We start from the raw sequence: 115343 nt of genomic DNA, 5'->3' as shown, positions 1-115343 counted from the left end.
TCGGGGTTGGAGCTTCAAACAAGATTGACCATAATCCTGACAATGTCCGCAGTCCAATACGCGATTTCTTACCTAAAGCCGGATTGGCAAGGCTATCAAGGATGGTTGCTTTTCGGGTTTTTACTGGGAAGAATAATGGGTCTCAGACATCCCGAAGTAAGTGGTTTTCGAGAATTGGATACCCGGCGAAAAGTGATTGGTTGGTTAGCAATTCTAATTTTTGCCCTGTGCTTTTCTCCAAGACCTTTTATTTTTGACTAAAAAAGCGAGCCATATGACTCGCTTAATCTAAATGACGGGTTGTGCCTGGATCAAAGATCCCGATAGGCCATAATTCCGCCAAGCACATTTCTCACCTTGGAAAATCCTTTCGATTCTAGAAATTTCTTCGCATTTCCGCTTCTGGCACCGCTGCGGCAATGGATGATGATTTCCTCATTTTTATATTGTTCGAGTTCGTCCAATTGATGGGGAAGATCACCGAGCGGGATATTCTTGGCCCCTAGGTTATCGTCTTCGTATTCCCATTCTTCCCTGACGTCGAGAAAAAGGAATTGATCTTTTTTTTCAAGCCTTTCTTTTAGCTCATTTACGTTAATATCTTCCATAATTAGTTAACCAATATTCTTTTTGTTTTCAAACCTAACGGGGTCATAACATGCAAAACATAAATCCCCGATTTCTGTCCGGTAAAATTAATAATTTCTCCTGATGACGTTTCCTCACGAGGAGCTAAAATTTCCCGACCAAAGGAATCATAGATTTTGGTGTAAAGGATTTCTGCCTCCACTCTTAGAATAGAGTTGACCGGATTGGGATAGATGGTCAAGTCAGATTCAGGATTTTCAGCATTGTCAAAAGGGGGATCAGGACTGAGATGTGGTCGAACCATCAAAGCGCCAGATACCTCTTCGTTTTGTGCCCATGCACCACTTACATTGTAAAAGATCTCCTGTCTCTGGTCATTAGTTTTATCCAGCCCGACGTGAATAAAATCATTGGTAAATTGAGCAAAACCCACATAAAATTCTCCATTCAATCTAATATTTGTGTCCAACGGAAAATAAGACAAGGAATCTGATCCAGAAAGCGCAGGAATCAAACCTTCGCTTCGATAAACAGGGGCTTCATCCAAATCCTCATACACCAAAATATCAATCGGTAGATTAGCTTGAATGGTATTGGTGAATTTTATCGAAATTCCTGTGATAAATGCCTCCCCCGGAATTTCATAACGAACCACCAATTCACCTGATCGTTGATTGATTCCTGCCGCATAATCTGGATTTCCGGTGTCATAGGCCAGGTAATCGTGTATTGGAAAAAAGCTTCTAACCGTATCGTTTACCCTAAAATCGATGTGAGAATAAAAGGTGCTGTCCGTTTCATCTATGGTGAAAAACTCCCGATCTCCGGTAGTCAAATAAGACAGAATTTCTATGTTACCTTCATTTTCAAGTGAGGGGATTTCGGTCAATTCTTGACTGGAAAAAGCTCTTCGTTCCAGCGCATTGGGGACAGGATTAAAAGGAGTGTTTTGATTGATTGGGATTAGACTTTGGTCTTGGCCAAAAAATATGGAATATTCCATCGCCCGAAATCGATTTTCTAAATTATTGAATTCATTCCTGACTTGGGATAAATTTTCCGGTGAAAAGGATTCCAGCATAAATAGGGGTAAAGCTCCATATGGACCGATCAATAAATCATTGGGTTGGGTCAGGGCTCGATCCGAAACGGAAAAATTGGAGGATCCAGATTCTGGTGCCAATAAAATATAGTCAATTAACCAGGTGTCAAATGGACCAGAAAGCCGTGCTTCATTGAAAAACCGAAATTGAAAATTTTCATGTAGAAAATCAGATCCAATGGCGATTTTTTCACTACTGAACTGACTTGGGTCTTGCTCTCTGCCACCATTGACAGTCCATACGGTAGTCCATAAGCTATCAGCGTCCAAAAACTGCAAAATCAATCGATCATTTTCATCAGGAAGTTCGGCTTTGCCTCCCGCTTGCCAAAAGAAGCTCAACTCAGCCCCATCCTCCTCAAAAGCGGATAAATCAAACTCGCCAGATGTAATCATATCTGCGACACCCTGATCCCGGATTTCCCTAGAATAGGGGGTGCCGTTTTCATCACTTCCATCTAGAGCAATGACCCCTAAAGAAGGAGCATTGTTGCCCATGGTTTCGGAATATTGCGTTCCGTCAAAATTCCAAGCCAAGGTGTCGAGCCCTTGACTGAAGTCATCCCAAAAAGGAAATAGGTTTTCATTTTGGACTCTTCCGTTTTCTAAGCTAGCGGGTTGGACCTTGTACTTATTTTGGGGTAGGGCTTTAAATTCGACAAATTGGGCAAAAGCTTCTTGAGAACCAATCAGGAACAGAAGAATACTGCCAATATTGAAGAAAGTTTTATTCAAGTTTTTATTGATCTGAATTTTTTGAAATCCATAAATCCACTAATTCACCGGTTTTCACTTGAGCCTTATCCTTGGGATTTTGTCTAAAAACAAAACCCTCGGGAATAGTGTCGTTTTGTTCATAATACTTCTGGCCAATTCTCAATCCTGAACCCAGTATTAAAAACTCTGCATCTTCTTCATCCATTCCCACAAAATCAGGAACATTCAAAATCTGGTTGCCAAGTCCATCACCAACGACTAGATCAATTTTGGCCCCTTTTGGCACTTCAAAACCTTCCTCTACTTCTACACCACGGTATTTTTGCTCCAAGACTGCATTAATTGCGATATCTGGCACATAAACGAGTTCGCCTCTTACTAAACCAATATTTGCCAGAATTTCTTGGGCATTTTTAAGCTGTAGATTTACCAAATTTGGCATCTTGATTAATGGCGCATTTCGAGCATTTAGGGTAAGATAGATTTTTCGACCGTTTTTCACTTGCTCTTCAGGAGGCGGGATTTGTTTGATGACTGCTAAGGGTGCCTCATCTGTACTAAAGGCCGAATCGGGCGAAACCTCATAATTCAAGCCGTTGGTTTCAAGGATTTCGATACTTTCATCAAAAGTATATCCCTCGAGATTTGGGACAGAGACAGTTTCGCCGTGATTAGTATACATCGGCAGGTAAATTTTCAAAAACATAAATCCCAAAAGGATTGAGATTAAAATAATAATCGAAAGATTCAGCAGAATTTTTTTCAAGGAGTAACTAGGTGAGCTCATGAATACAAATACAATAAGTAAAGATAGTCGGAAATCGGAAGTCCCCAAACGGGAAAATTAAATCAATTCTTGGCAAAAAATAAGCCGAAGTTTTCTGCTTCGGCTTAAATTTCCTTATCTCAGAATGACTCGTTGTGTTTCAGTTAGTGTAAGACTGGTGATTTTCACGATATAAAGCCCCGGTTTAAAGATATCTCGGCTAAAGGTATACGTCTGATTCAAAGTAGCTGGGTAGTTTACCTCATGTACGATAGCACCTGTGCTCGAAATTATCTGGATATTTACTTCCTGATAGCTGGGAAGATTAAAGGCAACATTGAAATAATCAGTAGCCGGATTGGGATAGATTAGGGCCATGCCATCTCCAGGAATCACCGGGTCTGGATCTGCGCTCAGGAAGAGTTCTAAATTGTCCACATATATTGGATCATTGTCCACATCCCCTTGGTCAATTACAAAAGCCACCCTTACTTCAGAAAATTGATCTCCAGTAAAATCAGTCAGATTAATGTAATTCCTGTTAAAATCTTCCGGATTATTGGGGTTGGCCGCTCCGGCATTCACAGTGCTGATTTTCGCACCGTTGAGTCGATAGATTTCTTCGTAATTGTCTCCGGCATCTTGGCTGGCAAGCAAGCGGAGCCTCGTCTCTGGACTTACTTGTCCTGCAGCAATGTCAAAAAACAAGCTGGCCTGAATCTCATTGCTCAAATCAAAAATAGGTGAACCCAGCCAATACGATTCGTCTGATTCCATTTGTCTCAGTTCCAGAGCATTGTTTGGCGAGGAAGATCCGCTGAGGGAGATCACTTCCCATGCCCGACTATCTGACTCTGGATTTAAGCTGGTCCAAGGTCCCAAGCTAGCGGAAGGATTAAAGTTTTGCCTCCAAGGAACTGCTACTTCCTCTTCATTTTCAATAATATATCGAGTCAGTGAACTCTCACTTCCTGGGTTTTGATCGAAGTTTGGTAAAATTATCCTGTAATCGATTCTATTTTTCCCTTCTCTAGTCGTATTGGTGCCATTTAGGGTGAAAGTCTCACCCGGATTTACAGATCCGCCGGTTGCTAAGAAACTCGCCTCGCTACCATTGTTGGTGATTTTTGACAAGACTAAGCTTGTGATAGGCAAATTTCCTGTGTTTGTGACACGGAGAGATTCGCTGGTGTATCGTCCGTCAGAAATAGGACTCGGTACGATAAGCTCATCGAGTGTGAGTTCATAGTTGAATTCTTCCCGATCCAAGATTCTGATATTTTTGAGGAAAATGTTATTTCCGTAAGAATTTTGGGTAATGATTGAAATCCTTACTTTTCCCAAAGAAGCAAAATCAGAAAGGTTTACTAATTCAGTTCTGAACTGGGAATTATTAGTAGGAAAAAACTCTTCCAAGCTCGGAGACACGGTGGACAAGGATTGACCACTTTTTTGATATCGAGCTGTAGGCAAGTCAAAAGTATTACCACAATCATCCGAGATCGACACAAACAAGGCATCTTGAAAGCCAGCTTGGTCGTAGGTCGAATGTGCCATTTCAAAAACCAGCTGTGCATTGGGGTATTTGGTTAAATCAATGACTGGACTAATCAAAAAGTCAAGCTCACCTTGTGCTTCGTATTCAAAATGCCGGATATAAAACAGGTCTTGGGATTCTCCGGAAACAGTTTGTGTAATGGGTTCCCATCCAAAACCTCCATCAGGATTTTCATTGATCCAACTGTCCGGAAGATCATTTCCAGTAATACTTACAGGAAGATTGACTTCTTCCTGTAGTTGGGGATTCGAGTTTAGCCTGTTGTTGTCTGGATTTTGATCTTCTCGATTATTAATAGATATCAACCGAAACTCTACCTCATTTTGACTTTCTAGGAGTTCAAAGTTTTGGAATTCGAGAATCTGACTTTGCCCGGTTTCAAGCTCGAAAGAAAAACTTTTAGATTCTAAAACAGCATTGTTTCTTCTCAACTCAATCTCGGCAGAGGTCAAGGTCTCATTTCCGGCATTTGTTACCTCTATCGCCGGCATGACTGTAGCATTACAAGCAAAGTCACCCGGTGAAATTAATCGGGTCAGTGAAAGATCAAAATCTGCTAAATCTGGTTCTTCTGTGGCAAAATTATTAACCAGGTTTACCCTTCTTGGGCTATTTTCCAGTATGACATTAAAACGCTCCACTTGCCCGAGGGTAAATAAATTCATGCAGGCGTCGGGAGTATAATCCATGTAGTTTTGGATCATATCATCCGATCCACAACTGAATCGAGACACTCCTTCAGTACAGGAGTTGTTAGAATTATCCTGCCGTGGAGTGTCTTCCACAAAATCATCCACGTCACAGCCTCCGTCTCCCCAAATATGTCTCAATCCTAAAAAGTGTCCAACTTCATGCGTGGCAGTTCTACCTCTTGAAGCACTGATTGCACTTCCTCCGCTGCCAAAAAAACGATAATCGATAGTAACTCCATCTGCTGTGGCCGAGGTAGGAGAAAAGTTAAGCCCAGGTAAATCAGAAATAGGAAATGAAGCATATCCAATAAAAGGCTGGTCCAAGGGTACCACCCATACATTCATGTAAATCTCTGGGTCCCATTGAGAAGTTTGCCCGATCAAAATAGCATCATCAGGGCTATATGAGTTTTTAGGACCTTGAGTTCGTACTATTCCATTGGTTGGGATGCCATTGGCGTCTCTCTTGGCCAAAACAAATTCAATATGGCTATCAGCAGCAACTGGCTGAAACATTTCTGGAGTTAGGAGAGTATCCGAATTTTGCCTACGGAAATCTTCATTTAAAATTCGGATTTGGGCTTCGATCTGCGAGAGGGGGATATTGGTTCCTTGACCGATTTCTTCGCCGCGATGGATGACATGAACGACCACTGGGATTTTTCTGACCTCATTTTGGGTTCTTGAGAGAATTTGAGGCTGAGATCGTCTTTTTTCGATTTCAGCTTCCATCCAATTTTCCAAAAAGTCCCGAGTGCCAAAATAGCCCAGGTCTTTTTCCATCATTTTTTCAATAATTCCATGCCCGCATTTTTCATCATGATCATGTCCCAGTTGTTTACCTCCAATCCCTGAATAATCTTCTAGCGGTTTCAGTTCAAAAGTCTGCGAAAAGCTAAGGGTAGATGCAAAAAAAGCTCCAAAGAGGAGCAAAATAGCTTTTTGGGAAAAGCGGGAAAATCTGGTCATGAAAAGAAAAGGTTAAACAATAGTCAGGTTCACGGCCTCAACCCGAGTGATTTCCGGGATGGCTCTTTTGATGGCTTCCTCTACTCCAGCCTTGAGGGTCATCGAGGACATCGGGCAGGAGCCACAATTTCCAAGCATTTCTATCTTCAAAACATTATCTTCGGTTAATTCCACTATGCGCACATTTCCACCGTCAGCCTCTAAATAGGGTCTGATGGTATCCAAAGCAAATTCTATTTGTTCTCTTAATTCAGTTTGCATTTCTATATAGGGTATTATGCTTTAATTTCTACGATTTCTGTCTTTTTTGCCGACGCGTTTCTAATGGCAATTTGGCGGGCTACGGATTCTGCTAATTCCATATACGCAGTCTTGGTTAATCCGTTCTTCAATACTGCCGGAAATCCCGTATCTCCACTTTCCCGGATACTCTGAACGATCGGAACTTCCCCAAGGAAAGGCACTTGGTACTTTTCAGCTAATTTTCTGCCCCCTTCTTTTCCAAATAAATAATATTTGTTATCAGGTAGTTCTTCAGGTGTAAAGTAAGCCATATTTTCTATAACACCTAAAACGGGAACATTAATTTGCGGCTGCTTAAACATCGAAAGTCCCTTGCTGGCATCGGCCAAGGCTACTTTTTGAGGTGTAGTGACAATCACAGCACCAGTCACCGGGACGGTCTGCACCATCGTCAAATGAATATCTGAAGTACCCGGAGGTAAGTCAATAAATAGATAATCCAACTCTCCCCACTCGACATCCGAAATAAACTGCCGAAGAGCAGAACTGGCCATGGGGCCTCGCCAAACGACAGCCGAATCACTTGGAGTTAGAAAACCAATAGACATCAATTTCACCCCATACTGCATGATGGGGATGATGACATTCTTATCCCCCACCTTTTTGACTGAGGGCTGCTCACCCTCCACATTAAACATGGTAGGGATAGAAGGTCCCGAAATATCTGCATCAATCAAACCTACCTTTGCACCGGTCTCAGCCAGTGAAACAGCCAAATTTACCGCCGTGGTGGATTTTCCCACTCCGCCTTTTCCGGAGGCAATGGCTATAATATTTTTTACCTGAGGCAAAATCGGCGTAGCATCTCTTACTGTGGTGACTTGCGATGTCATGGTGATTTCTACCTCGATTTCCTTCCCAAAATCTTCCTCCAAAGCTTCCAAACAATTGTTTTTGATCACTTCCTTGAGCGGGCAAGCGGGAGTGGTCAGGACTACTTTAAATTGAACTTTATTTCCAGAAATGGCAATTCCTTGGATCATTCCCAGACTCACCAAATCTCTTTTCAGATCGGGGTCTTCCACTCGGGAGAGGGATTTCAACAAGGATTCTTTGGTGATTTGCATGTGAAGGGTTCTAATTTTTTTCGCAAGTTAGTGCTTAGACTTTGCTTTGTAAAACTTCGGCTGATTTCTGCCTTTGTTTTTAAACTTCCCAATTGGCCAAATAGTTCTTGATTTTGATAGGCTAATTGGGAGTGTACATTAACTTTGTCGTAATTGTGCAGCCATGAGTATAAGTAAATTCACCTCGGACAAAGTAAAGGAAAGAATGGATATCGAGGAGGTAGTAGGAGACTATGTGCCCCTCAAAAAAAAGGGCCAGAATCTCTGGGCCTGTTGTCCCTTTCATGGGGAAAAAACACCCTCTTTTTCCATTTCTCCGGCTAAGCAGATCTACAAATGCTTTGGCTGTGGAAAAGCCGGTGATCCCATCCAGTTTATCATGGATATTGAGGGGATTGGATTTCAGGAAGCCATTCGCCATTTGGCGGGAAAATACGGAATCGAGGTCGAAGAAGACGAAGCCCGAACTCCAGAACAGGAACAAGCTCAAAGTGAGCGAGAAAGCTTATTGATTGCTTTGGGTTTTGCCCGTGATTTTTTTGTCAAGAATCTCAATACTCCAGAAGGGAAATCCATCGGGCTGAGTTACTTTAAAGAGCGCGGATTTTCGCCCGCAATCATTGAAAAATTTGACTTGGGTTTTGCCTTGGACGGCTGGGATAATTTGCTTAATGCTGCCAAAAAAGCAGGTTTTTCAGAGGAGATTTTGCTCAAGGCCGGACTTGTTTTGCAGAAGGAAGGTGATCCCAGCCGAATCTATGACCGCTTTAGAAACAGGGCGATATTTACGATTCATAATATTAGTGGAAAGCCCATTGCCTTCGGAGCTCGAATACTCACCAAGGATAAAAATCAACCTAAGTACATCAATTCTCCCGAAACCCCAGTTTACCACAAAAGCGATGTGCTGTATGGGATGTTTCAGGCCAAAAAAGCCATTCGAGATCTGGACAACTGTTATTTGGTAGAAGGTTACACCGATGTCGTTTCCATGCACTTGTCAGGGATCGAAAATGTGGTAGCATCCTCCGGAACTTCCTTGACAGAGGGTCAAATCAAATTGATCAAACGATTTACGGATCAAGTTACCGTGCTTTACGATGGAGATGCTGCTGGGATCAAGGCATCTCTTCGGGGAATTGACCTTTTGCTCGAGGGTGGGCTCAATGTCAAAGCTGTGGTTTTTCCCGAAGGAGAGGATCCGGATAGTTATTCCAGAAAGGTTGGGACAGAAGCTTTTCAGACCTATCTGAAAGAACAAAGCAAGGATTTCATCGGGTTTAAAATCGGGCTTTTTAAAGGTGAATTTTCTCGCGATCCGATTCGAAAAGCCGAAGTGATCCGAGAGGTGATTTTAAGTATTGGAAAAATTCCCGATCCAATTGTCCGATCCGTTTATGCCAAAGAGGCTGGAGTTCTGCTCGATGTCGATGAGGAAATCATCCATGCCGAGCTGAATAAATCCCTGCTGAAATCCCAAAAAGATCAGTATTTCAAACAAAAAGAGGAACCGGAAGCTGATCGTCCTTTCGAGGAGTTTATTCCTTCCAAGGAGGAGATTTCAATTCATGAGATTTTAAGGCTGCAGGAGCGGGAAATGATCCGGCTTTTGGTCAATTATGGATGGGAAAAACTCGATGGGCAAGAAATGCATCTTTGCCAGTATTTACTGCAAGAAACAGAAGAATTAGAGTTTGAAACTCCCATTTATTCCAAGATTTTGAAAATGTATCGCTACAAACTGGCTCAAAAAGAGATTCCAGGAAAGGATTTTTTTAAAACTGTGGAGGATCTAGAAATCAAAAATGAAATCATCAATCTGATTACGCCAAGGCACGAGATATCGACCCACTGGGAAACTACTCATCAGATTTTGGTCAACAAAGAGGAGGATGACCTGACGCTGACAGGGTTTAGGACGATTCTCCGACTGAAGCGGAAATTTGTCCGAAAGATGATGGAAGAGGCCAAAGCGAAAATCAAAAATGCAGAAAATGAGCATCTTGGTGATGATCAGGTAATCGAATTTCAGGAACTTTATTTTGCCTTAAAAAAAGTTCAGATTGAGATTGATAAAGAATTGGGCATTGTCGTAGGCTGATAGCCAAACTTTCTTTGGCACCTAACTGTTTTAGAACCTAAAGCACTTAAATTTGTGCTTCAAATTTACATGAATTCTAACCCAAATCGAGTGGAAAATTACCAATTGGATTCAATAGAATCTGCTATTGAAGCAATCAAAAATGGAGAAGTAATCATTGTAGTCGATGATGAGGATCGTGAAAACGAGGGGGATTTTGTCTGTGCCGCCGAAAAAGTAACTCCAGAAATCATCAATTTCATGGCCACTCATGGGCGCGGACTGATTTGTGCGCCATTGATTGAGGATCGATGCGAAAAATTGGGACTCGAACTCATGGTCGGACAAAATACCGCGGCTTTTGAAACTCCCTTTACGGTTTCTGTGGATTTGATTGGGCATGGATGCACCACGGGGATTTCGGCTTCCGATCGTGCCAAAACCATCAAAGCTCTAGTGGATGACACCATAGATCCATCCGAGCTCGGGAAACCGGGGCACATTTTTCCTTTGAAAGCCAAAAGAGGAGGAGTCTTGAGGAGAGCTGGCCATACCGAAGCTGCGATAGATTTTTCACGTTTGGCTGGCCTTTCGCCTGCGGGAGTTTTGGTGGAGATCATGAATGAAGATGGGACGATGGCAAGACTTCCCGACTTGGTCGAAGTAGCCAAAAAATTTAATTTAAAACTCGTCTCCATTAAGGATCTTATAGCCTACCGGCTAAAAAATGAATCTTTGATCAAACGAGAAATCGGAGTCGAACTGCCCACCACTTGGGGAGATTTTGATTTGATTGCTTTCCGTCAAACCAATACGGACGAACTTCATTTAGCATTGATCAAAGGGACTTGGGAAAAAGATGAGCCAGTTTTGGTCCGTGTGCATTCTTCTTGTATGACTGGTGATATTTTTGGCAGTTGCCGATGCGATTGTGGTCCGCAGCTTCATGCAGCGATGGAGATGGTCGAGAAAGAAGGCAAAGGACTTGTATTATACATGAATCAAGAGGGGAGAGGAATTGGATTGATCAATAAACTCAAAGCCTACAAATTACAGGAAGAGGGAATGGATACCGTACAGGCCAATTTGGCTTTGGGGCTTCCCATGGACAGCAGAGATTATGGGGTAGGGGCACAGATCTTGAGAGATTTGGGTGTGGGTAAAATCCGCTTGATTTCTAATAATCCTCAAAAACGGGTTGGATTGATCGGTTATGGTTTGGAAATCGTAGATCAAGTGCCGATCGAAATTGCGCCAAATCCTCACAATGAAAAATATTTAAAGACAAAACGGGATAAAATGGGGCATACCATTCTCAAGTAATTCTACTTCAGATTGCCAATAGTTGAGTGGGCTAGCTTGTTAACCCGGATAGAAAAAATGCGTAAAATGTGTTATGAATAAGATTTTAAATCATACCCTTTTATCACTCGGCATGCTGTTGTTGGTGACAGCAGTTGCTTTTGGGCAAAATCAGTTTCCTTCACAGATTTGGCACAAAGGAAATATATACGGATCAGAAGGTCAGAATTACACCGGATTGGTTAAATATGATTTGGATAATAACCTAGTCCAACTTCAAACTGATCGAATCGAAACCTTTACTGCTTCCAATGTAGCCTACTTCGAAATATTTGATGAGGTCTATGGAGGCGTGAGAAAGTTTTACAGTTTACCTTATTCTCTCAATGGAGATTACGAAACGCCGATATTTTTTGAGGTCTTGACCGAAGGAGAAAATGTCGCGTTGCTCTGTAGAGAATATATCGCTACAGATTCCCGAAACATGGGTGCATGGGGTCCGATGAGTATGAATCCACTATGGGGTCCTCAGACTATGACTGGCTATCGACTCGCATTCAATTATTACTTTTTCAAGGATAATCAAATCCAGCGGTACAGTTTGAAAAAGAAAGATCTATTTTCCCTTCTTTCGGGATATGAAGATGAGATCAATCTTTTCATGCGAAAAAACCGGCTGGAACATGACAAGCGTGGCGACTTACTTCGCATCACTGCCTATTACAACGAACTGAACAACAACTAATGTCAAAACCGCTTATTCTCGTCTCCAATGACGATGGGATTACCTCCAAGGGAATCCGTGTGCTCGTGTCTATTATGAAAAAACTAGGCGAGGTAGTAGTCGTGGCACCTGACAGTCCGCAATCTGGAATGGGACATGCCATCACGATTGGAGAGACATTGAGGTTATACGAGGAGGAGATTTTTGACGGAGTGGTAGCTTACAAATCCAGTGGCACACCCGCAGACTGTGTCAAACTGGCCAAGCATTATGTGCTGAAGGACCGTACTCCGGATCTGGTAGTCAGTGGTATCAATCATGGATCAAATACCTCGATATCGGTTCTTTATTCAGGAACCATGTCGGCAGCTATTGAAGGTGCCTTAGAAGGTTTGCCGTCAATCGGTTTTAGTCTTTGCGACTTTTCATCCAAAGCAGATTTTTCTCATGTGGAAGTATGGGTCGAAAAAATCGCCAAGCAGGTTTTGGAAAATGGAATTCCGAAAGGAATAGCTTTGAATGTAAACTTTCCTCCAAAGCAAATCGAAGATATAAAGGGAATCAAAGTTTGTCGTCAAGCCGATGCAAAGTGGCAGGAGGAATTTGCAGAGCGATTTGATCCCAACGGGAGGAAATATTTCTGGATGGCAGGGAATTTTGTGAATTTTGACAAAGGAGAAGATAATGATGAGTGGGCGATAGCGAATAATTATGTTTCTATTGTTCCCTGTCAGTATGATTTGACAGCTCATCATGCGATCAAGCAAATGAACAAGGATTGGGATTGGGAAAGCCTTAAAAATTAAAAAGATGGATAAAAAAGCTTTTGATTGGATTTTTTTATAATTCATTTCATTGATTCTGTTTATTTTGCATTACCAAACAGCTTCCACTAGGTGAGAATCCTTATACAGAACTTATTCCTACTATTTTTCTTTTTTTTGCTATCTATTTCGGCCCAATCCCAGCAGCCAGATTTAGATAGTTTAAAAGAGGTATTGCCTAATGCGAGTGGTCAGGAGCGCGTGGACGTCCTAAATGAAATAGCTACCCAACTGCGGGAGATTTCTTCTCAGGAAGCAATGGATTTTTCTCTCGAGGCGGAAAAGCTTTCTCAGGAGCTCAATTACACTTACGGACTGTCCAAGTCCAAAGAAAATATCGGATGGATTTATTACCGTGGAGGTCAGTGGCAGCTCGCCTTTGATTTTTCGGAAGATGCCTACGAGTTGGCTTCCGAAATCCCAGATTCTAATCTTGCGGCCAGGATTTTGAACAATATGGGAGCCCTCTATTATGCCCAGCAAAATTACCAAATGGCGATCAATCAATTTAAGATGGCTTTTGAATTGGTTGAGGGTTCTGACGACCTATACACCCAAATCAGAAGCTTAAACAATGTCGCCTTTAATTTCATCCAAGTGGAGGAATATGATTCCGCCGTTTTCTATGCCAAGAAGGCCATCAATATCAACGAATCTTCGGGTTCTCCTTATTTGACTTCTTTTTCCAATCGGGTTCTCGGGGATGTTCATGTAGGTCGAGGACAATTTGACAGCGCAGTAGTTATTTTCGAAAAGTCTCTTCAGATGGCACGAGTTCAGGGAATCACCTCTTTTCAGGCAAGTGTGATGCACCGTCTGGGAAATGCCTATTTGCAATTAGGTGAGTTGGAAAAAGCCGAAAAAATACTGGAAGAAGGGATTGAGGTCTCCGAGGCAAACAATTACCGGGATGAACTATCCAAGTCCCATAAATATTTGTCTCAAGTCCATCAGCGTAGGGGTGATATTGATTTGGCTTACCAGCATTTAAATCAATACACCATCATAAATGATTCTTTAGTCGATCAAGCCAATCGGGATAGAATAGCCTTGATGCAGGGAATGTTTCAGGAAAATCTGGAAAAATCTGAATTGGAGTTGCTTAAGGCTCAAAATAAGAACCAAGCGGATAATTTATTATTTATCAACCGTATCGTCTGGCTTGTAAGTATAGCGGCGATCATTGTTTTGATCCTTGGATTGAGGCTTTATAAGTTGAATAGGAATGTCAAAAAGTACAATCAAGATCTGATCTTACAAAAGCAGAAAATCGCCGATCAAAATTCCGATTTGGAACAAAAATCCCTTCAACTTGAGAAAATCAATGAGACGAAAAATAAGTTGTTTTCCATCTTGGGACATGATCTACGGGGTCCAATCGGTTCGGTCAAAAGTTTAATTGATCTCACACTCGGAGGAGCAATTTCCCAGCAAGAATTCATGAGCATTCTCAAAACCCTAAAAAAGGATGTGGATTCTGTTCATTTTACCTTGACCAATACACTTAAATGGTCTCTGGCTCAAATGGAGGGATTTAGAGTAAACCCTACTTCAGTGAGCATGAACGAGGTAGTCCAAGGAATCATTCAGCTTTTAGCTCCTCAGATTCAGACTAAATCACTGCATATTTCCAATGAAATGCCAGCAGATGTAATTCTTTATCTTGATAGAGATTTGATCGAAGTGGTGGTAAGAAATATTTTAAGTAACGCTGTAAAGTTTTCCCCTGAGAGCGGCGAAATCCGTATTGTTTTTGAAACTGGCGAGAATGACCTGCTTTGGTGTGTTTCTGATCAGGGTAAAGGAATGTATCCGGAGGAGATTGAGCAAATTTTGGAGTCTGATTATTCCATTACACGTTCAAAACCAGGAACTCAACAAGAGAAGGGCTCTGGGCTGGGACTTCAAGTCTGCAAAGAATTTGTCCGAATGAGTAAGGGTAATCTCGGTATAGAATCAGAGCCTGGAAAAGGAACAAAAGTCTGCGTCAGTCTTCCTGCACACATTTTAAGGAATCATTCGGAGACGGTCAGTAGTTAAGCAATTTTCTAATGGAATGGGGGCTTTTAGGATTCCCAATCTCACCATTATTTCCATCGCTGATTCAAATTCGGAAATTGAAATTTCAGGAATTTGAGCCCAATTAGTTTGTGATAGCCAAGCTTTTACATCTTCTTCGGCTAGATGATAAGATGAAGAAATGGCCTTTACCGTTTCGGTAGAATTTTTCAGCGTTTTGCTTTTCTCATAGACTAAATCCCTCAGTTGAAATATAGTTTCCCCAAACTCATCCATGGCCTTCTCAGAGGCAATTATAGCAAAACAAGGCCAAGGGCTGGGGATTTCTCCTAGCCGATTTAGGAGTCCTTGATCTACATAGGGTTTGGTAGTGAATTTTTCCCAAAGAAAGAGGCCATCGGGATTTTTCTCAAAGGCAGAGAGAGCACCGTCCAAATTATCGACGATTTTATATTCGAGGGATTGGCTGGACCATTTTTCCCGCTCAGCCAATACCGAAGCCATCAAATGAGATCCCGAACCTTCCCGACTGATGAAAAAACTGGGACTCTTTACTTCGTCCAAGGAATTTATCTTGCTGTTTTTTCCAACATGAATTCCCCAGCATAATGGTGAATTAACATGGTATCCGATCATTTTCAAAGGTTTTTCTTCTTGAAAAGCCTTAAGAAAGCTCTCGGTAAGAATTATTCCTAGGTCAACTTCACCACTTGTGAGAGCATTAATCATTTGACCTGATCCCCGGCTTTCGTCCTGCCAGGATAGTGAGACTCCTTGATCCAATAGTGGTTGCTTATCCACGATAGATCTCCAGGGAAAATTAAAATGCTCAGGAACTCCTATGATTTTTAAGACTTTCATTTTGATCGATTAATGGGAATTTGAACTCGAATTTATCAATTTGATCCCATCCAAAAATCCTTTTTTGACCAAGGAATATCAATCAATCATGAGTGGCTCTTCTGTCCGTAATCAGCAAGGTAGAGAAACCCGCTAAAATCAGGAAAGTACCTGACAAAAGCATAGTGTTGATGACTTGGTCTCCAAAGATCAGTTTGTAGAGAAAATTTACCCCTCCAAGCGCTGCTACGATCTGGGGAATGACGATAAACATGTTGAAAATCCCCATGTAAACGCCCATTTTTCTTGGCTCTACCGAACTCGAAAGCATGGCATAAGGCATGGATAAAATACTTGCCCAGGCAATTCCTACCAAAGAAAAGCAAATGTGGAGCATCCACGGCTCAGGTATAAAATAGATCAGAATAAAGCCAATCCCACCCAAGATCAAACTGGATAAATGAAGTAGTCGCCGGTTGATTTTTATTCTACTTGCGATAAACGCCAAAATCAAGGCATAAAACATAGAGACCAAACCATACGTGCCCAGATAGTTTCCTACGCTATCAGCAGCATCATTGTAAGCAGCTGAAGTCGTATCGGTGGCTCCGAACACATGCTCCGTGATGGCCGGAGTCGCAAAACTCCACATGGTAAAGAATGCAAACCAAGAAAAAAACTGAACTATCCCCAGTTTTTTCATGACCGGGGGCATATTTGCGATATTTCCGATAATCTCTCTGAATCCTGCAAAAAAACCACGGCTGGCTTCCTTTTCCCGTTGAAAGTCTTCCAGATCTTCTGGAGGATATTCATCTGTAGTAAGAATGGTGTAAAGTATCGACCCAAACAAGACCACCGCCCCAATCCCAAAAGCATATTTTACCGAATCAGGAATGACTCCGGCAGCAGCGGTATTAGGAACTCCGAGCTGGGTCATCATCCAAGGCAAATTGGAGGCGATCCATGTCCCGATCCCAATGATTAAAGTCTGAACGACAAAACCATAAGATCGCTGAGCATCTGGCAACTTGTCCGCAACGAGCGCACGAAAAGGCTCCATACTGATATTGATCGAAGCATCTAAAATCCACAAAGAACCCGCAGCCATCCAAAGCGCAGATGAATATGGCGCAAAAAACAGGGCGATAGTACTCAAGACAGCTCCAATGAAAAAGAAAGGCTTCCGTCTTCCAAATTTAGGATGCCAAGTTCGATCACTGAGATATCCTACTATCGGCTGAACCAATAAACCAGTAAGAGGCGCCGCTATCCAAAGAAAAGGAATGGTGTCCTTATCCGCTCCCAAAGTCTGGAAGATACGAGACATAAAGCCTCCTTGTAAAGCAAAACCAAATTGGATTCCTAGAAAACCAAAACTCATATTCCAGATTTGCCAGAAGCTAAGTCTTTCTTTTTGTGGGGTCATGGGTTACGGTTGGGTTTGAGATAGGGATAAGGTCAGAAAAGGCCTGAGATGGTGATTTCAGTTGTCAAGTGTTCGAAAGTTATAGAATGGAGTGACTCGATTTCATAATAGGGCTGATCATGCTCAGGCAATGGATCAAATTCAGATAATTTACCTAAAAATGCAAAGTTGTTCACTTGGCTAGGTTCACTTTTTCCATTGATAGTGAGGACATCGGTTTTAAAACCATGAAGGTATAATTTCACGCTGTGGAATTTTGACTTGAAATTGCCGCTGGATTCCTCTAGGATCAATGTCATTTCTTTAGGTGAATAGTTGATCTTTCGTTTAAAAAAGCCCTTGTTCAGGTAATCGTAGCTTTCCCCATCATCTTCATAGTGGACAAATTGGTTTTCCTTTTCCCCTTTATAAAGGTGAATAGATAAAATCCCATCAGTTTCCTCTCCACAATGTGAAATAGGGGATTGGGTAGTGAAGATTGCACTTTCTTCTACCAATACTGGAAGGTAATTCAATGGTGTTTCTAAATAAATTTCTTGATTTCCGAGGTAAAATTCATCGGAATAAAGGTAATACCAAGATCCCTCAGGAAGATAGATTTTTGCAATATCCCGCGTACTTTCAATAGGGGCTACCAAAAAGTGATCGCAGAAAAGATACTGATTTTGATAGGCTGTCTGAAAAACCTTTTGGTCCAGTGGAAATGAAACCGCCAGGGATTTTGCAATCGGCAAGCCGTCTAGGGTAGATTGATAAAATTTAGAATAAATGGTCGGTAGAAGAGCATAGCGCAGTTTCATGTAATTACGGGAAATTTCCTCCACTTCTTCACCAAAGGCCCAAGGCTCTGCATCGTTGCTGTTGATCATGGAATGTGCCCTGAAAAGTGGGGCAAACGCACCCAAACTCATCCATCTGGCAAAGAGCGATTTACTGGCTTCACCTGCAAATCCCCCCACATCGTATCCGGAAAATGAAACTCCACTGATACCTAAGCTATTGACCAGCCTCACTCCAGCCATCATATGTTCTTCAGAGGCCACATTGTCTCCCGTCCAAGCAGCAGCATAGCGTTGTATTCCCGCATAGCCGGATCTGGTGAGGACAAAAGGACGTTGATTTTTACGGTTGATTTTTGAGCCTTCCTGAGCACTTCGAGCCATTTGCATTCCATAGATGTTTCTAGCTTTTCTATGAGAAACAGTTTCCCCCTCGTAGGAAAACTCAATCAAATTTGGCGTAAACTGCCCCCAAGATGCCGGCTCATTCATGTCTGTCCAAAAACCATCCACACCGGCTTCGGTATAAAAAGCCATTTTCTCAGCCCACCACGCTCGGGTTTGCTTATGGGTAAAATCCGGAAAGGCACACCAACCCGGCCAGACTTGCGCTTGGTATTCCTCTCCATCCGGATAATTGACAAATAGCCCCTGTTTTTTTCCCTCTTCGTAGGGCAAATACCCCTTTTCAGTTTTGATACCCGGATCCATAATGACCACCACTTTAAAGCCTTTCTTTTTGAGTTCAGCAATCAGGCTTTTCGGATCTGGAAAATTTTTTCCGTCAAAAGTGAAAACTTTATAAGATTCCATGTGGTGAATGTCCAAGTAGATCACGTCTGCCGGCATATCTTTGTCCCTGAAGGTATTAGCGAGGGTTTTTACCTCTGAGTCAGGATAATAGCTGTATCGGCATTGCTGAAAACCCAAAGACCAAATAGGCGGGAGTTCCATTCTTCCGGTAAGCGCGGTATAGCTCGATATGATTTCAGAAACGCTTGGACGATAAATGAAAAAATAATTCATATCACCGTCTTCAGCACCGAAGTAAACAAAGCGATTGGTGCTCGCGCCGAAATTGAAAACTGACTTATGGGTGTTGTCAAAGAATATACCGTAGTTGGCTTTTTCGTGAATCCCGATGTAAAAAGGAATACTCATATAAAGCGGATCATCCCCAACTCCGTAAGCAAAATAGTCCGTGTTCCAATTGGTATAGGCCTTTCCTGCACGATTGAGGTTTCCGGTTTTTTCGCCGAGTCCGATAAATTTTTCCTCTGGTCTTACACGTTTATAGCAGCTGACTTCTGTTCCAATCCAAGAAATACCTAAAGAATCGTCTTCGTTGATCAATTCCCCATCCAGAGTAAAAAAGCGAATTAAAAATCCCGAAAGTTTGACCTCTACCCTGAGCAGATCAGTGGTGATGGTGATTTTATTTGAATCATTTTCTATCGAAAATTTGACCGTTTTGGGGGACTGTAAGACCGCGTAGGGGTTGGATTCAAATTCAGCATATTTGCCAGCTTGGATTCTTATCGTGCCGGAATCATAAACAGACAGCTGAAAATATGCTTCACTGGTTTTTCCTTTGATCCCGAATTCAAATTCGTTCCATTCTGTCACGTTTCCCATCCCTAAATGGCGCGATGATGAATTATTTTGAGGCATAATGCTAATTGATTTTAGCTGATTAAAAGTGATCTATCATCGCTAATTTAGAAACGATTATCAAACCTAAAAATCCGCGATACAGGTAGTATAAGCAGGTTTTATCGATACCCAAAACCTTAAAACTGCTTACCGAAAGAAATTTGCCCTATTCAATCGATTGCATCATTTTTTTTAATTGGATGGAAAAAAATCAGGATTTTAAGCGCACAGATGATTTTCTGACCAAAAGTTCCGTGTCTAGGGTAACAGGAAGCTCTATTTCTGAAGCTTCAATTTTTTTCTCAATAATGTCCAAAAGGATCTCGGTAGCTTTGGCACCCATATTAAATCCAGGTTGCGCCACAGAGGAAAGGCTAGGGTCGATCATTGAGCAAAATTGCCAATTGCTAAAGCCTACAATTCCCACATCTTCGGGAATTCTTAATCCCATAGCTTTGCAAGCTAGCATCGCGCCGACCGCAGCCATATCATTATTGGCAAAGAAAGCATCTGGCTTCTGCTCTAGATTTTGAAAAAGATCTTTGGTGATGCGCTGACTTTCATCATCTGTGCCGACGGGACATTCGATGATATATTCCGGGTTGATTTCCATACCATGATTAGCCAATGCATCCCGATAGCCGCGTTCCCGCTCCTTACTGATCATCAAGCTTTTTGGTCCAGCAAGATGAGCTATTCGCTCGTAACCTTGATGGATGAGATGCGTCACGGCATCGAAAGCACCTTTATAATCATCGACCATGACATTGATGGCGTTTGGAATGGCAGGAACACGATCGAAAAATACTATAGGAAAGCCTTGATCCAGTAATTTGGAAAAGTGCTCAAAATCCTCCGTCTCTTTTGAATAACTGACCAAAAAACCATCGATTTGGTTGGAAAGCATGGTTTCAATACTTGATTTTTCGCGAGCTAGTTTCTCATTGGTCTGAGTCAAGATCACATTATATCCTCTGGAATATGCGACTTCTTCTATTCCACTGATGACTGTGGAGAAAAAGAAATGAACCACCTCAGGGATAATTACTCCGATGGTATATGACCTACTTTTTCGAAGCGAAAGGGCAATGGCGTTGGGTCGGTAATTGAGTTTTTCGGCCAACTCTTTCACTTTTCGCTTGGTTTCGTCGGAAATACCCGGATAATCTTTTAATGCTCTGGAAACCGTGGAGGAGGAGACATTCAGTTCTCTTGCAATATCTTTAATAGTGGCTTGACCGATTTTCATAAAATTATATTTTTCCGAGAAATGAATATACACTTTAATCGCTTTCTCAGAAATCAATTCTCAATATAGCCGTAAAATTAAATTTCCAAAACATTGAATGTAAAGAACTTGTAGGTAAAAAAATCTTTTGGAATGCAAACGTTAACGCAATCGTTTGCAATAAAAATTTAGTAGTTTTTTCCACATGAGCTATTGAAACTTTGATTTTTCATGAATATACTTTCAACTGGGAAGCGAAAAACCATTTTAGTTTTTTCTCTTCCTATCCGAATAGCAAGTTGACCATCTAGAAAAAAATTGTACAAAATCAAGAATTCAACCCTAATTAATTAACAATAAACTCTATGAAAGTACTTCGACAAATTGGATGGGGATTGGCTTTAATGCCGGTCCTTTTGGCATGTGAATCGTACGAAATGCCACCTATTATTCCTCAAACAGGAGCTGCATTGAGCAGTCCTTCTGCTGGTTCCACTTTGGTATTGACCAATGAATCGGCCGAAGAAGTAATTGAATTTCAGGTGACTTCCGCAGATTTTGGAATGCAAGGTACCGTATCTTACACCCTTGAAATGGACCTTGCCGGTGCTGGATTTTCGGATCCGGTCGAATTGGGAACTTCTACCTCAAATATCATTGAGGTAGTTGCTCAGGATATCAACGATGAATTGATCGCTAAAGGAGCCGTTGCAGAAACTGCTACAGAAACTGAGTTTCGAGTGAAATCTTCGATTAATCAGCCACTTTCTCCTATTTATGGGGACGTAGTGACGCTTTCAGTCACTCCGTTTGCTGCGTTTGTGGATTATCCGGTGTTGTATGTACCAGGTGATTATCAGGGTTGGAATATCGCCAATGAAGCGACCACCTTGAAATCCGTCAACTTTGACGATGTTTATCAAGGGTACGTTCATATTCTTCCCGGTGGATCAGGAGAATTCAAAGTGTCTGAAACTAACGAATGGGTGGATGGAAGAAACTACGGCGATAATGATGCCGATGGAGACCTCGATCCCGACGGTGCAAATATCAAGGTGGAAGAATTTGGAACGTTTTACATGGAGGTAGATCTGGATGCCAAGACTTACACGCTGAGCGATCCGCTTTATTGGGGAGTTATCGGTGATGCCACAGAAGGTGGCTGGGATGCGGAAACCAAAATGCAATTTGATAACGAAAATAACGTGTTGACGCTCACGACTGATTTGACAACAGGTAATATTAAATTTCGAGCCAACGAAAACTGGGACTACAACTACGGGGGTGCTGATGGTGAGTTGACCACCGGGGGAGCTGATATTCCAGTGGCAGAGGCGGGTAATTATACCATTACGCTCAATTTTAATGATCCAGAGATCGTAACTTACACGCTTACTAAAAATTAAACTGATTTTCAGTTAAATTGGCTTAATCCGGCTTTGGAAGATGTTTTTTCCAGAGCCGGATTCTCCCCTTTCAAATGCTATGATGAAAAAGACCTTGTCCCGAATATTCTTTGCTCTAGGGCTTTTATGGAGCTCTTCACTTTTTGCACAAGTCAGCACTGAACCTTCCGTTCCCAATGCTTCAGCGCCTGTCAAAATCATTTACGATGCATCTGAGGGAACTACGGGTCTGGAGGATTGCAACTGTGACGTTTACATTCACATCGGTGCGGTGACAGAGGGTCCAGAATCCACCACTTGGTCTATTGTGCCTTTTGAATGGGGACAGGATATTCCTGAAGCCAAAATGACCAAGGTCGAGGGAGAGGATAATATTTATACTTTTGAATTGACTCCGGATGACTTTTTTGAAAACCCCAATGGACAAACTATTTATCGGTTAGGGATGGTTTTTAGAAATGTTGATGGTACTAGAGAAGGAAAAACGTCCTCCAATTCAGACTTCTTTGTTGACCTCAGTCAAGGATTTGGGGTTCAAATTACGGATCCTTCCGGGCCTTCACTTTCGCTGGAAGTAGGAGAAGGGTATTCAGTAAAAGCAGAAACTTCCGAGGAAGCGGAAATCAGTTTCGAATTGGATGGTGAACAAGTCGCAACTGTGGCCTCATCCACTTCTCTGACTTATGATTTTGTAGCCACAGAACCGGGAAGTTTTAGGCTTGAGGCGATTGCCACCGCTGGAGGGGAGACCGATACTCAATCTCTGGATATTGTTGTTTTTGGAGCTTCGCAAATTGAGGAATTGCCTGCGGGTGCACGATTGGGGATCAATTATATTTCAGATACAGAAGTCATTTTGGCACTTCAGGCACCGGGAAAGAAACTTGCCCATGTCATTGGAGATTTTAATGATTGGGAAGTCTTGCCCGAATACCAAATGAATAGAACTCCTGATGGGGAGATCTTCTGGCTGAGAATTGAAAATCTCGTTCCTCAACAAGAGTATATTTTCCAATATTTAGTAGACGCCAGTATTCGAATAGGGGATCCCTATGCGGACAAAACCTCTGATCCATTTAATGATCAGGAAATAATTACTCAAGGTAGATACCCGGGTTTGAAACCTTTTCCTGCGGGGAAAACTAATTTTCAAGCTACCTACCTTCAGACAGCCCAAGAGCCTTTTGAGTGGCAAAATACAAACTATGAAAAGCCAGCTCCCGAAAATTTGGTAGTTTATGAGCTATTGGTAAGGGATTTTGATGAAGAGAGAACCTATCAGGCGGTTATCGATCGGTTGGATTATTTGGAAGAGCTCGGGGTTAATGCTATCGAATTGATGCCAGTGGGTGAATTTGAAGGAAACCTTTCCTGGGGATACAATCCTTCGTTTTTCTTTGCTCCGGATAAATATTATGGAACCAAAAATGATCTGAAAAGGCTCATTGACGCGGCTCATGGAAAAGGAATGGTCGTGATTTTGGATATGGTGCTCAATCATGCTTTTGGTCAAAATCCCATGGTCAGACTTTACAATGATGGAGACTATGGAGCACCTACCGAAGATAATCCATGGTTTAATCGCGTCGCCAAGCACCCATTTAATGTGGGCTATGATTTCAACCACGAAAGTGAATACACCCGGGAATTTGTCGATAGTGTGAATAATTACTGGTTGACTGAATATAAAGTAGATGGATTTCGCTTTGACTTGTCCAAGGGATTTACCCAAGTCAACTCCGGGGATAATGTGAACTTTTGGTCCCAATATGATCCCAGTCGGATCGCAATCTGGAAACATATCTATGATCAAATCAAAGCCAACCATCCCGATGCTTATGTGATTTTGGAGCATTTGGCAGCCAATGATGAGGAAAAAGAGCTGGCCGATTATGGCTTGATGTTTTGGGGAAATATGAATGGAGATTTCCGAGAATTGGCCAAAGGAGAAAATCGCTCATTTAACTGGGCATATCACGGAGAGCGGGATTGGAATGAACCGAATCTGATTGCCTATCAAGAATCCCACGATGAAGAACGCGTCATGTGGGAATCATTGAATTTTGGTAATACATCTCTACTGAATATTCGGGAGCTCGAAAATGCTATCAATCGAAATCAGCTGTTGACCGCCTTCTTTTTTGCTGTTCCCGGACCCAAAATGCTATGGCAGTTTGGGGAGTTTGGATATGATGAGGAGCTGAACAATGACCGGCTGGGAATCAAACCTACGCGATGGGAATACCTGGACGATCCGCAGCGAAATAGGCTTTTTCAGCTGTATAAAGAAATGATTCATTTACGGACAGCGCATCAAGTTTTTAGCAATCCTGAGGAGGTGGTTTTGACCTTGAGTGGCAATGTGAAATCCATTATTCTGGAGCATGCAGATATGGATGTGGTTATTCATGGGAATTTTGGCTTGAGTAATGCTGGGAATGTGCCTTTGGCTTTTCCATCGACGGGTACCTGGTATAATTATTTTACTGGAGAGGAATTTAATGTCACCGGATCGACGGTGAACTTTAATTTGAGGCCATCAGAATTTTATCTGTTTACCAATGAGCGGCTTCCTACACCTGAGCGTGGAATTTTGCAGGAGGATTTTGTTACTTCTATTCCGAGGGAGCCGGTCAATTCTTCAGAATTTGCTGTGTATCCCAACCCGAGCAGCGGACAGCTTTTTGTGCAGCTGCCAAAAGGAATGAATGAGGCCAATTATCGAATTATTGATATGACCGGCAAGGAAGTGAAAGAAGGGCAAACTACCACTGATAATCAGATTTTAGAATTCGATTTAGGGAATATTAAAGCGGGTCTTTATATCTTTGAGGCGTTTGATACCAGACGAGTGCTCCACCAGCGCTTTATTAAAAATTAACCAAACCTAATTCGTAATGAAATTTAAACCTGGAGTAAAGTACGGACAAGAGCTCAGAGATCTTTATGCTTACGCAAAAGAAAGTGAGTTTGCATTACCGGCCGTCAATGTCATCGGGACCAATTCTGTCAATGCAGTATTGGAAACCGCCAAAAAAGTAAATTCTCCCGTAATCATACAATTCTCCAATGGAGGTGCTCAGTTTTTTGCCGGAAAAGGCCTAGCCAATGATAAGCAGCAAGCAAGTATCGCCGGAGCGGTATCGGGTGCGCACCATGTGCACCAAATGGCCGAAGCCTATGGAGTTCCTGTGATTTTGCATACCGATCATGCAGCGAAAAAATTGCTGCCTTGGATCGATGGAATGCTAGAAGCAGGTAAAGCTTATTATGAAATTCACAAGCGGCCATTGTATAGTTCACACATGCTGGATCTATCTGAGGAGCCTTTGGAGGAAAATGTAGAGATTTCATGTAATTACTTCCGTGAATTCGAGAAGCTTCAAATGGCTATCGAAATCGAACTCGGTGTGACAGGAGGAGAGGAAGACGGAGTGGACAATACCGACATCGATTCTTCGAAACTTTATACCCAGCCAGAAGAAGTGGCATATGCTTACGAGCACCTGAAGCAAATCGGTGATTTATTTACTATCGCTGCAGCTTTCGGAAACGTACACGGAGTCTACAAGCCTGGAAACGTGAGTCTGAAACCAATCATTTTGAAGAATTCTCAGGATTTCATCAATACCAAATATGGTACAATTGGCAAGCCATTGAATTTCGTGTTCCATGGAGGTTCAGGATCTTCCCTTGAGGAAATCAGAGAAGCCAATTCTTATGGCTCTATCAAAATGAATATCGATACGGATATGCAATGGGCAACTTGGGAAGGTATTCTTAACTATTACAAGAAAAATGAAGGTTACCTTCAGACCCAACTGGGAAATCCAGAAGGTCCGGATAGTCCAAATAAAAAGTTTTATGATCCTCGCGTTTGGTTGCGCAAAGGTGAAGAAGCATTTGTCAAGCGTCTTGAGGTCGCTTTTGATATGCTCAACGCAGTCAACCGAAACTAATCAGACTTGAAAAAGAAAAAGAAAAGTCACTTGGATCAGGTGACTTTTTCTTTTCCCAAAAAGAAAAATTAACCATGAAAAGATCCTTGATTCCCACAGTTTTGACTGTTTTTAGCTTGGTTTCTTGCCAAGAGAAAAGAGACGTTCAGCCCGTAAACTATTGGCCAAAAGCCGGTGTGACTTACGAGATATTTGTTCAGTCATTTTACGATTCGAATGGAGATGGGATAGGGGATTTTAATGGAGTTACCCAAAAACTCGATTATGTAGAGGAATTAGGTGCCGATGCCATTTGGTTTATGCCGATTATGCCCTCACCAACTTATCACAAGTATGATGTGACGGATTACAAGGCTGTTCACCCGGATTATGGCACGATGGATGATTTCAAAAATCTCCTAGCAGAAGCTCATAAGCGGGATATCAAAATTGTGATCGATATGATTATCAATCATACTTCCAATCAGCATCCTTGGTTTTTAGAGTCCAAATCCGGAAGAGACAATCCGTATCGGGATTATTATGTTTGGGCACAAAAAGACACGATTGCCGATTACTTAAATAAAAAGGTGATTACCCTCGACTCCGATAACATCCAGCAATGGCATGATCCGGGAGAGGGAGAGGATTTCTACTATGGTTTTTTCTGGGGAGGAATGCCTGATTTGAATTTTGACAATCCTAAAGTACGGGAGGAAATCTATGAAATCGGGCGTTTTTGGCTGGAAGAAATCGGAGTGGATGGATTTAGATTGGATGCAGCCAAGCATATTTTTCCGGATGACAGACCGAGCGATAATCATGAGTTTTGGAAGGAGTTTCGTGCCGAAATGGAAAAAATCAAACCCGATGTTTATTTGGTCGGCGAAGTGTATGACAAAAAAGAAGTGGTAGCACCTTACTTACCAGGCTTGCCAGCGCTTTTTAATTTTGACTTTCACTATACTTTGCTGGAAGCTTTTAACACAGAAAATGGGATGATCCTGCCCGAAAAGCAAAAAGAGATCATCGATTTTTACCAGAATATCACCTCCGAATTTATCGATGCTACCATCTCTTCCAATCACGACCAACCTAGACTTCTCAATGAGCTAGGTTCGGATCCTGACAAGCAAAAACAAGCCATCGCAGTGATGATGTCCATGCCTGGCGCTCCTTACATTTACTATGGGGAAGAGATCGGTATGAAAGGAATTAAACCCGATGAACATATACGAGAACCTTTTCTTTGGGATGAAAAAGATAAAGACAGTGGGAGAGCGACATGGATTGAGTCAAAATATTCAATCGATGGGGAAGTCACTCCCTTGGCGCAGCAGCGGGAAGATCCCAATAGCTTTTTTAATCACTACAAACAATTGATTGCCTTACGAAATACCAATCCGGCTTTGGCTATTGGTTCCTTGGAATTGCCAGAAGCAACCTTTCCAGCTACCATAATGGCTTACTTCCGAAATTATGAAAACCAATCTGTTTTTGCGATCCATAATATCGGACAAGAAGAGGTGAAGATCGAAATCCCAGAGAACTACACGGAATCCTTGTTTGAATTTGGGAAAGTTGGAATCAATGGATCTGAAGTGGTTTTAGGACCGCAGTCTTCAATGATTTTAGAGAAAAAATAGATTAAAAATTATCCCGAACGAGCAAAAGAACTTTCTCCATTTCTCGTCGGATTTCGGAGGTTTTTTGGGGGTAGTTAGAATTCATAAAGGCAAAGCAATACGTTTTGCCTTTAGTAGTTTGTATCAGACCTACCAAGCTGTGATTGTTGCTCATTGTACCGGTTTTGGCAAAAATGTAAGGTTCTCGAGCCTGATAGTTAGTTTTGATTGTGCCGGACACTCCACCCGTAGGAAGGAGTTCTTTAAGCTGATCATCAGGGAGCACTCGATATATTTTTTCAAAAAGTGCAACCATACTTCTCGGGGTGAATAAATTGTAGCGGCTAAGGCCACTGCCATCAATCCAGATCGGTTCATCCGGCAAATCATACAAATAGGTTTTCAAGACAAATTCGATGGCCCGCTCAATGTCAATTTCACCAAAAATCCGATCCGAAACCATGTACATCAATTGCTCCGCTAAAAAATTGTCACTCTCAAGCATCATTTCTTTGAGAATAGGGTAAAGTGGAGCGGCTCTCCAAATCTGATGGTTTTTGGGTAGAGAATCAGACTTGTATATCCAAGGTTTGCCGGTTTCTAAGGAGGCCAACTGAACAAACAGCTTCGGAGAAGTAATAAAAGGAATATAATCTTCTCTGCCACGATAGCTTTTGGGGTTGTAGTAAAAGCGATTGGAATGAAAATCACGTTCCAAATCCTTGATATCGGATGAGGTAGAAAATACTGCATCTTGAAAAAAAGGGGGACTTACTCTGGGCGGTCTGCTGGATCGCTCGACTTTGATCAGGTTTCCATAAATCGGCAAAGAAGACCGCTCAGCGGAAAAATAATAATAATAGTCATCCCATTGCCAACCACTCCCGAAAGGTGTTGATTTTAGGTTTGCATCAGAGAATTGGATGATTTTAGCGGACTTGAAGAAGTTTTGGTAGTCGGGTTGATAGAGATCGAGGTAGTTCCAGCTGGGATCTCCTGAGCCCCAGATCTTCAAGGTGTCTCCGGACTGGACATATCTTAGGGTTTGGGTACTGTCATTCAGAATGACCAAACTGGAAAAAAGAGTGAATAGCTTGGTTGTGGAAGCGGGAGTAAATCGGATATGAGAATTTTTCTCAAACAAAACCCGCTGTGAATCCAAATCGTAAAGCATGAAGCCTGTCAGATGACCTCCGAAAAACCCTTCATCACCAAGTATAGATTCCAGTTTGGCGTATTGCTCTTGACTGACTTGAGCATGAACCAATGGAAGGTAGAAAATCAAAAAAACCAAGAAGGTAAGCCTTTTTTGCATTTAACTTATCTTTTTGTAACCGTCCAAAAAATCCCTACCCAGCCCAAAATAAAGGCGATTCCACCGATGGGAGTGATTGCACCAAGCCAGGTAATGTTGGTGATCGATAGGATATAAAGAGAACCGGAGAAGATGATGATTCCAATGATTAAATTGATTGCCGAAAAAGACATTCCTCGCAGGTATCCGACTCTGCTGTTGGATAATATGCCTACTAATAGCAAGGTAATGGCATGGTAAAAATGATATTTGACAGCCGTCTCAAAAGTTTCGGTTCGTCCATTTTTTGCCAAAATATCTTCCAATCCATGGGCGCCAAATGCGCCGATTCCGACAGCAAGGGCACCGAGAATTGCGGCTACTTGAATAATTTGTTTAGGGTTCATGGGGTGTTGGAATATTAAGAAGTTTAATTCAGTTGTAATTTCTGGCTCCGAATATAGAGGAACCAATTCTCACCATTGTACTTCCTTCCTCTTGGGCAACCCGATAATCGCTGCTCATTCCCATGGAAAGTTCCTCCAGTTGCATAAAATCAGGTAAGTCTCTCTTTTTGATTTCTTCAAAGAGCGTTTTAAGACCCTTAAATTCCTTTCTGATTTGATCCTGATTAGTTGTTAAGGTAGCCATTCCCATCAGACCTTTGATGTTTACGTGACTTAATTTTTTGAATTCATCAGAATTCAGCATTTCCTCTAGTTCTGCAATGTCAAAACCAAATTTACTTTCTTCCTCGGCAATGTGGATTTGAAGGAGAACAGAAATCTTCCGATCTATTTTTTCGCCTTGCTTATTGATTTCGCTCAACAGCTTAAATGAATCCACACTGTGAATCAAATGGATAAAAGGCGCGATGTACTTGACTTTGTTTCGTTGTAAATGTCCGATCATATGCCATCGGGTATCATCCGGCATTTCGGGCTCCTTGGCCTGAATTTCCTGTACTTTGTTTTCTCCAAAATCCCTTACACCAGCTTCATAGGCTTCTAAAAGGTCTGCTATCGGTTTGGTTTTGCTTACGGCTATCAGCAGACAGTCAGGGTTGAAAAAAGAGGATTTTATATCATGCAAATTTTCTGCAATGTTCATTGTCTTGTTTTTAGGGTTGGCTTAGTAAAGATAAATTCTCTTAGGAGAATCACCTAGGCGTTTTACAAATCTCTTTTATTCGAAGTGATAAATACATTAAAGGGTTTCGATTCTTTTGAAAAAAATTTTCGGATTGCCTTTTCCATATCATTTTGTGACTTTTCACACGGGAGGTACGCTCAGATTTTTGTAAGTTTATTATTCACCAAAGTCAATGATATGTCATATTATAAGGAAAAAATACTCGAAAGAAATTCTCTGCAAGAAATCAGAGATGAAGTAGAAGCCGCCTTGAAAATTGAGGGTTTTGGGATTTTGACTGAAATCGACATTCAGGCGACGATGAAAAAGAAATTGGGAAAAGATTATGCCCCTTATTTGATTTTAGGTGCCTGCAATCCTGTTTTTGCAGACAAAGTATTGGAAGCAGAACCCCATATCGGGACCTTACTTCCGTGCAATGTCACGATTCGTGAAATTAAAAATAAATCATACGAAGTGGCGGTAATGGATCCTGCTGCGGCAATGGCAGCTGTCAAGAATCCCGAAATTGAAACTCTCGCCAAAGAGGTAAGGGAAAAACTGATGAGGGTACTGGAAAATCTAAATTAACCCCTCCTTTGTATTCATAGAAAAAGCTGAATTCAATCAAGAATTCAGCTTTTTAATTTTATGGATAGTTTAATGATAATTAGTCCATTAGATATTTTTCGACAGGAACATAAGAAAGATCAAAAGCTTCTGCCACCGCCTTGTAAACGATTTCTCCGTTGATCACATTAAGCCCAGGGACTAATTCCGGGTTTTCTTGTGCAGCTTTTTTCCAGCCTTTGTCGGCGAGTTGCATCGCGTAAGGAAGGGTAGCGTTTGTCAATGCCAAGGTAGAAGTATAAGGTACCGCTCCAGGCATGTTTGCCACGCAATAGTGAACCACATCATCGATAATGAAGGTTGGGTTTTCGTGAGTCGTAGGCTTGCAGGTTTCGATGCATCCGCCTTGGTCGACTGCGACATCCACGAGGACAGTTCCAGGTTTCATTTCCTTCAGCATATCTCTGGTGATCAAATGTGGCGCCTTCGCCCCAGGGATCAATACCGCTCCGATAATCAAATCAGAGGATTTGATCATGTTTCTGATATTGTATTCATTTGACATCATGGTATTCACATTGGCTGGCATCACATCGTCCAAGTATCGCATTCGCTGAAGTGAAACATCCATAATAGTCACATCTGCGCCTAATCCGGCAGCCATCCATGCGGCTTGTGTTCCCACAATTCCACCACCTAAGATCAAAACCTTGGCGGGAAGTACACCTGGGACACCTCCTAAAAGGATCCCTCTCCCTTTAAGTGGTTTTTCCAGATAGTTTGCCCCCTTTTGTACTGCCATTCGGCCGGCGACTTCGGACATTGGAATCAAAAGCGGCAGACTTCTGTCGACTTTTTCCACAGTCTCATAAGCAAGACAAACAGATTTGCTTTCTATCATCGCTTTAGTCAGCGGCTCATAGGAAGCAAAATGAAAATAGGTAAACAATAATTGACCTTCTTTGATCAATTTATACTCAGGTTCGATCGGCTCTTTGACTTTCATAATCATCTCGGCGATTTCATAAGTTGCCTCGATGGTGGGAAGGATTTGAGCTCCGGCAGCTTCATATGTCTCGTCACTGAATCCGCTACCTTCACCTGCCGTATGCTGAACATAGACGGTATGTCCTCTCTTAACCAATTCCTTGGCGCCGGCCGGAGTCAGAGCTACCCGGTTTTCGTTATTTTTAATTTCTTTGGGAACACCTATTATCATGACTTGTCAATTTGGATTTATAATTTGACGGCAAAGATAAATGCCAAAGCATTCGAAAAAGAACAAAAGCGAATAGAATTTTGTCTGATTTCGAAAATTTATTTTTTTCAAAACTTTATTCTTAAAATTCATCTGTATATAAAGAATATTTCAAAATTTAAATTTTAAGCATTGATAATTTTGAGAATTTATTTTTGCAAAAGAAGTGTTCGACAATAGATTTTAATGGAATAAAAATTGAAATAATTCAACAGTCAAATATCTATTGACAGAATAATATTTTACGAAGATGATATTTTATCGCTTTATTCAAAATTTTTGTTTGAGAAAATTTAAAATACAAATTTGTATAGAAAAAGGATTTGTTTATTTTTGGAATACGCTAGCTAGCACATAAACCCAAATTAACTTCTGAGTAAAAAAGATCCATGGCAGAATTAAAATCTCTCTCAAAAAACCGAAAAGGTGTCATCCCCTCAAATGAGGAAATTCTTCAAGACTACAAGATCGCTATGATCAGTCGTCAGGCTTCCTTGATGGGGCGAAAAGAGGTTTTTATGGGAAAAGCCAAATTTGGAATTTTTGGTGACGGAAAAGAACTTGCCCAATTAGCGATGGCCAGAGCTTTCCAATTGGGGGATTTTCGGTCGGGATATTATCGAGATCAGACATTTATGATGGCCTTGGGTGAATTGAATGTTCAGCAATATTTCGCCCAATTGTATGCTCATACCGACGTGGAAGCTGATCCGGCTAGTGCGGGTAGATTGATGAACGGGCACTTTGCGACTCGATCCTTAAATGAAGACGGAAGTTGGAAATCCTTAACTAATCGCTACAATTCTGCTGCAGATATTTCGCCCACTGCTGCTCAAATGCCCAAATTGCTCGGCTTGGCTTATGCTTCTAAAGTTTTTCGTCACAATAAAGGCCTAAAATCTTTCAAGGATTTCTCTGTCAATGGCAATGAAGTCGCTTGGGGAACAATCGGAAACGCCTCTACTTCAGAAGGGCTCTTTTTCGAATCAATCAATGCCGCTGGAGTTTTGCAAGTCCCCATGGTAGTTGCTATTTGGGATGATGGATATGGAATATCGGTGCCCAATAAATATCATACGACCAAAGGCAATATTTCTGATGCTTTAGCAGGGTTTGAGCGGACAGAAGGAAAAGAAGGCTATGAAATCATCAAAGTCAAGGGTTGGGATTACGAAGCCTTGCTTGAGGCTTTTTCACGAGCAGGACAAATTGCCCGTGAGGGCCATGTCCCAGTTTTGATTCACGTAGTGGAAATGACTCAGCCGCAAGGACACTCTACTTCTGGCTCACATGAAAGATACAAGTCCACCGAAAGACTGGAGTGGGAAAAAGCTTGGGATTGTAATTTGAAATTCAGGGAATATATTCTCAAAAATAATATTGCCACAGCCGATCAGCTTGATCAGATTGAGAACGAATCAAAGCTTCAGGTAAAAAAAGATAAGGAAGCCGCTTGGGCTGCCTTCAGTGGTTCGATCAAAAAAGAACTTGCAGAGGCGGTTTCTTTAATCAAAGTTGCTGCTCAGGGAAGTAGCCGGAAAGTGGTTTTGGAGCAAATGGCCGAAGAGCTGGCCAAAACCATCAATCCTATCCGTAAAGATGTGATCTCTGCCGCTCGAAAAGCCCTTTTAAACCTTCGTTTTGATCAAAGCAAAGCAAAAGATGAATTGAGATTATGGCTTGAGCGTCAGCAGGAAATCAATCATGATCGATACAGCAGTCATCTGTACTCCGAATCCGAATGGTCGGCTTTGAAAGTAAAAGAAGTGAAGCCAGAGTTTAATGAAAATGCTCCCACAGTCGATGGGAGAGAGGTGCTTCAGGCTTTCTTTGATTACCAGTTGGAAAACGACCCTCGATTTTTTGCCTTCGGGGAAGATGTGGGGAAAATCGGAGATGTAAATCAGGCTTTTGCAGGACTTCAATCCAAACATGGTGAAATCCGGGTCACTGATACGGGAATCCGGGAAGCGACTATTATCGGTCAAGGAATCGGGGCAGCGCTTCGCGGTTTGAGACCGGTTGCCGAAATTCAGTATTTGGATTATTTGCTTTATGGTTTGCAGATGTTGTCCGATGATCTGGCATCGCTCCAATATCGAACTAAAGGCGGCCAAAAAGCCCCAATGATCGTGCGAACCAGAGGTCACCGTCTCGAAGGCGTTTGGCATGCAGGTTCTCCGATGGGAATGATAATTTCGGCCCTTAGAGGAATAGTTATTTGCGTTCCGCGTGATATGACTCAGGCTGCAGGGATGTACAATACCCTACTGAAGTCAGATGAGCCAGCCATGATTATCGAATGCCTAAATGGATATCGATTAAAGGAAAAACTTCCATCTAACATTGGAGAATATACCGTGCCGGTTGGCAAGCCTGAAATTTTGAGAGAAGGAAAAGATTTGACTTTGGTCACTTACGGTTCGATGTGTAGAATAGTGATGGAAGCTGCAGAAGAGCTCAGTGATATCGGAATTGACGTTGAGGTTATAGACGTACAGACTTTATTGCCATTTGATACCTCTGGAATGATAGGCGAATCCATAAAGAAGACCAATCGGGTGATTTTCGCAGATGAAGATGTTCCAGGTGGAGCTTCTGCATTTATGCTTCAGCAAGTAATAGAGGGGCAGGATGTTTTTAAGTATTTGGATTCCGAACCTCAGACATTGCCAGCTAAGCCTCATCGACCTGCTTATTCATCAGACGGGGACTATTTTTCCAAACCGAGCGTAGAGGATGTGATCGAAAAGGTCTATCATTTAATGCACGAGGTTAATCCTAAAAAATTCCCCAAAATCTAAAACTAAAAAAGAGGCTGTCTCAAAAGTTAAGGTTGTTACATTGAGCGCCTGCCTCGCCGGCAAAGGCAGGAAGTCGAAATGTGGGCTAGAATGATAGAAATAGCCTTCGTACTGCCCAACTCTAGTTGGTCAGGTGCTACCAATGACAAAGATGCTTAATATCACAAAATTAAGGTCAGTCCGAGCACCCGAAAGACGGGAGTCTGAAGGTACGAGGACGCTTCGATTTCGAGACTCTCGTCTCTCAAGTGCTCAGCGTGACTAAAAATTTGATTCAAATCATAATTTTCGTCATCTCCTTTTTGTATGTTCGAAGAATATTTAAGACTCAGGCTGACATTAAAGCTATTTATAAGACAGCCTCATTTTATTTTTCCCCAAGCAGGAAAGTTGATTTTTCAATCCAAAAGTTAGTTTCTTGTAATCTGTCTCAAGGTAACCTCCGGTGAAGATATTTCATTGCTTCTGTTGAGCTGTCGGTCTTGAATCTGCACATCGATTCTGATGGTGTCATTTCTGAATATGGATTCCCAGCCTGAAGAAAGCATGGCGTATTTTACATTTCCCTCTACTGCTTGACCTTCTTCAGTGTTTAGGATACGAGGAAAACGTCCATTGAAAGTGGTATAAAACGGTGGATCCTGCCATCTAAACTCCGTGAATTGACCATTTCTTTTAATGAAGAATTTCACAAAAATATTGTACTGATTTGGATTTTGGACAACCCAAATGGTGTCTTTAACTTCCTGATTATTGATGATGGGATCTATTACCCAATCAATAGGATTATATTCAGGGGCATTGGAAGGCCGATTGGCATAGGTGATTAAATTTCCTGCGGGATCCCGTTGATATTCGACAGGATTAAAAGGAGGAAAAATATCGGTCGAAGAAAGTCCCAGGTCTCCTTCTGCATCCCTAAAATCAAAGCCGAAAACTAAGGAGTCTGAACTTGCAGTTGGAATAAATTCCAAAGACTCATATTCAATTTCGGGAATGGACGGGAAGTTTTCTGGCGGATTGACACAGGAAGTCCCCAACAAAATGACAAAGAATATTCCCAAATAGCTTTTCAAACGCATAAGGCGAGTTAAATTTACGACCGAGTAGATAGGCACCAGATCTATTGGATGCAAAATATAAAACGATGAATGATTTTAAAAGTTTTTCTAGGGCAGTAGATGAATTAAAGCCTGAGGACTTCGAAAAACTTGCACTGGAAATCTTTCAGTTTCAAGCCTTGGAGAATGGAATTTATCGTTCTTATCTCAATGCCAGAAGAATTGACTTTAAATCTGTCAAAGCACTGGATCAGATTCCTTTTCTACCGATTCGATTTTTCAAGGAGCATAAAGTGATCAGTGGTGATACTGCTCTTTTTCCTTCCTTTTTTTCCTCCTCAGGCACAACGGGAATGATCACCAGCCGGCATTATACCTGGTCGATTGATTGGTATTTGGATCACGCTAAACGTATTTTTGAAAGCGAATATGGTCCCATAGAAGATTATCACATCCTAGCCTTACTTCCAGCATATTTAGAGCGAAAAGGAAGTAGTTTGGTAAGCATGGCGGATTATTTTATCAAGGTCTCCCAATCGGAGCATTCCGGTTTTTATCTGTACGATCAGGAAGAATTGGTTTCTAAAATTGATGGGTTAAAGGGTGATTCCCGAAAAATCCTATTGCTTGGGGTGACCTTTGCCTTATTGGACTTGGTAGAATCCGGCCTTGCTTTTTCCAAAACAAAAAATCTGATCGTCATGGAAACCGGTGGGATGAAAGGGCGAAGGAAAGAGATGATTCGGGAGGAAGTCCATGAAATATTAACCGGATATTTTTGTGTGGATTCCATTCACTCCGAATATGGAATGACGGAGATGATGTCTCAGGCATATTCTAAAGGCCAGGGAAATTATACGCTACCTCAATCGATGCGCGTTATGCTTAGAGATGTCAATGATCCTCTGTCTTGGACCAGACGAAAACAAGGTGGAATAAACGTGATTGATTTGGGTAATTTTCATTCCTGTGCCTTTTTGGAGACGCAGGATTTGGGCCGGATGGACAGTGATGGTAGGATAGAAGTACTGGGTCGATTTGACAATTCCGAGATTAGGGGTTGCAACTTATTGGTTCAGTAATTGCTAGATTAAATTTTATTAAACATATTTGGCTTAAACTTGATTTGAATTTTATGAAAAGACTTGCCACACTAGCATTGCTGATCGGAATTTTAGCTTTGGGTGCTTGCGCATCTAGCAAACCATGTCCGGCCTATGCCAAGGCTCCTACTGCCCAAAACAGCAACGGTTAAAAAATATGCTGACCAATTAATAGTCAGCATATTTTTTTATATCCTCCAGACTGATCGTTGATTCTCCCAAAATCACCAATCTCTCCACTACATTCCTAAGTTCTCGAATATTACCAGTCCATGGGTATTCCTGAAGTTTTGCGAGTGCGTCTTTGCTGATTTTCTTTTTGACCTCTCCGCTTTCCTGGGCGATATCTTCCAAAAACTTATCTACGAGTAAAGGAATGTCGCTTTTTCGCTCCTTTAAGGCAGGAACTTGAATCAAAATCACACTCAATCTGTGGTAAAGGTCTTCTCTAAAGCGGTGTTCTTCGATTTCCTTTTTCAGGTCCTTATTAGTCGCTGCCAATACCCGTACATCTACTTTGATATCCTTATCGCTTCCTACCCGGTTGATTAGATTCTCCTGCAATGCTCTGAGTACCTTGGACTGCGCTGAGAGAGACATATCTCCGATTTCATCTAAGAAGAGGGTACCTCCTTGGGCCTGTTCGAATTTACCAGCCCGCTGCTTGTGAGCAGAGGTAAATGCTCCCTTTTCATGTCCGAAGAGCTCAGATTCGATCAATTCGGAAGGGATTGCTGCGCAATTGACAGCCACAAATGGTTGATCACTGCGGTTGCTTTTTTGATGGATCCAGTGGGCTACCAATTCCTTTCCGGTTCCATTTGGACCGGTTATCAGTACTCGGGCCTCTGTCGGAGCTACTTTTTCGATGGTGTCTTTGACTTGCTTGATCGCATCAGATTCACCGACCATATCCAGTTTTTTGGAAAGCTTCTTTTTGAGGACCTTGGTTTCAGTTACCAGATTTTTCTTGTCAAGTGCATTCCGTACAGTCAATAGCAATCGATTCAAATCCGGTGGTTTCGGGATAAAATCAAAGGCTCCTTTTTTCGTAGCCTCTACGGCAGTTTCAATGCTGCCATGAGCCGAAATCATGATAAACTGGGGTGATTTGTCAAGGGATTTTGCTTTTTCTAAGACTTCGATGCCATCTAATTTTGGCATTTTGACATCACATAGAACCAAGTCGAAATCTTCTTCTTGAAGTTTTGCTAGGCCTTCTTCGCCATCTTTGGCTTCAGTGACTTGATATTTCTCGTACTCGAGGATTTCACGAAGGGTGGATCTGATGACTTTTTCATCATCAATGATAAGGATTTTTGACATAGGGCTAATTTAAAATAAAAAAGTGCAAGTCTGTAAGCCGGGTTCTGTTTCCTTTACGGAATCCTGTCATTTATCTAGTCCCGACCTCACGATCGGGATCTATCGGTCTACCCACCCCGGAATCTGACCCAATGCCGACGAATCGGAAAAGGGACAAAATCGAACGAGCAGCTCTTTGCCCGGGGCCTATTTGACCTTTCAACCCATAAGGTTTGCCATGCGTCGGATGTCACCATCTGACCGGTGGGCTCTTACTCCACCTTTTCACCCTTATCCCGATAGCTATCGGGACGGTATATTTTCTGTGGCACTTTCTGTAAACTGACCGTCACCAGTCAGCCTCCTTCCCGTTAGGAAGTATGGCGCTCTGTGTTGCCCGGACTTTCCTCCCCAACCCCGATATCGGTGTCGCGGCGACAAGACGACTTGCACGATTCAAAAATACGGTAAATTCTTTGAACTGGATGTGTCACGACTTTCTCATTCTTAAAAGATGTGCCAGTAATTTTTTTTCAACCTGATTTAGGAAAAATATTTTTCTGATATCCCTATTGGTTTTTCTGAAGAATTGATAGAAAAATTTTTAAATTATTAGGTTTTACTAAAGAATAATTCTCTGAATTTCAGATGGATAAAATAAAAATAATTTGGAATATTTTTAATAAGGAAAATAGAATTGATTTTTTGGAGAATATTAAAAAAAATTAATCAATCCCTTCAAACCTTTTTCACAAACCCATGTTAGGTATATCAAAGGCTAAATAATAGCTTTTCTTCATAGTGCTGGGTTGAGCCGCTCCTTTACGGAGCGGTTCTTTTTTTATGTTATTTGAATGAAATCGAACAGCCAAATTTCTGAAAATCATACTCATCCAAAAGTCAAAATCCGAATCTTTGGTGTGAGTTGAGGTGAAAAGGAATACTTTGGACGATGTTCGGTTTTTCTGCTTTTTGGAATGATTATCTTTGACCAAAATTAGAGCTTATGATACTGGTAGGAAATGCGGTGCTTTCGGATGATATCAAGGAAAATTTCTTTGTCTGTGATTTAGAAGCCTGCAAAGGGGCATGCTGCGTAGAAGGGGATGCTGGAGCTCCATTGGAGGATGAGGAAACGGAGATTATCGAAAAGATTTACCCAATCGTAAAGGATTACATCACCGAAGAAGGAAGAAAAGTCATCGAGGCACAAGGTACTTGGGTATTTGACAAAGATGGGGATAAGGGAACGCCCACAATCGGTGACAATAGGGAATGTGCCTATGCACTCTATGATGAAAAAGGAATCTTGAAATGCGGGATTGAGCAGGCATATCTGGATGGGAAAATCAATTTTAAAAAGCCCATTTCCTGTCACATGTACCCGATTCGCATTACTAAATATGATGAGTTTGACGCCTTAAATTACGATCGCTGGGAGATTTGTGATCCTGCTTGTCAGCTTGGCAAGAGTCTACAGGTTCCACTTTATCGCTTTTTAAAGGATGCTTTGGTTAGAAAGTATGGGGAAGCCTGGTATGCCGAACTTATTCAGGAAATAGAAGGCTGAAAAAAAGAGGCTGTCTCATAAATTGCTTTGAAGTCAACCTGACCCTTCGATTTCGAGACTCTCGTCTCTCAAATACTCAATGGGACAAACTTCATTTTTTTGACAGCCTCTTTTGGAAAATCAAAGTAAACAAACTAGACTTTGATATAAATTTTTCGCTTATCCATCCAATAGCCGATGATCCAGATGAGAAGCATGTAGGAGATAGCAAAAAGAAATGATGCGTTTTTCGGTCCCAGCCAACTCGTAAAGATTGCGGAATAAATGTATTCTTTCAGGGAAGTTTCACCCACCGGAATCATAAACAAAACCGAAATTACCAACCCGGAAAGTACGTAGAGAATCAAGGGATTTCTTCCAAAAGCCTGGAAAAAATAGGTCCACTTCGTTTTCTTTCCTATTTCTATTATTCCTACCAGCGCAGAGAGTAAGATTAAATCCCAACCAACTGTGAGCAAGACATAGGAACTAGTCCAGATTTTTTTATTGATTGGAAAGATTAAGTTCCATAGGTAGCTTCCTGCAATCAGAATGACACCGCTGATGAGCAAGAGTCGGACAGTTTCCATGGTATTTCCTTTTCGCTGAATCAGTTTTCCTACGATAAACCCAGCCAATACATTCACGATGGAAGTGAGTGTGCTTAGAATCCCCTCGGGGTCAAAAGGAATCCCTTCGCCCGTATACATGCGTTCCTCGCCGATGACCATTAAATCTAACTTGATTGCAGCATTGCCAGTTAGGCTGTAAGGGTCTCCACTTTCTCCAAAAAAGTACAGGAGTGCCCAATACCCAAACAAAGCTATTCCCGAGAAAATCCATCCCCAGCGCTCTCCACCCCAGTATAAGATCAAAGCTGCAAACAAATAAGCCAAAGCAATTCGCTGGAGTACTCCAAATAATCGGACCTGAGTTAGATCAATAAATTGCATTCCTCCTGCCTCATTGAAATCAAAAAACGGGAAGGCATTCAAAAGCCAACCGATTAGAAAGATTAAAGCGGCCCGCTTAAAAACTTTTTTGTAAAACTGTGCCGATGGGATTTCTTGAAGTCGTTTCATGGCAAAGCTCATGGCATTGCCCACGACAAATAAAAATGTCGGAAACACCAAGTCTGTAGGTGTAAAGCCATGCCAATCCGCATGTGCCAGTGGGCCATAGAGATTTCCCCAGCTTCCTGGCGTATTTACAATAATCATAAAGGCGATAGTCATTCCCCGAAGTACATCCAGAGCGAGGTACCGGGATCCAATTCCGGTTTTTATTGGAATTTCTGTCATTTTGGGTGATTGATTGGTGGAAATTACAAATAGGTTCTTTGCCTTGAAGATAAAATATTATCTTGTTTTTACTTTTAATCCAAGTCGAAAACATCAGACCAAGCTATAATGAAAAATATTCCAATCGAGCATTTTCAAGTAAAGGATCAAGTTTCCCTCAATCAAATTCCTACTGCTTTAGATCAGAAGCTTACCAAAAAAGAGAAAAAATCTATTTTAAATGACTACAGGGAGTTGCTCAGTGAGCACCAAGACACCATGTATGCTCATGCTAAATATGGGGTTTTGATTTGTCTTCAGGGGATGGATACTGCTGGAAAGGATAGTTTGATTCGGGAAGTCTTTAAAGAATTGAATGCAAGAGGAGTAGTCGTTCATAGCTTCAAAACGCCCACAAGTCTTGAACTGAAGCATGATTACTTATGGCGGCATTATTTAGCTTTGCCGGCTCGTGGGAAATACTCGGTGTTTAACCGGACTCACTATGAAAATGTCCTTGTGACTCGGGTTCATCCCTATTACATCATGAATGAAAATATTCCTGGAATAGAATCAGTAGAAGACATTACCGAAGAATTTTGGCAGAAGCGATTTGAACAAATCCGTAATTTCGAACAGCATATCGCCGAGAATGGAACGGTGATTTTTAAATTTTACCTTCACCTCAGCAAGGAGGAACAGCGACAGCGCCTGTTGCGAAGGTTGGATAAGAAAAAGCACAATTGGAAATTTTCTCCCGGTGACTTAGAAGAGCGAGCCCTTTGGGATAAGTATCAAAAATGCTACGAGGAAGCCATCAATGAAACCTCCAAACCCCATGCTCCTTGGTATATCATTCCCTCGGATGATAAGAAAATAGCCAGATTGCTTGTCGCCAAAATCATCTATGAGACTATGTCCAAAATAGAAGGAATCAAAGAACCGGAACTGGATGAAGAGGTCTTGGAGGATATCGAAAAATATCGCGATATACTGTCCAAAGAACATTGATTTTCAAAATGAGAAAGCTCAACTTTTTATTTTACCTCCTCATTTTCTTCGCTTGTTCCTCTGCGGTGGAGAAGATAAACGGGGACTTTCAGGTAGAATGGAGACTGGATAAAAACCAATTCGGGACAAATGCCTCCCATCAGGCTACCTTCATTTTTCAAAATGATTCTGATCAAACTTTGACATCAGGCTGGAAACTGTACTTTAATAGCGTTTTTCTGGACGTAAATGCAAGGGTTCTTGATGACCACTTTCAAATCAGGCATTTGGCGGGAGATTTTTTTGTGTTGGCAGGTAATGATGAGGAAAGCCCTGCACTGAAACCGGGACAAAAATTAGAAATCAGTTATACTTCAACTACCCCATTTTTTAAAAACAGTCATGCGCCAGAAGGGTTGATTTTAGTAAAATCAAACGGATCAATGACCGAAATCCGGGATTTCAAAAAGTCTGAGTTGACAGTGGATCAGCTTGACAAAGCGGTCGGTAAGCAGGGAATAATTATTCCCACAGCCGAACGAATTTATAAGAAAAATGAAATCATTTCTGAGTTGCCCAACGAGGAGATTCCGCCCTTTTTACCAATTCCGAAATCATGGAAATACCTAGGAGAACCGCTTCGGATTAAAAATGCAGGCTTGGGAGTCTTGGGAGATAAAGTGTTTGAACAGGCGGCGAAAACGGTCACCCAACAGATACAAGTAGGGTACAAACCGGAAAATGACCGAAGTGTAAAACCCATTCAAATTCGAATTGCAAAAAAAGAGTCGATCCCAGCCGAGGGTTACCATTTGGAAATCCGTGATCAACGGGTGCTCATTCTCGCTTCGGATCCGAAAGGTGCTTTTTACGGTGTCCAAAGTTTTTTGGCCTTGATGCCAGCTGATTTTTGGGAAAAACCCTCCAATGAGATTTTGCTTCCACAAATAGAAATCGATGATGTGCCGGATTACGCTTATCGAGGGTTCTTCTTGGATGTGGCAAGAAATTTTATCCCGAAAGAATCCATATTTAAACTTTTGGATTTGATGGCTTTTTATAAGCTCAATAAATTTCATTTCAACCTCGCCAATGATGAGGGCTGGAGAATCGAAATCCCCGGTCTCCCCGAACTCACGGATTATGCTTCCAAAAGAGGGGTTTCAGAAGATGAATCAGATATGCTGTGGCCTTTTTATGGATCGGGAGCTTCTGCTGATAATAAAATGGGAACTGGATTTTATACTGTGGAGGATTTCAAAGAAATTATTCAATATGCTGATGAGCGATTTATTGAAATTATTCCTGAAATCGGAGTGCCAGCACATTCCCGAGCTGCTATCAAGGCTATGGAGAAGCGATTTGAAAAATACAAGAAGTCTGGAAATGAAGAAGACGGCTTAAAGTATAGACTGATCGATCCTGATGATAATTCAGTCTATCTCTCTGCTCAAAATTTTAGGGATAATACCATTTGTGTTTGTCAGGAAAGCACCTATTCATTTTATGAAAAAGTAGTCCTTGAGATCAAAAAAATGTACGAATCGAACCAAATTCCACTTAAAACCTGGCATACCGGAGGGGATGAGGTTCCCAAGGGAGTTTGGACGGATTCACCGGTCTGCGATCAATTTTTGGAGGAAAATCCGGATTGGCCCCAATCAGAACTTCTAGACTATTTCAGGTCCCGTATTGAAGGATTTTTGAAAAATGAAGGAATCCAACTAGCTGGCTGGGAAGAGGTAGGATTAAAGGAATCTCAAGGCGAAATTATTCCGAATGAGCGCTTTGCCAATCAAGATTGGATGCTTTATGCATGGAATTCCGTTCCCGGGTGGGGAGGAGAGGACCGGGCTTATCAATTAGCCAATGCCGGATATCCTGTGATCATAAGTTCGAGTGCCAATTTTTATTTTGATTTAGCCTACGATTGGGATCCGCGCGAACCCGGACATGTCTGGTCTGGAGTTTCGGATGTTTATCAAGCTTGGAAAACTGTTCCCCGCCAGCTTTATCTTTCCCATGATCTAACTATAGATGGAATACCTTGGCCCTGGGAAGGTCAAAAAAGCCGTTTTGTAGAATTGACTCCAGTGGGGAAAAGAAATATTATCGGTGTGCAAGGCCAGCTCTGGACTGAGACGATCAGGTCAGTCGAGATGATGGAATATTACCTTTTTCCAAAAATGCTGGGTTTGGTAGAACGTGCCTGGAATGGAGATCCAAACTGGTCAAACTTGACAGATCGAACGACCCAGCTTCAAAAGCGAAATGAAGAATGGAATGAGTTTTCAAACGTGTTGGGTCAAAAGGAAATCCCAAGACTGGAAGCGATTTTTGGAGGAGTGAATTTGAGAATTCCTACTCCTGGTTTGAAAAAAGTAGGAGAGGAGATTTGGGCAAATGTAGAGAATCCCGGTTTGGAAATCCGCTGGACATCGGACGGGTCCATTCCATCCCAAGAATCCAATCTTTATACAGAAAAAATTCCTTTTCAAGAAGGCCTAAAATTCCGGGCTTTTGGCCCTAAAGGAAGTGCAAGCAAGGTGTCGAGCTTGGACTAAAGACCTTTGACTTGATCCTTATATTTGGCAATTAAAGCTTGGTTTTGTTTTTCTCCTTGATCCGTATTCGAGCTAGAGAAAAGCTCGGGAATGATGTTTTTTTTCATCAGGAGTTCTACCGCTTGGACCATGATTGCTTGTAGTAAGGCGGTACCCATGACGGTTGATGTTGCTCCTACTTTCATTTCAAGACCCTCGATTTCTAGGCAGGCATCTCCGAAATCCCCGCAATTATCCAGGTATAGATCGACCACTTCAAAGAGCTTTTTGCCAGAGGAGTGACGTGAGGTGACTTGTTGGCTATGGGTTAAATTCGTAATGGCAATTACTTTGGCGCCCAGCTTTTGAGCTTCCAGCGCAAAATCAAGAATGACCGAATTTCTACCACTATTGGAAGATAGCAGGAATAGGTCATTTTTTTGGATGGGATAATCGTTGAGTATTTTGGCAGCCAAATCCGGCTTTCGCTCAAATTCGGTGCTTTCGGAGGCGCTCTGATGAAGCATAAGCGCTTCATGGAATATCGGTCTGATTCGTGCAAAACCTCCAGCCCGATAAAATATTTCTTCTGCCAAGATATGGGAATGTCCTGTACCCGTCGTATAAATCCAACCGTTTTTGGATATGCAATCGGCTACCCATTCTGCTGCCTTTTCCAGTTTTTTCGCTTGGAGAAAGGCCTTTTTGAAACGAATATTGAGCTCGGTTTGGAATCGAAAAAGTGCCTTGTTCTTCATATTAATTGAGCAAGATTTCATCCACAAAAACCCATCCTTTGGCACCGGCCCCCGGATGCCATGAAGGCAAAGAAGCGATAGGATACAATTTGATCCGGATTTTTTCAGGGCTTCTGTTTTCTACTTTATATTGGATCAAATCCGACCGGATTTCTTTGATTTTGGTAGATTGTCTGGGTTGTTCATTTATAATTTTTTTCCAACTCCCATTTTCAAAAAACTCGATTTCGACCCGTGTGGGAGGAAAAATATAAGCGCTTTCATGATACAATAAGGAAAGCCCGATATTTTTAATTTTTGTGCTGGGATCCAACTCCATTTCGATCCATGAAGGTTCGTCGGTGTAGCCCAGCCATTCACCAGAGGTGTGATTGTTTTTTCCTTTAACCTGATCAAAAAGAGTTTCAATTCCTTTTGCTTTATAGTTTGGACTGGGCTGGCTTAAGAGTTTTCGGTCTCTTGGCGAGATTCCTGATTTCATAAAAATTGAAGAAACCGAGTTTGAGCTGATCCATCCCTTGGCATAAGCTTTGGCTTGTAATTTTCCGGAAGAATTGACCCAAATTGGGTTTTGGTAGATCGGACTTTCCAAACTATCCGGTTCAGACCCATCCAGGGTATACCTGACTTCCACCGTTTTGATCGGATGACTCAGTTTGATTTCCAGGCTATCTTTGAACAACACCTTTTCTTGTTCGATTTTGGGTTGATTGAGTGGATAAATTATCCCTCGGTCATCATATCCAAATTCAATTTTGGTTCGAGGCAGGCCTTTTTTTAGCTTTTCTTTTTGTTCATCCGATAATCCGGATTGCCACAAAAAGAGCTGTCGGAGCTTTTGCATTTCCAGTAGTCCTTCGATTGATTTTTCGCTTAACTTATTTCCGGAGATCGCCAGCGATTTTAGCGTTTGAATTTCACTGATTTCAAGGATCTGAGATTCATCTAATTGCGTAAAATTCAATCGTAAAGTTTCCAAATTTGGCCAGGATTTCAAAAAGGATAAATCAATGCCAGTAAGCGGAATTTTATCCAAATTCAGCTGGATGATCTGTTCCTTGACTTCCTCTAAATCGGTCAAAGAAGCTGGATCAAAAGCAGCAATACCAAAGTAAGAAGCGATCAAAGCAGGTGATTCTGGAGATAAGGGTTCCACCGTTCGGTAATAATTATTCAACTCACTTACCTGATCCAAATCTGCAAATTCAAAGGAATAAACTGGTTCAGGATTGAAGCGAAGGGAGGCTAATTTGAAAAGGGAACTACTACTGTCCACCTCATGAAGTTTGAGATCTAGCACGGCACCGGCTTTTACCCACTCGGTCAGGAGCGTTCGTTCTTCTTCGCTGAGTTGGGTTTTGTCCTTGGGAGGCATGTGTTTTTTCTCTTCTAGGGGGAGATGGATTCGTTGGGTCAGGAGGGACTCTTCCAGATTTCCACCTACCACAAAAGGGCCTGATTTTCCTCCCTTGATCATTTCCTTGACATTATCCAATCGGAGTTTTCCTTTTACTTTTCCTTCTTTGTGGCAGCTGATGCACTTGGATTGGAAGATCGGTTGGATGACATCTTTGAAAACCTCTGCCTCGGCGAGATTGGTCTGTGTCGGTTCTTCAGGGATAATCGGTGCCAAAAGAAATGTTTCTCCGTGGGTAAGCGATGCGCCCCAATGTCCTGCGAGCACCACAGTCACCGCTAGTATAAGGCTTCCTGTTTTTAAGAAAGTCTTTGAATAATCTTTCGAAAAATAAAGAACGGCTGCAATGATAAAAACTGCCCATCCTGTCCATTGATGGAGATTCAAAGTTTCTCCGGCGTAATCCTCCTGTGAAAGTATCAATCCTGCCAAGACCGAAATGCCTGCAAAATTAATCCCGATGATCCAGATGAACTGAGCCAACTTTTTAAGATCGGGGTTTTGTTCGATGGCTGGAACAAAGGAAAAGCAAACTCCCAACAGCAATAAAACAATAGGAAAATGAAGAACAAGCGGATGTGATCGGCCAAAAACCTGAAGCCATTCGGGGATTTGTATGCTGCTCCCGGCTACGGTGATTATCAAAGCAAAACCAAACCAAACGAAGATGAGGTTTTCCAGGAAATTGAGACTTTTAGGATACCTAGCCATGAATTAAGCGATCAAATCTTTGACGACTTTTCCAGACACATCAGTGAGGCGATATCTTCTACCGAGATGTTTGTAAGTGAGGCGTTCGTGATCTATGCCCAGTAGATTCAAAACAGTGGCTTGAAAATCATGGACATGCACTGGATTTTCGGTGATATTGTAGCCAAACTCATCAGTCTCGCCATAGACTATTCCGGATTTGACACCGCCTCCTGCCATCCAAATGGAAAATGCCCGAGGATGATGGTCACGTCCATAATTATCCTGTTGGATTTTACCCTGGCAATAGTTTGTTCTGCCAAATTCTCCTCCCCAAATCACCAGTGTTTCATCCAAAAGGCCACGTTGCTTGAGATCAGTGATTAAGGCTGCAGAAGCCTGATCCACGTCTTTGGCCTGCATAGCCATCTGGCTGGGGAGATTATCATGCTGATCCCATCCTTGATGATAGAGTTGGACAAATCGGACGCCGCTTTCGCTTAGTTTTCTCGCCAAAAGACAATTGGCAGCATAAGTCCCCGGTACCAAACAATCCGGGCCGTAGAGTTTGATGATGGAATCGGGTTCTTTGGATACATCGGTAATTTCGGGGACGGCCGTTTGCATGCGATAGGCCATTTCATATTGTTGAATTTTGGCCGAAATGCTCGGGTCATTAAATTCCTGATATTGGATATCATTCATGGCGGCAATTTGATCGAGCATTTTCCGTCGCTCGTCCCGACTCATGCTTTTGGGATCTTTGAGGTAAAGCACCGGATCTTCGGAATTTGAAAATTGTACCCCTTGGTGGGTGGCGTCCAAAAACCCATTACTCCAAAGTTTGGAATACACTCCCTGACCATTTCCTTTTCCTCTGCTCAGCAATACACAAAAGGCGGGAAGATTGCTGTTTTCGCTTCCGAGACCATAGCTCAGCCAAGAACCGAAACTCGGCCTATTACCGACCTGTGCACCTGTTTGGAAAAAAGTCAACGCCGGATCATGATTGATAGCCTCGGTATGCATTGATTTCACGATGCAAATATCATCCACAATTCCCGCGGTATGAGGGAAAATAGATGAAATCCAGGCTCTGCTCTCTCCATATTGTTGGAAATCATAGAAGGATCCGACCAATGGAAATTTATCCTGGCCAGAAGTCATTCCGGTCAGACGCTGACCCATTCGGATGGATTCGGGAAGGTCCATCCCATAGCTGGATTTTAATAGTGGTTTATAATCAAAGGATTCCAATTGACTGGGTGCGCCATTTTGAAAAAGATAAATGACACGCTTTGCTTTTGGGGCAAAGTGGGGAAGGGCATTCATGATCGCTTCCTCGGAATTTCCTTTTCCACTGAATAAATCCGGAATCAATAATGAGCCCAAAGCAGCACTTCCCAATCCCAAACTAAGCTTGGACAGGAATTTTCTCCGATTATGGTTAAGTCCTTGTTCCAACTGCTCTTTTTCCATCTTAAATCTTGGTTATGGTTTCTTCCAAATTGTAAAGACTCACGATCACTTGCATCATGGCAGCTACTTTTGAATTGACATCTTTTTCTCTCAATGGATATTCGCCGACATTTAAAGTCTCAAATACCTGATCGGGTTGGTTTTCAAAGCGGGCAACCTGATCTTCAAAATATGCGCTTAGGAGGTTTTTTTCCTCTGAGGTCATTGCCCTGCATAGAATCCGTGTAAAGGCACTTTCTATAGCTTTTTCGGAACTGGATTCCTCAGCAATCAGTCTCGAAGCCAAAACACGTGAAGCTTCCAAAATCATCGGATCATTCATCATTACCAGAGCCTGAAGTGGGGTATTGGTGCGGCCTCTGCCGACCTCACACCGATCCCGGTTACTCGAGTCAAAAATGATGGCTTTAGGTGGTGGAACTGTCAGCTTGATAAAATTATACAAACCCCTTCGATAAAGATCCTTTCCACCGTCTTGAATGTAAGTAGCCAATTCTCCGCGTCCTGAAGAAGCTGATTCCCAAATTCCTGCCGGCTGATAAGGTTTGACACTCGGTCCGCCAATTTCTGGATATAGAAGACCACTGCTTGCCAAGACTAAATCCTGAATGTTTTCAGCAGGAAGTCTAAGCCGAGGTGAACGAGCTAAGTATTTGTTTTCTGGGTCAATTTTTAAATGATCTTTCTGAATTTTGGCGGATTGCTGATAAGTGGCAGAGCTTAAAATAAGCTTAAACAGTCGCTTGATATCCCAATCATTTTCCATAAAATCCACCGCTAGCCAATCCAATAGTTCCGGGTGGGAGGGAAGATCTCCTTGCATTCCAAAGTCCCCAGCGGATTTGACAATACCCGTACCGAATATTTCCTGCCAAATCAGATTGACAAAAACGCGTGCAGTAAGGGGATTGTCTTGGTGTGTGGCCCAGCTGGCAAGGCCCAGTCTGTTCTTTTCAAACTGATCCGGAAATTCAAAAATGGCTGTCGGAGTAGAAGGATCGACCGGTTCTGTTGGTGCATCATATACGCCACGATCCAGAATATAAGTGGTTCGCTTTTCCGTTTCATCCAATTCACCCATCACTGAAACCGAAAGCTTACTTGTATCTTGGTGATTGATAAAGCTCAATATCTTCTCCGTGTCTTCTTGCTCGATCCAAAGGATAGGTGTTTTTGCAGGTTTGGAGATACTCACATCACCTTCATATCCTTTTTCAGGGCTGTTATTAAAAAAAGCAAAAAGCTCGAAATATTCTTTTTGGGAGAAAGGATCATATTTATGGTCATGGCATTGGGCGCATTCCATTGTGATTCCCAATATCCCTTTGCTAAAGGTATTGGTCTTGTCGAGTACGTATTCGATTCGGTATTCTTCGTCGATCACTCCACCTTCCTCAGTGTATTTATGATTTCGGTTGAAAGCGGTTGCTAGAATTTGTTCCTTGCTGGCATTTGGCAAAAGATCTCCAGCAAGCTGCCAAGTCAGAAAATCATCATAAGGAAGATTTTCATTAAAAGCGTGAATCACCCAATCCCGATAGGGCCATTGGGTTCGGATATTGTCATCCTGATACCCATAGCTATCTGCATAGCGGGAAATATCCATCCAAAGAATGGCTAATTTCTCCCCAAAAGTCTCCTGCTCCAATAAATAATCAAGGTATTCCTCGTAACTGACTTCCCCTTCAAAATTGGCCAATCTATCCAGTAGTTCAATACTAGGTGGAAGCCCAGTCAAATCTAAACTTGCCCGCTTGATCAATTCATGTGGCTTCGCAGGGGGATTGGGGCTGAGTCCGACGGCTTCAAGTTTCGCCTCAATAAAAAGGTCGATTTCATTATTCGCCCATTCCGAATTGGACTGAGGAAGATTTTTTTCTGGTTTGACAAAAGCCCAATGGGGTTCGTATTGGGCACCTTGCTCTATCCAGCCTTTGATCAGGGCAATTTCTTCCTCGCTAAGCGAAAGGTTGGAATTGGGTGGAGGCATTTGCTCATTGGGATCCTGACTGGTAATTCGATGATAGACTTCTGATTTTTGGATGTCACCTTGGACTAAAGCGAATTTACCGGGACTTTCTTCCAACGCTTCGAATGCAGATTCTTCCTGATCCAAGCGCAAATTGGCCTCTCGTTTATTCGCATCAGGTCCATGACAGGCAAAACATTTGTCCGAAAGAATGGGTCGAATATGAAAATTATAGCTGATTTGATCCTCTCCATTTAGAACCAAATTCTCTTGTTTTTCGGATTGACAAGCGGCAAAAAAGCTAATCAGCCCGAATAAGCTTAAAACAGTATAAATTGGCCTGGCTTTCATTTTGGGACATTGAAATGACAGCCAATAAGTTAGAAAAAAATATTTCAAAATTGGATTTACTTCTTTAAAAAAAGAATAAAATCAAACATGATCTTAATTTTGATTTTCTCAAAAAGCCATAAAAAAGGCCTTCCTTAGGGGAAAGCCTTTCGATATTAGTTAGAAAATCCGATGCTCTATTTACTTTTTGACCAAGGAGAAGTCAAATGTTTCAAGAAATTTAGTTGTAAAGTTTCCTGCTTTGAACTGCTCATCCTCCATAAGCGCAATATGGAATGGAATAGTAGTTTTGATTCCATCAATCACAAATTCCTCTAAAGCACGCTTCATTCTCACGATGACTTCCTCCCGTGACTGTCCGCTAACAATGAGCTTGGCGATCATAGAGTCATAGTTGGGTGGAATCACGTAGCCTGCATAAACATGGGAATCTACACGAACGCCTCTTCCTCCCGGAATGTGCAGGTTGTTGATTCTTCCTGGGCTAGGTCGGAAACCATTGGCAGGATCTTCGGCATTGATTCTACACTCCATCGCAAACAGTTTTGGAAAGTAATTTCTACCGCTGATTTTTTCTCCTGCAGCTACTTTGATTTGTTCTTTGATAAGGTCAAAATCGGTCACTTCCTCAGTGATGGGATGCTCTACCTGAATTCGGGTATTCATCTCCATAAAGTAGAAGTTTCGGTCTTTATCAACCAAAAATTCGATTGTTCCCGCTCCTTCATAGCCAATGGCTTCGGCTCCTTTGATGGCCGCTTTTCCCATGGCTTCCCGGAGCTCGTCCGTGATAAATGGAGAGGGGGTTTCCTCGACGAGTTTTTGATGGCGACGCTGAATCGAGCAATCCCGCTCGGAAAGATGACAAGCTTTGCCATTGGAATCCCCGACGATCTGTATTTCGATATGTCTGGGTTCTTCTACGAATTTTTCCAAATAAAGTCCATCATTGCCGAATGCGGCACCAGATTCCATTTTGGCATCATCCCAAGCTTTTTTGAAATCCTTATCTTCTTTGACGATTCGCATTCCTTTTCCACCACCTCCTGCGGTTGCTTTCAAGATCACGGGATAGCCCATTTCGTTGGCTAATTTCATTCCTTCCTCAATAGATTCGATAAGTCCTTCTGATCCAGGAATGGTTGGAACACCTGCTGCTTTCATGGTTGCTTTGGCTGTCGCCTTGTCACCCATTTTGGCAATCATTTCAGGAGAAGCTCCGATGAATTTTATTCCGTATTCGTCACAGATTCTGGAGAATTCTGCATTTTCCGATAGGAAACCATATCCTGGATGAATAGCGTCAGCGTTGGTGATTTCGGCAGCAGCGATGATTCTAGGAATATTCAGGTAGGACTCCTTGCTGGGTGCAGGACCAATGCAAACTGCCTCATCGGCAAACCGAACATGAAGGCTATCTTTATCTGCGGTGGAATAAACGGCTACAGTTTTGATCCCCATTTCCTTACAGGTGCGGATGACCCTCAGTGCGATTTCTCCCCGGTTGGCTATTAGTATTTTTTTAAACACAGCGTAATGATTTGATTTCAGACTCATCCTGCTGGATCAACCAAGAATAAAGGTTGATCATATTCTACAGGCGTGGCATTAGATACAAGCACTTTCACAATTTTACCGGAAATTTCAGATTCGATTTCATTGAAAAGCTTCATCGCCTCAATGATGCAAACGGTCTGTCCAGCCTTGATCGTGTCGCCAATATTGACAAAAGGATCTGCATCTGGGTTAGCGGTAAGATAAAAAGTGCCAATCATCGGAGATTTAATCTCGACCAAATTAGAACTGGAAGGAGCAGGTGCTTCAACTGGTGCCGCAGATTTAGGAGCCGGTGCCGCTTCTCCAGCGGGAGCAGGGCTCGGTGCAGGAGTGGGAGCAGCTTCTACCATACGCACAGCGGATGATTCTGCATATTTTTTAATAGAAAGTTCAAATTCGTCGGTCTTAATTTTAACTTCTGCCAAACCGGAATTTGAGATATAATCGATCAATTCCTGAATTTCTTTTGCTTTCATAAGGTTCTTTTTTTTGACTGCCATATGGCTGATTTGGGACTAAAACACTAAAGCTGTATAATTTACAAAAATCACACAGCTTTAACTATTATTTTACTCTTTCGGAATACGATCCGTCACGGGTATCTACCTTGATCAGGGTATCCTGCTCGACAAATAAAGGAACCATTACTGTCGCACCGGTTTCCAGCGTAGCGGGTTTTAGGGCGTTGGTAGCAGTGTCTCCTTTGATTCCAGGTTCGGTATAGGTGATCATCAATTCCACAAAAGGAGGTAACTCCACAGAGAGTGGAGTCTCAGTCTCATCATGAATCAAAATCTCGCAAAGCTGTCCTTCTTTCAATAGGTCAGGGCGGGGAATCAATTTTTCTTCGATCACGATTTGCTCGAAGTTATTGGTGTCCATGAAATTGTATCCCATATCATCCGCGTAGAGATACTGATGTGGTCTTTTTTCCACACGTGCGGTAGTCACTTTTTCTCCGGCATTAAAGGTCTTGTCCAAGGTTTTTCCTGTAGTAAGACTTTTAAATTTTGTCCGAACAAAAGCAGCTCCTTTTCCTGGCTTCACGTGTTGAAACTCGACAATGCTCCAAATGTCATTGTTCATTTCAAGACAAAGTCCATTTTTAAAATCTGCGGTACTTGCCATTTTATAGTTGAGTTTATTTATATCTTTTTATTTCGGATCGTAGGCCCATTTCACATAAATGGCTCCCCAGGTAAACCCTCCTCCGAATGCTGCCAAAATGAGGTTGTCACCTTTTTTCAATTGGCTCTCATAATCCCAAAGACAGAGTGGAATCGTCGCGGCGGTGGTGTTGCCATAGCGTTCGATATTCATCATCACTTTTTCAGGACCTACACCCATTCTGTTTGCTGTGGCATCTATGATCCGTTTGTTTGCCTGATGAGGCACAAGCCAAGCGACGTCATCTCCGCTTAATCCGTTTCTTTCCATGACTTCGGCACTTACATCAGCCATGTTGGTCACGGCAAATTTAAAAACGGTGGATCCTTCCTGATAGGCAAAATGTTCTCTTGCTTCCACAGTTTCGTGAGTGGCTGGACGACGGCTTCCTCCGGCTTTCATGTGAAGGTAGGGCTCACCGGACCCGTCTGATTTCAAGATGGCGTCTCGGATTCCGAATTCATCGGTAGTGGGCTCTAAAAGTACTGCTCCTGCTCCATCGCCAAATAAGATGCAGGTAGTTCGATCCTGATAATCCACGATCGAAGACATTTTATCTGCGCCTACGACCACGACTTTTTTGTGGGTACCCGTCTGGATAAACTGCGCGCCTAATTGTAAGGCATATAAAAAACCGGAACATGCCGCAGCGACATCAAAGCTGTAACTTTTCTTGGCGCCAACTTTATCCGCAATAACATTGGCAGTAGCTGGAAATGGCATATCGGGAGTTACCGTAGCACAAATGATCAGCTCGATATCCATTGGATCCGTTCCTGTCTTCTCCAAAAGTCCTTTAACGGCAGCAGCTCCCAGGACGGAAGTTCCCTGGTTTTCACCTTTGAGGATTCTTCGTTCTTTGATGCCGGTTCGGGATGTAATCCACTCGTCATTAGTCTCTACCAGCTTTTCAAGCTCTTTGTTGGTCAACCGATATTCTGGCACATAGCCTTGAATACCTGTGATCATCGCTTTGATATCGTTCATTCTGTTTGGGTTATTTCAAAAAGCAGAAGACTGATTTTTGATTTTTTTAGGTTGATAGGTCCCCGCAGGGAGGTCAAAAATATTACAAATGCGCCTTACCACCAAAATAAATCAATCATACCTCGGCCAACTCTCTGTGAATAAAACTTTTGTATTACTCAAATAAAAAATCCATCCCTTTTTGGAGATGGATTTTTGAGATGATTTGAAAGGGTTTAAGCTAAAACCTCTTTTTCGATAATTACTTGTCCTTTGTAATACAATTTTCCGTCAAGCCAGAAAGCTCTATGCGGTAAGTGCATTTCGCCAGTAGTTGGGCATTTTGCCAATCCAGGAGCCTCTAATTTATAATGAGTTCTTCTTTTATCTCTTCTGGTTTTCGAAATTTTTCGTTTAGGATGTGCCATTTTATGCGTGGTTTATGATTATTCGTTCTTTTTTAAATTTTTAAGCTTTTCCCATCGGGGATCCACTGGATCGTTATTTTCTGTTTTATCTTCTTCCTTTTCTGAATCTTCGGAGTCAATGTAAATATAGATACCTTCTGCGTCCTCATATTCATCCAGTTCGTTTTGGTAATCGGGATGAATTTTTTTAGCGGGAATTGCCAAAAGGATAAATTCGTAGATCAATTGGGCTACATTCACTTTTGGTGTATCCCGTGTGATCATGATGATATTTTCATCGATCTCTTTTTCCTCTGGACCGTATTTGAAAATTATTTCTTCGTCTACTTCCAATGGGAAATCAAATTCCTCCAAACTTCGATCGCAAGTCAATCGGATGGTTCCCTCAATGTGAAACTGCATCTCAATCAGATTGGCTCCTTTGTTCATTTTGACCCGTGCGGTCAATTTTCCTTTTTGGGCTAATTCATTTTCCTCAAACTGACCCAAGAAAGCATCGTCTATCTGAAAATCGATCTCATGAATGCCTTCTGTAAACTTAATTACCTCAATATCAAAGCCTCTCAAGAATTTCACGATTTCTCCTTTCGATTTAAGACCGCAAAATTAGGGATAATTTTGTTTTTTTGAAATACTTACTGAAATTATATTTGGCCAATGGCTGGGATTAGTTCGAAAGTTCCAAGGCTTCTTGGTGTTTTTCCACGATATCGGCAGCCAAAAAGATAGCCGCTCGCATAGATCCTTCATCAGCCAGGTTTTTTCCCGCTATATTGTAAGCGGTGCCATGATCCGGTGACGTTCGGATTACCGGCAAGCCAGCGGTGAAGTTAATCCCATTGCTGAAAGCGATGGATTTGAAAGGAATCAGGCCCTGATCGTGATACATGGCAAGGACTCCGTCAAATTTACTCTGATGCATCATGCCAAAGAACCCATCGGCAGGATAGGGACCAAAAACGAGTTTGTTTTCCTCCTTCAGCTCATTGATAGCAGGTTTGATGATTTCTATTTCTTCCTGACCCAAGAGTCCATCTTCTCCGGCATGTGGATTTAATCCTAAAATCGCTATTCTTGGTTTTGCAATACCAAAATCCTGCTTCAGACTTTTCAGCATTAAATTACACTTTTCCTTAATTCCCTCTTTGGTTACATTTTTAGCTACCTCACTGATGGGCATATGTCCTGTGACCAATCCTACCCTCAATTGCTCAGCGACCAGAAACATCAAGCTATTTTTGGCTCCGACTGATTCGGTGATGTACTCGGTGTGTCCTATAAATTTGAAATCCTCCGAGTTGATGTTGTTTTTATTGAGAGGAGCAGTTACTAAGGCTTGTATTCTTTTTTCTTTCAAATCCTCTACGGCAACTTTGAGTGCTTCCATTGCCATTTTTCCGGATTCTTGGGTTTCTACGCCGGGGATGATTTCCGGGCATTCTTCCGTGACATTGATTACATTGATTCGCTTGTGCTGGATTTCGTCCAGATTTCTGATCTGTACAAAGTTGAAGTCCTCCATGTCCAGCATTTTTCGGTAAATGCTTATGGCTTTTCCATGGCCATAAATCAAAGGCGTGAAGTTTTTATAGGTTCGATTATCAAGCAGGGATTTCATGGTGACTTCAGCACCGATTCCATTAATATCACCTATACTTATGCCTATGATCGGCTTGGATAGTTTTGCGCTCATAAAGTGGATTTATTTTGAAAAGAGCAGGAAGAAAACCGTCCTGCTATCCTTTAGGAATATTGTCTTAATTTAGCTGCAAGTTATAAAATTTTACGAGAGCAATTTGATGGAAAAAGTAAGACCCAAAAAACATCTAGGACAACATTTCTTGACAGATTTGGGGATTGCTGAGCAAATAGCCCAATCTGTTCAGGGACATTTGGGAGTTAATCAACTTTTGGAGATCGGCCCGGGAATGGGTGTGCTGACTGATTATTTGCTGAAATTGCCCATGGATCTTCATCTAATCGAAATTGATTCGGAATCCATTTCATATTTACACAAAAAATATCCGCAACTCTCTGGTCGAATCATTGAGGGAGATTACCTGAAGCAAAACCTGGATGAACAGTTGCCGGAGCGCTATGCGATTGCTGGAAATTTCCCCTACAATATTTCTACCCAGATTTTCTTCAGGGTATTGGAGGAAAGGCAAAAAGTCACCGAAGTGGTCTGTATGCTTCAAAAAGAGGTGGCTAAACGAATAGCTTCTCCTAAAGGAAATAAGGATTACGGAATTTTATCGGTATTGCTGCAGGCATACTATGATATCGAATACTTGTTTTCGGTGCCTCCTGAGGTCTTTAACCCTCCACCCAAAGTCAATTCCGGAGTGATTCGTTTGAGACGAAACCAAACTCAAAAGCTGGACTGCAATGAACGATTGTTTTTTCAGGTTGTTAAAGGAGGGTTTGGCAACCGCAGGAAAACTCTGAGAAATTCTCTGAAATCATTTCAGCTGCCTGAAGAACTCAACACCCATCCGATGTTGGACCTGAGAGCCGAGCAGTTGGATGTGGAGGATTTTGTTTTTTTAACCCAACAAATCGAAGCTTCCCGTGGAAATCATTAAGCAATTTGAACTGTCCAAAGAATACCTCGAAAGTCTCCGCTATGCGATAGAAAACGAGGATTTGGAGTTTATCGTTGAGTCCTTTGATGGTGTCAATGTCGCTGATATTGCCTCGATTCTGGACGAATTGTCGATGGAGGAGTCTATCTATGTGCTTCGTGCGGTAGATCGTCAGATGGCAGCCGATATTCTGATCGAATTAGATGACAATACACTTTTCCGGATACTTAAGGAGTTTGATGAGCCTGAAATAGCCTCTTACATCGAGTTGATGGACTCTGATGATGGAGCAGATATTTTAAAGCTTCTCGGTGAGCGGGAGCGGGAAGATGTGATTTCCCACTTTCAGGATAAATTAAAATCAGATCAGGTTCTTGACCTCCTTCGCTATGAGGAAGACACCGCCGGTGGGATCATGGCTAAGGAATTTATCCGGGCCAATAAAAACTGGAATATCATTCAAACCATCAATGAGATTCGACGTCAGGCCGAAAATGTCGAAAAGATTTATTCGATTTATGTGGTCAATAACCGGCAGCAACTCTTGGGGAGGGTTTCTTTGAAGAAAATTATCCTTGCCGGGGAAAACACCAAAATCGAAGATATCTATGATGAGGATGTGATTTCTGTTCCCACTTTTATGGATCAGGAAGAAGTGGCTGCCATTATGCGAAAATATGATTTGGAATCTGTACCGGTGGTCAATGCCAAAAACAAACTCGTCGGACGGATAACAGTCGATGATATCCTTGATGTGGTACAGGAAGAGGCCGAGGAGGATATTCAGGCTATGGCAGGTATCTCGGGTGATATTGAGGAGTCCGATTCGGTGTTTTTGATTTCAAAAGCCCGACTGCCATGGCTTTTGATCGGTGTGATTGGAGGTTTGATGGGAGCGAAGATTATCGGGTTTTTCGAGGATGGATTAAATAAATATTTAGCCTTGGCATCGTTTATTCCTTTGGTGGCGGCGACGGGAGGAAATGTCGGGATTCAGGCATCATCTCTGATCGTACAATCGTTGGCTTCAAAGTCTGTTTTTGACGATACTCCGCTACAGCGATTTGTCAAAGGATTGTTGATTGCCTTGATTAATGGGGTAGTTCTCGGGGCATTTGTGTTTGGTGTAGTTGTATTTTTATATGGTTTTGAGCCGATTTTTGGAGTGACGGTGGGCGTGGCTTTATTTTGTGTGGTGCTGCTCGCCTCTTTTATGGGGACGGTTACTCCTTTAGTTTTAAATCGATTTGGGATCAATCCGGCCATTGCCTCTGGACCATTTATCACCACGACCAATGACCTCCTTGGGTTGACCGTTTATTTTGGAATTGCCATGCTGCTGCTTAAGCTTTGATTACTATGCAGATATTGATTATAGATGAGATGCACCCAAGCATCATTGACCTTTTGGAAAAGGAAGGATATATCGTGCACTATCATCCAAAAATCACCCGAGCCGAGATTCTGGAAAAAGTTGCCGATTATCATGGATTAATCATTCGGTCAAAAACACCGATGGATCGAGAACTTTTGGAAAATGCCAAGCAATTGAAATTCATCGGACGGGCCGGAGCTGGACTTGATCAGATTGACTTGGAATATATGGCCGACAGGGGGATCCAACTCTTCCATGCGGCAAAAGGAAATAGGGATGCCGTAGCAGAGCATGCTATCGGCGGATTGTTGGCGCTTTTCAATCACCTGATCAAAGCAGATAATGAAGTTCGAAAGGGAATTTGGGATCGGGAAGGGAATCGGGGGCATGAGCTAAAAGGAAAAACCGTAGGAATACTGGGCTATGGAAATATGGGCAGTGCCTTTGCCAAGCGCCTTCTGGGCTTCGACGTGCGGGTAATGGCATATGATAAATATAAAAGGGATTTTGCCACTAATCGGGTAGAAGAAGTGATTTGGGAAATACTCAAGGCAGAAGTCGATATCCTCAGTATTCATGTACCCTTGACGGAGGAAACCCGGAATTTTTTCACTTTTGAAGAGCTTTCGGGATTTAAAAAACCCATCTGGCTGATCAATACGGCTAGGGGAGAGGTGATCAGTTTTAATACACTCAATCGGGCATTGGATGCCGGTATTCTCCGAGGGGCGGTGCTGGACGTGTTGGAAAATGAAAAATTCCAACAGTTTTCTCAAAGTCAAAAATCGGAATTTGAATTACTCGCCCGTCGGGAAAATGTATTATTTACACCTCATGTGGCAGGCTGGACTTTTGAGTCCTACGAGAAAATCAACAAGGTTTTGGTCAAGCAAATCAAAAAAGCATTTCCTCTTTAAACTCGATTAATAAAGGGAGTTATTTCGAATTAAAGGATAAATGAAAATTTTCTTAAAAATTGCTTTCTGATTAAGTATTACTTATTTTTGCTTTACAAATAAGCGCTCAAATAAAGTAACGGTCTCCACCACGTGACCGTTACTTTGTTTTTGGTGCCTACGTCAAAAAAGTAAAACTTATGTCTAAAGTACAATATTACACTGAAGAAGGATTGAAGAAACTCAAGGATGAGCTTCATGAATTAAAGACTAAGGGAAGAATTGATATTGCCAAGCAAATCGCTGAAGCAAGAGACAAGGGAGACCTTTCGGAAAATGCGGAATACGATGCGGCCAAAGATGCTCAGGGACTTTTGGAGCTGAAGATTGCAAAACTAGAGGCGGTCGTAGGAAATGCGCGTATTTTGGACAATTCAAAAATGGATACATCCAAAGCGGGAATTCTCAGTACGGTCAAAATCAAAAATGTCAAAAATGGCATGGTAGTTACCTATACCCTGGTTTCTGAGGAAGAAGCAGACTTGAAGGCAGGTAAAATTTCTTTAGCTTCTCCTTTCGGAAAGGGGATTAATGGAAAATCTGTTGGAGATATTGCAGAAATAGATGCTCCCGCCGGCAAAGTTCAATTCGAAATCTTAGAAATTACGTACTAAATCGTTTTTCTTTCTGTTTTGAATCCCGGTTTTTCGCCGGGATTTTTTTATTTTCGAATATTATGGCAAGCATATTTACTAAAATCATCAATCGGGAAATTCCCGGACACATCGTCGCTGAAGACGATGACTTCATCGCTTTTTTGGATATCATGCCCTTGGTCAAAGGACATGTTTTGGTCGTCCCTAAAAAAGAAGTGGATTATATCTTTGATCTCGAGCCGGAGCTCTTGTCTGGGCTGCATCTTTTCGCCCAAAAAGTGGCCAAGGCTATGGATAAAACTATCAATTGCACCCGAATCGGTGTGGCAGTGATCGGTTTGGAAGTTCCACATGTCCATGTACATTTGGTTCCGCTCAGAACCATGGATGACATCAATTTTACTCGACAAAAATTAAAGCTTTCTCAGGAGGAGCTATCTGAAATAGCCGAGCAAATCAAAAAAGGTTTTTAAAAAGAAAATCCGGTCTCAATTCGAAACCGGATTTTTTAATTTTTATCCCAGCCAAGAATCCCAAGGTATCCGGCTCAAAATTAAGACTAGTCCCACAGCATAAAACATATAGATGCTTCTGAATCGTGCTCTGGAATCTACAAGTTTCTTCGCTCGGCTATAACCAATGGTTATTACCACAATGGCAACGATATTGATCAGCGGATGCTCTAGGGCGGTTAACCTCGCGGCAGAATCTGACATGGCACCTCCGCTTTTGAGTAGGTTTAAACCGATGGGGCTGATGAAGTAAAGGATCAATCCTACGACCAATTGAATATGGGAAAGGATAAAGGCCACCAAGGCGATTTTTCGGTCCTTTTCAGAAAATTCTTTTCCGCTAAGAGAGCCGATGAGCATGAGGACAATGACCACAATCAAAGCGATCAAAACCAAATAAGCTAATCCTGAATGAAGATGTTGTATTCCTGTATACATGATGTGTTTCGTTAATTTTGCATGAAAATACGGCAAAAGGACATATACTCCCCATATTTTCGGCTGATTTTTATTCTACTGAGATCACAAGCCCCTTTAGGTATTCTGTTTCAGGATGAAAAATATTGATAGGATGATCAGCCGGCTGGGTGAGCTGATGGAGAATTTTGACCTCGCGTCTGGACTCCAAAGCCGCAGCAGTGATGGTATGGGCGAAAAGCGATTTGTCCACGACCTGTGAACAAGAAAAGGTAAATAAGATACCTCCCGGTTTGATTTTCTTCAAAGCTTCGAGATTCAATCTTTTGTATGCTTGTACCGCATTATGTCTGGCCTTGATGTTTTTCGCAAAAGCCGGTGGATCCAAAACAATCACGTCGTAATCTTCTCCGATTTCACGGATATATTTGACGACATCGGCTACTTTGGATTCGTTTTTTCCCTTGATCTGGGGGTTTAGGGCAATATTTTCTTCAGTGAGCTCGATTGCTTTTGGTGAAATATCCACCGAGTGAACTTCAGATGCTCCTTCCAATAAAGCCAAAACAGAGAATCCTCCAGAATAACAAAACGTATTCAGCACCTTTTTGCCAGAAGCATAGTAGGAAAAAAGCTTTCTGTTTTCTCGCTGATCGATGAAAAATCCCGTTTTTTGCCCCTTTTCCCAATCAATCCGATAGCTTGCTCCATATTCTTGTACCAAATCAGTTTTAGGCGTCCCCAAAAGCCACCTGTTGGAGTCGATTCCCAGATTTTTAGGAAGGGTTTCGGCACTTTTATCGTAGACTGCCTGGATGTCCTTTCCCATGATTTCTTTGATGGACTGGGCGATGACTTCGATATGGGCATACATTCCGATATTGTGCGTTTGAATGACTGCTGTTCCATTGTAATAATCCACAATCAGGCCCGGCAATAAATCACCTTCTCCATGAACCAATCGAAAAACAGTTGTCGAGGGATTATTAACCAAGCCCAAGGTTTTTCTCAGTTCATAGGCAGCTCGAATTCTTTTATTCCAGAAATTTATATCAATGAGTTCCTCTTCAAATGTAAGAATTCGAACCATAATCGAACCTGGTGAGTAATGCCCTGTCCCTAAAAATGTATTGGTATGGGAAAAGACAGAAACCAACTGACCAGACTCAAGGTCTTCATCTTTTTGGTGAATGGCACCGGAAAAAACCCAGTGATGTCTTCTTCGCAAGGAGATTTCTTTCCCTTTTTTTAATATGATTTTAGGATAATTCATGGTCGGTAGAGGGTTGGTCTGGAAAAAGATAAGTTCCCAGAATCATGGAAATAATGCTCACTCCCAATCCCAGAATGTGGGCTGAGATGGCAAGTTCAAGTGTAGAAAGGTATAAATAGCTAAGCATGCCAAAAAACATGGAAAATAAAGCCCCCATTCGGGAAGCTTTCTTCCAATACAATCCTGCTGTCAAAGGGACAAATAAGGATACTAGCATCAGAATGGATGCTCCGGCTACCAATTCGTAAATGTTAGTCTCCCAAGTTGCCATCAAAGTTGCTACCAGCGCCACAGCAATGACATTGATTCTGAGAATCCACAAAAAATGTCGATCGGTAAGTTTTTTACCAAAATATGGACGAATGATGTTTTCGGATAAAATGGCAGCTGGAGCCAAAAGACCAGAACTCGTCGTGCTCATAATCGCTGAAATCAAGGCGCCAAAAAAGACAATCTGAACAGGAAGACCGCCATGCTCCAAAATCATGGAAGGAAGCAACATTTGCTTGTTCTCCAGATAGATTTCGGGATAAAGGACCTTTGCTCCCAAAGCAATAAACAAAGGGAGCAAGCCGAATGTAAGGTAAAAACCTCCGGCCAGATAGGTGGATCTTACGGCCACCTTTTCACTTTTCGCGGACATGACTCGCTGGTAAATATCCTGACTGGGAATTGAGCCTAAGCCCAAAATCATCCAGGCGCCGAGGTAATTGACCCATTCATTAAATCCTGAATCGGGAAAAAACCGAAAACTTTCGGGGGGTGCTTTAGATAGGATCTCGCCGACTCCTCCAGCATCTTGGGCAATCATGATGGAAACCCAGACCAAACCTACCACAATCATGGTCGTCTGGATAAAATCCGTGATTGAAATCGCCCACATTCCACCTAAAAAGGTATAAAAAACTACGATCCCTGCAGAAATCAAGATTCCTTCGAAAAGCGTCAGATCCGTTACTGCACCCATCACCAAACTCAGCGCAACGAGCTGAGCAGCCACATAGCCAAAGTATGCTGGAATCATAAACAAGGAGGCAATCAATTCGATTTTTTCTCCAAAAATCTTTTTGAATACATCTCCGATGGTCAGGACGTTCATTTTATACATGGGTCTCAGGTAAAACATCCCAAAAAGAATCAGACAAAGTGCTCCTCCAAAAGGGTCCTCAATCACGCCAAGTAGACCATCCTCCAAATACACCGAAGAGGCTCCAAAAATAGTTTCGGACCCAAACCAAGTCGCGAATAAAGCCGACGCAGATAAAAAAAGCGGGAGTGATCTTCCTGCCAGGACAAAATCACCGGAGTTTTTGACCAGCTTGGAAGACCAGGCCCCGATGGCTACCGTGATAGCCAGATAAATAATGATTGCCGTGAGAAGCAAAGCTAATCCTTAACTTTTTCCATACATTTTCTTACGGATAGCCTTGATTTCTTCACTTTCCAAATAGTCATCGTAGCCCATTCTTCGGTCGATGGTCCCGTTTGGTGTAAATTCAATGATCCGATTTACGGTAGACTGCACAAAGGCATGGTCATAAGAGGACATAAGGACAGTTCCCGGAAAATCGATTACCGCGTTGTTGAAAGCGGTGATGGATTCCAAGTCCAAGTGATTGGTCGGTTCATCCATAACCAAGAGGTTGGGGTTTTGGAGCATCATTTTGGAAATCATGCAGCGTACTTTTTCACCACCCGAAAGGACACTACATTTTTTCAGGGTTTCTTCACCGGTAAAGAGCATTCTTCCCAAAAAGGTCCGCACGTAAGCCTCTTCTTGATTGGTGGAGTATTGTCTTAGCCAATCGATCAGATTCAATTGCGAGTTGAAATACTTGGAATTATCGTTAGGTAGATAGGCTTTGTTGATGGTGACCCCCCATTTAAAAGACCCTTTTGTAGCAGGGATTTCCTCCATGATCGTTTGGAAGAATTTGTTGACAGCCTGCTTGGTTTTTGAAATAAAGGCGATTTTATCTCCTTTGTCCACCATCAAGTTGACATCGGTAAAGTAAGTGACTCCATCAGCCTTCAATTCGAGATTTTCGGTCATGAAAATCTGATCGCCAGCTTCCCGCTCAGGCTTAAACATAATCCCCGGATATTTTCTAGCCGAGGGCTCGATGTCATCCACATTGAGTTTTTCGAGCATTTTTTTCCGGGCAGTAGCCTGTTTGGATTTGGCGACGTTTGCAGAGAATCGAGCGATAAAGTCCTGCAATTCTTTCCGCTTTTCGTCGGCTTTCTTATTCTGATCTGATCGCTGCTTAAGGGCAAGCTGAGAGGATTCGTACCAGAAGGTATAGTTTCCGGAGTAAATTTTGATTTTCCCAAAGTCAATATCGACAATGTGTGTCGCTACCGAATCCAAAAAGTGACGATCGTGGGAAACGACAATTACGAGGTTTTTGAAATTGACCAAAAAGTCCTCCAGCCAGTTGATGGTATCCGCATCCAGGTCATTGGTTGGTTCATCCAGAATAAGAATATCTGGATTGCCGAAAAGTGCTTGAGCAAGAAGTACTCTTACTTTTTGATTACCGGCCAATTCTTTCATCGGCAGGTAGTGCAAATTCTCAGAAATACCCAATCCGGAAAGTAACGCAGCAGCATCTGATTCAGCATTCCAACCATCCATCTCCGCAAATTCCGCTTCCAGTTCGGAAGCGCGGATTCCGTCTTCTTCCGAAAAATCCGGCTTCAGATAGATCGCATCTTTTTCAGACATGATGGAATAGAGTTTTTTATGTCCCATCAAAACGGTCTTGAGCACCTCGATTTCGTCAAACTCAAAGTGATTTTGCTTCAAGACAGCCATTCGCTGTCCGGGAGTAATATTCACCGAGCCGGAAGTGCTATCCATGTCGCCGGATAGGATTTTTAAAAAGGTAGATTTCCCTGCTCCATTTGCCCCGATCACCCCATAGCAATTGCCTGGGTTGAATTTGAGGTTGACATCTTCGAAAAGCGTCCTTTTTCCAAATTTGAGGGAAAGATTATCTACTGAGATCATGTGTTTGCTTTCTGTTTTTTTTGAAGGCGCAAAGATAAGAATTTAAAATTTCCTTTTACCGACTTGGTTTGCCAATTCCCTTTCAAGTAGTCCTTTTGAGTAATCAGGTTAACATTTTTTTTAGAAGATGCTTATATTCGAGAGTTATAGATTTTGCAGGTTTATCCAATGAGAAAATATTTAGGGGTTTTTGCGGGGGTATGCTTGTTTTTTGGAATTGGATTCCATGCTTTTGGGCAACTATCAACGGTAGGTGAAGAATTCTGGGTGGGTTTTATGGACAATAACCGGGTGCCGCCAGGAAATAACGGAGCGGGTGGCGCTCCAGATTTTGCTGTGTTGATTGTAACTGCCAATGAGGATGCTAGCGGTACCATTGAGTATCAAGGACAAACGGTTAATTTTTCGATAGCGGCTGGTCAACAGTACACCTTAAGAATTCCCTCAGAAGATCTGGATTTACTTCATCGAAATTCAGGAGTCCGAGAAAACAAGGGGATTTACATTTCCAGTTCCGGAAAAATCGCAGTACATGCCTACAATGAACGCTTCAGGAGCGCTGACGGGACGGTAATTCTCCCCGTAGGAGCTTTGGGCACGGATTATTACATCACTTCACATTATGAGACACTTACTGCGAATGTGAACTACAATGGAAATATAAATGATGAAAGTACCTTGTTGGTGGTGGCTACAGAGGATGATACGGAGGTAGAGATCACCAGCACTGTACCCACAATCGGAGGAGGTGCTGTGAATGCGCCGTTTACCATTTCCTTAGACCGTGGGCAAAGCTATCAACTCAAAGCAAAAGATGATTTGACAGGAACCCGAGTTAGGGTAATCGGTGAAAATGCTGATGAATGTAAGAAAATAGCGGTTTTTGGAGGAAATAAATGGACTTCTGTGGGAAACTGCGGGGAAGCAAATGACCACTTGTTTCAGCAAGCTTATCCAGTCAATACTTGGGGAACTTCTTTTGTTCATGTGGCACTATCGGGACGAACATCGGGTGAATTGGTAAAAGTCGTCGCTGCCGAGGATGGTACAGAAGTCAGAGTAAATGGAGCGGTGCAAGGAACTGTCAATCAAGGCGAATGGCTAGCATTGGAATTCGGTATCAATGAATCAGGGAAAATCGAAACCAGCAAACCTGCATCGGTGACTGTTTTTGCCAAGAGTCAGGCATGCAACGAACCAAATTCCCCTAATGCTTTCACTGGAGATCCATTTATGATCACCTACAGTCCCAGTGAACAATTTTTAAAAACCCTAACCTTCAACTCCCTTAACTTACCTTCTATCGAAAACCACTATGTAAATGTGGTCATTAAAGCAGGAACCCAGGATTCCATGATTTTAGATGGACAATCCATCAATAACCGATTTCAGGTCTTACCTGGTGATCCTGATTTCTTATATGCACGGATCAATATTTCCCAAGGAGTACATCGACTTTCGAACCCCGAGGGATTTGCTGCTTATGCCTATGGTTTTGGGAATTTAGAGTCATACGGCTACGCGGCCGGAGCGGCGCTGGACAATCTTAATTTTGAAACTGAAGCTCAATATGAATTTGATGTCCTGGGCGATAATGTGGCTTGTCTAAACGTAGAGGGCGATTGGGTAATTGAAGCAGATAATCCCGACTTTACCTATTTTGTCTGGAATTTCGGAGACGGGACTCCTCCTCAAGAGGGGAAGGAGGTTTTGCATACCTTTTCTCAGCCTGGAGAGTATGTGGTGACGGTTTTGGCTGCCTTGAGTCCAAATTCCTGTGATCAACAAGAGAACATTACATTCAATGTGACAGTAACAGAAACGGCCGGCGAGGTGATCGGTTCATCCTCTGCTTGTCCAGAAGTCGAGCAATTGCTTTACTCTTTCGAAGGGCCAGACCCATTTTCAAGAGTTGAATTTATCCCAAATGGAGGAGAAGTCGTCGAATTCACAGATGAGACGGCTGTGATTCGCTGGGGCGAGGCCAACGATGATGCCTTTTTGGAAGCCATTCCCTATTCGGAGAATGGATGCCCCGGAGAGCCTGTTATTTTTCCTGTGGTTATCAATCAGCGACTCGAAGCTGAAGAGATTCAAGGATCTGATCAGGTTTGTTTTGATCCGCAGGTATCCCATTTTTATTCGGTTCCGCAGGCTAGCAGTGGGAGAAATTATGATTGGTCAATATCCGGTGGACAAATTCTTTCGGGTCAAGGTACCGGAGAAGTGGAGGTCAGTTGGGATCAGGCTGGGGTTACTGGAACTTTGAGCTATGAGGTTTCTAGCTTAATTGATTCATCTTGTGAAGGGGTTTCGGCACCCATTTCTGTACGGGTAGAAGAAGAATTCTTGGTGCAACCTACTGCCATCGTACCAGTTTCATGTTTTGGGTCAGAATCGGGCTCGATCACATTGGACATTAGCGGTGGTCTTCCTCCATACACAGTGGAGTGGTCTCATTCCAGTGGGTTGAATGATGCACTTGCAGAAGATTTGCCAGCGGGATTGTATTCGGTGAAGGTCATTGATCAATTGGGTTGTGAGCGGATTTTGGAGGATTTGGAAATCACCCAGCCTGATGTTTTGGCAGTGGAGTCGCTCTCTCCAGTCGGTGTATCCTGTTTTGGAAAACCTGATGGACAGGTTGATCTTGAAATTTCCGGTGGAGTTCCGCCATATTCTTTGGATTTTGATGGGGGAATTGAGTTTTCAGGAATATTATCACTCTCTGACCTTCCTCAGGGGATGTATGATTGGGAGGTTACTGATTCCAATGGCTGCCTGATAGAATTGGATTTTGAAGTAACTTCACCAGCACCTCCACAAGTCGATGTGCGGTTGGAGCGACCGGCCTGTCCGGGAGGAAGTGATGGAGAATTATTTGCCAGTCCTGTGGGTTCGACCGGACCGTTCGTCTATACCTGGGATTTTGAGTCAACAATGGGGGACCAATTGGTTGGTGTACCCAAGGGAGAGTATGCAGTTTCAGTAACCGATGGTAATGGTTGTGTCAGTCTTGGTGTTGGTGAGGTGACTGAATCAGCTCCTGAAGTTCGCTTACCAACTGGCTATTATCCAGAACGAGACCAAGATTTGTATCAAGCGATTTCCAATTGCGACCTGTCTTTCGAGCTGTGGGTTTATGATCGATGGGGGCAATTGGTTTATTCTGGAAGTGAGGGGTGGGATGGAATGGTTTCCGGCGCTGAAGCTCCGATGGGAACTTATAGCTACCAAGTCCAGTACAGGTATATGCTGGAGGATCAGGAAATATTCGAGAATAAAAGCGGGGCTTTTGCTTTAATTAGATAAACTGTTGATTTGCAGAAAGTAAATCTGTTTTTCGGCATGCCATTAAACCTGAGGAATTTTAACCCCTTAGGATCTTATTTGAGGTATAAATAACCGATAAGACATTTTGCCAAAAAATTAACATAGTTGGAACATCTGTCGTTTTTCGTAGTTTTCCACTCAACTTGAATAATTGGGATTTGATAAAATAAAATACTGGAAATTTGGACCTTAAGCGGTAAATTTCTTTTTCCATAGCGAAATAGACATGAGGAGTAGGCTGGTTTTATGTGGTATTTTATTGTTCCAATTATTTTTTTGGATTAGTCAAAACTCTTTGGCTCAAATCAGCACAATAGGTAGGGAGTTTTACGTGGGATTCATGGATAATAATCGAAGAAACTCCCAGCCTGATGGCGTTTTTATCCTGATTACTGCCATGGAGAATACCTCTGGAGTCTTGCAAACGCCCGAGCGATCATTTCCCTTTACATTAGTTGCCGGGGAGCAATATGTTCAGCAGTTTGATGGGGACTCCGAAGGAGTAATTCATCGAGAAAGTGGCCGAGTCGAATACCGCCCAGTAAAAGTGACTTCTTCGGCAGATATCACTGTTCATGTACTTAATTCCAGAGAATTCAGCACAGATGGCACGGTGGTTTTACCCGTGGAGGCACTTTCTTCCGAATATTTGGTAACAGCCCATTATGATGTTTTTGGTTCAAATCAGGAGGCAGGGTCAAATCAAAATTACGAAAGCACCCTTTTGGTCATCGCTACAGCAGATGATACAGAAGTAGAAATCATCCCCAGTGCACGGACAGTTAATACCATTCCAGCAGGAGCTTCCATTCGAATCACTTTGAACCAAGGGGAAAGTTATCAGATAAAAGGTCTGGGAGATCTAACCGGAACGAGCGTCAAAGTAATGAATCCCGACCCAGAGAACTGTAAATTATTGGCAGTTTTTGGGGGCAATAAAACTAGCAGCGCCGGAGACTGTGGAACCAGTGGGGACCATGTTTTTCAGCAGGCGTATCCCTTAGAAAGTTGGGGTAAAGAGTACATTCATATTCCATTTGCAGGACGAACCTCCGGGGAAATAGTAAAGGTATTAGCTTCACAAGACCAAACTGAGATTTTTATTAATGGGGTTTTTCGAGGGGTCATCAACGCCAGGGAATTTACTCGGTTTGAATTTGGCAAAGAAGAAATTGCTCTGATTCAAACCTCAAAGCCTACTACAGTTTCAGTCATTACTAAAAGTGCCGCTTGTAATGAGTTTGGATTGGCTCCTTTTGGAGATCCTTCTTTGGTCACGCTCAGTTCTACCAATCAGCTGCTAAAAGAAATCAGTTTTTCTACGGGCGAATTGACCGGATCACAGGATGTGGATCTGATTCATTTTGTCAATTTGGTGGTTCCTGAAAAAGGAAGGGATGAAACCGTACTGAACGGACAGAATATTTCAGATCAATTTAGTCCTTTGCCTGTAGCTTCGGATTTTTATTATGCTCGGATCGCTGTTCCAGAAGGTGTCAATACCCTTTCAAATCCGGTAGGTTTCTTGGGAAATGTTTATTCCTCAGGAAATATTGAATCCTACAGCTATGCTATTGGAGCCCGCTTAGACAATATTCAATATGAAACCGAAACCGAATACGATTTTGACGTGATGGGAGATAAGGTGGCTTGTTTGGACCAGGAGGGGGAATGGACCATTTTACCGGAAGACCCGAGGTTTCAGATATTCGAATGGGATTTTGGAGATAGTGATCCCATGAAATCCGGGCAAACTGTAAGCCATATATTTGAAGAGGAAGGGACATTTACCGTTACCGTGTTTGCAAGTACGGGAGCTGAAGCTTGCGATGCTACCACAGAATATGTATTTGAGGTAGAAGTCAAAGGTGTATTTGGTGAGTTGCAGGGTCCATCTTCGCTTTGCCCATTTACCGAATCTGTCCAATATTCTTTTGCAGATACCATGAATGTTGCTGATTTGCTTTGGGAGATTGAGGGAGGAGCGATAGTAGAAGAAGGAGATGATTTTATTCGCGTCGATTGGGGAGAGGAGCGTACGGATGCTTTTGTTCAAGTGATTCCTATTGCCCCAAACGGATGTCAAGGTGAAGTCCAAACGATCCAAGTCGAACTGCTGGAAACTACTACGCCTGAACTTCCCAAAGGACAAGCCGGCTTATGTGGAGAGGGAAGCAATGTTTTGGTTTATAAAGTTCCCTTCCCTTTGGAGGACAGATCTTACGAATGGATAGTGGAAGGGGGGAGTATTCTCTCTGGTCAGAATACCACTGAAGTAGAAGTAGAGTGGGATTTGAATGCTACCGAAAAGAGTATTTTCTATGAAGAGAAAGTGGATTTTGGTGATTGTTTTGGCGTTTCTGAGATCTTGAAGCTGAGAATTTTTGATTCTTTTTCAGTTGCTGTAGATCAGATCAACAGTCCAAGCTGTCCGGGGCAAAATGACGGGACTATAGAACTGACGACGGTTGGTGGATCGGGTGAGGTGATTTTTCAGTGGGTTCATGATTCTAGTTTGGAAGGAAATATTGCAGAGGGGCTTTCAGCGGGGATCTATGAAGTTTTGGCTATTGATCAGTCCGGCTGTGGCGAGCAGCAACTGACTATAGAGGTATTGGATCCTGAAGCCTTGTCTTTGGAAGATTTAATAACAGATTCTACTTCCTGCTTTGAAGCAGGAGATGGGGGAGGATCTATGCAGCTTTCTGGAGGAAACGCTCCTTTTACTGTTTTGGGTTTAGAATCCAGTTGGGATGGAGAAAGGCTTTATTTTTCCGGTCTTGGTCGGGGAGAAAATGATGTGACTGTGCAAGACGCAAAAGGTTGTAATCTTGTCGTCAGTCTGGTAATCCCAAGTCCAGAGCCTTTGCAATTGACTTTTGAGGAGATTTTACCGGGTTGTCCGGGCGGGATTGACGGGGAACTCGAAGCTAGGGTACAAGGAGGAGTCGGTCCTTATTCCTATTTATGGGAAAATGGAGGCCAGGATTTACGACTGCAGGGACTTTCTTCCGGAGAATATGAAATCACCGTGACTGATGCCAATGGCTGTCAAATCAGCGGAATAGGAATCGTTTCCCAAACCAAGCCTTCGGTACGAATGCCTACTGGTTTTTTAACTACAGAGGGTCCTTATCAGCCTATTTCCAATTGTAGCATTTCTTATCGGCTTTCGATTTTTAATCGCTGGGGACAATTGCTGTTTTCCGGACAGGAAGGCTGGGATGGTTTTTTTGAGGGCAAAAAAGCAAATGCGGGAGTGTATTCCTATTTGTTGGATTATGAATATACCCTCGAAAATGGCATAGGGCGAGAACAAATTAGAGGAAGTTTTACTATGATTGAGTGATTTTAGTCTTTTTGCTTCGTGGGAATTCGGCTTATCTCTTAGCTTTGTTTTAAATTATTTTTAATCGATGAAAAAAATATTAATTACCGGAGGAGCTGGATATATCGGTTCCCATACCGCAGTAGAATTAGTAAATGCTGGTTTTGAGCCCATTGTCTTGGATGATCTTTCTAATTCGGAAGCGAAAGTGCTTGATCGATTGGAAGAAATCGTGGGTAAAAAAATTCCCTTTTATCAGGGAGATTGTAATGACGCAACGGTTTTGGATCGAATTGGAAATGATCATCAACTTAGCGGAGTGATTCATTTTGCGGCTTTTAAAGCTGTGGGCGAAAGCACTCAATTGCCCCTAAAATACTATCGAAATAATATTGGGTCTCTTTTGGTTTTGTTGGAATTTATGCAAAGAAAAGAAATCAAGGACCTTGTTTTTTCTTCCTCCTGCACAGTTTATGGTCAACCTGACGAGCTTCCCGTCACGGAGTCTACCCCTCGAAAAGAAGCAGAAAGTCCCTACGGAAACACCAAAAAGGTCTGTGAGGATATTTTGGTGGATTTTGTGAAAAGTAAACCGAATATGCGGGTGATTTCCCTAAGATATTTTAATCCGGTAGGAGCACATCCAAGTGGTAAAATCGGTGAATTACCCATTGGTACACCAAACAACCTGGTGCCTTTTGTGACACAGACTGCAGCTGGAATTCGGGAAAAACTTACAGTTTTTGGAGATGATTACGATACGGCTGATGGATCCTGTGTTAGGGATTTTATCCATGTGATGGATTTGGCAGATGCCCATGTCAAGGCCTTGAGTTTTCTCGAAAATCAGGAAACGAACTATTACGATGTTTTCAATGTCGGCACGGGAAATGGAAATACGGTTTTGGAAATTATTGAGACCTTTCAAAAAGTGAATCATGTAAGCCTCAATTATCAAATTGGGCCAAGACGGCCCGGTGATGTGGTTAAAATCTGGGCAGATACTAAAAAAATCAATCAGGTTTTAGGTTGGTTTCCTAAATATACCTTAGAAGATTCGATGCGGGATAGCTGGAACTGGCAGAAAAATTTGTAAAAGCGGTGATATAACCCAAATTGAAAAGCCCCAACAAATTTCGCTGCTTGTTGGGGCTTTTCATTTTAATATCCAGCTGCCTGACCGTCTTTTCGAGATTCAGAAGCTCCGTAATATACTTTCTGAACTGGATCAAATTTGATCGCCTGATAGCCGCCATAAGGTCCCACGCTAAACTCCACGCGATGTCCCTTTTCTTTTAAGCTGCGGATGACCTCCCAAGAAAATCCACTTTCCAAATTTAAAGATCCTCCAGAGGTCATTCTAGATCCAATAGGCTGGGAAGAGCCGACATGCCGCATCCTTGGCGCATCTCCGGCTTCCTGTAGATTCATCCCAAAATCAATCATATTGATGATGATTTGGGTATGTCCCTGAGGCTGTACGGCCCCACCCATCAAGCCAAAGCTCATGTAGGGTTCTCCATCTTTGGTGACAAAAGCTGGGATAATGGTATGAAAAGGGCGTTTCCCTTTTGCTAATGAGTTCCAATGGTTTTCATCTTGGACATTAAACATCTGACCTCGGTTTTGAAGAACAAAACCCAATCCATCAGGAACCATGGCCGAACCAAATTCATCATAAATACTTTGGATCAAAGAAACCATATTGCCCTCTGAATCGGCCACGGTGAGGTAAGTTGTGTTGCCTTTTTCGATATCTCCCGCTGGATATTCCCGAGCAGCTGTATTCATATCGATCAGTTTTCTGCGTTCATCCGCATACTCCTTGGAGATTAAATAATCGACCGGGATTTCGTTGAATTCCGGATCCGCATAAAACTTTGCGCGATCCTCATAGGCTAGTTTTTTTGCCTCGGTAAGCAGGTGGAGATATTCTGCACTTCCAAATCCCATGGATTTCAAATCGTACCCTTCCAGGATATTCAGCATTTGCAAAGCTGCAATTCCTTGTCCATTGGGTGGAAGCTCCCATACATCATATCCTCGGTAATTGGTGCTCACAGGATCGACCCACTCTGAAGTATGACTGGCCAAATCTTCATAGCTGAGGTAGCCTTCATGCTTTTTCATAAACACATCGATAGTCTTGGCGATTTCTCCTTTGTAAAAAGCTTCGCGGCCACCTTTGGCGATCAGATCGTAAGTTTGGGATAAGTTTGGATTTTTAAACACATCCCCTTTTTGCGGAGTCGTTTTTCCATTGGGCATGTAGGTTTCCTTGAAGCCCGGGATATCCTGCATGCGCTCCCAATTGTTATTCATTTGCCAAGCGATCACTTCCGAAACCGGAAATCCTTGATTCCCATAATCGATGGCAGGCTGTAAAATTTCCTGCATGCTGAGCTTTCCGAAACGCTCATGCAGTTCAAACCAACCATCCACGCATCCAGGAACGGAGATGGGAAGTGGACCTAAAAACGGGACATAATTGAGTCCTTTTTCTTTGAAAATGTCCATGGTAAGACTGGCTGGTGCTCTTCCGCTTCCGTTTAATCCGTAAAGCTTTTTGGTTTTGGCGTCCCAAACTATCGCAAAGACATCTCCGCCTATCCCGCAGGCATGTGGCTCTACCAAACCCAACATTGCATTGGCTGCAATTGCCGCATCCATGGCAGAACCTCCTTTTTTTAGAATATCCAAAGCGACTTGAGTAGCCAAAGGCTGGCTGGTGGCGGCCATTCCATTCTGGGCAAGAATCTCAGAACGGGTGGTAAATTCTTTTCCAGTGAGTCGATCTTGCGCCTCTGTGAAAAGAGGAATTAAACCGAAGAGCAGTAATAAGTATAGGTATTTCATAAGGATTGATCTTTTGTCGAAAATAAGGGTAATCAAGTAAAAATAAACTGAAAAAATGCTAAGAGGTAAATTTGCTCGACGAAAATAAAATTGAGCGCTTTGCCGAAATTTCGAAAGAAATAATAACAAAAAAGCCCCGAAAATCGGGGCTTTGATGCGGAATAGCTTGTCCCGAGAATCGGGAGACAGCCCGTCCCGAGAATCGGGAGGACTCTGCCGATATTTCGGTGCCGCGACCTTCCCGAGAATCGGGACAGGCATTCTAACCAGCTGATTGATTTTGGATAAGGTTCCACAAGAAAGCTCTACTTTTCTGCGCCTTCAGGAATTTTTCTCTGATGAGTGCGTCCTTTTTGGAAGGAAATTTTTCAGCGTAAAGTAATTTCCAGGGCTGTTTTCTTGCTGTGAATCCTTTGTGGGGTCGGTTATGCTTCTCTAGTCTGGATATGGGATCTTTCGAACTACCGACATAAAGCGTTCCGTCCAATTCGGATTGTATGATGTAGACAAAATATTCCATAGACACCAAGAAGGATTAAAAACAAAAAAGCCCCGAAAATCGGGGCTTTGATGCGGAATGGACGGGACTCGAACCCGCGACCTCCTGCGTGACAGGCAGGCATTCTAACCAGCTGAACTACCACTCCTTTTATTTTTGAACGTCGAACCCCGACTAGCGACCTTCCCGAGAATCGGGACAGGCATTCTAACCAGCTGAACTACCACTCCTTTTATTTTTGAACGTCGAACCCCGACTAGCGACCTTCCCGAGAATCGGGGCAGGCATTCTAACCAGGTGAACTACCACTCTGAAATGTTTTCTTGTTGCGCTCCTCGTTTGAAGTGATGCAAAGGTAGGTATTTCGGGTTTTTCTGCAATAGGTACTCTGATTATTTTTTTTCAAGCCAATCTATCTTATTCTATTTCAGTGAAATAAATTTCAAAAAAATCAATCCGTTTTGGTTTTCCACCAAAGGGTTTGCGACTGGAGGATATTCCTTATCTTTGTTCCTTTCAAAATTCACCAAAATGGTATTAGAATTCGAGAAACCCATAGCTGACTTAGAGCAAAAGCTTCAGGAGATGAAGGATCTGGCAAAAGGTCGAAACATCGATTTAAGTTCAGACATAGAATCCCTGGAAGATAAAATCCTTGCTTTGAAAAAAGAAACATTTGAGAATCTGACTCGCTGGCAGCGTGTACAGCTTTCTAGGCATGCTGACCGGCCTTATGCTTTGGATTACATTTATGAGATCACCAATGATTTTGTAGAGATTCATGGCGACCGAACTGTCAAAGATGACAAGGCAATGATCGGAGGACTAGGAGATATTGATGGTCGTACCGTCATGTTTATCGGGCAGCAGAAAGGTAGGAATACCAAGCAGCGGCAAGAGCGGAATTTTGGTATGGCTAATCCCGAGGGCTATCGGAAGGCACTTCGTTTGATGAAAATGGCCGAGAAGTTTGGGAAGCCAATCGTGACTTTGATTGATACTCCTGGAGCATTTCCGGGTTTGGAAGCCGAAGAAAGAGGTCAAGGCGAAGCTATCGCAAGAAACCTCAAAGAAATGTTTATGCTAAAAGTCCCTGTCATCTGTATCATTATCGGAGAAGGGGCTTCTGGGGGAGCATTGGGAATCGCAATCGGTGACAAGGTATTTATGCTCGAAAATACCTGGTATTCTGTGATTTCTCCAGAATCTTGTTCTTCGATCTTGTGGAGATCATGGGATTATAAAGAACAAGCTGCAGAAGCACTTAAGCTTACCGCCAAGGATATGAAAGGAAATGGATTGATCGATGATATCATTCCTGAGCCTCTTGGTGGTGCTCATAAAGATCTCAAAGGAATGGCAAAAACGATTAAAGAAGCTATCGCCGAATCCTTGAAAGAATTGGACAAAATCAAGCCCGAAAAGCGAATTGATCAGCGAATTGATAAATTCTGCAGAATGGGTGTGGTGGTAGAATAAATTATAATTGAAAATCGATGTGATGATTTTCTTCAACCTAAAGAATCAAAAGCAATCTTTCTTCAGATAAGGTTGCTTTTGGTTTTTTAAATCGAAAAGCCCAAAATGGAATTATATACTGTCAATACCGGATTTTTCAAATTGGATGGAGGAGCTATGTTTGGAGTGGTCCCAAAAGTACTTTGGTCAAGAACCAATCCTGCCGACGAAAACAACCTCTGCACCTGGGCGATGCGCTGCATGCTCGCGGTGGATGGAGATCGGGTGATTCTCATAGACAATGGAATAGGGGATAAGCAGGATGCCAAATTTTTCTCCCATTACTATTTACATGGAGAGGATTCACTCAAAGGTTCCTTAAAAAAATTGGGAGTGGGACTCCATCAAATCACAGATAATTTTCTGACCCATCTTCATTTTGACCATTGTGGGGGAGGAGTAAGCTATGGATCTCACGGGCAATATGAAATGACTTTTCCTCGGGCTACCTATTGGTCAAATTCAGCTCACTGGGAATGGGCTACGGTACCCAATCCTCGTGAAAAAGCTTCTTTTTTGAGAGATAATATTCTTCCCATGCAGGAATTGGGCCAACTAAACTTTGTTGACTTGCAGTCAAAAACCTTGTTTCCCGGGTTTGATTTTATTACAGTTGATGGACATACGGATAAGCAGATGCTTCCAAAAATTCAATACAAAGGTAAAACGATAGTTTTTGTTGCAGATCTTTTGCCTTCGGTAGGTCACATTCCAATTCCTTATGTGATGGGCTATGATACGAGGCCATTGCTGACGATGGACGAAAAGGCGAGATTTTTGGAAAAAGCTGCTCGTGAAAATTATATCTTATTTTTTGAGCATGATCCGGTAAATGAATGTTGTACATTGAAAATGACTGAAAAGGGAGTCCGTGTAGATCAAACTTTCCGACTGGATGAAATCTAAATTGAAAATTGGTGTGGCCTTATCGGGTGGAGGCGTGAGAGGAATTTCACATTTAGGGGTGCTCCAAGCACTAAACGAAATGGGAATTTTCCCAACTAAAATTAGCGGGACTTCGGCTGGTGCGATTGCCGGTGCGATGTTTTGTGCGGGTTACGAGCCCAAAGAGGTATTAAAAATTATTGTCGAAACCAACTATTTCAAATTTCTCCGTCCGGCGATTTCCCTTACCGGAATATTAAAAATGAGCAGTATCGAAGGCCTATTTCGGACCTACCTTTCACATAATGATTTTGCGCAGCTAAAAACCCCACTCGCTGTGGCAGCTACTGATATCAATAAGGGAAAAGTGATTTATTTTTCTGAAGGGGAACTCATTCAGCCAATCATGGCGTCGAGTTGTATTCCAGGGATGTTTGAACCCATCAAAATTGGCAATAAATTTTTGGTAGACGGAGGAGTGCTCAACAATCTTCCAGTGGAGCCCTTGGACGGAACCTGCGATTATGTCATCGGAGTCAATTGTAATCAACTACCTGAGGAAAGCAACATTAGAAACATGAAGGGTCTAATCGAGCGAGCAGTGATTATGTCGATGAACTATAACGTGTACAGTCGAAAAGCCAAATGTGATTATTTCATTGAAGCTCCTGGATTAGGGAAATATGGGGTTTTTGACATCAAAAAAGCGGCGGAACTTTTCCAAGCTGGATATCAAGAAACCATGCGATTTGCAGAAGAAAATCCTTCCATTGCTGAGTTAACCAATTCACCCAAACCCCAACCTTCGCTATGATGAAGTTTCTCTCCCGAATTGTATTTTGGCTGAGTGGCTGGTCCCTGAATGCCAATTGGCCAAAGGGACTCAAGAAAGCCGTTCTGATCGCTGTTCCACATACTTCCAATTGGGATTTGCTTTACGCCAGAGCAGCTTTTTTTCTGATGGATATTCCTGTCAAATTTACGATCAAAAAGGAAGTCATGGTAGGGCCATTAGGCTGGCTGATTCGGGGATTGGGTGGAATAGCCATCGACAGAAAACGAATCCCTGGAGGCAGAAAACAAACTTACACCGAAGCGATGACTTCCATGCTCAGGGAATCTGAAGAATTGGTGATTATGGTGACTCCCGAGGGAACCCGTGATGCGGTCAAAAAGTGGAAGTCCGGATTTTATCATATTGCCCTAGGAGCAAATGTCCCTGTAGTAATCGGATATTTAGATTACAAGAAAAAGGAAGCTGGAATCGGTCCATGCATCTATCCCAACGGGAAAATGGAGGAGCAAATAGAGGAAATGAAGGATTTTGGCCGGACAGTGACTCCGAAGTATCCGGAAAAGGGAATTATTTAAAAAAGAGAAGCTGTCTCAAACCAGACTATGGTCACTTCCTCTGATTAAAAAATGACGTTTGAGACAGCCTTTTCTTCGATGCTATTCGTTTTTAAAATTCATACTGACCGAATTGATGCAATAGCGGATGCCTCCTTGATCTTTAGGCCCGTCCGGGAATCGGTGTCCCAGATGAGAGCCGCATTGCCCACACAGGATTTCTTCCCTGACCATAAAATGGCTGTAGTCCATGTGGACTTCGATTGCATCTTTTGAAACCGGCTCGGTAAAACTTGGCCAGCCACAGCCACTATCGTATTTTTTGGAGGAATGAAAAATCTCGTTTCCACAGACTTTGCATTCGTAGATTCCGGTATCCTTGTTGAGGTAATATTGCCCAGTAAATGGACGCTCTGTTCCTTTTTCTCTCAATACATGATAAGATTGTGGATCCAGCTTATTTTTTAATTCCTCTTCTGAAAATTGCTTTGGAAATACTTTTGAGCTTTTCTTTTTCATATCCTTTTAACCCAAAATCCGAGCAGAGAGTTTATTCGGGATTAAGGATCAGTGGATTTTCCGAGTTTTCGAGGATGTCTTTTCTATCCATGTATTGCCAGCGGTATTTTCCTTTTGCAAAAAGCTCCTCCTGATCCTTGTAGTAGGGACTAAACCGGTTTCCACTTTGGCCAGTTGGCAAAACGGAATAGGATCGCTCTACATCGGCAAAATCAATTAATATCCGCATGGCCGGGCCACTTCTCACCCGGTATATCCCATCTCCGTTGAGAGTAAATGCCAATTTATTGATGGACTCTTCACTAGCTGGAATGGCTTGGGTTCGGACATTGAAAATCTTGTTCAGTGGTTTTTTGGAGCCGAGGGGATGAGGGTGTTCTGCGATAATGGCTTTTTCCCATCGCCAGGTATTCACATTCTCCCCAAATTGCTCTTTCAACTCCTGAAGGGTGATTTCGAGACTTTTGGAAAAAATCTCTTCTTGAGTTTCTTTTTCGGTAGTTTCGATATTATCCCACCAGGGATTTTGTTCATTTTGGATAAAATGCGGGGTAGATCGAATCATCATAAACGTGGTTAAATAAGCTTCAAAAGCTTCCTCGCCCAGTTCATCTACCATGCTTAATCGATGAAGGTGATAAAGCCACTTATAATAAACAGTCGGGGTAACTTCCTCCAACTGATGATCGCCGCTCCAGTCCTCTAGGTATGGAAAGATCGAACTGAATTCCAGAAAATCATCTCGATTGATTTTAGTCAGCATATACTTCATATTTTCAGGATGACAGTCATTGACGGTTTCGAGTTGAACTGATTTGAGCTCTTCGATGGTCCAGTCATTTTTGCTCTCCAAGGCTTGCGAAATTCTCTTCCAACGCTCTCCAGGATAGTAATACCCCGGAAATAAAACTCCATTGCTCAAGGTGTCGGGTTGATTGTTTGCAGAGATGACGTAGCCTGACTCAGGATTGATGCTCATTGGATTTTCGGTAAAAGGATACCAAGCTGTAGGCATGGTTTCTGGATCCGAACCGTCGGCAAAAACTTTGGGATGAACCTTCTCCGATCGGACAGGAAGCTTTGCGGCCGCCCACCAAGCAATATTACCCAATGAATCCCCATACATGATATTCAAGCCCGGCGCATGAATCAGTTCGGCGGCATTGGCCACTTCCTGCATATTTTGAGCGTGATTCATTCGATATAGAGCCTCTAGTGCACGATTGGGTTCATTCAAATAAACCCACCAAGAAGCCACGGGATTGGATGTGAGTTCGGCAATTTCAGGAACCACATCATTTAAGATGGGGCCATGAATACTTTTTTTGATTTCTAATTTTACGGGCTCTTGACCTTTGATGGGAATGAGTTGCTCGGTCATCTGAAAGCTCCGATAGCTTTCTCCAAACTTGTATTGATTCGGATCACTGGGATTTACTTCCAATTCAAAAAAATCATGATCGTCGTTTTCAAACATGGTCAACCCAATACTGTGGTGAAGACTGTGTCCTACCAAGGCAAAAGGTACGCCCGCTAGGTGATTTCCATAAAAATCAAATCCGGGATAACTCAAATGAGCTTCATACCAAACCGAAGGGGAGGAAAAGCCGATATGGGTATCGTTGGCAAAAAGGACTTTCCCACTTTTGCTTTTGTTTCCAGAGACCACCCAGGAATTTGATCCTTCCAGTTGAGGAACGGGAAGTTTTTCCAGTAATGAAATCAAAGAGGATTCGGACTTTGGAGATGGATTTATTAGGGAATCGGGATAATGATTCGGAATAAAATGATGCTCTGGGAGCATATCAACCGATAAGGCATCAAGGTATTTATTGCCCAATTTTCGATGCATTAAGGTGACCAGTGGATCTACTTTTAAAGCAACTGCAAACGTGAATGACATGTATCCGGTGATGGCATGAATGTCATTAATGGTGAATTCTCGGGGCTTTTCACCCAATAGACGGTATTCGACAGGTAGGTTTCCTTCCTTGATAAACTCATTGACTCCGTCGATGTAGGCCTTTGTCGGATTTGTCCAGGAATTGGTTGATTGGGAATCCCATTGATCGGTTGTCGCTTCTGCATAGGCTGGAATTCCCAGCGTCCTAAAAAACTGATCGATACTGAGCAGATCTTCTCCCAAAAGCTCAGCCAAAGTTCCTGTGCCAACCCGTCGCATCATTTCCATCTGAAAAAGACGATCCTGTGCATGCAGGTAGCCAAGTGCTCGATAGGTATCTGACTCGTTTTGCCCATAAATATGCGGCACACCATGCTCATCAAAGTAAACCTCAACCGCAGATGTCAATCCAGGAACTTTGATTTTTCCCTCGTATTGAGGCGTGTGTACGCTGATTATAAGTAAAATGCCCAAAGCTAAGAGCAAAAAAAGTAAACCCAGAGCGATTCCGATTTTTTTCATTATGTTAGAATTTTTGAAAAGATACTGGCTTCTCGAGAATTCTAAAATAAAAGGGCACCAATTAGTTTGAATTTCAAGCTGAAGTGAATTTCTTTTGATTTATGAAAAGGGAAAAGTAAACGGTGCCTAGTCCATAGCATAAAATATCCCAGGGATCACGGATATACTGATTTGATTGGGTGGGTAAAAACCATTCGAAGACGATGGAAACATAAATCCAGGCTACGAGCAAGGGTGTCTTTCTGAAAATAAATGTGTTTTTAGCCGGATGAATCCAGCGAAAAATTTGAAGTGTTATTCCCAAAATCACCGGCATGGCTAGCAAATCGTCCAAATAGGCATGGATAAATGGGGTATATATTCCGAATACTTTTTCCAAAAATTGATTGATAATAAAAAGGAAGACCGGAATGAAGAAATATGGATTTTGGATTACCGACATCAACCTGGCAATGCGGCAATGAGCCAAAGAATAAAAGATATAATCGCCATAAAAATCGTATAAAAGAAATTGCCGATTTTCTTCAATGAAGCGACGAAGGAGGAGTCTGTTTCCTTAATGGCAAAAAGCCAATCCTCTTTGTTTTTAAGTTGTTCTTGTTCTCTTCGTTCTTGATTTTCGAGGTCTTTACCGCCTAAGGGTTGACCGCAGTGTTCGCAGCGATCAGTCAGATTCATATTCCAACTAGACCATTTTCCACAATGTGGGCATTTTTTCTGTCCCATGGTTCCTTAGTTTTTGGTGTCTTCGATAGCTTGAATAATGATCGAAGTAGCCTCCTCTATTTCATCCTCAGTGATCGTCAAAGGCGGAGCAATTCGCATCGCATCATCGCAAAATAAAAACCAATCGGTAATCACCCCCAATTCGATTGCCCGGTCAATAATCGGTTTTAAAACCTCAAAGGATTCAAATTCCACGGCCATCATCAAGCCTTTATTTCGGATCGACTTGATTTTGGGATGTACCAGTTTTTTCTTGATCAGTTCAGCTTTTTGATCTACTTTTCCAATCAGAGACTCTTCTTTTAGGATTTCTATTGTCGTCAAACTTGCCGCGGAACTTACCGGATGACCACCAAAAGTGGTGATATGTCCCAGCAGGGGATTGTTTTTGAATACACTCATCATTTCCTTACTGGAAATAAAAGCTCCGATGGGCATTCCTCCGCCCATTCCTTTGGCACAAACCAATATATCTGGCGTAATCCCAAAATGCTCAAAAGCCCAGAATTTTCCCGTTCGGCCAAATCCGGCCTGGATTTCATCCAAAATCAACAAAGCCCCAACCTCATCACAGCGCTTCCGCAGAGCTTGAAAATAATCGGTACAAGCGACTCGGATTCCAGCTTCTCCTTGGATGGTTTCTACCACTACTGCTGCGGTTTGGGAATTGATTCGCCTTAAATCGGCAAATCCTCCATAAACTATATTCGAAACCCCAGGGACTAAAGGCCGGTAGGCTCGCTTGAAAACCTCGTTTCCGCCAATACTCAATGCTCCATGCGAACTCCCGTGATAGGCATTGATACAGGAAATCACTTCTGGTCTTCCCGTGAATCGCTTAGCCAGTTTTAGCGCCCCTTCGATCGCTTCAGACCCGCTATTGACCAAGTAGACATTGTCCAATGGAGCGGGAAGTGTGTCCACCAAGGCTTTTGCTAGTTTGGCTTGTGGGCTTTGCACGTATTCGCCATAGACCATCAGGTGTAAGTAATGATCGAGTTGATTTTGAATGGCAGTCAAAATTTTGGGATGTCGGTGACCTACATTGCTAACGCCGATCCCTGAAATCAAATCAATGTACTTTTCCCCATTTGGACCGAAAAGACGAACTCCTTCTGCCTTTTCGATTTCGATCATCAAAGGAAAGTCGGTGGTTTGTGCGAGATGGGAAAGGAATAATTGTCGGTTATTCATGAATTGAATATTGTTCAAAAGCTTGAAAATCGAAAGAAAACACCCAAGGGGAGCTTCTTCTCAAATCGATCTTGAAGATAAAGTTCGCCATGCTCTGGATTGGGAACCTCCCCAAAAGTGGACCGGATTAAATTCACCGCAATCATAGAGGAAAAACTAAGCGAATACATATTGAGCAAAAGGAAACGATCTTTTGGGTCAAGGATCTCTGCACAGGTTTTTAGCATTTCATTGATTTGTTCTTCGAGCACCCATTTTTCGCCATCCGGGCCACGTCCATAAGCAGGAGGATCGAGGATGATTCCTTGATATAGATTTCCCCTGCGAGCCTCCCGTTTGATAAATTTCATTGCATCGTCTACGATCCAACGGATATTATCCAATCCTGAAGACTCCATGTTGTGCCGGGACCAAGTTACTACCTGCTTGACCGAATCCAAGTGCGTAACCTCTGCACCTGCGGCTCTGGCAGCCACAGAAGCGGCACCGGTATAGGCAAATAAATTGAGCACTTTTGGGTTTTTGACGGGGGTTCTTTTTAGCGTTTGGTAAATGTAATCCCAATTGACTGCCTGCTCTGGAAAGAGTCCGATGTGTTTGAAAGAGGTCTGTGCCAAATTGAGCTTGAGTGATAATCCTTCCTCATTTTTATAAGAAATGGCCCAATTGTGGGGCATTTTTTTAAGTTGCTCCCAGTTTCCTTTTTCAGGATTGTTTTTCTCTTTAGCAAAGTGGGCATGGGCGAGATTTTTCCATTCCGAATCCTCCAGACTTTTATCCCAGATCGCCTGAGGTTCGGGTCTGCTCAGAATAAATTCCCCAAAGCGTTCTAATTTTTCAAATCCACCGGTATCGATCAGTTCGTAATCTTCCCAATCTCCGGGACTAAGGGACAAAATAGTTTCGTTCATTTCTTGGCAATGTTTCCATTGCAAAAGTAGTCAATTTATCAGAGACCTAATTTTTTCAAGGCTTCTTCGCTTTGATTCCAGAGTTTGGAGGATAGTGATTTGGATCGGGCTAGTTGGGAAGGTTTTTTGACTTTTTTTCTCACATAATACGCACCTGATTCTAGGTTTTTAGTTGGATTTTTGGCCAAGTGAATGGTAGTTTCTGCCCCTTTTCTTGGAGAAATAAAGAAGAGTTGGGTAGCGCGAATGATTGCTTTGCTAATGGGATCGGTTTCTGCTCCAAAGGCCGTCTTCACCGCACCGGGATGAAGAGCATAAGTGTGATAGCCTTGCTCGCTGAGGTATTTAGCTGTCAGGATATTAAAGAGCTTTACCGCACCGTATGCTGTAATTGTGCTGGAGTAGTTTTCCAAGAGTAGATCATTCAGGTCCAATCCCGGTATCCGATGTGCTTCAGAACTCACATAAATTACTTTTGATTTTCCTCGGGAAAGGCAAGGTAAAAGCTGCTTGGTCAAGGCAAATGGCCCGAGATGATTGACTGCAAAGGTCATATCAAAACCCTCGGAAGTTTTCTTTCCACCCGGAAACATGCCGCCTGCATTGTTGATTAAAATGTCAATGCTGGGGTGGTTGGATTTGATTTCTTGGGCGATTTTATGAGTCTGCTGAATGGAGCTAAGGTCCATTTCATAGATTTTCAAACGATCCTGATCGGGTAATTCTCTAAAAAGGTCTTCTGCTTTTCTGATGTTTCTCAGTGGTAGAATCCACTGATCGGCTTGATCGTAGAGGGATTTGAGTGTTTCCCATCCAATTCCCGAGGTGCTGCCTGTGAGTAGTATTGTCATATTGGTTTTATTTACAAGACTAAAAAAGTACTCACTTGGTTTTCAGCATGCTGGAATATGTGTCAAAGACATAATCCAAATAAATGCTGAGAATTTGTAGTTTTGGGCTTAGATTAATCCATAATTCAAGAAGAATTCACCCTAATATTCTCTTTGATTGATTCATGTCAAAAAAATTTGTTGATATAGAAAAAGCGATCGAGTCCAAGAATCCCACATTACTGAAGTGGCTTCCCGGATTTGTGATTTCTTATATCAAAAAAATCACCCATGAAGATTGGCTTAATCAGATCATGGCAAAAATTGGCCATTTGAAAGGGTTGGAGTTTGTCAATGCGGCCATTGAGGAGTTTGGACTGGAAGTGGAATTGACCGGCGGAGAACATATCCCAAAAGAAGGTGGGGTAATTATCGCTTCGAATCATCCTTTAGGCGGATTGGACGGGATTGCACTGATGTATGCTGTTGGCAGGATTAGGCCGGATATTCGGTTTTTGGTCAATGATCTATTGATGGCTTTCGAAAACTTTCAGCCGATTTTTGTTCCCGTCAATAAGCATGGAAAAAATTCATCCAAAGCGCTGGATAGCATTGAGGAGGTATTTGCTGGAGATTTTGCAGTGATGATTTTCCCCGCGGGACTGGTTTCCAGAAAATCTGAGCGTGGAATCAAGGATTTGGTCTGGAAAAAAAGCTTTATCGCAAAGGCTAAGAAGTATCAAAAAGATATTTTACCTTGTTTTGTAGAAGGACAAAATTCCAAATTCTTTTATAATCTTGCTAGTTGGCGAAAGAAACTTGGGGTGAAAGCCAATATTGAAATGTTTTTTCTTGTAGACGAGATGTACCGCCAAACAGGCAGCAAAGTGACCATTCACATAGGTCAGCCGATTGTTCCGCAGCAGCTGGATTCAAGCAAATCCGATATTGAATGGGCGGCATTTGTCAAGGAAAAAGTGTATGAATTAGAAATTAAAAATGAATAAGTTGGAAGAAATCATTCCGGCAGTTGACCGACAGTTGCTGAAGTCTGAATTGACAGGAGAGCGTTTTCTTCGATATACCAATAACGGAAACAATTTGGTGTTTTTGGTAAATCATCATAATGCTCCAAATACAGTGTTGGAAATCGGAAGGCTAAGAGAGTTGACTTTTCGAACTGCCGGAGGGGGAACTGGCCTTGCCTTAGATTTAGATGAAAATGATACAGGGGAAGTCTGTTATGATCAGTTAATCACCTGGAATCCTGAAGATGAAGAAATTGTCGCTGGATATCGGCTTATCCATTGTCGGAAAGCCATGAAAATAGATGGAGGAATTAATTTGTCCACCACTCATTTGTTTGATTTTTCTGAGGAGTTTATAAAAAATTATATCCCCTATACCATTGAATTGGGTCGGTCTTTTGTCCAACCCAAATACCAACCCGGAATCGACAATCGGAAAGGTATTTTCAGCTTGGATAATCTTTGGGATGGTCTCGGAGCCGTAGTCCTGCTCAATCCTGATGTCAAATATCTTTTTGGTAAAGTGACCATGTATCCGCATTATCATCGAGAGGCTAGAGACCTTTTGTTGGTATTTATGAATTATTATTTTCCGGATAAAAAAGGTCTCGTTACTCCTAAAAAGGAACTTGAGCTGGATTTTGAAACAGAAGTGGGCAGGAGGCCGAATCCTTTCGAAAACCTGGAATATAAGGACGGATATAAATTACTGAATAGCAGGATCAGGGGTTATGGGGAAAATATTCCACCCCTGATCAATACCTACATGAATCTTTCTCCTACAATGATGACTTTTGGGACTTCATTGAATGATGAATTTGGAGCCGTAGAGGAGACGGGGATTTTGATTACGCTGGAAGATATCTACGAAACCAAAAAACATCGGCATATGGATAGCTTTGAGCGAGATAGAAAATATGGAAGTAGAGATGTCTGATAAGAAAACTTTGATCGTAGGAGCTACTACCAATCCAAGCAGATATGCCCACTATGCAGCGTCTATGTTTGCTGAGCGGGAGATGGATTTTGTTCCTATCGGGATTAAAAAGGGAAAAGTCTTTGGCCGGGAGATTTTGGATCTGAAAACCAAACCTGAATTAAGCGATATCCATACGATCACGCTTTATATCGGACCCCAGCATCAGGAGGAATGGATGGATTATTTGCTTTCGCTAAATCCAAAACGAATTATTTTCAATCCGGGAACAGAAAATCCTGAATTTTTTAATAAGGCGAAAGAAAAAGGAGTGTACGTGGTCCCTGCCTGTACCTTGGTTATGTTGAGTACGGGTCAGTTTTAGCCGACTTTTTGAAGAAACTATCCATGTAAATGACATGAGGAAATGAAATCAGAGATATCAAGACGAAAAATAAGAGCGTCAATTCTCCCATTTCCAGCGTATTGATTCCCAGGAATAAGATAAGTGCGATCCCAACTATACTAATCAAACTAAACGGAAGAAGTTGGGTGATAAATTTTTTTGTTCCTCGAAATTGGGGGAATCTAGATAAGTAATCGTATTCGGTAATCATGCTTGGGAGAGAATGCCAAAATCCGAAATACACGGCAAAACTGATAAATAAAGGGCTGAAATACAGTAGAAAAGGCAAGACCAATAAATCTAATAGATCGCTCCGGCTGAAAGAAATTTTGGAAGTAAACTGCACCAATATGGTCAATCCCAAAAAAGAAAGCATTACGTAAAATTGATAAGGTTCTAGAAAAGCTATAGATAAGATCGGGGAGAGAATCTGTAAGGTGGTATCAAAGCTCCCGAATAGAATCACACTTAAAAGGAAAAACCCACGACTGACGAAAAGCAGCGGTTCTTTCCAACCTAAATTTATGGATCGATTGAGGTAGTGCGTTTGGCCAAAATGATAAGCAGAAAATGCCAAAAATAGCAGAACGGCTAATTTGGGAGCACTAAACCAAAGCCCCAAGTAAAGAATAATTAAACCCAGATAGACGATCAGAAATTTCACGAATGATTTTCTTGTCTGTCGAGGCTGGGAAGTAAGATGATCAATGGCACCATGAGGAATTCCTATGGTTAGTAAAATCACCCCAAAAACACCCAGTTGGGCCAATACATTGGTAGATCCACTCAGGATAAATCCCAGACAAATTAGAATACCAAGTATTTTGAAATAGGACTCAACGCTTTTCATAGGAAATCAAGCTTTTGATGAAAATCGCAAATCGGAGACGGGACAAAATGCTCAGTTCCTCCCAGATGGAAGTCTCTTCATTTAAAAAGCGAAAAAGCTGATCCATGGGAGTTTTTTTGAATAAATCATTAAATAAATTGGACAATTCATTAGGCCATTTGTGGGCGATATTTAGAAGAATATTATCGTAAAACTTGAATCGTTTGGATGATTTATAGGTGGAGATTGATTTTCCCTGAACCAATTCAGTGGCGATTCTCTGGGTCTCCAACTGGATTTTGTGAAAGGTATAACCAGTTGAGGCTTTTGTCCAGCCCGCACGGGTTCCGATAGGATGAATGGTTTTACTTGATGAAAATTCTCTCGATTTGGTGGTCATGGGAATCATACCGCTTTCTTGAAAAGAAATGGAGAATTCAGAATCAGGAAATTTTTGTTCAAGATACTCCTGAATTTTCCTTTCGAGAGATTTTTTTGAAATGAGGTTTGTTGAATATGTGGTGTATTCGATTAAGGCTGATTTATCGGAAAAAGGCAAGATATAGAAGAATTCAAAATCAGCTGATATTTCTTGACTCCATTCCATCAGTGTCATTGCTTTGCTGTCGAAAAGCGAATCCTCAGTTTTGACTACCCAGCCTGCAAAAAGTTGCTTGAGCATCCCAGGTGAATGATAATCTTGGTCGGTAATCCGTGAATCGAAAATAGTTTTCCCGTTGAAAGTGACATCTCCACTACAATGCACAATCCCGTGAGAGTGATTATCCTCAAGGCTAATTACCTTGGAAGCTAAGGTGTCAATGTTCGAATTGCTTTTAATTTTTTTCCAGATAGCGTCATAAAAATCGGTAGACTCCAAATGGAAATATTTAAGCTTAGAAAAGGAGTATTGATGTTGTTGTTTTGGAGATGAAAGTTTTAAACTTTCCCAAAACCGGATGGCATTGCTAGGATGAATTTTTAAGGGAGATTCCGCCCAATAACACCAAGTTTTGGAAGGAACTTGATTGATTTCTGGATCAATAAGCAGGATTTTGGAGTCTTTAAGGGGGCTTTCTAAGAGGTAATAAACCAGGCTTAGACTTGCACAACCAGCTCCTGCAAATATGAAATCATATTCCTTCATAGTGAAAATAGGGATCGCCTTTCGACGACCCCTTTTTGTGGTTGTTAAGCTGTTGCAGTTTTAACTTTATTCTTTGCAGATTCTGAAATAGCCACAGAATAGATGACCAATCCGAATCCAATTTTGTTAATGGCATCAGCCAAGTTGTAAAATAAATCGATGGAACTTACCTCGAAGGCACCAGATAGTAAGTTGCCTGGAAGCACCATGTACCCGATTGGGTAAATAGACCATCCCAATGTGATGAAGATTTTCAACAAGAACATAGCTCTACCAAGTGCAGGGCTGTCAGATTCTTTAGCCAGTTTGGCTACGTCACCAGCAAACACTTCATATACGATGTACAAGTATCCTACAGTGGATAATACTCCCCAGAAGATATTGCTATCGATACCGGAAGTCTCCCCAATGTAACCTGTTACCAGCATCAATAGTGAAGCAATGATCAACTTGAAAAGAGTAGATCCTTTTGCACCAAATGGCTTGGTCAAAAGATAAAACTCCACACACATCAAAGGTACTGTCAGTGTCCAATCCACGTATCTGAAAGCCGTAGGACTAGTGCCAGTCTGCAAATAAAAATCCCGCATGTAGTAATAATGTACTGCGGCAATACCCGTGATGAGCCCGGATACAAGAAGTGAAGTTTTCCACTTTCCGTCAACAGATCCTCTTTCTACAAAAAAGAATACTGCTGAAGCAAACATAGCCATATACCCAATGAAAAAGGTAATGGCGACCGGATCCGAATTAATGATTCTGTCCAAACCAACTAATTCAGCTAATAAGGTGAGGTTCATGTGTTTTAAAGGTTAGGTGTTAATTGTATGATTTCCCACATTAAAGATTATCAGAATAAAATTTGTTTAAAGATGAAATCAAAAAAATAAACAAAAGAGTATATATTGCTTAAAAAGAGGTATATAAATTGATTTTTTGTCGATGAAAAAAATATCAAAAGTTCCGTAAGTTGGTAAAAGGAGAAATAAAATTTTGATTAAATATAATTCGGCGAACCTGAAATTTGATGTAATTATGGCTCTTTTATTCTCGTATGAGTCACTTTTTTTAATTAACTTGCCAAATCATTAAAAAATAAAAAATCACCGTTTTAGCCCAATTTGAAGGGCTTTTTTCCAAAAAATATGAGCGAAGAAAAAGCGAAAAATCCAGCAGAGTACGGAGCTGGGAATATCCAAGTTCTCGAAGGTCTGGAAGCTGTCAGAAAACGTCCAGCAATGTATATCGGAGATGTGGGGGTCAAAGGTCTTCACCATTTGATTTGGGAGGTTGTAGATAACTCCATCGATGAAGCTTTAGCCGGACACTGTGATACCATCCATGTGATTGTTCATGAGGATAATTCGGTCACCGTTGAGGATAATGGCCGGGGAATTCCCACCGACATGCATGAAAAAGAAAAGCGATCAGCTCTTGAGGTGGTGCTTACTGTTCTTCACGCAGGTGGTAAATTCGACAAAGATACCTACAAGGTTTCCGGTGGTCTACACGGTGTGGGGGTTTCTTGTGTGAATGCCTTGTCCTCGGATCTCAAAGCGACTGTTTACCGAAATGGGGTAGTCACCGAGCAGGAGTTCAAAATCGGAGTGCCGCAATATCCTGCCCGCCAAGTAGGTACCACAGATAAGCGGGGTACTGTGATCCATTTCAAGCCTGATTCGAGCATTTTTGCCATTACGGAGTATAAATACGAAACGATTGCTAACCGTCTTCGGGAAATGGCATTTTTGAATGCCGGGATCCGGATATTCTTAAAAGATCTTCGTGAGATAGAAGATGACGGTAATCCAAAATCCGATGAGTTTTTCTCAGAAGGAGGATTAGTGGAGTTTGTCCAATACTTGGACGAAACCCGCGAAAAGATCATAGCGGAACCAATTTACATCGAAGCACTGGATCAGGAAGTGCCGGTACAGGTAGCGATGAATTACAATAATTCCTACACCGAAAACGTAGTGTCTTATGTAAATACCATCAACACCTACGAAGGTGGATCCCATGTGACGGGATTTAGAAGAGCCCTGACACGGACACTGAAATCCTACGCAGATAAATCTGGAATGCTGGACAAACTCAAAATTGAGGTGTCAGGTGATGACTTTAGAGAAGGATTGACAGCGGTGATTTCGGTCAAAGTAGCCGAACCGCAATTTGAAGGACAAACCAAAACCAAGCTCGGCAACTCGGATGTCGTAGGCGCAGTGGATTCGGCTGTTTCGGAGACTTTACAATCATGGCTTGAAGAGCATCCCAAGGAGGCCAAAATCATCGTAGGCAAAGTAATACTTGCCGCTCAGGCTCGCCATGCGGCTAGAAAAGCCCGTGAAATGGTACAGCGAAAAAGTGTCTTAGGTGGTGGCGGACTTCCAGGAAAGCTCGCAGATTGTGCTAATAGTGACCCTACGGTTTGTGAGCTTTACTTGGTGGAAGGGGACTCCGCAGGAGGCTCTGCAAAGCAAGGTCGTGATCGGGATTTTCAAGCGATTTTACCTTTGAAAGGAAAAATCTTAAACGTAGAAAAAGCCCATGAGCATAAAATCTACGATAATGACGAAATCAAAAACATCCTAACCGCATTGGGGGTTAAATTTGGAACTGCCAATGATGACAAGGAACTGGATCTTTCTGGTTTGAGGTATCATAAAGTCATCATCATGACGGATGCTGATATTGATGGATCGCATATTCGTACGCTGATTCTTACCTTATTTTTCCGATATATGCGCAGCCTAATTGAGAATGGGTATGTGTATATCGCGCTTCCTCCTTTGTATTTATTGAAAAAAGGAAAAGACGAGCGCTACTGCTGGACCGAAGAGGAGCGAAAAGCCTTAATCAAGGAAATGGCAAAAGATGGAAAAGAAGAGTCCGTGGGAATTCAGCGCTACAAAGGTCTTGGAGAGATGAATCCAGAGCAATTGTGGACCACTACCATGGACCCTAATATGCGAACGATCAAACAGGTGAATATTGAATCAGCCGCAGAGGCCGATCATCTCTTCAGCATGTTGATGGGAGATGAAGTAGCTCCACGGAGGGATTTTATCGAGAAAAACGCCAAATACGCCAAAATCGATACGTAAAAGTAAATCGGGGCTTTCGGCCCCTTTTTTCACCCTCACCCATGAAGAGCTCGGCAGCTTTTACGTAAAGACTGATTATTTAAAATTTGGGACAAATGAAACTGGAAGTTGGAGACAGATACGATTCGGTAATTCAGAATAGTGACTTAGTTAGTAGAGACTTAAGTTGGCTGAAATTTAATGAACGAGTTCTCGATCAAGCAAAAAAACAACACCGTACCGTATTTGAGAAGTTGAAGTTTTTGGCGATTACCGCCTCCAACTTGGACGAGTTTTTTATGATTCGAGTTGGTTCCCTCTACAATTACCTAGACTACGACAAGGAGCGAATCGATTACTCCGGCTTGCGAGAGGAACCCTTCAAATCCCGCTTGATGAAAGATTGCCAGATTTTTCATCAGGATCAGCATAATCATTTCACACAGCAAGTCCTTCCTCAACTTCACGAAGAGGGTACCTTACTGTGCAATACCTCCAAACTTTCGACAGAGGAGCAGGAGAAAGTTACCCAATATTTTCAGCGGGCAATTTATCCCATGCTGACACCGATGGTTTATGACGGTTATCGGACTTTTCCGATTCTGATGAATAAATTGCTGGTATTTGGCGTGGTGACCACGAGCCCCGGCGAACGGAAGGATATGCGAAAGCTTAGCTTTGTTCAGATCCCGGCTAATATTCCGCGATTTTTCGAAGTAGAGCGAAATGGATCTCTTTTATTGATTCCTATCGAAGAAGTCATCCGTGAAAATATAGTTTCCCTCTTTAGAAATGTAGAAATAGAAGCGGTAAGTCTCTTTAGAATTACCAGAAACGGAGATTTTACGCTCGAGGAAAGTGAAGATATGGATGCGAATTTTCTCGAAGAGGTCAAGCGTAAATTGATGGAGCGTAAAACCGGTCGGGTAGTTCGGATAGAAATCGAGGAGGGATACAGCAAATGGATGCTCAATTCCCTACTGGAGCGATGGAATCTGAAAATGGATTCGGTGTTTTTGGTGAAGCGAAGCAGCATGATCGATTTTACAGGTCTGTGGCAGATCGTCGGAAATAAGAAGTTTAGGGATCGAATGCCTCAGATTCCGGAGCCTGTAAAACCACTCTCTTATCAGGAGGAGGGAAGAGCGGAGATTTTTGAGATTCTGAAAGAAAAGGACATCCTACTTCATCACCCCTACAACAATATTGAGCCGATTCTGGATTTGATCGAAAAAGCCGCCGAGGATCCGGATGTTATGGCCATCAAGATGACCATTTACCGTCTGGCAAAGGAAAGCCGAATCACCAAAGCTTTGCTGAGAGCTGCGGAAAATGGGAAACACGTCTCGGTTCTGTTTGAGGTGAAGGCCCGATTTGATGAGGAAAACAATATCCGTGAAGCCAAAAAACTTCAGAAGGCCGGATGCTTTGTGATCTATGGGATTACTCATTTGAAAACCCATACCAAGCTGCTCTTGATCGTAAAAAAGGACAGCAATGAAATTACGCGTTTTGTGCATTTGGGGTCGGGCAATTACAATGAAGACACCTCGAGGTTGTATACAGATATTGGATTAATGACAACCAATGAAGTCTTGGCCAATGATGTTTCGGAGTTTTTTAATGTGATCACTGGACACAGCATGCCTAGCCAATACAAAAGCTTGATCACTGCTCCGAGAGATATGCGTAACCAACTCATTGAGTTTATCGAGCAGGAGGCCGAAAATGCCCGAAATGGTTTGCCAAGTGGGATTTTCATCAAGGTGAATTCCTTGGAGGATTCTGAAATCATCTATGCACTTTATCGCGCATCTCAGTCTGGTGTGACCATCAAATTGATCATTAGGGGCATTTGTTGCTTGCGTCCCGGTCGTCCCGGTTTGAGCGAAAATATAGAAGTGATTTCTATTGTAGGTGATTTTCTGGAGCATTCTCGGATCTATCATTTCCACAACAATGGTCATACACGAACCTACGCAGGAAGTGCCGATATGATGGTTCGGAGTTTTGACAAGCGACTGGAGTCCTTATTCAAAGTGGAAGCTCCGCTTTTGGAGAAGCAGCTGATGAATATCTTGGCATTTAACCTTCGGGACAATGTAAATGCCTATGTGATGCAGGAAGACGGTTCCTACATTCCCAAATCGCCCAAGGAAGGCGAAGAGGTGTTTAATGTCCATAAAGAGTTTTTTAATTTGGATGCTGAAAAAGTAGCTCAAGTCCAATTGGTAGGATAAAAGAAGGCTGAGCAAGTTTCGCTCAGCCTTTTTTATTACTTTTTTTTCGCTCCCACACCAATCAAAATTGCTCCGGCCACTAGGACGATTCCCCCTGCATAAGCAGGCCACTCAATCCTACGTTCTTTGTCCGCGTTGACCTCGATAGGTCCAGCATCAATTACCTTTTCTTCTGTGGTAAAGCTTATACCGGACATCAAAAGCATGATGATTCCAGCTACAACCAATACAATTCCAAAAATTTTCATAGCATTTGGGGTTAAGTGAATAAATTGAATTACTCGAATATAATCAATTTTAAAAAGGATAAAGAAGCGGGATCAGCCAAATCGCCAAAACCCAAAAGATAATATTGAGCGGGGTACCGACAATAAGGTAATCTTTAAACTTATATTTTCCAGGATTGTAAATCATGGTGTTGGTTTGATATCCCATCGGAGTCATAAAGCTCAGACTAGCAGCAAAGGTCACCGCCATCAAAAATGGGCGGCTTTCCACACCGATATTTTCCGCAATACTAATGGCTATTGGAGCTATAATCGCTGCGGTGGCATTATTTGACATAACATTGGTCAACAAAAATGTCAGTCCAAATACTCCCGCCAAAACTGCCCGTGGCCCATGTTCTTGAAGGTTTTCTGTGATCAGGTTTCCCAGGTATTCGGCTCCGCCGGTCTTTTCTAAAGCAGCTCCCATCGAAAGTACTCCAGCCAGCATAAATATTACCTTCCAGTCAATTGCATCATAGGCTTCTTTGGGATCCAGGGAATTGAATAAAATGACCAAAACCGCGCCAGCTACTGCGGATACGGCAATAGGTAAAACATTCAATGCGGCTAAAGCAATGACAGCGATCAGGGTCAATAAGGTAAGGATACTCTGGATTTTGTTGATGCTTTTTGCCTTGCTCTCAGTTAGTAGCAGTAGGTCGTTTTTCTTGTCAATTGTATAAATGGATTCTTGCGGAGCTCGGATCAGAAGAATGTCACCTGGATTAAGACGGGTTTTTTTGACCAAGTTATCCACCAAACCCGGTCTATGTCTGATTCCTAATACAACCATTTCAGGCAGAAGATTTCTAAAGTTGAACGAATCTAGTGTTCGGTTAATCAAACGGGATTGGGGTGTAACCATCGCTTCCACGATTTTCTGATCCTCATCGGTGAGGTTTTCCTGACTCCATTCCAGTTCGGTTTTTACGCTGATTCCCTTTTCTTTTTCGAGTTTTTCAAGCGCATCTTTTTCACAGGTGACTCTGATCAAATCGCCTACTTGAATACTGCTATTGGGGTATACCCGTACTTTTTTTCCATCAGCCCGGACTATTTGCAGAATTTCAAAGCCTAGTTTTTTAAAAATGGACTGTTTGAAGACCGGCTCATTCAACTGCTCAAAGTCTTCGTCGATGGTAATTTCGACTAGGTAATTCCCCAAATTGGTACTTTCGCTCAAGTCGGAAGACGATTTTCTCTTTGGGATTAGCCATCTTCCGATACTTAGGATATAAATTATTCCTACTGCAAAAAAGACGATACCAGCTTTGCTCATTTCAAATACGCCAAACTGAGGTAATCCTTCTCGTTCGGCGATCCCACTGACGAGAATATTGGTAGAGGTACCCAAAAGCGTACAGACTCCCCCCATCAATGCTCCAAACGATAAAGGCATCAACAATTGGGAGACTGGAATATCATTTTTCCTGCCCATTTGGATGACGGCCGGCATCAGTAAAGCCACTACTGCCGTGTCATTGATAAAGGCCGACAGCAATCCGGAGACCAGCATAATAGTTAGCAGGAGGAAAAAGGGCCCTCGCTCTGCCTGTCGGTTCATCAGCTGAATAAATGTGTCCAGCAAGCCCGTTTTAAGTATCGCCGCAGAAATGACAAACATCGCCCCAATCGTAATCGTAGCGTAATTTGAAAATCCGGCAAAACCCTCTTTTACGTCTAAAATTCCTGTGACCATAAAAGTCACCATAACCAAAATAGACACGGTGTCTATACTTAATCGCTCCGTGAAAAATAGGAGCATAGCAATCCCGATAATTCCAAAAACTAGTGCAATTTCAAATGACATGGATTTACATTTTATGATATCTACCTTTTCGCAACTTTCTTCGCACTTTGAAATAATTCAAAAACCCTATGACCAAAAGTGCTGCTGAAAGTCCAAGGGATAAATACCCCAAATCACTGATATGAGCTAGGTTTTTGACTTCAAATAGAGCTGTACCGCTGACTAGAAAGTACAAAGATGTCCGAATATATGAAAGTAAAGTGCGGTCATTGGCGAGAGTAGTTCGCTGTCGGGCCAAAAAATCCCGCACAATCAGTTCATTTTCAAAGTCGTTTTCCATATTTGTAGTATTGATTCAATTACAAATTTACATACTATTTTATGAAGCGATTATTTTCTGTTTTGATCTTGTTTTTGGCTTGGGGACAGGTCATCGCGCAAGAGTCCGAAAGTCAAGATACTACTTACTGGCTAAAAGAAATTGGCGGTGGGTTAAATTTCAACCAAGGTTCCTTTAGCGGAAACTGGAAAGGAGGAGGAGTCAACTCCGTAGCGCTGGGCATGTATCTCAACGGCCGGGCTAATTATAAGAAGGAAAAATGGACTTGGGACAATTCCATGGATTTTATTTACGGAATCGTCAAAAATCAGGGTGAAGACGCCCGCAAGTCCAATGACCGGATCCTCTTGGATTCCAAAGTGGGGCATAAAGTTTCCGAAAAGTGGAATGTATTTACTTCTCTGAACTTTCTGTCGCAATTTGCTCCGGGATATAATTTTGAAAATGGGGAACGCACCTTAATCTCCAAATTTGCAAACCCGGCCTTTTTTACTTTGGCCTTGGGAATGGAATACAAGCCGAATAGTGAGTTTTTGCTTCGCTTGGCACCCTTTTCACCGAGATTGACTTTTGTGACCGATACTGAGCTTTATTTGAATGTTCCGGAAAATTACGGGGTACCGATCGGGGAAACGGTTAGGACCGAATGGTTGGCGTTTAGCTCACTTATGGAATGGAATAAAAAACTATCCGACAATGTTGGACTACTGATTCGTCATCAGCTATTTGCTAATTATGAGACGCTCAGTTTACGGGAAATTGATCATCGGCTAGATGTGGCCCTGACGGCAAAAGTTTCCAATTTGATCAATGTTTCCTTGACAAGTCTGAGCATTTACGATTTTGATCAAGATGATAAAGTGCAATTTAGCCAAGGATTAGCCTTAGGAATAGCATTTAACGTCAGCACATTTCCTAAAGATTAAATAAAATTTGGCAAATTTTTATTTTGTATTTTGTTTTGTTCAGAATTGTATTATTTTTGAATTCATTGTGGTAGTTAAATAATAGTTGGTTTAGTTTTCAAATAAAGGGCAGGAGATTTTCTCCTGCTTTTTTATTGTATTCCCGCCAAAGTGCAATTTTTCCTCTTTTTAAATCCAAATCCCACCTTAATTCATCTGACTTGTCTGAGAATTTCAATTCTGATTTTCTTTGATTAGTCCAATTATTTAAAAAAATTAAGAGGTGAGGTGAGGTGAGGGGGAGTTTTTCCAATTTCTGGATTTATACTCAAAAAAAAGTGGGCTACGATTTCGACACTCCCGTCTCTTAAATACTCAGCCTGACATCGGCTTTTTCGATTCTAATAATTTAAATTCTGTTTTGTCACACCGAGTCTTAAATATTTTCCAAACAGAAAAAAGGAAATAAGGGAAATTTTCCTTTGAAGTGAGATCGTGGTCACATTGAGCGGAGTCGAAGTGTTATGTTTCGAAGTTTAAGAAGGTAGGACTTCGACTTCGATCAGCCAGAAAGTAATTAAAATTCGTCATTGGTAGCGGAGTCGGGTTATCATTACCGAATACCAATTTCGCTGACGTTGACCGATTTTTAATTTTCCTTAGTTTTTTAGGACTAAAGTTTATTTTAAAAATCTTGAAGTCATTTTCTTTCAATTCAAAACCATAAAAAAAGCCCAGACTTTCGTCTGAGCTTTGGTGCACTCGGAAGGATTCGAACCCTCAACCCTCGGAGCCGAAATCCGATATTCTATCCAGTTGAACTACGAGTGCGTACTTTTATTTTTAGGCTTCTAGTACTGCTTGTACTTTTTCAGCTGCTTCTTTCAATGTGATGGCGGAAGATACTTTCAATCCTGACTCATCGATGATTTTTGCTCCTTCCTCAGCATTGGTGCCCTGAAGTCTCACGATAATCGGAATGCGAATATCGCCAATTGATTTGTAAGCTTCAACTACTCCGTTGGCAATTCGGTCACATCTTACAATACCTCCGAAGACATTGATCAAAATCGCTTTGACATTCGGGTCTTTCAAGATGATTCGGAAGCCAGCTTCCACTGTCGTAGCATTTGCTCCTCCTCCCACGTCGAGGAAGTTTGCAGGCTCGCCGCCGGATAACTTAATCATATCCATAGTCGCCATAGCCAATCCAGCACCGTTCACCATGCAACCGACATTTCCGTCAAGTTTCACGTAGTTTAGGCCAGACTCCCCAGCTTCTACTTCCAAAGGATCTTCTTCGGCCAAATCTCTCAATTCCGCCAAATCCTTATGTCTGTAAAGCGCGTTGTCATCCAGATTTACTTTAGCATCCACTGCCAAAATCTTGTCATCTGAAGTTTTCAATACTGGATTGATTTCAAACTGAGAAGAATCAGTCGCTTCGTAAGCTTTATAAAGTGCGGCGATGAATTTCACCATTTCTTTGAAGGAATTGCCGCTCAAACCTAATTTGAAGGCAACTTTTCTAGCCTGAAATCCCTGCAAACCGACTTTCGGGTCGATCCACTCTTTGATGATTTTTTCAGGCGTTTTTTCCGCAACTTCCTCGATGTCCATTCCGCCTTCGGTAGAGGCCATGATGACATTGGATCCGGTCGCTCTGTCCAAAAGAATGGACAAGTAATATTCTTTAGGTTCTGAATCGCCCGGATAATATACATCCTCAGCGATCAAAACTTTATTTACTTTTTTTCCTTCCGGCCCAGTTTGGTGAGTGACCAAGGTACCTCCAAGGATATTTTTTGCTTTTTCAGATACTTCTTCGAGCTTTTTGGCAAGAACTACACCATTGGAACCGGTCTCCTGGACTTTTCCTTTTCCCCGGCCGCCTGCATGGATTTGTGCTTTGATCACATACCAGGATGTTCCTGTTTGGGCATTTAGTTTTACAGCAGCTTCATGCGCAGCCTCTGGAGAGTCCGCAACGATGCCTTCCTGAATTTTTACTCCGTAGCCTTTAAGTACTTCTTTAGCCTGATATTCGTGAATGTTCATCCGCTCAAAATTTTTGTGCGAAGTTAAGTGCTTCAAGTGGATAAATCAAACTCAAGAATTCTCTTTTTTCTGTAAAAAAGCGCGTAATTCATGAAAAATATGGGCTTTTACCCATTCAAAAATTCTACTTTTGCAGTGATAAATTTCTTAACTATGCTGAAAGCCAACCAAATCCACAAGTCATACGGTGAACTTCATGTGCTGAAGGGAGTGGATTTAGAAATTCAATCTTCCGAGATTGTTTCTATCGTGGGTTCGTCCGGGGCGGGCAAAAGTACGCTGCTTCATATTTTAGGCACCTTGGACAAAGCCGATCGTGGGGAGATCTGGATGGATCAAAAGAAAATATCCGAGATCAAAGGGGAGGAGTTGGCTTCTTTTCGAAATGAGCAGATTGGGTTTATTTTTCAATTTCACAATTTACTACCTGAATTCACTGCATTGGAAAACATACAAATTCCGGCTTTTATTAAAGGAGTGAGCCCTGATGAATCGAAAAAGAAAGCTTCATATCTGGCAGAAATGCTGGGGATTTCTGGAAGACTGGATCACAAGCCAGCTGCACTTTCCGGCGGAGAACAACAGCGAGTGGCGGTAGCCAGGGCTTTGATCAACAATCCGAAAGTAGTTTTCGCTGATGAACCCAGCGGAAATCTCGATTCCACCAATGCAAAGCTTCTCCACGAATTGTTTTTCACCCTACGCAGAGAACTCAAGCAGGCTTTTGTCATTGTCACGCACAATGAAGAACTGGCGGAAATGGCCGACCGAAAAGTGGTGATGCAGGACGGAATGATTTTATGAGTTGACTTGGAGTTTTTTCAGCATGCTTTCGATATGTGCTTTGGACTCAAACATATCTGAAAAAGCCGCTGCAATACGATGCTCTTGATCAATCAAATAGGTGATTCGTTTGGGCATTCGAATCAGGGGAACCAAGGCATCGTAAGCTTTACAGACTTTTCCACTAGTATCTGCCAAAAGATCAAAAGGCAAGCGAAACTCCTTTTTGAATCGCTCATGCGTTTTTAAGTCATCTCGGCTGATGCCAAAAATCTGAATATCCAGTTCCCTAAACGCTTCAAACTGATCCCTAAACTCACAAGCTTCTGCGGTGCAGACTTTGGTGAAATCCTTGGGATAGAAATATAAAATGTATGCCTTTCCACTAAGGTCCTTGCTGGGAGTTAAGGTGATTCCGCTGGTACCTTTTAAGGTGAAGTCGGGAGCTTTGATGCCTGTTTTTATTGCCATAGTGCTCAATCAACTCTTATTTTTCAAAGAATGTTCTCCGATTGGAATAAATCTCAGAACTCTTTCTACTTACTTTGACTTTACTATTCTTAATCCACCGTAATTAAGCTGAGCATTGAAACTGAGTAGTGTCCAATCCATGATTTTGGCAGGGATCTTTTTTGCCCTGATGAATGTCTCTGTGAAGTTTATTCCGGATATTCCAGCGATTGAAATTATCCTGTTTCGATCCATATTCAGCTTGGTTTTCAGCTTTTTGGTGTTGAAAAAGCAGGGTGTCCCGGTTTTGGGCAACAACAAGAAACTGCTGATTATCCGCGGGGTAGTTGGCTCTATCGGTTTGATTGCTTTTTTCTATACCCTCCAGAAAATCCCCCTCGCCAGTGCGGTAACGATCCAATATCTTTCTCCAATCTTCACGACCATCTTGGGGATATTTCTGGTCAAAGAGCGGGTCAAACCCATTCAGTTTGTCTGGTTTGGGATTTCGTTTTTGGGAGTTTTTGTCTTGCAGGGATTTGACCCTAGGGTGAATTTACTCTACGGGACAATTGGGGTGATTTCGGCTTTGTTTTCTGGCTTGGCCTATAACGTGATCCGAAAACTCAAAAATACCGAGCATCCTTTGGTGATTATTTTTTACTTTCCTTTAGTGACCTTACCGCTAGCTTCGGTGGTCAGTTATTTCACTTGGGTACAGCCGGTGGGCTGGGATTGGTTGATTTTGCTCTGGATTGGGATTTGTACGCAGGCTGCTCAGTATTTTATGACAGTCGCCTATCAAAATGCCAATGTGGCTAAAATTTCCAGCTTAAGTTACCTGGGGATTTTATACGCGTTGTTTTTTGGGTTTTTGTTATTTGGGGAGACTTTTGGGGTGATGTCTTATGTGGGAATGGGACTGGTTTTAGCGGGGATTTTGTTAAACTTGAAGGAGAAGTAAGGGAATGCGTTTACTGAATTAAATGATACGCTTGAGGTGATCTTAATAAAATTGGAGTAAGGTTAAGGATTATAAAAACTAATTTACTAATTCTATTGATTTTAAATCTGTAATTTACATTTTTTGTAAACTTTTTGTATTTTCTAGATATGAATGTCGTAGAAAATTCGACAGGAGAATTGCATCCGGTTATAATTTTGCCTTTAGAATCTGATGAATTCAAAAGCATAAAAAGGAGCAGGTATTTTTCGACTGGAAAAAGGAAAAGGACTTTGAAGTTTACAAATTACAGATCATTGGATCTAGTGATATTTTAGGTTTTATTTCTATCGAAAGAATTCCTGAGGAATGGAGAATACATATCAGGCTATTAACTGTTTCTAAAGTAAATAAAGGCACAATAAAAGATATGACAAAATCCCATGGAATTTATTGGCATTTGCATCAAAAATAGCTGTTCGTGAATTTGGTGAGCTAGCCTGTGTTTCCCTGAGGCCCAAAAGCCAAATTATTCAACATTATATCGAAAAATATATGATGCGCATCACAGGAAAAACCTTGAGCATAGAGGTTCCTGAGATTATTGACTTAATAAATAAATACGACAATGACTGAAAGTAAAAAAAATACTGAAGAGGAAGAATACGGTTTGGATTTTAGGTATCAATCAAAACTAGAGCGGAATTCTGATGCAACAGTTTTAATGGAAGCGCGCCTAGCTAGATTAAAAAATCTTTCAAAAGAGCAGATAAAAAAGGCTAAACTTTATCAATTGAAATTGAAAATGGAGGAATACATTGACCATCCGGTCTGTGATCATCAGCAATATTTTGTTTGGTTTTTAAAAAGTTATATTGACACGATCTATTCAAGGCGAAGTGTTTTTGCCAAAGATTTGGCGCTAGCTCCAGTAAGTTTGAGCCAAATCGTAAACAATCACCGAGAACCTAATGAGGAATTTTTTCTGAAATTAATGATCCATTCAGAAAAGGTATTTAAGGGGATTGGGAAGTTTAAAGTTGGGACTTGGTATCGGGTATATTATCAGGAAAAAATTTGTAAAACCTTGGCCTAGCAAAAATACCGGAGACCTGAGATTGAGGATCAAGTGCAGGTCAGTGAACCAGATTTTGAGTAGTTAGAATTTGGTCGATCTAAACTTTTTCAAATAGATTTCAAGAAATCTGATTTTTGCGAAAATAGATAAAAAAAAAATCCGGCAACCTGCGCTGCCGGATCCCTTATCTAAAGATTCCCCTTAGTTCAACTCCAGTTCGATTTCACTGGAATCCTCGATTTTTTCCAGGACTTTTTCGTAAATATCAGTATTGGTATTACGGTTGATGACTAGAACTCCGTTGGTTAATTCAGCATTTTCTAATTCATCATCACTAATACCGATAAACCAACCTTGTCCATCGATTTCTAGCAGTGCCAGCGGATTGTTTACTGCGTCTATAAAGAAAAGTTCTTCATCGTCAGCTTCGAGCTCCACCTCAAAATCCAAATCATCGTCATCGTCTGCAAAAACTTCCAATCTAAACGGGACGCTGCTTCCGTCTGATTTCTCGTAGCTTCCCTCCAGGTAGATCGAAGGCTCATCATCATGATCAATCAGGTCAATTTCGAATTCGATTTCCTCATAATTTCCAGAAGGAATATTTAAAAAGAAATCGGCATCGGAGTCTAACTCGCTAAAATTGATTTTTTTTATTTCTGGAAAGTCATACTTGATTTCTCTTCCGAATTCTCCATTTTCATCAACACCCTCAGTTTCGAGTTCGATTTCTTTGATTTGGATAAATCCCGATTCGATAGTCAATCCGGTAGCTGCCATTCGTGCATTGGAACTGCCTGAGTTGGCAAGCTGCACTCCAAATCCAATTCGCACGTCTCCTTCTCCAATGACCAAGGGGTCTTCCTCATTGGTACAGGCGAAAAAAGCACCCATTGCGATAGCGCCAAGTAGGGAAAATTTCTGTAAGTTTTGCATAGCTTTTGTTGGTTTAATACTAGGTAAATCCATAGGCAAAAATGAAACCAATAAAATTGATTTTTTGTCAATCTAGGTAAAAATAATTCCTTGACATTGAAATTCAGATCTTTGCATAATCTTTTTAAAATCAAGTTTTTAAGGAATGATCTCGAAAAAAATCATATAAGTATCTTTATCTGAGAGACCAAAGAAATGTACGGATTGAAATTTGATTTTCCGTCTTGGCTAAAATGATTTTTTACAGTCAGTCTTGAGTGGATTAGATGGTGTGAAAGCTTCGATTTTGAGAATTCTTTTTTGAGCAAAACTGTTTGCACTTTTAAAAAGAAAATTAAAAAAGCCGTGGGAAGTCCAAATGCCTGTTTTAATTTTATGTATATCCGCTTTCTTACCAGTAAGAATTGTGCACGGACCAAAATGAGGGTTGAAGTTCAATTTAAGCAAACTTCGCCTGCCAGCCCAGGCTGGGTCACCTGTACTGAGCGCAGTCGAAGTATCGGTCTCCTGTACTGAGCAAAGTCGAAGCATTCAGCCGCTTATGCAAAGAAAATATGGCTACTGGTATAATTGCGGATAATCAGTTTTAATTTTAATGTTTAATCGAATAAAATGAAGATCACCAAAGATTTATACCAAGGCAGTCTCACCCTGTTGACGGATTTTTATCAATTGACCATGGCATACGCCTATTGGAAATCCGGTAAAGGAGAGCAGGAAGCTGTTTTTAATCTATTCTTTAGGAAGCATCCTTTTCAAGGTGGATTTACTTTGGCTGCGGGACTGGATTTTGTGATTGATTACCTCGAAAATTTCAAATTCAAAAAAGAAGACCTGAGCTATTTGGGAAAAATGAAAGTCAAAGACGGGTCAGCTCTTTTTGAACAGGATTTTTTGGATTATTTGGAGAATCTCAAGTTCAGTTGTGACATAGATGCAATAGAGGAGGGAACAGTCGTTTTTCCCAATACACCTTTGATCCGAGTGAAAGGGACCTTGATTCAGTGTCAATTACTAGAAACCCCTCTTTTAAATATCATCAATTTTCAGACGCTGATAGCTACCAAAGCGGCACGGGTTAATTTGGCGGCTAAAGGAGAACCTGTTTTGGAATTTGGTCTCAGAAGAGCTCAGGGAATCGACGGAGCATTGGCGGCAAGTCGCGCTTCTTATATCGGGGGTTGTAGCTCTACCAGCAATGTGATGGCTGGAAAACTCTTTGATATCCCAGTTTCGGGTACACATGCGCATAGTTGGATTATGTCTTTTGAGACCGAGCTGGAGGCTTTTGAAGCCTATGCTGATGCCTTTCCTGATCAGTGTGTTTTTTTAGTAGATACTTACGATACGACAAACGGCGTGCGAAATGCAATCAAAGTAGGCCGAATTCTGCGTGAAAAAGGAAAGGAAATGCTCGGGATTCGGATTGATTCGGGAGACTTGGCCTATTTCTCCAACAAAGCCCGTAAAATGCTTGACGAAGCGGGATTTCCTGATGCCAAAATTGTCGCTTCCAATGACCTGGATGAGCACATTATCAGTTCGCTAAAAACGCAGGACGCCTCCATCGATGTATGGGGCGTTGGAACCAAACTGGTGACCGCTTTTGATCAGCCGGCTCTCGGTGCAGTCTATAAACTGTCCGCGATCAAAACCGAATCAGGGGATTGGGAACCGAAGATTAAGCTTTCGCAGCAATCCTTAAAAATCAATATTCCCGGGGCTCATCGGGTCAGGCGCTATTTTACCAAGGGAAAGGCTATCGCGGATATGATTTATCTGGAGGATCAAGAAATCAACGAAAGGGGAATAGTCATCATCGACCCGACTGATGCGACCCGAAGAAAACGGATTATGCCAGCATTTTACCAAGAGGAAGAATTATTAATTTCGATCTTCAAAGCAGGGAAAAAAATCTATAAAAGTCCCGATATCAAACAAATCAGAACCCGGGCACAAAGCCAATTGGAAGCATTCGACCCGTCGCACAAGCGATTGGTCAATCCGCATCTCTACCCGGTGGGCTTGGAAGAAAACCTTCATCATCTCCGGATGAGTTTGGTATTAAAAGCTAAAAATTTTGAAAATGGAGAAAATGAATCCTGATACCGCACTGATTATCGTCGATGTGCAATATGACTTTTTGCCGGGTGGAGCACTAGCTGTAGCCCATGGCAATCAAATTATCCCTGTCATCAATCTGATTCAGGAAAAATTTGATTTGGTTGTGGCGACCCAAGACTGGCATCCCGCGAACCATAAGAGTTTTGCGGCAAATCATCCCGGAAAGAAAATCGGAGAGTTTATCGATTTAAACGGCCTAGAGCAGATTCTATGGCCGGTTCATTGTGTTCAGGGTTCTCAAGGAGCTGAGTTCCACAGGGACCTGGATCAAAGTCCTTGGACGGCAGTTTTCCAAAAAGGCAAAAATCCTGAAGTGGATTCGTATTCGGGCTTTTTTGACAATGCCCGGAGAGGCGATACGGGATTAGGAGATTTTCTCAAATCAAAAGATATCAAAAAAGTATATGTCTGTGGATTGGCTCAGGATTATTGTGTCAAATTCACCGCTTTGGATGCGAAGAGCTTAGGCTTTGAGACAATTTTGATCGCGGATGCTACTAGACCCGTCAATTTGGATTCCAAAGATGGAGATCGAGCTATTGAAGCTATGAAAGAAAAAGGAATTGAAGTACTGCTTTCTACTGAACTATAAATCCCATGTTTGAATATAATCCGGAGAAACATTATCCCCACGAAACAGAAAGTCGGGTAGTCGTCCGATTTCAGGATTGCGATCCTTTGCAGCATTTAAACAATGCAAAATATTTTGATTATTTCTTCAATGCAAGGGAAGATCAGGTTCCCAAGCTTTATGGTGTGGAAATGATCGATATGATCCGCAAATACAAAGCCGCTTGGGTGGTGTACAATCACAACATCAGTTACGTCAAGCCTGCGATGGTCGGGGAGTGGGTACGCATCATGAGTCGGATTATTTGGCACAATCACAATACAGTAGTAGTTGAATACTATATGGTCGACGATGCCAAAACCCATTTGAAAACCTTGCTATGGACCACGATGCGTTATGTGACGCTTGCTGAGGGAAAATCCACCGATCATGAAGGAGCCGTGACCGAATTTCTAAAAGCAACCTCCGGGGATTTGGATATTAGTCAGTTGGCTATCAAAGATCGGGTGAAGCAGCTTTCGACTGAATTAAAAAAGTCTTAGAAAATTATAAAAATTGTGTTGGAGCGGACAAGACCTGTACAAAAGCGTACAGGTTTTTTCATACCGGATTTTGGCACGACTCCGTTTGAAAAAAATCTTTGAATTAAATTTCATTAATAAAGCCGCTTAAATGCAACCCCGCAATCGATTGTATTTACTCAAATCTGTTCGCTTTTGATACAGACGGACGAGGAATTGACCAATTTTTATACAGATTTTAGCAAAGAACGTTAAGTTAAACCGAATTTTATTTTAACAATTTAAAATTAACGACGGTAAATTTTTCGATCAGGCGGATACTAGTGCTTTGTTTTTTTTGAGTTGGTATGTGCTTCGCAATAGGAGAAGCATAACAATACTAAACCAACATTATTATGAAAACGCTATTCACTATCGCTCTTGCCGGCCTTTTATCTACCGGAGCTTTTGCCTCCTCAAATGCCGATGATCTCGCAGCTAATTCAGCTGTAAAAGCAAAATTCAAAAAAGTAAATGTCCTACTTAAAGAAGGAGTAGGCAAAGCCAAAGTTACCTTGATGAACAAGGAAGGTAAGGTACTTCATACCAAAAAAGTCAACGTTTCCGACCAACAAAAGATCTTACCTTACAACTTGGATGATATGCCATGCGGAACTTATCAGGTGAAAATCACTACCGATGAGGAAGAAGTAACTTATGAAGTAGCCACCTTTGAGAAGAGAATTCCAATCGAAGAACTGCCTTTGATGGCTTATGGAAAAGTGATTGATTCAGAAACCATTAATTTGTCTGTTATCGGATTGGAAGAACCCGGTGTAGAGGTAAAAGTCCGTCACAACATCACGGATCAGATTATCCACAGCGAATTTGTAAGTCAGGAGGAAGGTTTTAGAAAAAACTATCGCTTGAGAGGCGTGACTTCCGATCAGGTATATTTTGATCTGAAAGACTCCAAAGGAAGAAGCAAAAAGCTTTATTTCTAACTAGAAATTGCAAGAAGCAAAACGCAGCCCTTGATTTTGGTCAAGGGCTTTTTTTTGATCAAAATAGTGGTGAAAAAGAACTTCTTTCTCCACAGATAAAAACCAATCCTGTATCTCATCAATTTTTTACGGGGGATAATGGGCGAAATCTTTATTTTTGAAAGAATTAAACCAAAAGAGATAAACCCAAATGTTTGGACTACCACGAATGATGTTTACGGAAGAGCATGAACTTTTCCGCCAAAGTGTTCGCGATTTTATCGCAAAAGAAATCACTCCATTCAACGATGAATGGGAAAAAAATAAAATGGTCTCCCGAGAATCCTGGCTCAAGTTGGGAGAAAATGGATTTTTGGGTATTCAAGCTCCTGAGGATTTGGGAGGGATGAATATTCAGGATTTTCGATACAATGCCATTTTGATCGAAGAGCTGGGATTGAGTGGATGCTCAGGTCCCGCAATCGGCTATCCACTTCACAGCGATATTGTGATGCCTTACATCTTGCATTACGCAACCGACGAGGCCAAAAAGAAATATATTCCCAAAATGATTACAGGTGAATACATTGGCGCAGTGGCAATGACCGAGCCAGGTGCGGGTTCGGATTTGCAAGGAATGAGAACCAGTGCCGAAGACAAGGGAGATCACTACCTCATCAACGGTTCCAAGACCTTTATCACCAATGGCTACCTCTCTGATGTAGTCGTGGTAGCAGTGAAAACTGATCCTAGCAAAGGTGCCAAAGGAATAAGCTTAATGTTGATTGATCGGGACATGGCCGGTTTTTCCAAAGGCAAACCCTTTGAAAAAGTAGGTCTTCATGCGCAGGATACTTGCGAGCTCTTTTTTGAAGAGGTAAAAGTACCAAAGGAAAATCTACTGGGTAAAGAAGGCGATGGTTTTAAATATTTGATGACAGAATTGGCTCAGGAGCGATTGGTCGTTGCGTTGGCGGCCGTTGCTTTGGGAGAATATATGCTGGAGGAAACGGTAAACTATGTGAAAGAGCGAAAGGCCTTTAACAAGAGTCTTTCCGAGTTTCAAAACACCCGCTTTAAACTCGCCGAAATGACCGCGGCTCTGGAGCAGGGGAGGATTTATTGTGATCAGCTTGTCATGCTCCATAATGAAAAGAAACTGGATCCGGCTATGGCTTCGGCGGCCAAATACAACATGACTGAGCTTCAGTGCAAAGTAGCCGACGAATGTGTGCAGCTACACGGAGGATACGGGTATATGTGGGAATATGGCGTAGCGAGAGCCTATGCGGATGCTCGGGTGCAGCGAATCTATGCCGGAACCAATGAGATCATGAAAGAGCTGATTGCTCGAAAAATTTTGAAATAAAATCGTAAGTTGGAAAATAATTTCCTCGATTGAATTTTCTTAATAGAAACCCAAAATATCAACCCTATGATGGATCATTCTTGGTTTAAGTTTTACCCTTCTGCTGTGGACAAAGAAGTAGATGTCACGGCCTACTCCAGCGTGGTGGACCTCTTTGAAGAAAGTGTTCAAAAATATGGAGAGGCTGTTTCCTACGAATGCATGGGCAAAACGATCTCTTTCAATGAACTGGATCGCTTAAGTGCGGACTTTGCCTCCTACCTGACTCAGGTTTTGCGCTTGGAAAAGGGGAGCCGGATTGCTATTCAAATGCCCAATGTGCTGCAATATCCGGTAGTCATGTTTGGAGCCTTGCGGGCCGGAATGATCGTGGTCAATACCAATCCGCTCTACACCCCCGCAGAGATGAAGCATCAGTTTATTGATGCTGAGGTAGATGTGATCGTGATTGTGGCAAATTTCGCCCATAACTTGGAGAAAATTCTTCCTCAGATCAATGCTCGGCACATCATCGTGACCGAACTGGGGGATTTATTGGGCGCATTGAAAGGAACCATTGTCAATCTGGTCGTGAAGCATATCAAAAAAATGGTGCCTGCCTATTCGATTCCCGGGGCAGTGAGTTTGAAGAAGGCTCTAGCTCAGGGTGCACAAAAGAAATTCTCCAAAGCCAGTTTGAATTTATCAGACACAGCCTATTTGCAGTATACCGGTGGTACTACGGGCGTTTCCAAAGGAGCCGAACTTACCCATGGGAATATCGTGGCCAATATGCAGCAGATCTCCGCATGGATGAAACCAAAATTGAAAGAGCGGGAAGAAGTAGTGGTTACTGCTTTGCCACTTTATCACATCTTTGCTTTGACTGTCAATTGCTTGGCAATGCTAAAAATTGGTGCTCATAATCTACTGATTACCAATCCTAGGGATATGCCTGCTTTTATCAAAGAATTAGGCAAACATCGGTTTACGGTTTTCACGGGTGTGAATACCCTTTTTAACGGATTACTCAATCAGGAAAAGTTTCTTCAACTTGATTTTAGCGGCTTGAAAATAGCTGTGGGAGGGGGAATGGCTGTGCAGAAATCCACGGCTGAAAAATGGAAAAAAGTAACGGGTGTACCTTTGGCCGAAGGCTACGGACTGACCGAAACCTCTCCGGTGGCTACCTGTAATCCAATCGATGGTACCGAGCGAATCGGGACGATTGGAGTTCCACTCCCGAATACCGAAGTGATGATTGCCGATGATGAAGGGAATTCCTTGGCCTTGGGTGAACGAGGAGAGATCCTGATCAAAGGACCACAGGTGATGAAGGGTTACTGGCGAAGACCGGAGGATACGGGAGCGGTGATGTTTGGAGAATGGTTTAAAAGCGGGGATATCGGCGTGATGGATGAAGATGGTTTTGTGAAAATCGTGGACCGGAAAAAAGAGATGATTCTGGTTTCAGGATTCAATGTCTATCCCAATGAAGTAGAGGATGTGATTGCTTCCTTCCCGGGAGTATTGGAAGTGGGCGTCATTGGGATGCCTGATCCAAAGTCCACCGAAAAGGTAGTCGCTTATGTGGTCAAAAAGGATGATTCAGTCACTGCAGAAAAAATCATCAACCATTGCCATGAATCCCTGACCAATTATAAGATTCCAAAAGAAGTGTATTTCACTGATGAATTGCCCAAATCCAATGTGGGAAAAATCCTTCGTCGAAAAATCAAAGAAGCCCATCAGGAAAAGGTGAAGTAAGAAAAGAATGTGATTATCTGGAATTCTGCCGACAAAACCCATTTGACTGGTCAGAAGATGGGAGACCGAAGACGGAAGACTGAAGACAGGAGACCGAAGTCGGGAAAAAGCCCGAGAAAATCTAAATCTTCTCGGGCTTTTTGGAGGGTTAATTCAATTCCTAACCTTACTGAAATCATTCATTTTCCTCATAATAGTAGGAGTAATCAATTCCTTTCATGAACATTTCTCTACTATCAATTTTGCTGGTCAGGGCTTTCTCCAGCAGTCCTTTAATGGCGGTACTGTCTGTGACACTTTTTACCATGGCTTGCATGTATTCAGATTTACCAATTTTACTCCAGTCCACGCATTTTTTTAGACGTTTTTTCAAGATCAAATCCAGCCAAATGCGGGCGCTTCTCCCATTGGCTTCCATGAAGGGATGAGCAATATTCATCTCCACGTATTTTTCAGCAATTTCGTCAAACGAGTTTTCTGGCATCGAGTCTATCTGCTTCAATGTGTCATCAAGAAACCGAGCTAAAGCAAATTGAAAACCTCCTTTGGATATATTTTTTTGTCTGATTTGCCCGGCAAATTCATATAAACCACCAAATAAGTAGGCATGAATCTGCTGCAAGCCATTCGTAGTTCCTATTTCTATATGCTCAATAAACGAACTGTCAAATAGGGCATAAGCCTTCTTTTTACTTTTTCCGTCTATGCTTTCATCGCTGTAGGTAAACCATTCAATAAATCGATTGGCTTTTGTACTTGGAAATGTTTTTCCTAAGGCTATAATGCCTTTGTAGTCCAGCATATCCGACAATCGCTTTTTGCCATCTGGGGCAAGCAATTTCAACTGGGTAGTGGCACTAACCACTTCACTTTTTTCTTTCCTTAGTTTGGCTTTTAGGTATTTCCAATAGTTCCGGGTTTTGGTGTAATCGTCGTATCCACCCGAGCAACCCCGTCTTTGCTTAGTTTGATTTTTTACTAATGAAAAGTTTATAATTTTTGGGCAGGAGTTCCTGTATTTTCTTGATGTTTGTATCCATGATATTGTCGAATACATACTTGAGCCACTGCTGAGGATTCACTTCTTCGATTTTGCACTACCTGTCCCGAGTATCGGGATGGCAAAAAACGAGTAGATCATTGCTGCCCGTTGTGCCGCCTCATGGGAACCTGCGAACAGGTAATTTTTTCGACCCAAAGCCGTTGGTCTAATTTTATTTTCGACGGCATTGCTGTCTATTTCCAGCGTTCCGTCTTTGAGGTAGTTGGTTAGCTCTTCCCAGCGGCTCATGGTGTAGGCCATGGCCTTTCCGATGGCACTTTTAGGAAGCACCTGGACATAATTTTCTTGGAGCCATTCAGAAAAGATATTCAGAATAGGCAGCGCCTTATCGAGCCGGTAGGCCTTCCTGTCTTCCGGTCCCAACCTGTTTTCCCTGCAGTGGGCCTCTACTTCATAGAGCTTTTTGATGAAGGTGAGTGCCAGCTCTGCCTTTAACTTGTCGTTTTGCTGTGCATCGAAAAATTCACGGCGTGCATGCGCCCAGCAGCACAGGTGGGTCACCCCCTGCTGCCTGCCATAGCTTTCATAAACGGCATACCCGTCACTTTGGAGATAGCCTTTGAAGCCTTCCAGCAGTTTTTTGGGAGCGTCCTTCCCACGTCCTTTTTTGTAATCGAACAATACGGTGCCATCCATAGGATTATGGTACACCCAGTAATAGCCCAAGTGTGTCTGTTTCTTTTTGGTCGCATCCAAAACCCGGATAGTGGTTTCATCCACCTGAAGGTACCCCTTGGACCGGGTGTCTTTCTCCAGCCAGTCGTAGAGGATTTCCAGGCGGTTCAGACTTTTACTGACCCAACCGTCCAGGGTAGAAGCGGCGATGGGGATCTTTTCCCGTTTGAAGCGCTGCAGTTGCCGGTAAAGCGGCAGATGGTCCACATACTTGTCTGTCAGAATGGAGGCCAATAGCCCGGTACCTGCCATACTTTTGTCGATCAGACGGGAAGGAAGCGCTGCGATGTGGAAAGCGGTCCCGGCTTCGGTCTGCGCGGATTGATGGATGTATTTGTAACGGATATAGCGACGGATGATGTAGCGGGCGGGCTGGTAATCGAGTTCCTCGGTGATTTCTTTGCCGATGCAGGTCATCTCTTCCAGGTTCCCCTCCGGATACAGCTCGATCTCTTCCACCGGAAGATGTTCGGGCAGTTTGGTCCTGCCCGGATGTGAAGAACCGGATTTCCTGCGGACATACTCCACCTTTTCGGTCAGCTCCAGTTCCATGGCCTGCTGTTGTTCAGCAGTGGCTTCAAAAGGAAGGCTCAGCTGGTCGGAAGACTCAAAGCGTTCCCGCTTCTGACCAAACAGGGTGCGCTGGAATTTGGCAATAATTCCCTCCAGGTCTTCAATTCGGCGGTCCTTGGATTCAATCGCTTGATCTTTGGATTGGATTGCCTTTTCCTTGGACTCCAACTCCCGCTGCTTCATCCCCAACAGGGCGAT

Annotated in this window: 95 protein-coding genes, 2 tRNA genes, 1 other RNA gene and 1 pseudogene (1 of these 99 running past the window's edge); 44 read left to right on the top strand and 55 right to left on the bottom strand. The window is 42.2% G+C overall.

Features of this window, described 5'->3' with window-relative positions:
• Positions 1-261 carry the end of a site-2 protease family protein gene (locus BM043_RS16810; RefSeq protein WP_092793755.1) on the top strand. The gene continues 852 nt to the left of window position 1, outside the view, so the window shows 261 of its 1113 coding nt (coding positions 853-1113); the start codon falls outside the window, past its left edge; the stop codon is at positions 259-261.
• A gap of 50 nt (positions 262-311) precedes the next feature.
• On the opposite strand, the gene BM043_RS16805 is transcribed toward BM043_RS16810, so the two are convergent.
• The 6 genes from BM043_RS16805 to BM043_RS16780 all read right to left on the bottom strand — a co-directional run bounded on the left by BM043_RS16805 (position 312) and on the right by BM043_RS16780 (position 7762).
• Positions 312-608 (bottom strand): rhodanese-like domain-containing protein, encoded by a 297-nt coding sequence (locus tag BM043_RS16805; RefSeq protein WP_092793754.1) that lies wholly within the window; start codon positions 606-608, stop codon positions 312-314.
• Positions 609-610: 2 nt separating this feature from the next.
• Positions 611-2425, bottom strand: a complete 1815-nt coding sequence (locus BM043_RS16800) for a T9SS type A sorting domain-containing protein (RefSeq protein ID WP_092793752.1) — start codon at positions 2423-2425, stop codon at positions 611-613.
• A 4-nt stretch (positions 2426-2429) separates the two neighbouring features.
• Positions 2430-3089, bottom strand: coding sequence for a PASTA domain-containing protein (locus tag BM043_RS16795; protein ID WP_317042389.1), 660 nt, complete (start codon positions 3087-3089; stop codon positions 2430-2432).
• A 219-nt stretch (positions 3090-3308) separates the two neighbouring features.
• The gene (locus BM043_RS16790; RefSeq protein WP_245753068.1) at positions 3309-6392 is read right to left on the bottom strand and encodes a M43 family zinc metalloprotease; all 3084 of its coding nucleotides are present in this window, start codon (positions 6390-6392) and stop codon (positions 3309-3311) included.
• Between the two features lie 12 nt (positions 6393-6404).
• Positions 6405-6653 carry a NifU family protein gene (locus BM043_RS16785; RefSeq protein WP_092793749.1) on the bottom strand — a complete coding sequence of 83 codons (249 nt, stop codon included), beginning with the start codon at positions 6651-6653 and terminating at the stop codon, positions 6405-6407.
• Between the two features lie 14 nt (positions 6654-6667).
• Positions 6668-7762: an Mrp/NBP35 family ATP-binding protein gene (locus tag BM043_RS16780; RefSeq protein WP_092793747.1), complete on the bottom strand. Its 1095-nt coding sequence runs from the start codon at positions 7760-7762 to the stop codon at positions 6668-6670.
• Between the two features lie 163 nt (positions 7763-7925).
• Between BM043_RS16780 and dnaG the strand changes: the two genes are divergently transcribed.
• The 5 genes from dnaG to BM043_RS16755 all read left to right on the top strand — a co-directional run bounded on the left by dnaG (position 7926) and on the right by BM043_RS16755 (position 14732).
• Positions 7926-9863, top strand: coding sequence for a DNA primase (dnaG, locus tag BM043_RS16775; protein ID WP_092793746.1), 1938 nt, complete (start codon positions 7926-7928; stop codon positions 9861-9863).
• 69 nt (positions 9864-9932) lie between these two features.
• Positions 9933-11165 carry a bifunctional 3,4-dihydroxy-2-butanone-4-phosphate synthase/GTP cyclohydrolase II gene (locus BM043_RS16770; protein ID WP_092793743.1) on the top strand — a complete coding sequence of 411 codons (1233 nt, stop codon included), beginning with the start codon at positions 9933-9935 and terminating at the stop codon, positions 11163-11165.
• A gap of 73 nt (positions 11166-11238) precedes the next feature.
• Positions 11239-11889 (top strand): hypothetical protein, encoded by a 651-nt coding sequence (locus tag BM043_RS16765; protein WP_317042388.1) that lies wholly within the window; start codon positions 11239-11241, stop codon positions 11887-11889.
• Positions 11889-12674, top strand: coding sequence for a 5'/3'-nucleotidase SurE (gene surE / locus BM043_RS16760; RefSeq protein WP_092793737.1), 786 nt, complete (start codon positions 11889-11891; stop codon positions 12672-12674). Before BM043_RS16765 ends, surE begins: the two co-directional genes overlap by 1 nt.
• Positions 12675-12809: 135 nt before the next feature.
• Complete coding sequence (locus BM043_RS16755; RefSeq protein WP_092793736.1) at positions 12810-14732, top strand: ATP-binding protein; 1923 nt, start codon at positions 12810-12812, stop codon at positions 14730-14732.
• On the opposite strand, the gene BM043_RS16750 is transcribed toward BM043_RS16755, so the two are convergent.
• The 4 genes from BM043_RS16750 to BM043_RS16735 all read right to left on the bottom strand — a co-directional run bounded on the left by BM043_RS16750 (position 14700) and on the right by BM043_RS16735 (position 20661).
• A complete protein-coding gene (locus BM043_RS16750; protein ID WP_092793734.1) occupies positions 14700-15572 on the bottom strand; it encodes a type 2 periplasmic-binding domain-containing protein in 873 nt (290 codons plus the stop codon). The two genes, BM043_RS16755 and BM043_RS16750, sit on opposite strands and share 33 nt — an antisense overlap.
• Before the next feature lie 82 nt (positions 15573-15654).
• Positions 15655-16980 (bottom strand): MFS transporter, encoded by a 1326-nt coding sequence (locus BM043_RS16745; protein WP_245753067.1) that lies wholly within the window; start codon positions 16978-16980, stop codon positions 15655-15657.
• Positions 16981-17012: 32 nt separating this feature from the next.
• Positions 17013-19430: a glycoside hydrolase family 31 protein gene (locus BM043_RS16740; protein WP_092793732.1), complete on the bottom strand. Its 2418-nt coding sequence runs from the start codon at positions 19428-19430 to the stop codon at positions 17013-17015.
• A 193-nt stretch (positions 19431-19623) separates the two neighbouring features.
• Positions 19624-20661, bottom strand: a complete 1038-nt coding sequence (locus tag BM043_RS16735; RefSeq protein ID WP_092793780.1) for a LacI family DNA-binding transcriptional regulator — start codon at positions 20659-20661, stop codon at positions 19624-19626.
• A 344-nt stretch (positions 20662-21005) separates the two neighbouring features.
• Here BM043_RS16735 and BM043_RS16730 point away from each other — a divergent pair, with 344 nt between their 5' ends.
• The 4 genes from BM043_RS16730 (at position 21006) to BM043_RS16715 (ending at position 27630) form a co-directional block, all read left to right on the top strand.
• The gene (locus BM043_RS16730) at positions 21006-22046 is read left to right on the top strand and encodes a SusE domain-containing protein (protein ID WP_245753066.1); all 1041 of its coding nucleotides are present in this window, start codon (positions 21006-21008) and stop codon (positions 22044-22046) included.
• 40 nt (positions 22047-22086) lie between these two features.
• Positions 22087-24927, top strand: coding sequence for an alpha-amylase family glycosyl hydrolase (locus BM043_RS16725; RefSeq protein WP_245753065.1), 2841 nt, complete (start codon positions 22087-22089; stop codon positions 24925-24927).
• A gap of 16 nt (positions 24928-24943) precedes the next feature.
• A complete protein-coding gene (fbaA, locus tag BM043_RS16720; protein WP_092793730.1) occupies positions 24944-26005 on the top strand; it encodes a class II fructose-bisphosphate aldolase in 1062 nt (353 codons plus the stop codon).
• A gap of 74 nt (positions 26006-26079) precedes the next feature.
• Positions 26080-27630 (top strand): alpha-amylase family glycosyl hydrolase, encoded by a 1551-nt coding sequence (locus BM043_RS16715; RefSeq protein WP_092793728.1) that lies wholly within the window; start codon positions 26080-26082, stop codon positions 27628-27630.
• Position 27631: 1 nt separating this feature from the next.
• Here the strand turns inward: BM043_RS16715 and BM043_RS16710 are convergent, their stop codons facing one another.
• The 3 genes from BM043_RS16710 to BM043_RS16700 are packed head-to-tail and all read right to left on the bottom strand — an operon-like array spanning position 27632 to position 30013.
• Positions 27632-28924, bottom strand: coding sequence for a D-alanyl-D-alanine carboxypeptidase/D-alanyl-D-alanine-endopeptidase (locus tag BM043_RS16710; protein WP_092793727.1), 1293 nt, complete (start codon positions 28922-28924; stop codon positions 27632-27634).
• 5 nt (positions 28925-28929) lie between these two features.
• A complete protein-coding gene (locus BM043_RS16705; protein ID WP_092793725.1) occupies positions 28930-29310 on the bottom strand; it encodes a DUF423 domain-containing protein in 381 nt (126 codons plus the stop codon).
• 28 nt (positions 29311-29338) lie between these two features.
• Positions 29339-30013: a YggS family pyridoxal phosphate-dependent enzyme gene (locus tag BM043_RS16700; protein ID WP_092793724.1), complete on the bottom strand. Its 675-nt coding sequence runs from the start codon at positions 30011-30013 to the stop codon at positions 29339-29341.
• A 219-nt stretch (positions 30014-30232) separates the two neighbouring features.
• On the opposite strand from BM043_RS16700, the gene BM043_RS16695 reads away from it, so the two are divergent.
• Positions 30233-30625 carry a DUF302 domain-containing protein gene (locus tag BM043_RS16695; RefSeq protein WP_092793775.1) on the top strand — a complete coding sequence of 131 codons (393 nt, stop codon included), beginning with the start codon at positions 30233-30235 and terminating at the stop codon, positions 30623-30625.
• A 79-nt stretch (positions 30626-30704) separates the two neighbouring features.
• Here BM043_RS16695 and ald read toward each other — a convergent pair whose 3' ends face one another.
• Positions 30705-31823: an alanine dehydrogenase gene (ald, locus tag BM043_RS16690; RefSeq protein WP_092793722.1), complete on the bottom strand. Its 1119-nt coding sequence runs from the start codon at positions 31821-31823 to the stop codon at positions 30705-30707.
• Positions 31824-32251: 428 nt separating this feature from the next.
• On the opposite strand from ald, the gene BM043_RS16685 reads away from it, so the two are divergent.
• Positions 32252-34666 carry an alpha-ketoacid dehydrogenase subunit alpha/beta gene (locus tag BM043_RS16685; RefSeq protein WP_092793721.1) on the top strand — a complete coding sequence of 805 codons (2415 nt, stop codon included), beginning with the start codon at positions 32252-32254 and terminating at the stop codon, positions 34664-34666.
• A 410-nt stretch (positions 34667-35076) separates the two neighbouring features.
• Here BM043_RS16685 and BM043_RS16680 read toward each other — a convergent pair whose 3' ends face one another.
• Positions 35077-35748 (bottom strand): hypothetical protein, encoded by a 672-nt coding sequence (locus BM043_RS16680; RefSeq protein ID WP_092793719.1) that lies wholly within the window; start codon positions 35746-35748, stop codon positions 35077-35079.
• A gap of 65 nt (positions 35749-35813) precedes the next feature.
• On the opposite strand from BM043_RS16680, the gene BM043_RS16675 reads away from it, so the two are divergent.
• Positions 35814-36809 carry an acyl-CoA synthetase family protein gene (locus tag BM043_RS16675; RefSeq protein WP_092793774.1) on the top strand — a complete coding sequence of 332 codons (996 nt, stop codon included), beginning with the start codon at positions 35814-35816 and terminating at the stop codon, positions 36807-36809.
• Positions 36810-36998: 189 nt separating this feature from the next.
• On the opposite strand, the gene BM043_RS16665 is transcribed toward BM043_RS16675, so the two are convergent.
• Both BM043_RS16665 and rnpB read right to left on the bottom strand, forming a co-directional pair.
• On the bottom strand, positions 36999-38156 hold the full coding sequence (locus tag BM043_RS16665) for a sigma-54-dependent transcriptional regulator (protein ID WP_092793716.1): 1158 nt from the start codon (positions 38154-38156) through the stop codon (positions 36999-37001).
• 17 nt (positions 38157-38173) lie between these two features.
• Positions 38174-38589: RNase P RNA component class A (rnpB, locus tag BM043_RS16660), an RNA gene on the bottom strand.
• Between the two features lie 552 nt (positions 38590-39141).
• Between rnpB and BM043_RS16650 the strand changes: the two genes are divergently transcribed.
• Positions 39142-39705 carry a DUF3109 family protein gene (locus BM043_RS16650; RefSeq protein WP_092793713.1) on the top strand — a complete coding sequence of 188 codons (564 nt, stop codon included), beginning with the start codon at positions 39142-39144 and terminating at the stop codon, positions 39703-39705.
• A 134-nt stretch (positions 39706-39839) separates the two neighbouring features.
• Here BM043_RS16650 and BM043_RS16645 read toward each other — a convergent pair whose 3' ends face one another.
• A complete protein-coding gene (locus BM043_RS16645; protein ID WP_092793711.1) occupies positions 39840-40985 on the bottom strand; it encodes an acyltransferase family protein in 1146 nt (381 codons plus the stop codon).
• Between the two features lie 108 nt (positions 40986-41093).
• On the opposite strand from BM043_RS16645, the gene BM043_RS16640 reads away from it, so the two are divergent.
• The gene (locus BM043_RS16640; protein WP_092793709.1) at positions 41094-41975 is read left to right on the top strand and encodes a PPK2 family polyphosphate kinase; all 882 of its coding nucleotides are present in this window, start codon (positions 41094-41096) and stop codon (positions 41973-41975) included.
• A gap of 8 nt (positions 41976-41983) precedes the next feature.
• The gene (locus tag BM043_RS16635; RefSeq protein ID WP_092793708.1) at positions 41984-44518 is read left to right on the top strand and encodes a family 20 glycosylhydrolase; all 2535 of its coding nucleotides are present in this window, start codon (positions 41984-41986) and stop codon (positions 44516-44518) included.
• Here BM043_RS16635 and BM043_RS16630 read toward each other — a convergent pair.
• From BM043_RS16630 to pdxA, 11 genes are all read right to left on the bottom strand, one after another.
• Complete coding sequence (locus BM043_RS16630; RefSeq protein WP_092793706.1) at positions 44515-45255, bottom strand: sugar isomerase domain-containing protein; 741 nt, start codon at positions 45253-45255, stop codon at positions 44515-44517. The genes BM043_RS16635 and BM043_RS16630 overlap by 4 nt on opposite strands.
• A 1-nt stretch (position 45256) precedes the next feature.
• Entirely contained in the window at positions 45257-47383 is a 2127-nt protein-coding gene (locus BM043_RS16625) for a c-type cytochrome domain-containing protein (RefSeq protein ID WP_092793705.1), read from the bottom strand.
• Positions 47384-47386: 3 nt separating this feature from the next.
• Positions 47387-48841, bottom strand: coding sequence for a DUF1501 domain-containing protein (locus BM043_RS16620; protein WP_092793704.1), 1455 nt, complete (start codon positions 48839-48841; stop codon positions 47387-47389).
• A 1-nt stretch (position 48842) separates the two neighbouring features.
• Positions 48843-51161, bottom strand: coding sequence for a PSD1 and planctomycete cytochrome C domain-containing protein (locus BM043_RS16615; RefSeq protein WP_092793702.1), 2319 nt, complete (start codon positions 51159-51161; stop codon positions 48843-48845).
• A 180-nt stretch (positions 51162-51341) separates the two neighbouring features.
• Positions 51342-52691: an acetyl-CoA carboxylase biotin carboxylase subunit gene (gene accC / locus BM043_RS16610; protein ID WP_092793772.1), complete on the bottom strand. Its 1350-nt coding sequence runs from the start codon at positions 52689-52691 to the stop codon at positions 51342-51344.
• A gap of 23 nt (positions 52692-52714) precedes the next feature.
• On the bottom strand, positions 52715-53194 hold the full coding sequence (gene accB, locus BM043_RS16605; protein WP_092793771.1) for an acetyl-CoA carboxylase biotin carboxyl carrier protein: 480 nt from the start codon (positions 53192-53194) through the stop codon (positions 52715-52717).
• A gap of 88 nt (positions 53195-53282) precedes the next feature.
• Positions 53283-53846, bottom strand: a complete 564-nt coding sequence (efp, locus tag BM043_RS16600) for an elongation factor P (protein WP_092793700.1) — start codon at positions 53844-53846, stop codon at positions 53283-53285.
• A 27-nt stretch (positions 53847-53873) separates the two neighbouring features.
• Positions 53874-54872 carry a beta-ketoacyl-ACP synthase III gene (locus tag BM043_RS16595; RefSeq protein WP_092793698.1) on the bottom strand — a complete coding sequence of 333 codons (999 nt, stop codon included), beginning with the start codon at positions 54870-54872 and terminating at the stop codon, positions 53874-53876.
• A 215-nt stretch (positions 54873-55087) separates the two neighbouring features.
• Positions 55088-55279 carry a 50S ribosomal protein L32 gene (gene rpmF / locus BM043_RS16590; RefSeq protein WP_008201274.1) on the bottom strand — a complete coding sequence of 64 codons (192 nt, stop codon included), beginning with the start codon at positions 55277-55279 and terminating at the stop codon, positions 55088-55090.
• Positions 55280-55297: 18 nt separating this feature from the next.
• On the bottom strand, positions 55298-55855 hold the full coding sequence (locus BM043_RS16585; RefSeq protein WP_092793696.1) for a YceD family protein: 558 nt from the start codon (positions 55853-55855) through the stop codon (positions 55298-55300).
• A gap of 91 nt (positions 55856-55946) precedes the next feature.
• Positions 55947-56972 carry a 4-hydroxythreonine-4-phosphate dehydrogenase PdxA gene (gene pdxA, locus BM043_RS16580; RefSeq protein ID WP_092793695.1) on the bottom strand — a complete coding sequence of 342 codons (1026 nt, stop codon included), beginning with the start codon at positions 56970-56972 and terminating at the stop codon, positions 55947-55949.
• A gap of 106 nt (positions 56973-57078) precedes the next feature.
• On the opposite strand from pdxA, the gene rsmA reads away from it, so the two are divergent.
• From rsmA to BM043_RS16555, 5 genes are all read left to right on the top strand, one after another.
• On the top strand, positions 57079-57864 hold the full coding sequence (gene rsmA, locus BM043_RS16575) for a 16S rRNA (adenine(1518)-N(6)/adenine(1519)-N(6))-dimethyltransferase RsmA (RefSeq protein ID WP_092793693.1): 786 nt from the start codon (positions 57079-57081) through the stop codon (positions 57862-57864).
• The gene (gene mgtE, locus BM043_RS16570; protein WP_092793692.1) at positions 57851-59218 is read left to right on the top strand and encodes a magnesium transporter; all 1368 of its coding nucleotides are present in this window, start codon (positions 57851-57853) and stop codon (positions 59216-59218) included. Before rsmA ends, mgtE begins: the two co-directional genes overlap by 14 nt.
• A 5-nt stretch (positions 59219-59223) precedes the next feature.
• Positions 59224-60156: a 2-hydroxyacid dehydrogenase gene (locus BM043_RS16565; protein ID WP_092793690.1), complete on the top strand. Its 933-nt coding sequence runs from the start codon at positions 59224-59226 to the stop codon at positions 60154-60156.
• Between the two features lie 179 nt (positions 60157-60335).
• On the top strand, positions 60336-60809 hold the full coding sequence (greA, locus tag BM043_RS16560; RefSeq protein ID WP_092793689.1) for a transcription elongation factor GreA: 474 nt from the start codon (positions 60336-60338) through the stop codon (positions 60807-60809).
• 62 nt (positions 60810-60871) lie between these two features.
• Positions 60872-61264, top strand: coding sequence for an HIT family protein (locus BM043_RS16555; protein ID WP_092793687.1), 393 nt, complete (start codon positions 60872-60874; stop codon positions 61262-61264).
• Positions 61265-61306: 42 nt separating this feature from the next.
• On the opposite strand, the gene BM043_RS16550 is transcribed toward BM043_RS16555, so the two are convergent.
• The 4 genes from BM043_RS16550 to BM043_RS16535 all read right to left on the bottom strand — a co-directional run bounded on the left by BM043_RS16550 (position 61307) and on the right by BM043_RS16535 (position 66006).
• Positions 61307-61741, bottom strand: a complete 435-nt coding sequence (locus BM043_RS16550) for a hypothetical protein (protein WP_092793685.1) — start codon at positions 61739-61741, stop codon at positions 61307-61309.
• A 70-nt stretch (positions 61742-61811) separates the two neighbouring features.
• A complete protein-coding gene (locus BM043_RS16545; RefSeq protein ID WP_092793684.1) occupies positions 61812-62993 on the bottom strand; it encodes a class I SAM-dependent rRNA methyltransferase in 1182 nt (393 codons plus the stop codon).
• The gene (locus tag BM043_RS16540; RefSeq protein WP_092793682.1) at positions 62980-64377 is read right to left on the bottom strand and encodes a high affinity choline transporter 1; all 1398 of its coding nucleotides are present in this window, start codon (positions 64375-64377) and stop codon (positions 62980-62982) included. Before BM043_RS16540 ends, BM043_RS16545 begins: the two co-directional genes overlap by 14 nt.
• A gap of 9 nt (positions 64378-64386) precedes the next feature.
• A complete protein-coding gene (locus tag BM043_RS16535) occupies positions 64387-66006 on the bottom strand; it encodes an ABC-F family ATP-binding cassette domain-containing protein (protein ID WP_092793680.1) in 1620 nt (539 codons plus the stop codon).
• A 168-nt stretch (positions 66007-66174) separates the two neighbouring features.
• Here BM043_RS16535 and BM043_RS16530 point away from each other — a divergent pair, with 168 nt between their 5' ends.
• The 3 genes from BM043_RS16530 (at position 66175) to galE (ending at position 73763) form a co-directional block, all read left to right on the top strand.
• A complete protein-coding gene (locus BM043_RS16530) occupies positions 66175-69318 on the top strand; it encodes a PKD domain-containing protein (protein WP_092793678.1) in 3144 nt (1047 codons plus the stop codon).
• A 316-nt stretch (positions 69319-69634) separates the two neighbouring features.
• Entirely contained in the window at positions 69635-72688 is a 3054-nt protein-coding gene (locus tag BM043_RS16525; RefSeq protein WP_177188507.1) for a PKD domain-containing protein, read from the top strand.
• A gap of 67 nt (positions 72689-72755) precedes the next feature.
• On the top strand, positions 72756-73763 hold the full coding sequence (galE, locus tag BM043_RS16520; RefSeq protein WP_092793674.1) for a UDP-glucose 4-epimerase GalE: 1008 nt from the start codon (positions 72756-72758) through the stop codon (positions 73761-73763).
• Between the two features lie 65 nt (positions 73764-73828).
• On the opposite strand, the gene ggt is transcribed toward galE, so the two are convergent.
• From ggt to BM043_RS16505, 3 genes are all read right to left on the bottom strand, one after another.
• Entirely contained in the window at positions 73829-75523 is a 1695-nt protein-coding gene (ggt, locus tag BM043_RS16515; RefSeq protein WP_092793769.1) for a gamma-glutamyltransferase, read from the bottom strand.
• A gap of 262 nt (positions 75524-75785) precedes the next feature.
• Complete coding sequence (locus BM043_RS16510) at positions 75786-76043, bottom strand: GIY-YIG nuclease family protein (RefSeq protein WP_092793672.1); 258 nt, start codon at positions 76041-76043, stop codon at positions 75786-75788.
• A 53-nt stretch (positions 76044-76096) separates the two neighbouring features.
• Positions 76097-76170 (bottom strand) — tRNA-Asp (locus BM043_RS16505).
• A 383-nt stretch (positions 76171-76553) separates the two neighbouring features.
• On the opposite strand from BM043_RS16505, the gene BM043_RS16500 reads away from it, so the two are divergent.
• The 4 genes from BM043_RS16500 to BM043_RS16485 all read left to right on the top strand — a co-directional run bounded on the left by BM043_RS16500 (position 76554) and on the right by BM043_RS16485 (position 79796).
• Positions 76554-77501, top strand: a complete 948-nt coding sequence (locus tag BM043_RS16500) for an acetyl-CoA carboxylase carboxyltransferase subunit alpha (protein ID WP_092793670.1) — start codon at positions 76554-76556, stop codon at positions 77499-77501.
• A 105-nt stretch (positions 77502-77606) separates the two neighbouring features.
• Positions 77607-78446, top strand: coding sequence for an MBL fold metallo-hydrolase (locus BM043_RS16495; protein ID WP_092793667.1), 840 nt, complete (start codon positions 77607-77609; stop codon positions 78444-78446).
• Positions 78436-79239: a patatin-like phospholipase family protein gene (locus tag BM043_RS16490; RefSeq protein ID WP_092793665.1), complete on the top strand. Its 804-nt coding sequence runs from the start codon at positions 78436-78438 to the stop codon at positions 79237-79239. Before BM043_RS16495 ends, BM043_RS16490 begins: the two co-directional genes overlap by 11 nt.
• Positions 79236-79796 (top strand): 1-acyl-sn-glycerol-3-phosphate acyltransferase, encoded by a 561-nt coding sequence (locus BM043_RS16485; protein WP_092793663.1) that lies wholly within the window; start codon positions 79236-79238, stop codon positions 79794-79796. Before BM043_RS16490 ends, BM043_RS16485 begins: the two co-directional genes overlap by 4 nt.
• An 81-nt stretch (positions 79797-79877) precedes the next feature.
• Here the strand turns inward: BM043_RS16485 and msrB are convergent, their stop codons facing one another.
• The 7 genes from msrB to BM043_RS16450 form a co-directional block, all read right to left on the bottom strand.
• Positions 79878-80294: a peptide-methionine (R)-S-oxide reductase MsrB gene (gene msrB / locus BM043_RS16480; RefSeq protein WP_092793661.1), complete on the bottom strand. Its 417-nt coding sequence runs from the start codon at positions 80292-80294 to the stop codon at positions 79878-79880.
• A gap of 31 nt (positions 80295-80325) precedes the next feature.
• On the bottom strand, positions 80326-82719 hold the full coding sequence (locus BM043_RS16475) for a penicillin acylase family protein (RefSeq protein ID WP_092793658.1): 2394 nt from the start codon (positions 82717-82719) through the stop codon (positions 80326-80328).
• Between the two features lie 73 nt (positions 82720-82792).
• Positions 82793-83098: a magnesium citrate secondary transporter gene (locus BM043_RS16470; protein WP_245753064.1), complete on the bottom strand. Its 306-nt coding sequence runs from the start codon at positions 83096-83098 to the stop codon at positions 82793-82795.
• Between the two features lie 62 nt (positions 83099-83160).
• Complete coding sequence (locus tag BM043_RS16465; protein WP_092793654.1) at positions 83161-83445, bottom strand: hypothetical protein; 285 nt, start codon at positions 83443-83445, stop codon at positions 83161-83163.
• Positions 83446-83451: 6 nt separating this feature from the next.
• Positions 83452-84639, bottom strand: a complete 1188-nt coding sequence (locus BM043_RS16460; RefSeq protein WP_092793652.1) for an aspartate aminotransferase family protein — start codon at positions 84637-84639, stop codon at positions 83452-83454.
• Positions 84640-84653: 14 nt separating this feature from the next.
• Complete coding sequence (locus BM043_RS16455) at positions 84654-85550, bottom strand: class I SAM-dependent methyltransferase (RefSeq protein WP_092793650.1); 897 nt, start codon at positions 85548-85550, stop codon at positions 84654-84656.
• A 38-nt stretch (positions 85551-85588) separates the two neighbouring features.
• On the bottom strand, positions 85589-86401 hold the full coding sequence (locus BM043_RS16450) for an SDR family NAD(P)-dependent oxidoreductase (protein ID WP_092793648.1): 813 nt from the start codon (positions 86399-86401) through the stop codon (positions 85589-85591).
• 164 nt (positions 86402-86565) lie between these two features.
• Here BM043_RS16450 and BM043_RS16445 point away from each other — a divergent pair, with 164 nt between their 5' ends.
• Genes BM043_RS16445 through BM043_RS16435 form a run of 3 tightly spaced genes read left to right on the top strand, consistent with a single transcriptional unit; the run spans position 86566 to position 88709 of the window.
• A complete protein-coding gene (locus BM043_RS16445; RefSeq protein ID WP_092793646.1) occupies positions 86566-87387 on the top strand; it encodes a lyso-glycine lipid O-acyltransferase GlsA in 822 nt (273 codons plus the stop codon).
• Position 87388: 1 nt separating this feature from the next.
• The gene (locus BM043_RS16440) at positions 87389-88345 is read left to right on the top strand and encodes a glycine N(alpha)-acyltransferase GlsB (RefSeq protein WP_092793767.1); all 957 of its coding nucleotides are present in this window, start codon (positions 87389-87391) and stop codon (positions 88343-88345) included.
• A complete protein-coding gene (locus BM043_RS16435) occupies positions 88338-88709 on the top strand; it encodes a CoA-binding protein (protein WP_092793644.1) in 372 nt (123 codons plus the stop codon). The genes BM043_RS16440 and BM043_RS16435 overlap by 8 nt, the downstream gene beginning before the upstream one ends.
• Here the strand turns inward: BM043_RS16435 and BM043_RS16430 are convergent.
• Genes BM043_RS16430 through BM043_RS16420 form a run of 3 tightly spaced genes read right to left on the bottom strand, consistent with a single transcriptional unit; the run spans position 88684 to position 91506 of the window.
• A complete protein-coding gene (locus BM043_RS16430) occupies positions 88684-89580 on the bottom strand; it encodes a Brp/Blh family beta-carotene 15,15'-dioxygenase (RefSeq protein WP_092793642.1) in 897 nt (298 codons plus the stop codon). The two genes, BM043_RS16435 and BM043_RS16430, sit on opposite strands and share 26 nt — an antisense overlap.
• Complete coding sequence (locus BM043_RS16425; protein WP_092793640.1) at positions 89567-90706, bottom strand: lycopene cyclase family protein; 1140 nt, start codon at positions 90704-90706, stop codon at positions 89567-89569. Before BM043_RS16425 ends, BM043_RS16430 begins: the two co-directional genes overlap by 14 nt.
• Positions 90707-90750: 44 nt before the next feature.
• Positions 90751-91506 (bottom strand): bacteriorhodopsin-like, encoded by a 756-nt coding sequence (locus tag BM043_RS16420; protein ID WP_092793638.1) that lies wholly within the window; start codon positions 91504-91506, stop codon positions 90751-90753.
• A gap of 345 nt (positions 91507-91851) precedes the next feature.
• Between BM043_RS16420 and gyrB the strand changes: the two genes are divergently transcribed.
• Both gyrB and ppk1 read left to right on the top strand, forming a co-directional pair.
• Positions 91852-93810 (top strand): DNA topoisomerase (ATP-hydrolyzing) subunit B, encoded by a 1959-nt coding sequence (gene gyrB / locus BM043_RS16415; protein ID WP_092793636.1) that lies wholly within the window; start codon positions 91852-91854, stop codon positions 93808-93810.
• A 95-nt stretch (positions 93811-93905) separates the two neighbouring features.
• A complete protein-coding gene (gene ppk1 / locus BM043_RS16410) occupies positions 93906-96029 on the top strand; it encodes a polyphosphate kinase 1 (RefSeq protein ID WP_092793634.1) in 2124 nt (707 codons plus the stop codon).
• A gap of 35 nt (positions 96030-96064) precedes the next feature.
• Here ppk1 and BM043_RS16405 read toward each other — a convergent pair whose 3' ends face one another.
• The 3 genes from BM043_RS16405 to BM043_RS16395 are packed head-to-tail and all read right to left on the bottom strand — an operon-like array spanning position 96065 to position 98388.
• Positions 96065-96277, bottom strand: a complete 213-nt coding sequence (locus tag BM043_RS16405) for a hypothetical protein (protein WP_092793632.1) — start codon at positions 96275-96277, stop codon at positions 96065-96067.
• Positions 96278-96326: 49 nt separating this feature from the next.
• On the bottom strand, positions 96327-98108 hold the full coding sequence (locus tag BM043_RS16400) for an SLC13 family permease (RefSeq protein WP_092793630.1): 1782 nt from the start codon (positions 98106-98108) through the stop codon (positions 96327-96329).
• A gap of 4 nt (positions 98109-98112) precedes the next feature.
• Positions 98113-98388 (bottom strand): DUF202 domain-containing protein, encoded by a 276-nt coding sequence (locus BM043_RS16395; RefSeq protein ID WP_092793628.1) that lies wholly within the window; start codon positions 98386-98388, stop codon positions 98113-98115.
• 41 nt (positions 98389-98429) lie between these two features.
• On the opposite strand from BM043_RS16395, the gene BM043_RS16390 reads away from it, so the two are divergent.
• Positions 98430-99314 carry a DUF3078 domain-containing protein gene (locus BM043_RS16390; protein WP_092793626.1) on the top strand — a complete coding sequence of 295 codons (885 nt, stop codon included), beginning with the start codon at positions 98430-98432 and terminating at the stop codon, positions 99312-99314.
• Positions 99315-100047: 733 nt separating this feature from the next.
• Here the strand turns inward: BM043_RS16390 and BM043_RS16380 are convergent.
• Together BM043_RS16380 and sucC are read right to left on the bottom strand one after the other, a co-directional pair.
• A tRNA-Arg gene (locus tag BM043_RS16380) sits at positions 100048-100124 on the bottom strand.
• A 12-nt stretch (positions 100125-100136) separates the two neighbouring features.
• Positions 100137-101351 (bottom strand): ADP-forming succinate--CoA ligase subunit beta, encoded by a 1215-nt coding sequence (gene sucC, locus BM043_RS16375; protein ID WP_092793622.1) that lies wholly within the window; start codon positions 101349-101351, stop codon positions 100137-100139.
• A 153-nt stretch (positions 101352-101504) separates the two neighbouring features.
• Here sucC and BM043_RS16370 point away from each other — a divergent pair, with 153 nt between their 5' ends.
• Entirely contained in the window at positions 101505-102155 is a 651-nt protein-coding gene (locus tag BM043_RS16370) for an ABC transporter ATP-binding protein (RefSeq protein WP_092793765.1), read from the top strand.
• Here BM043_RS16370 and BM043_RS16365 read toward each other — a convergent pair.
• A complete protein-coding gene (locus BM043_RS16365) occupies positions 102150-102605 on the bottom strand; it encodes a peroxiredoxin (RefSeq protein ID WP_092793620.1) in 456 nt (151 codons plus the stop codon). The two genes, BM043_RS16370 and BM043_RS16365, sit on opposite strands and share 6 nt — an antisense overlap.
• A gap of 139 nt (positions 102606-102744) precedes the next feature.
• Here BM043_RS16365 and BM043_RS16360 point away from each other — a divergent pair, with 139 nt between their 5' ends.
• The 3 genes from BM043_RS16360 (at position 102745) to BM043_RS16350 (ending at position 104623) form a co-directional block, all read left to right on the top strand.
• Positions 102745-103548, top strand: a complete 804-nt coding sequence (locus BM043_RS16360) for a DMT family transporter (protein WP_092793763.1) — start codon at positions 102745-102747, stop codon at positions 103546-103548.
• Between the two features lie 432 nt (positions 103549-103980).
• Positions 103981-104163 (top strand): hypothetical protein, encoded by a 183-nt coding sequence (locus tag BM043_RS19735; protein ID WP_245753063.1) that lies wholly within the window; start codon positions 103981-103983, stop codon positions 104161-104163.
• Positions 104156-104623 (top strand): hypothetical protein, encoded by a 468-nt coding sequence (locus BM043_RS16350; protein ID WP_092793618.1) that lies wholly within the window; start codon positions 104156-104158, stop codon positions 104621-104623. Before BM043_RS19735 ends, BM043_RS16350 begins: the two co-directional genes overlap by 8 nt.
• Positions 104624-104806: 183 nt before the next feature.
• On the opposite strand, the gene BM043_RS16345 is transcribed toward BM043_RS16350, so the two are convergent.
• Positions 104807-105541: a hypothetical protein gene (locus BM043_RS16345; protein WP_245753062.1), complete on the bottom strand. Its 735-nt coding sequence runs from the start codon at positions 105539-105541 to the stop codon at positions 104807-104809.
• Positions 105542-106153: 612 nt separating this feature from the next.
• Here BM043_RS16345 and BM043_RS16335 point away from each other — a divergent pair.
• The 6 genes from BM043_RS16335 to BM043_RS16310 all read left to right on the top strand — a co-directional run bounded on the left by BM043_RS16335 (position 106154) and on the right by BM043_RS16310 (position 112834).
• Positions 106154-107647, top strand: a complete 1494-nt coding sequence (locus tag BM043_RS16335) for a nicotinate phosphoribosyltransferase (RefSeq protein WP_092793615.1) — start codon at positions 106154-106156, stop codon at positions 107645-107647.
• Complete coding sequence (gene pncA, locus BM043_RS16330; RefSeq protein WP_092793760.1) at positions 107637-108257, top strand: bifunctional nicotinamidase/pyrazinamidase; 621 nt, start codon at positions 107637-107639, stop codon at positions 108255-108257. Before BM043_RS16335 ends, pncA begins: the two co-directional genes overlap by 11 nt.
• Positions 108258-108262: 5 nt before the next feature.
• Entirely contained in the window at positions 108263-108778 is a 516-nt protein-coding gene (locus BM043_RS16325) for an acyl-CoA thioesterase (protein ID WP_092793613.1), read from the top strand.
• A gap of 374 nt (positions 108779-109152) precedes the next feature.
• Positions 109153-109740 carry a hypothetical protein gene (locus BM043_RS16320; RefSeq protein ID WP_092793611.1) on the top strand — a complete coding sequence of 196 codons (588 nt, stop codon included), beginning with the start codon at positions 109153-109155 and terminating at the stop codon, positions 109738-109740.
• Between the two features lie 190 nt (positions 109741-109930).
• Positions 109931-111088 (top strand): acyl-CoA dehydrogenase family protein, encoded by a 1158-nt coding sequence (locus BM043_RS16315; protein ID WP_092793610.1) that lies wholly within the window; start codon positions 109931-109933, stop codon positions 111086-111088.
• Between the two features lie 66 nt (positions 111089-111154).
• Entirely contained in the window at positions 111155-112834 is a 1680-nt protein-coding gene (locus BM043_RS16310; protein WP_092793608.1) for an AMP-binding protein, read from the top strand.
• Between the two features lie 175 nt (positions 112835-113009).
• Here BM043_RS16310 and fic read toward each other — a convergent pair whose 3' ends face one another.
• Both fic and tnpC read right to left on the bottom strand, forming a co-directional pair.
• Positions 113010-113699, bottom strand: a complete 690-nt coding sequence (gene fic / locus BM043_RS16305) for a protein adenylyltransferase Fic (RefSeq protein ID WP_245753061.1) — start codon at positions 113697-113699, stop codon at positions 113010-113012.
• Between the two features lie 97 nt (positions 113700-113796).
• Positions 113797-115328, bottom strand: a pseudogene (gene tnpC / locus BM043_RS16300) (IS66 family transposase).
• Positions 115329-115343: the final 15 nt, after the last annotated feature.

The sequence above is a fragment of the Algoriphagus hitonicola genome, from assembly GCF_900113375.1.
GTDB classification, from domain to species: domain Bacteria; phylum Bacteroidota; class Bacteroidia; order Cytophagales; family Cyclobacteriaceae; genus Algoriphagus; species Algoriphagus hitonicola.
Note: the sequence above shows the minus strand (reverse complement) of the source record. Positions and strands in the feature narration are given on the sequence as shown.

Bases quoted from the DNA above. Each gene is read 5' to 3' on its own strand.
- BM043_RS16805 (WP_092793754.1), bottom strand. From the start codon at position 608: ATGGAAGATATTAACGTAAATGAGCTAAAAGAAAGGCTTGAAAAAAAA.
- BM043_RS16795 (WP_317042389.1), bottom strand. From the start codon at position 3,089: ATGTATACTAATCACGGCGAAACTGTCTCTGTCCCAAATCTCGAGGGA.
- BM043_RS16790 (WP_245753068.1), bottom strand. From the start codon at position 6,392: ATGACCAGATTTTCCCGCTTTTCCCAAAAAGCTATTTTGCTCCTCTTT.
- BM043_RS16785 (WP_092793749.1), bottom strand. From the start codon at position 6,653: ATGCAAACTGAATTAAGAGAACAAATAGAATTTGCTTTGGATACCATC.
- BM043_RS16780 (WP_092793747.1), bottom strand. From the start codon at position 7,762: ATGCAAATCACCAAAGAATCCTTGTTGAAATCCCTCTCCCGAGTGGAA.
- dnaG (WP_092793746.1), top strand. From the start codon at position 7,926: ATGAGTATAAGTAAATTCACCTCGGACAAAGTAAAGGAAAGAATGGAT.
- BM043_RS16770 (WP_092793743.1), top strand. From the start codon at position 9,933: ATGAATTCTAACCCAAATCGAGTGGAAAATTACCAATTGGATTCAATA.
- BM043_RS16765 (WP_317042388.1), top strand. From the start codon at position 11,239: ATGAATAAGATTTTAAATCATACCCTTTTATCACTCGGCATGCTGTTG.
- surE (WP_092793737.1), top strand. From the start codon at position 11,889: ATGTCAAAACCGCTTATTCTCGTCTCCAATGACGATGGGATTACCTCC.
- BM043_RS16750 (WP_092793734.1), bottom strand. From the start codon at position 15,572: ATGAAAGTCTTAAAAATCATAGGAGTTCCTGAGCATTTTAATTTTCCC.
- BM043_RS16745 (WP_245753067.1), bottom strand. From the start codon at position 16,980: ATGACCCCACAAAAAGAAAGACTTAGCTTCTGGCAAATCTGGAATATG.
- BM043_RS16740 (WP_092793732.1), bottom strand. From the start codon at position 19,430: ATGCCTCAAAATAATTCATCATCGCGCCATTTAGGGATGGGAAACGTG.
- BM043_RS16735 (WP_092793780.1), bottom strand. From the start codon at position 20,661: ATGAAAATCGGTCAAGCCACTATTAAAGATATTGCAAGAGAACTGAAT.
- BM043_RS16730 (WP_245753066.1), top strand. From the start codon at position 21,006: ATGAAAGTACTTCGACAAATTGGATGGGGATTGGCTTTAATGCCGGTC.
- BM043_RS16725 (WP_245753065.1), top strand. From the start codon at position 22,087: ATGTTTTTTCCAGAGCCGGATTCTCCCCTTTCAAATGCTATGATGAAA.
- fbaA (WP_092793730.1), top strand. From the start codon at position 24,944: ATGAAATTTAAACCTGGAGTAAAGTACGGACAAGAGCTCAGAGATCTT.
- BM043_RS16715 (WP_092793728.1), top strand. From the start codon at position 26,080: ATGAAAAGATCCTTGATTCCCACAGTTTTGACTGTTTTTAGCTTGGTT.
- BM043_RS16710 (WP_092793727.1), bottom strand. From the start codon at position 28,924: ATGCAAAAAAGGCTTACCTTCTTGGTTTTTTTGATTTTCTACCTTCCA.
- BM043_RS16705 (WP_092793725.1), bottom strand. From the start codon at position 29,310: ATGAACCCTAAACAAATTATTCAAGTAGCCGCAATTCTCGGTGCCCTT.
- BM043_RS16700 (WP_092793724.1), bottom strand. From the start codon at position 30,013: ATGAACATTGCAGAAAATTTGCATGATATAAAATCCTCTTTTTTCAAC.
- BM043_RS16695 (WP_092793775.1), top strand. From the start codon at position 30,233: ATGTCATATTATAAGGAAAAAATACTCGAAAGAAATTCTCTGCAAGAA.
- ald (WP_092793722.1), bottom strand. From the start codon at position 31,823: ATGATAATAGGTGTTCCCAAAGAAATTAAAAATAACGAAAACCGGGTA.
- BM043_RS16685 (WP_092793721.1), top strand. From the start codon at position 32,252: ATGGCAGAATTAAAATCTCTCTCAAAAAACCGAAAAGGTGTCATCCCC.
- BM043_RS16680 (WP_092793719.1), bottom strand. From the start codon at position 35,748: ATGCGTTTGAAAAGCTATTTGGGAATATTCTTTGTCATTTTGTTGGGG.
- BM043_RS16675 (WP_092793774.1), top strand. From the start codon at position 35,814: ATGAATGATTTTAAAAGTTTTTCTAGGGCAGTAGATGAATTAAAGCCT.
- BM043_RS16665 (WP_092793716.1), bottom strand. From the start codon at position 38,156: ATGTCAAAAATCCTTATCATTGATGATGAAAAAGTCATCAGATCCACC.
- BM043_RS16650 (WP_092793713.1), top strand. From the start codon at position 39,142: ATGATACTGGTAGGAAATGCGGTGCTTTCGGATGATATCAAGGAAAAT.
- BM043_RS16645 (WP_092793711.1), bottom strand. From the start codon at position 40,985: ATGACAGAAATTCCAATAAAAACCGGAATTGGATCCCGGTACCTCGCT.
- BM043_RS16640 (WP_092793709.1), top strand. From the start codon at position 41,094: ATGAAAAATATTCCAATCGAGCATTTTCAAGTAAAGGATCAAGTTTCC.
- BM043_RS16635 (WP_092793708.1), top strand. From the start codon at position 41,984: ATGAGAAAGCTCAACTTTTTATTTTACCTCCTCATTTTCTTCGCTTGT.
- BM043_RS16630 (WP_092793706.1), bottom strand. From the start codon at position 45,255: ATGAAGAACAAGGCACTTTTTCGATTCCAAACCGAGCTCAATATTCGT.
- BM043_RS16625 (WP_092793705.1), bottom strand. From the start codon at position 47,383: ATGGCTAGGTATCCTAAAAGTCTCAATTTCCTGGAAAACCTCATCTTC.
- BM043_RS16620 (WP_092793704.1), bottom strand. From the start codon at position 48,841: ATGGAAAAAGAGCAGTTGGAACAAGGACTTAACCATAATCGGAGAAAA.
- BM043_RS16615 (WP_092793702.1), bottom strand. From the start codon at position 51,161: ATGAAAGCCAGGCCAATTTATACTGTTTTAAGCTTATTCGGGCTGATT.
- accB (WP_092793771.1), bottom strand. From the start codon at position 53,194: ATGAAAGCAAAAGAAATTCAGGAATTGATCGATTATATCTCAAATTCC.
- efp (WP_092793700.1), bottom strand. From the start codon at position 53,846: ATGGCAAGTACCGCAGATTTTAAAAATGGACTTTGTCTTGAAATGAAC.
- BM043_RS16595 (WP_092793698.1), bottom strand. From the start codon at position 54,872: ATGAACGATATCAAAGCGATGATCACAGGTATTCAAGGCTATGTGCCA.
- rpmF (WP_008201274.1), bottom strand. From the start codon at position 55,279: ATGGCACATCCTAAACGAAAAATTTCGAAAACCAGAAGAGATAAAAGA.
- pdxA (WP_092793695.1), bottom strand. From the start codon at position 56,972: ATGAGCGCAAAACTATCCAAGCCGATCATAGGCATAAGTATAGGTGAT.
- rsmA (WP_092793693.1), top strand. From the start codon at position 57,079: ATGGAAAAAGTAAGACCCAAAAAACATCTAGGACAACATTTCTTGACA.
- BM043_RS16565 (WP_092793690.1), top strand. From the start codon at position 59,224: ATGCAGATATTGATTATAGATGAGATGCACCCAAGCATCATTGACCTT.
- greA (WP_092793689.1), top strand. From the start codon at position 60,336: ATGTCTAAAGTACAATATTACACTGAAGAAGGATTGAAGAAACTCAAG.
- BM043_RS16555 (WP_092793687.1), top strand. From the start codon at position 60,872: ATGGCAAGCATATTTACTAAAATCATCAATCGGGAAATTCCCGGACAC.
- BM043_RS16550 (WP_092793685.1), bottom strand. From the start codon at position 61,741: ATGTATACAGGAATACAACATCTTCATTCAGGATTAGCTTATTTGGTT.
- BM043_RS16545 (WP_092793684.1), bottom strand. From the start codon at position 62,993: ATGAATTATCCTAAAATCATATTAAAAAAAGGGAAAGAAATCTCCTTG.
- BM043_RS16535 (WP_092793680.1), bottom strand. From the start codon at position 66,006: ATGATCTCAGTAGATAATCTTTCCCTCAAATTTGGAAAAAGGACGCTT.
- BM043_RS16530 (WP_092793678.1), top strand. From the start codon at position 66,175: ATGAGAAAATATTTAGGGGTTTTTGCGGGGGTATGCTTGTTTTTTGGA.
- galE (WP_092793674.1), top strand. From the start codon at position 72,756: ATGAAAAAAATATTAATTACCGGAGGAGCTGGATATATCGGTTCCCAT.
- ggt (WP_092793769.1), bottom strand. From the start codon at position 75,523: ATGAAATACCTATACTTATTACTGCTCTTCGGTTTAATTCCTCTTTTC.
- BM043_RS16510 (WP_092793672.1), bottom strand. From the start codon at position 76,043: ATGGAATATTTTGTCTACATCATACAATCCGAATTGGACGGAACGCTT.
- BM043_RS16500 (WP_092793670.1), top strand. From the start codon at position 76,554: ATGGTATTAGAATTCGAGAAACCCATAGCTGACTTAGAGCAAAAGCTT.
- BM043_RS16495 (WP_092793667.1), top strand. From the start codon at position 77,607: ATGGAATTATATACTGTCAATACCGGATTTTTCAAATTGGATGGAGGA.
- BM043_RS16490 (WP_092793665.1), top strand. From the start codon at position 78,436: ATGAAATCTAAATTGAAAATTGGTGTGGCCTTATCGGGTGGAGGCGTG.
- BM043_RS16485 (WP_092793663.1), top strand. From the start codon at position 79,236: ATGATGAAGTTTCTCTCCCGAATTGTATTTTGGCTGAGTGGCTGGTCC.
- msrB (WP_092793661.1), bottom strand. From the start codon at position 80,294: ATGAAAAAGAAAAGCTCAAAAGTATTTCCAAAGCAATTTTCAGAAGAG.
- BM043_RS16475 (WP_092793658.1), bottom strand. From the start codon at position 82,719: ATGAAAAAAATCGGAATCGCTCTGGGTTTACTTTTTTTGCTCTTAGCT.
- BM043_RS16465 (WP_092793654.1), bottom strand. From the start codon at position 83,445: ATGGGACAGAAAAAATGCCCACATTGTGGAAAATGGTCTAGTTGGAAT.
- BM043_RS16460 (WP_092793652.1), bottom strand. From the start codon at position 84,639: ATGAATAACCGACAATTATTCCTTTCCCATCTCGCACAAACCACCGAC.
- BM043_RS16455 (WP_092793650.1), bottom strand. From the start codon at position 85,550: ATGAACGAAACTATTTTGTCCCTTAGTCCCGGAGATTGGGAAGATTAC.
- BM043_RS16450 (WP_092793648.1), bottom strand. From the start codon at position 86,401: ATGACAATACTACTCACAGGCAGCACCTCGGGAATTGGATGGGAAACA.
- BM043_RS16445 (WP_092793646.1), top strand. From the start codon at position 86,566: ATGTCAAAAAAATTTGTTGATATAGAAAAAGCGATCGAGTCCAAGAAT.
- BM043_RS16435 (WP_092793644.1), top strand. From the start codon at position 88,338: ATGTCTGATAAGAAAACTTTGATCGTAGGAGCTACTACCAATCCAAGC.
- BM043_RS16430 (WP_092793642.1), bottom strand. From the start codon at position 89,580: ATGAAAAGCGTTGAGTCCTATTTCAAAATACTTGGTATTCTAATTTGT.
- BM043_RS16425 (WP_092793640.1), bottom strand. From the start codon at position 90,706: ATGAAGGAATATGATTTCATATTTGCAGGAGCTGGTTGTGCAAGTCTA.
- BM043_RS16420 (WP_092793638.1), bottom strand. From the start codon at position 91,506: ATGAACCTCACCTTATTAGCTGAATTAGTTGGTTTGGACAGAATCATT.
- gyrB (WP_092793636.1), top strand. From the start codon at position 91,852: ATGAGCGAAGAAAAAGCGAAAAATCCAGCAGAGTACGGAGCTGGGAAT.
- ppk1 (WP_092793634.1), top strand. From the start codon at position 93,906: ATGAAACTGGAAGTTGGAGACAGATACGATTCGGTAATTCAGAATAGT.
- BM043_RS16405 (WP_092793632.1), bottom strand. From the start codon at position 96,277: ATGAAAATTTTTGGAATTGTATTGGTTGTAGCTGGAATCATCATGCTT.
- BM043_RS16400 (WP_092793630.1), bottom strand. From the start codon at position 98,108: ATGTCATTTGAAATTGCACTAGTTTTTGGAATTATCGGGATTGCTATG.
- BM043_RS16395 (WP_092793628.1), bottom strand. From the start codon at position 98,388: ATGGAAAACGACTTTGAAAATGAACTGATTGTGCGGGATTTTTTGGCC.
- BM043_RS16390 (WP_092793626.1), top strand. From the start codon at position 98,430: ATGAAGCGATTATTTTCTGTTTTGATCTTGTTTTTGGCTTGGGGACAG.
- sucC (WP_092793622.1), bottom strand. From the start codon at position 101,351: ATGAACATTCACGAATATCAGGCTAAAGAAGTACTTAAAGGCTACGGA.
- BM043_RS16370 (WP_092793765.1), top strand. From the start codon at position 101,505: ATGCTGAAAGCCAACCAAATCCACAAGTCATACGGTGAACTTCATGTG.
- BM043_RS16365 (WP_092793620.1), bottom strand. From the start codon at position 102,605: ATGGCAATAAAAACAGGCATCAAAGCTCCCGACTTCACCTTAAAAGGT.
- BM043_RS16360 (WP_092793763.1), top strand. From the start codon at position 102,745: ATGATTTTGGCAGGGATCTTTTTTGCCCTGATGAATGTCTCTGTGAAG.
- BM043_RS16350 (WP_092793618.1), top strand. From the start codon at position 104,156: ATGACTGAAAGTAAAAAAAATACTGAAGAGGAAGAATACGGTTTGGAT.
- BM043_RS16345 (WP_245753062.1), bottom strand. From the start codon at position 105,541: ATGCAAAACTTACAGAAATTTTCCCTACTTGGCGCTATCGCAATGGGT.
- BM043_RS16335 (WP_092793615.1), top strand. From the start codon at position 106,154: ATGAAGATCACCAAAGATTTATACCAAGGCAGTCTCACCCTGTTGACG.
- pncA (WP_092793760.1), top strand. From the start codon at position 107,637: ATGAATCCTGATACCGCACTGATTATCGTCGATGTGCAATATGACTTT.
- BM043_RS16325 (WP_092793613.1), top strand. From the start codon at position 108,263: ATGTTTGAATATAATCCGGAGAAACATTATCCCCACGAAACAGAAAGT.
- BM043_RS16320 (WP_092793611.1), top strand. From the start codon at position 109,153: ATGAAAACGCTATTCACTATCGCTCTTGCCGGCCTTTTATCTACCGGA.
- BM043_RS16315 (WP_092793610.1), top strand. From the start codon at position 109,931: ATGTTTGGACTACCACGAATGATGTTTACGGAAGAGCATGAACTTTTC.
- BM043_RS16310 (WP_092793608.1), top strand. From the start codon at position 111,155: ATGATGGATCATTCTTGGTTTAAGTTTTACCCTTCTGCTGTGGACAAA.